Below are 108,164 nucleotides of genomic sequence, written 5' to 3'. Positions count from 1 at the left end.
AGGCGTGGAAATGATCATGCCGGGCGATAACGCCGAGCTGGACGTCGAGCTGATCACCCCGATCGCCATGGACCAAGGCCTGCGCTTCGCCATCCGCGAAGGCGGCCGCACCGTCGGCGCCGGCGTCGTGGCCAAGATCGTCGAGTAGTCGATCGATCTCAGCGACTAGCTGATCCAAGCGAAGGCCCCGGAGGAAACTCCGGGGCCTTTTGCTTTGGGGGCTCACCCCTTGCCCCCACCTGACCGCTTCGCGGTCTGTCCGCCCCCATGGGGGGCGGAGGACGCGCCTCTTCCCCCTATGGGGGAAGACGGTCGCGAAGCGACCCGTAGGGGGCAAGCGGTCGCCGCGCGAAAAAGGACCGGAGGTTCCCCTCCGGCCCTTCGTTCCGTCAGGCGAGACGCCCTAGAACCGCGCCTTCACCCCCACATAGAACCGCCGGCCGAGCACGTCGTAGGTCGACGGATCGGTGTTGGCCTGGACGTACGAGCTGAAGTACGGCGGCGATTTGTCGGTGACGTTGGTCACCCCGCCGCGGATCTCGTAGCTGTCGGTGACCCGCCAGGCGCCGCTGAGGTCGAAATAGTCGATGTTGGGCGTGGCGCTGTCCTCGTCGGCATAGTCCTGCATGCCGTCGATGTGGCGCCAGCCCACGCCCAGGTCGACCGCGCCGAGCGTGTAGGTCAGCGAGGTGTTGAGCTTCCACTCGGGGTGGGCGACGGCGGTGTTGCTGACCTGGTCGTTGCCGATCGTGCCCTTCAGCTCGACGAAGTCCTCGCCCGGCAGGCTCTGGATCTGGAAGCTGTCCAGCCAGCTGCCGATCACGTTGACGCGCAGCGAGCCGTACTTGTCGTCCAGCCCGACCGCGCCTAGGCCGAAGGCCCAGTCGACCTGGAAGTCGACGCCCTTGGTCCGGTATTCCGAGAGGTTCAGGTTGACCAGGCTCATCGACGACACCTCGCCGGTGGCGGCGCTGCGCGTGAACAGGCTGCAGTAGTAGTTGCTGGTGCTGGCCGTCGGGTTGGCGCTGGCCGAGTAGCAGTTCTGCAGGGCGTCCTCGGCCGAGATGGTGCCGATCGCGTCCTTGATGTCGATCGAATAGTAGTCGGCCGACAGCGACAGGCGCTGGAACAGCGGGCTGTCGAGGACCGGCGTCCAGACGAAGCCGACGCTGTAGGTGTCGGCGGTCTCTTCATGCAGGTCGCTGTTGCCGCCGACCAGGGCGTCCACCTGGGTGTTGGCGTAGGTGTAGGTGTCGATGATCGCCGCGGGCACGCCCTGGGCCAGGCAGATGGCGCGGGCCGCGGCGGCGTTGGAGCCGGTGCGGACCGAGCTGTCGATCGCGCAGGGGTCCTCGGTGATCGTCTCGTAGCTCTGGTTCTGCGGGGAGTAGAGCTCGCCCAGGCTGGGGGCCCGGACGGCGCGCTGATAGCCGCCGCGCAGGCGGAAGCCGTTGACGATCTCCCAGTCGCCGTCGGCCTTGTAGGCCGAGACGCCGCCGATGGTCTGGTAGTCGGAATAGCGATAGCCGAGGTTGACGTTCAGGGCCTTGATGAACGGCAGGTCCTTCAGCACGGGCACCAGCAGCTCGCCGTAGATCTCCTTGACGTCGGTGGAGGCGTCGATGGCGTCGGCGGCGTTGAAGCCGACCACGTCGCCGGTCGAGAGCAGGCTGTCGGGCACGTACTTGAAGCTGTCGTACTTGTAGTCGGCCCCGAACGCGCCGCGGACCTCGCCGGCCGGCAGGTCGAACAGGCCGCCCTGCAGGTTGGCCTCGACCACGCGCTGCTCGGCCGCCGTCCAGTTCTTGGTCGTGCGCGAGATGTAGCTGGCGCAGGCCGAGGACAGGGCGTTCAGGCCGAACGGGTCGTAGCCGCCGCTGCAGAGGCTGTCGCCGCCGTCGGAAGCGTCGAGCAGGCTCTGGACGGCCGAGTGGCTGATGTTGCCCGACTGGATCTCGTTCTGCTCGGAGCGGCCGTACGACCCATAGACGTCGTAGGTCCAGTCCTTGAAGCCGGTCGCGCCGCGCACGCCGGTGGCCAGTTGGAACACGTTGAAGGTGGTCTCCGACACCCGCGGGCCGACGTCGGTGAAGCGCTTGCGCAGCAGGAAGTCGGCGGAGGGATCGGCCCGGCTGGCCAGCAGGGTCGACAGGTCGTCCGGGATGAACGGGTTGGTCACCGGCACGGTGAAGCCGGTGGTGCTGGCGGCCGGGGAGGCGGCCAGGACGGTGCGGGAGTCGTAGTGCGTGAAGTTGAACGAGCCGTAGGCCTCGGCGTGCGAATTGATCTCGTACTGCGCCTCGCCATAGGCCGAGTAGCGGGTCAGCGGCAGTTGCAGCAGGTTCAGCGCGCCGGTGTTGTAGGTGCCGTTCACCGGGATGGTGGCGTAGTCGGTCGCCGTCGAGCCGGTGTAGTTGACGCCGTTGTAGAACAGCGTGCCGTCGTTGTTGAAGCCGAGGTTGGCGCCGGCCTTCACCGTGCCGGCGGCGATCCCGTACTGGGCGAAGACGGCGTCCATGGCCGCCTGCGTGGGCAGGTTCGTGCCGGTGGCGTCATAGCGGCCGTAGGGCGTGGTCGACGAGGCGCCGGAGACGGCGGCGAAGTCGCGGGCGGCGTTGAACACCTCGCCGCGCTGTGAGTAGCCGAGCGACACGGCGGCATGGCCGCGATCGTCGGCGAACTTGCCGCCGGCGGTGACGCTGACGGCGGTCTCCTTGCCGTCGCCTTCCTGGGTGACGCCGTACTGGGCGTCGACCGCCAGGCCCGTGAAGTTGTGATCCAGCTTGAAGTTGACGACCCCGGCCACGGCGTCCGAGCCGTAGGTGGCCGAGGCGCCGCCGCTGATGATCTCGATGTTCTGGATCAGGGCGCTGGGCAGGATGTTGATGTCGACGCTGCCGTCCGAGTTGGAGGCGACCACGCGGTGGCCGTCCAGCAGCACCAGGGTGCGGGCGGTCCCCAGGCCGCGCAGTTCGATATTGGCCTGGCCGCCGTTCGACGGGTTGTTCGAGGTCGACGACACCGACGGCACGAACTGCGGCATCTGGTTGAGCAGGGTGTCGACGGTGACCGAGCCGGACTTCTGGATGGCGTCCTGGCCAAGGGTGACGATCGGGCTGTTGGAGACGTAGTCGCGTCGGGCGATGCGCGAACCGGTGACCACGATCTCCTCGACGGCCGAGGCGTCGCCGGAGGCGGTCTGGGCGTGGACGGTGAAGGGCGCGCCGGCGATCAGGCAGGCGAGCGCCGACGCGCTCGCGAGGTAGCGAGTTCTAGACATGAAGTATCCCCAAAGGGCCGTCGTGAGAGCGGCGACGGCGATGTCGGCGAAAGGAAATTCGCTTGGGACCTTGGGTATGGGGCGGCTTTTTCCCGAATGTGTGCGGGTGTTCGCTGAGACTTCGCGGTGTTTCAGCTTCGAAGAGTCGGTTTTGCCTCGTCTGTGGATTGTCGCCAGGCTGTCATGGAGGGACCTCCCCGCGTGAGGCTGATCACGGGGCGAGACACAGCGCCGGGGAAGGCGCGGTTTGTTGCGGAACGGACGCGGAAACGGTCGTGGCCGGCGGGCCACAGTGCGTCACGGATCTGTCGTGAGGGGGGCCTCAGGCCGTGGTGACCGGCTCGGACAGATAGGCGTGGATCGCGGCCACCACCTGGGCGCCTTCACCGACCGCCGCCGCCACGCGCTTGACCGAACCGGCCCGCACGTCGCCGATCGCGAACACGCCGGGGCGGCTGGTCTGCAGGGACGGATGGCCCGGCGACAGGTCCTGGCCGGTGCGCACGAAGCCGTGGTTGTCCAGTTCCACCCGGCACTGGGTCAGCCAGGAGGTGTTGGGCGCGGCGCCGATGAACAGGAAGAGGTGGCTGAGCTCGCAGCGATCCTCCTCGCCGGTGTCGAGATCGCGGAAGCGGACCGCGCGCAGCTGACCGTCCTCGCCCTCCAGCTCGACGATCTCGTTGCGGACGACGATCTCGATATTGGGCATGCTCTTGATGCGGTCGATCAGGTAGCGCGACATGCTGGCGTCCAGGCTCTTGCCGCGGATCACCAGCCAGACCTTGGCCACCTGGCTGGCCAGGTAGACCGCCGCCTGGCCCGCCGAATTGCCGGCCCCGACCAGGGCCACTTCCTGGCCCGCGCACAGCTTGGCCTCCAGCGGCGAGGCCCAGTAGTGGACGCTGCTGCCCTCGAACTGGTCCAGATTGGCGACGTCGAGCCGCCGGTAGCGGGCGCCGCTGGCGATCACCACGGTCTTGGCCTGGGTGGTCTCGCCGCTGACCAGCTTCAGGTGATAGCCGCTGAGGCCGTCATCGCCTTCGCAGTCCAGCGTCGCCACCTCGTCGGGGATGGCCAGGTTGGCGCCGAACTTCTGGGCCTGGTTGTAGGCGCGGGCCATCAGGGCCATGCCCGAGACGCCGGTGGGGAAGCCCAGATAGTTCTCGATCCGCGCCGAGGCCCCGGCCTGGCCGCCGAACGCCCGGGTGTCCAGCACCAGCACCGACAGGCCTTCGGAGGCGGCGTAGACGGCGGTGGCCAGGCCCGCCGGCCCGGCCCCGACCACGGCCACGTCGTAGACGTGGCTGGGATCCAGGTCGCCGACCATGCCGATGCAGCGCGCCAGCTCGGCGTTCGACGGATGGCGCAGGATCTGGCCGCCAGGGCAGAGCACGATCGGCAGCTCGGCCTCGTCGATCGAGAACCGCTGGATCAGCACCTTGGCGCAGTCGATCTTGTCGGGGTCCAGGTGCTGGTAGGGATGGCCGTTGCGGCCGAGGAAACCCGACAGCCGGATGACCTCGCCGTCGTTGGTGCGGCCGATGATCACCGGGCCTCCGGCTCCCGTTTCCAGGAGTCCGACGCGACGCAGGATCAGGGCGCGCATGATCCGCTCGCCCAGCTCGGCCTCGGCGATCAGCACCGCGCGCAGGCGATCGGGCTTGATCCGCAGGACTTCCAGGTCGGTCAGGGCCTCGACATCGACCAGCGACGGGCGGTTCGACAGCTGGGCCAGCTCGCCGATGAACTGGCCGGGCTCGTGCTCGACGATCATGTGGCTTTCGTCGTGGGCGTCGCGCCGGCTGATGCGGGCGCGGCCCTCGAGGATCACCATCAGCCCGGGCGAGACCTCGCCGGCCCTGGCCAGCACGGCCCCGGCCTTGGCGTGGGCGATATCGCCGAAGCGGCGGATGCGGTCGATCTCCTCCGGCTTCAAGCTGGGGAACATCTGATCGCGGCGGGTGTCGATGACGGCCATGGCCCTAGAGTGCGTCAGGACGGGCGAGCGGTCATCCTACAACCGCGTCGGATTTGAACGTTCCTGCCGTGATGTGCGCTCTTGGACGCGGGAGCGCCGAAGCAGTAGAGTCCGGGTCATGTCGAAAGCCGCCGTTCAACGTCGCTCCGCCACCCAGTGGCGGGTCGGGGCCGGGTCCGAGACCATCGCCCGCGCCACCCCTCAGGAAGTCGCCGTGGGCCTGTCGTTCGACGGCCGGCCGCACACGGTGCTGATGGCCACGCCGGCCGACGTCGCGGACCTGGCGATGGGCTTCACCGTGACCGAAGCGGTGGCGCGGGCCGAGGATATCCTTGGGATCGAGGTCACCGGCACGGAGCTCGGCATCCTGGCCGACGTGAAGCTCAGGCCCGGCGCGATCCAGCGCAAGGCCCGGCCGCGCACGCTGGAGGGCCGCTCCAGCTGCGGGCTGTGCGGGGTGCAGCGCCTGGCCGACGCCGTGCGGCCGCTGCCCCAGATCGAAGGCGGGGTGAAGATTTCGCACCAGGCGGTGCAGCGTGCGATCGAGGGCCTGGACGGGGCCCAGGCCCTGGGGCGGCTGACCCGCGCCACCCATGCGGCGGCCTTCGCCGACGCGGACGGGGCGCTGGTCCTGATCCGCGAGGACGTCGGCCGTCACAACGCCCTGGACAAGCTGGCCGGCGCCATGGCGGCCGGCGACCACCGGGCCATCGGCGGCTTCGTGCTGGTCACCAGCCGGTGCTCGTTCGAGATGGTCGAGAAGACTGTGCGGATGGGCTGTTCGATCCTGGTGGCGGTGTCGGCGCCGACCGACCTGGCGATCCGCCGGGCCCAGGAGTCGGGCCTGACCCTGGTCGCCCTGGCCCGCGCCGACGGCCACACCGTCTTCACCTATCCCGAGCGCCTGCTCGACACCGTTCCGGAACCCGCGTGATGGCCGACGACTCCAAATCCAACGCGGGCATCCCCGGCATCCACCGCTACGACAACGCCGCCGGCGGCTGGGGCGCGCTGAAGGCGGTGGCTGGTGCGCTAACCGACCAGGAAACGGTGATCGAGGGCGGCAAGACCCTGCTGCGCGCCAACCAGCCCGAGGGCTTCGACTGCCCCGGCTGCGCCTGGCCCGATCCCAAACACACCAGCTCATTCGAGTTCTGCGAGAACGGGGCCAAGGCCGTGGCCTGGGAGGCGACGACCAAGCGCGCCACGCCCGAGACGTTCGCGGCCCACACCGTCACCGAGCTGAAGACCTGGAGCGACCACGCCCTGGAGGACCTGGGCCGGCTGACCCATCCGATGGCCTACGACAAGGCGACGGACCGCTACCTGCCGATCGCCTGGGACGAGGCGTTCGCGCGGACCGCCGACGCCCTGCGCGCGCTGGACCACCCCAACCAGGCCGAGTTCTACGCCTCGGGCCGGGCCTCGAACGAGGCGGCGTTCCTGTTCCAGCTGCTGGGCCGGCGGGTGGGGACCAACAATTTCCCCGACTGCTCGAACATGTGCCACGAGCCGACCAGCGTCGGCCTGCCGGACTCGATCGGCATGGGCAAGGGTTCGGTGACGCTGGAGGACTTCGACCACGCCGACCTGATCCTCAGCTTCGGCCACAACCCCGGCACCAACCATCCGCGGATGATGACAACCCTACGCGACGCCTCCAAGCGCGGCGCGACGATCCTGGCCTTCAATCCGCTGAAGGAGCGGGCGCTGGAGAAGTTCGCCTCGCCGCAGGACCCGGTCGAGATGGCGACCCTGACCTCGACGCCGATCGCCTCGGCCTATTACCAGCTGACCGTCGGCGGCGACGCCCTGGCGGTGCAGGGCATGATGAAGGCCGTGCTGGTCCTGGACGCTGAGAGCCAGGGCACGGTCCTGGACCACGCCTTCATCGCCGAACACACCGAGGGCTTCGAGATGGTGAAGGCCATCGTCGAAGGCCTGAGCTGGGACGAGATCGAGGCGGGCTCGGGCCTGTCGCGGGGCCAGATCGAGGAAGCGGCCCGGGCCTATGCGGCCGCCAAGGCCACGATCCTCTGCTACGGCATGGGCCTGACCCAGCATCGCAGCTCGTCCAGCACCGTGCAGCAGCTGGTCAATCTGCTGCTGCTGAAGGGCAATATCGGCCGGCCGGGGGCGGGGATCTGTCCGCTGCGGGGCCATTCCAACGTGCAGGGCGACCGCACGGTCGGGATCTGGGAGAAGCCCTCGGCGGCCTTCCTGGACTCCATGGACCGGGTGTTCGCCTTCAAGTCGCCGCGCGAGCACGGCCACACGGTGGTCGAGACGATCGCGGCCATGGAAGCGGGCGAGGCCAAGGTGTTCGTCGGACTGGGCGGCAACTTCGCCGTCGCCGCGCCGGACCCGACCCGAACCTTCGCGGCGTTCGAGAAGGTCGGCCTGACCGTCCATGTCGCCACCAAGCTGAACCGCACCCACCTGCTGCATGGCGCGGAAAGCCTGCTGCTGCCGTGCCTCGGGCGCACCGAAATGGACCTGCAGGCCGGTGTGCGCCAGGCGGTGACGGTCGAGGACTCGATGTCGATGGTCCACGCCTCGCGCGGGCTGAACCCTCCGGCCTCGGACCAGCTGAAGTCCGAGCCCGCCATCGTCGCCGGGATCGGCGCGGCCCTGTTCGGACCGGACGACATCGTCGACTGGCCGGGCCTTGCCGCCGATTACGACAGGATCCGCGACCTGATCGAGGCGGTCTTTCCCGAGGCCTTCGCCAATTATAATGAGCGCGTGCGCCAGCCGGGCGGCTTCCGCCTGCCTGTGCCGCCGTCCGACCGGGTGTGGAAGACGCCCAGCGGCAAGGCCCAGTTCCTGGCCCACCGCCATGACGGCCGCGACGCCCGGCGCGGCGATGCCGACGTGCTGCTGCTGACCACCCTGCGCAGCCACGACCAGTACAACACCACGATCTACGGCCAGAACGACCGCTATCGCGGAGTGTTCGGCCGGCGCGACGTGGTCTTCGCCCATCCCGACGACATCGCCGCGCGGGGCCTGAAGGCCGGCGACCGCATCGACCTGACGGCGGCGTTCGACGACACGGGGCGGCGGGCCGTGCGCGGCTTCACCCTGGTGGAGCGGGAGATCCCGCGCGGCTGCCTGGCCGCCTATTATCCCGAGGCCAACGTGCTGGTGGCGCTGGAGGATCACGACCGGCGCAGCGGCACGCCGGCCTACAAGTCGGTTCCGGTCCGGCTGGCCGCCCACGCGGGCTGAAATTTCGCGGCAACCTTTACCCTTTGGTCGCCACCCCATGCCTAAGGTTGCACCGCCGTAGGGGGAGAGTTGTCCGTCGTGGACGCGCGTATCGAAGTCGAGGCCGTAAAGGTCGCCGAGCTGGAGGAGGGCGAGCGCACGCTCTGGCGCGCCCTGCGCGCGGCCCATCAGCATCTGGGCAGTCCCTATTTCGACCTGCGCTATGTCGAGGCGGCCGAACGCGTCTCGCCCGAGGGCGGGGTCGGGGTGATCCGGCGTGGCGGACGGGTCGTCGGCTTCTTCCCGTTCCAGCGACGCGGCAGGGCGCTGCAGCCGCTGGGCGCGCCGATGAGCGACTTCCACGGCCTGATCGCCGATCCCGCCGAGGGCTTGGACCTGGGGCAGGTCGTGCGGGCCCTGGGCGGACGCCGCCTGCGGGTCAGCGGGCTGGTCGGCGCGCCGGTCCAGCCGGGCCTGCAGGCTCGCCGCGCGATGATCGCCGATCTCTCGAACGGCTTCGAGGCCTATCAGGCCGGACGGGCCTCGGCCTTCCTGAAGGACAAGCGCCGGCGGATGCGGGCGCTGGAGCGCGATCACGGCGCGGTGCGGTTCGACTTCGATCGACCCTCGCCGGCGCTGCTGGCGCGGGTGATCTCCGAGAAGCGCGCCCAGATCCGCCGCACGCACCAGCACGACATCTTCGCCTGCGGTTGGACGACCCGTCTGCTGCACGACCTGGACACCGTGGCCGATGCCGATTTCGGCCTGCGCCTAGCGGTGCTGCGGGCCGGCGACGTGGTGGTGGCCGCCGAGCTGGGCCTGACCAGCGGCGACCGGCATCACCTGTGGTTTCCGATCTACGACCCCGACTACGCGCGCTATTCGCCCGGGGCGCTGATGACCCTGGAGACCCTGCGGGTCTGCGCCGAACGCGGGATCGTCCGCGTCGATTTCGGTCCCAGCGAAGAGGCCTACAAGGAAGACTTCGCCGATCCCGCCGAGCCGGCCCTGGAAGGGCTGATCACGCCGCATGCGCCTTTGGTGGCCCGCGTGGCCGACCTGCCCGGCGGCCGCCGGATCGCGGCGGCCGGAACCCGGTTGAGCCGACGCTTCGACCGCATCGCCGCCTGCGAACCCGGCCTGGCCGGCCAGATCAAGGGCGCCTCGTACTTGGTCGCGGGCCTGACCGTTCGCCATCGCCGCCTTACCGGAACCGTGGGCGCGGGACTGGGGCTCGGCCTGGGCCTCGGGCTCGGCCTGGCCCTGCTCGCCGAATGAAGGAGCCTGTCATGTCCAGCCTCATCGCCGACTGGTCGGCCGACCAGAAGTCCGCCTTCGGCAAGACGCCGATCACCTTCCGCCATGGCCTGGCCGAGACCGGCCTGTTCGACGACGAGCCCCTGGCGCGCCTGCTCGACGCCTATCCGGCCGAGCTCTACGACATCAACCTGTTCGATTTCGACGACGAGGGCCAGGCCACCATGCGCACCGGCGCGCGCGGCCGTCTGCCGGGGCGCGAGGTGCTGGAAGGGGTCAAGCAGGGCCGGATCTGGGTGCAACTGCGCCGGGCCGAGGCCTGGTATCCCGAACTGGGTGTCCTGATCGCCAAGGCCTTCGCCGAGATCAGCCGCCAGGCGCCGGGCTTCAAGCCGGTCCAACTGAACGGCCAGCTGATCATGTCGGCCCCGCAGGCCAAGGTGCCGTTCCACGCCGACGCGCCGGGCGTGGCGCTGTTCCACATCCGCGGCCGCAAGCGGATCTGGATCTATCCGAACGACGAGGCGCACATGCCCCAGCAGGGCATGGAGAACATCGCGCTCAAGCAACAGACCGAGGACCTGCCGTACCACCGGGCGATGGACGCCCAGGCCCAGGTCTTCGACCTGGAGCCCGGCATGGCCGTTGCCTGGCCGCTGCACGCCCCGCACCGGATCGAGAACCAGGGCACGTTCAACGTCTCGCTGTCGGTGGACTACCAGACCTGGGGCTCGCGCCTGACCAATGGCGCACACTACGCCAACGGCGTGCTGCGCCGCTGGGGCGCGCCGGTCGCGCCGATGCGCAAGACGCCCATGGCGGCGCGCGCCGGGCTGTGGGCGGCGTCCCTGGCGATGAAGCGCGTCGGCTTGGTCGAGGACCGCATCAAGGGCTTCGAACGCAGCTTCGAACTGGGCGACGCCAAGGCTTGAGCCGGCGCCGCTTGGATTGCGGCCCAATCATGACAAGCGGGTCATGACCTCGAATTAAGTCGTTTCTCGATAAACGCCCGGCTAGCTTTCCCTCAACAACGCTTTTGTTTCGAGGGAACAACCGATGCGCGCTCTTCTGCTTCTGGCGACCGCCGCCGCCGCTCTGGGTTTCGCCGGCGCTGCTTGCGCCGACCCGTCCGTCAAGTTCAAGGACGCCGTGGCCCGGGTCGAGGTGATCCCCGAGGCGCGGTCCGACGTGAAGGTCGAATTCCTGACCACCAACCAGAGCCTGCCGCTGAGCATCCGCCAGAACGGCTCGAACGTGACGGTCGACGGTGGGCTGAAGATGAACCGCATCAACGGCTGCAACACGGTGATGGGCAAGCGCGTGGTCCATGTGCGCGGCGTCGGCGACGTGAAGTGGGAAGACATCCCGCAGGTCGTGGTCCGGGTGCCGATGGATGCCCAGGTCGCCGCCGCCGGCGCGGTGTTCGGCAATGTCGGTCGCAGCGAGCACCTGGAGCTGTCCAACGCCGGCTGCGGGGATTGGACCGTCGCCAACGTCCGGGGCAAGTTCGAGCTGAACCAGGCCGGTTCGGGCGACACCAAGGCCGGCAGCGCCGGCTCGGCCGAGATCAACATCGCCGGCTCCGGCGACGTGAAGACCCAGAGCATCGGCGGCGACCTGGAGATCAACATCGCCGGTTCGGGCGGGGTGACCGCCGCCAGCGTCAACGGCAAGCTCGAAGCCAACATCGCCGGCTCCGGCGACGTCACCGTCAGCGGCGGCCGCTCGCGTTCGGTCGAGGTCAGCGTCATGGGCTCGGGCGACGTCGACTTCGGCGGCGAGGCCGACGCGGTCGAGATCTCGGTGGCCGGCTCGGGCGACGTTCGCATCGCCAAGGCCAACGGTCCCGTGCACAAGTCGGTCGCCGGCTCGGGCGACGTGATCATCGGCCGCTAGTCGCCAACTTTCCTGAAGATTGTCGCCCCGGTCTCTTCGCGGAGATCGGGGCGAGCAATATGTGGGACACCTTCCCACGTTGTGATTTCCCTCGCGCCGACTAGACTGCCGGCAAGTTCATAGAGGGAAGCGGCATGACTCTGCGAGCCTTGGCTCTGATCGGCGCCCTTGCGCTGCCCGTCGCTTCACAGGCCGCCGCGCCCAAGCCGCTCTATCGCGATCCGGTCACCGACGGCGCCGCCGATGTCTCGATCGTGTTCGACAAGGCCCATCGCCAATGGGTGATGTTCTACACCAACCGCCGCGCCACCTTTAAAGCGCCCGATCCCAAGGACGTCGCCTGGGTCCACGCCACGCCGATCGGCATGGCGACCTCCAAGGACGGCATGGCCTGGACCTACAAGGGCGAGGCGAAGATCCCCGCTGAATGCACCGGCGAGACCCTGTGGGCCCCGGAGCTCTATGCCGAGGGCGGCGTCTATCATCTGTGGCTGACCGTCGTGCCGGGCGTCTTCCACCGCTGGGGCGAGAAGGGCGCGACCGCTCGCCTCGTCCATCTGACCAGCAAGGACCTGAAGGCCTGGACCTGCGGCGACACGCCGGACCTGGGCTCGGACCGGGTGATCGACGCCAGCGTGGTCAAGATCGGGAGCCGCTACCGGCTCTGGTACAAGGATGAGCGCAGGGGCAGCCGGATCATGGCCGTCGAAAGTCCCGACCTGGTCCATTGGAAACAGGTCGGCGACAAGCCCGTGGTCGACATGGCCGCCGAGGGGCCCAAGGTGTTCCGCTTCAAGGGCGCCTGGTGGATGATCGCCGACGCCTGGAAAGGCCTGATCGTCCTGCGCTCCGACGACGCCGAGACCTGGACCCTGCAGTCGAGCCGGCTGCTCGAGCAGCCGGGAACGCAAGCTACCGACACCGCCAAGGGTCAGCACCCGGACGTGGTGGTCAGCGGGGGCAGGGCGTTCCTCTACTACTTCGTCCACCAGTCCAACGAGCCGGAGGCCAAGGCCGACCCGTACTGGGGCCAGCGGACCGTGGTGCAGGTGGCGGAGCTGAAGGAGGCGGGCGGTGTGCTGTCGGTCGACCGCGAGGCGCCGGTGGAGGGCGGGCTGACCGCGCCGAGGTGAGGCGGGTTCGCCGAACCACGCTCACGCTGCATATATATAAAGTGAAACGCCCCGGAGCCTGAGCTCCGGGGCGTTCCTTTAGTCCGCTATAGGGCGAACGGGTCCGATTTAGCGGACGCCGAAGCCGAACAGGGTGTCGGCGTCGATCAGGTCGGCGCCCGAACGGTCGCGGGTCTTCAGGCTGCCGCCGAAGGTGTAGCGGAAGCCAACCTTCACGGCTTCGGCGTTCAGGTCGGCCAGGTCCTTGGACTCGGTGTGGGTGTACTTGCCGAAGGTCGACCAGCCGGTGTTGGCGAACTTGTATTCGCCGCCGACGTTGACGTCCCAGATGTCGGCGTTCAGGCCGGCGTCGCCGTCCAGGTTCGAGTAGCCGGCGCCGGCGTCCAGACGGAAGTCGTCCGAAACGAAGTAGCGGGCTTCGCCGCGGACGGCCCACAGGTCGGCGTCCAGGTCGTTCGACTGGCCGTAGGCGGCCAGGCCGGTCAGGGTGACCTTGTCGAAGTACTTGGAGGCTTCGGCGCCGACGGCCCACAGGGTGTCGTTCGACGGACGCGACAGGGCGGCGAAGCCGCCGACGCGGACGGTGTCGCCGGCGACCAGGGTCGTGGCGTGGGCGGCGGTCGAAGCGACGGTTTCGTCGCTCAGGTCGTTATCGCTGACCGAGACGTTGCCGTTCAGGGTCACGGTCCAGGCGCCGGTCGGGATGGCGACGTTGCCGTCGACCTTCACCGAGGTGCCATCGGCGTCGAGGCCGGTGGCCTTCACGTCGTTGTAGTTCACGGCGGCGCCGATCGAGCCGACGTTCTGGGCGAAGGCGGGAGCCGAGACGGCCAGCGCCAGGACGGCGGCGGCGGCAAAGAGTTGGGTCTTCATAGTGGGTAATCCCCTTACTGTGTGGCCTCGATCGGCGGGCGGTCGTTTTGGGGAGGGCCGCTCGTCCGTCGAGGCGGCGGATTTATGGAGCTTCGCCCAGGGTCACAAGACCAGCTTGACCGGTCATCGGCGAAATGATGCAGTTTTATGACACTTGCGGAAACGCCTGGAGATTCCTATCGCGTGCGCCCGCACGTTCATGCCCTACAGTCGGGCCTAGAAAGGCATGTTTCATCGATCGACGGTTTATCGCGCCGCAATCGGGTCCTTTATATTAAGGCGGCGCGCCAGGCCGTCGGCCGAGCTTCGGGAGCGTGGCTGGACGACCGTCTTGACCGGTCCGGAACATGCGAACGGGCGAAGGGAAGGGGGCTTTCGTCGTCTTCGAAACAGGCTCTGGAACCGCTTGACGAAAACGATTCTGGCACGTAAAAGCCCCCTTCTGTTGGACCGGCTGTGAGCTTTCGGGCTTAAACGCGGTTCGCGAACGACTGCCGATCGGGTCCTTTAGGGCTCGGTTTTCAGTCACCGGCCCTAGCGGGTGACCGCCGGGGCCTATTTGTTTTGCGGACGCTGCGTTCGGAGTCTCCCCCGGGAGGATCCGAGTTGGTCTTTGAAATGGTTCGAGACGCGGGCGCAGCCCACTAGGAAACCGAGCGATATGGATCGTCAGAACATCCGCATCCGGCTCAAGGCCTTCGATCACCGCGTGTTGGATCATTCCACGCGCGAGATCGTGAACACGGCCAAGCGCACGGGTGCGACGGTACGGGGCCCGATCCCCCTGCCCACGCTTATCGAGAAATTCACGGTCAACCGCTCGCCGCACGTCGACAAGAAGTCGCGCGAGCAGTTCGAGATCCGCACGCACAAGCGCGTCCTCGACATCGTTGATCCGACTCCGCAGACCGTGGACGCGCTGATGAAGCTCGACCTGTCGGCCGGCGTCGACGTCGAAATCAAGCTGTAAGGAGGGCCGAACAGATGACTCTCCCCGCTAATCGTACTGGCGTGATCGCCAAGAAGCTGGGCATGACCCGCTTCTTCGATGAAACCGGACAGCACGTCCCGGTCACCGTCCTGTCGCTGGATGGTTGCCAGGTCACGGCTCAGCGCACCGTTGAGAAGGATGGCTACACCGCCCTCCAGCTCGGCGCCGGCGCCAAGAAGCCGAAGAACACCCCGAACGCCATGCGCGGTCACTTCGCCAAGAACTCGGTCGAGCCCAAGCGGATCGTCGCCGAATTCCGCGTCGATGAAGCTGCTCTGATCGAAGTGGGCGCGGAATTCACCGCCGACCACTACGTCGCCGGCCAGAAGGTCGACATCCAGGGCATCACCGTCGGTAAGGGTTTTGCCGGCGCCATGAAGCGCTGGAACTTCGGCGGTCTGCGCGCCACCCACGGCGTCTCGGTCTCGCACCGTTCGCACGGCTCGACGGGCAACCGCCAAGATCCGGGCCGTACGTTCCCGGGCAAGAAGATGGCCGGTCACCTGGGTCAGGAAACCGTCACCACCCTGAACGTCACCGTTTGGAAAGTGGATGTCGAGCGCGGCCTGATCCTGGTCAAGGGCGCCGTCCCCGGCTCGGAAGGCTCGTACGTCAAGGTTCGCGACGCGATCAAGAAGGCCGCTCCGGCCGACCTGCCGCGTCCGGGCGCCTTCCGCAAGGCTGGCGAGGCTCCGGCCGCCGCCGCTGAAACCCCCGCTGAGGAAGCCCCCGCGGCGACGACCGAAGAGGGCGAAGGCTAATGAAACTCGACGTCATCAAACTGGACGGCGGCAAGGCCGGCTCCGTTGATCTCGACGACGCCATCTTTGGCATCGCCGACATCCGCGGCGACATCCTGCAGCGCGTCGTCACCTGGCAGCTGGCCAAGCGCCGCTCCGGGAACCACAAGATTCAGGTCCGCAACGAGGTCTCTCGTACGGGCAAGAAGATGTACAAGCAAAAGGGCACCGGCTCGGCTCGTCACGGTTCGCGCCGTGCGGCTCAGTTCGTCGGCGGCGCCAAGGCCCACGGCCCTGTCGTCCGTAGCCACGCGTTCGATCTTCCCAAGAAGATCCGCGCCATGGCTCTGCGCCACGCTCTGTCCTCGAAGGCCAAGGCCGGCTCGATCATCGTGCTGGACAACGCCGTTCTGACCGACCCGAAGACGGCCGCCCTGCGCGCCACCTTCGACAAGATCGGCCTGAAGAACGCGCTGGTCATCGCGGGTCCGGAAGTGGACGGCAACTTCAAGCTCGCCGCCCGCAACATTCCGAACATCGACGTGCTGCCGAACGCCGGCCTGAACGTCTATGACGTGCTGCGTCGCCACACCCTGGTCCTCACGAAGGACGCGGTGGAAGCGATCTCGGCCCGTTTCGCTGAGAAGGAAGCCGCCTGATGGCCGCAACCGCCCGCCACTACGACACGATCCTGTCGCCGGTGATCACCGAGAAGGCCACCCTGCTCAGCGAGCAGAACAAGGTTGTCTTCCGCGTGTCCGCCGATGCGTCGAAGGACGAAATCGCCGCCGCAGTCGAAGAGCTGTTCAAGGTCAAGGTCACCAAGGTCAACACCCTGGTCACCAAGGGCAAGACCAAGCGCTTCCGTGGCATCATCGGACGCCGTTCCGATGTCAAAAAAGCCATCGTGACCCTGGCCGAAGGCCAGTCGATCGACATCACGACGGGGCTCTAATCAGATGGCCTTGAAGCACTTTAACCCGACCAGCCCCGGCCAGCGCGGCCTGGTGCTGATCGACCGCAGCGAGCTCCACAAGGGCCGCCCGGAAAAGAAGCTGGTCGAAGGTCTGACCAAGTCGGGCGGTCGTGGCGGCAATGGCCGTATCGCGGTCCGTTTCCGCGGCGGCGGCGCCAAGCGCCTGTACCGTCTGGTCGACTTCAAGCGTCGTAAGCAAGGCACGGCTACCGTCGTCCGCCTCGAGTACGATCCGAACCGCACCGCGTTCATCGCCCTGATCAAGTATCAGGACGGCGAACTGGCCTATATCCTGGCCCCGCAACGCCTGAAGGCCGGCGACGAAGTCGTCACCGCCGACAAGGTCGACGTGAAGCCGGGCAACACCTCGCCGCTGCGGACCATGCCGATCGGCACGATCATCCACAACGTCGAGCTGAAGCCTGCCAAGGGCGGCCAGATCGCCCGTTCGGCCGGCGCCTACGCTCAGCTGGTCGGTCGTGACGCCGGTTACGCTCAGATCCGCCTGAACTCGGGCGAGCTGCGCATGGTGCTCGACACCTGCCTGGCCACCGTCGGCGCCGTGTCGAACCCGGACCACATGAACGAAAACCTCGGCAAGGCCGGGCGCGTTCGTCACATGGGCCGTCGTCCTCACGTCCGCGGCGTCGCCATGAACCCGGTCGACCACCCCCACGGTGGTGGTGAAGGTCGTACCTCGGGCGGCCGTCACCCGGTGACCCCGGCTGGTAAGCCGACCAAGGGCGCCAAGACCCGCGTCAACAAGGCCACGGATAAGTTCATCATCCGTTCGCGCCACAAAGCGAAAAAGGGCCGCTAAGCCATGACCCGCTCCGTCTGGAAAGGCCCGTTCGTCGACGGGTACCTCCTGAAGAAGGCCGACGCCGCGCTGGCGTCGGGCCGCAAGGACGTCATCAAGACCTGGTCGCGTCGTTCGACCATCATGCCGCAGTTCGTCGGCCTGGTGTTCGGCGTGCACAACGGTCAAAAGCACGTTCCCGTCTCCGTGTCGGAAGACATGGTCGGCATGAAGTTCGGTGAGTTCGCTCCCACCCGCAACTTCCCCGGCCACGCCGCCGACAAGAAGGCGAAGAGGAAGTAGGCCATGAGCCAAGCTAAACAACCTCGCCGCCTGCCGGCCAACGAAGCGATGTGCAAGGTTCGCACCTTGCGCACCAGCGCCCGCAAGCTGAACCTGGTCGCTCAGTCCATCCGTGGCCTGAACGTCCAGCGCGCTCTGAACGAGCTCGAATTCAGCCACAAGCGCATCGCTCAGGACGTCCGCAAGGCGCTGTATTCGGCGATCTCCAACGCCGAGAACAACCACAACCTCGACATCGACTCGCTGGTCGTCGCCGAGGCCTATGTGGGCAAGAACCTGGTGATGAAGCGCTTCTCGCCCCGCGCCCGCGGCCGTGCGACGCGCGTTGAAAAGCCGTTCTCCGAGATCACCATCGTGGTCCGCGAACTGGGTGAGGCCGCCTGATGGGTCAGAAAGTCAATCCGGTCGGGCTGCGGCTCGGCGTAAACCGTACCTGGGACAGCCGTTGGTTCGCCGACGGCGAACAGTACGGCAAGCTCCTGCACCAGGACCTCGCGGTCCGTGCGATGCTGAAGAAGCGCCTGTATCAAGCCGGCGTCTCGCGCATCATCATCGAGCGTCCGCACAAGAAGTGCCGCGTCACGATCTATGCCGCCCGTCCGGGCGTCATCATCGGCAAGAAGGGCGCTGACATCGACAAGCTCCGCAAGGACCTGTCGGTGATGACGGAAGGCGAAGTTCACCTGAACATCGTCGAAATCCGTAAGCCCGAAACCGATGCGCAGCTGGTGGCCGAGTCCATCGCCCAGCAGCTCGAGCGTCGTATCGCTTTCCGTCGCGCCATGAAGCGGTCGATCCAATCGGCCGTCCGTCTCGGCGCCAAGGGCATCCGCATCAACGTGTCGGGCCGCCTCGGCGGCGCGGAAATCGCGCGTATGGAATGGTATCGCGAAGGTCGCGTGCCGCTTCACACGCTGCGCGCCGACATCGACTACGGTTTCGCGGAAGCCAAGACCACCTACGGCATCATCGGCGTGAAGACCTGGATCTTCAAAGGCGAAGTGCTGGAGCATGACCCGATGGCGCTCGACAAGCGTCTCGCCACTGAATCCGGCCCGGCCGGCGAAGGTGGTGGGCGCGAGCGCGGCGATCGTCCCGACCGGGGCGACCGCGGCCGTCGCGATCGGGGCTAAGGATAGAGCGCTATGCTGTCACCGAAAAAAACCAAGTATCGCAAGCAGTTCAAGGGCCGTATCCACGGCACCTCGAAGGGCGGCACCCTGCTGAACTTCGGTTCGTACGGCCTGAAGGCCGTCGAGCCTGAGCGCATCACGGCTCGCCAGATCGAAGCTGCTCGTCGCGCCATCACCCGCCAGATGAAGCGTCAAGGCCGCGTCTGGATCCGCATCTTCCCGGACGTGCCGGTCACCGGCAAGCCGGCTGAAGTCCGGATGGGTAAGGGCAAGGGCGCCGTGGACCACTGGGCCGCTCGCGTGGCTCCGGGCCGCATCATGTTCGAAATCGACGGCGTGCCGGACGATATCGCGCGCGAAGCCCTGCGTCTCGGCGCTGCCAAGCTGCCGATCCGTACCCGCGTCGTCACCCGCATCGACGCCGGTGCGGCTCTGGAGGCCGAAGCGGCATGACCAAGATCCAAGACATCCGGGGCATGACTCCCGACCAACTCGCCGAGCAACTGCTCAACCTGAAAAAAGAGCAGTTCAACCTGCGCTTCCAGGCGGCGACCGGTCAGGTGGAAAAGACCCACCGCGTTGGCGAGATCCGCAAGGAAATCGCCCGCATCAAGACCGTGCTGCGCGCCAAGGCCGCGGCTTAAGGAGAACGATATGCCCAAGCGTATCCTCGAAGGGGTTGTCGTCTCCGATAAGGGCGACAAGACCGTAGTGGTTAAGGTTGAACGGACCATCGTTCACCCGCTGCTGAAGAAGATCGTGCGTCGGTCCAAGAAGTACCACGCGCACGATGAGAGCAATGCGTACAAGGCGGGCGAGATTGCTCGCATCGTTGAGTGCGCTCCGAAGTCCAAGCTGAAGACCTGGGAAGTCCTTCCCAAGGCTTCTGCTTAATCTGGAAGGTTTGAACCATGATCCAGATGCAAACTAACCTGGAAGTCGCCGACAACTCCGGCGCCCGCCGGGTCATGTGCATCAAGGTGCTGGGTGGCGCAGGTCGTCGCTACGCCAGCGTCGGTGACGTGATCGTCGTGTCCGTGAAGGAAGCCATTCCCCGCGGCCGCGTGAAGAAGGGTGACGTGCTTCGCGCCGTCGTCGTTCGCGTGAACCAAGGCATGAAGCGTAAGGACGGGTCGCTGATCCGTTTCGACAAGAACGCCGCGGTCATCGTCAACAAGCAGAGCGAGCCGGTCGGCACGCGGATCTTCGGCCCGGTTCCTCGCGAACTGCGCGCCAAGAACCACATGAAGATCATCTCCCTCGCCCCCGAGGTGCTGTAATGGCTGCCAAGATTAAGAAGGGCGACCGCGTTGTCGTCCTGGCCGGCAAGGACAAGGGCAAGCAAGGCGCTGTGACCAAGGTCCTCGTCAAAGACAACCGTGTCCTGGTCCAAGGCGTGAACCTGGTTCAACGCCACACCAAGGCCACTCAGGCTGATCCGCAAGGCGGCATCAAGAGCAAGGAAGCCGCGCTGCACGTCTCGAACGTCGCCATCGTGGATTCCAACGGCAAGCCCACCCGCGTCGGCTTCAAGATCGAAGGCGACAAGAAGGTGCGCGTGGCCAAGACCACGGGCGAGGTGATCAATGGTTGATCAAGCTTACGAGCCGCGGCTGAAGTCCGAATATCGCGCGCGCATCCGCGCCGCGATGAAGGAACAGTTCGGCTACACGAACGAAATGCAGATCCCCAAGCTGGACAAGATCGTCCTGAACATGGGCATCGGCGAAGCTGTGGCCGACTCCAAGAAGGCCCAGACCGCGCTGAAGGATCTGATGGCCATCGCCGGCCAGAAGCCGGTCCCCACCAAGGCCCGCAAGTCCATCGCCGGCTTCAAGCTGCGCGAAGGCATGGTGGTCGGCGCCAAGGTGACCCTCCGCAAGGACCGGATGTACGAATTCCTCGACCGCCTGGTCACGATCGCGCTGCCGCGCGTGAAGGACTTCCGCGGCCTGAACGGCAAGAGCTTCGACGGTCGTGGCAACTACGCCATGGGCCTGAAGGAGCACCTGGTGTTCCCGGAAATCAACTATGACCAGATCGAACAGATCTGGGGCATGGACATCATCGTCTGCACCACTGCGAAGACCGATCAGGAAGCCAAGGCTCTCCTGAAGGAATTCCAGTTCCCGTTCACGAATTAAGAGCGGGCAGGGAAACACACCATGGCCAAGAAAAGCGCCGTTAACCGTAATCTCGCGGTCAAGGCCCTCGTCAAGCAATACGCCGACAAGCGCGCCGCGCTGAAGGCGATCGCCAACGACGAAAGCCTGCCGCTGGAAGAACGCTTCGAAGCCCGCCTGAAGCTCGCGAAGCTTCCGCGCAGCTCGTCGGCTGTTCGCATTCGCAACCGTTGCGAAGTGACCGGCCGCCCGCGCGCCTACTATCGCAAGCTGAAGATGAGCCGGATTGCTCTGCGCGAACTGGGTTCGCAAGGGCAGATCCCCGGCCTCGTCAAGTCGAGCTGGTGAGGACGATCAGATGTCGATGAACGATCCCCTGAGCGATATGATCGCTCGCATCAAGAACGCCGCCACGCGCAAGCGCGCCAAGGTTGCGACGCCGGCTTCCAAGCTGCGCGCCCGCGTCCTGGACGTGCTGGCCGACGAAGGCTACATCCGCGGCTACTCGCTGGTCGAGAAGCCCGGTGCGTTCCCCGAATTCGAGATCGAGCTCAAGTATTTTGACGGTGAGCCCGTGATCGCCGAGATCAGCCGCGTGTCCAAGCCTGGTCGCCGCGTCTACTCGTCGATCAAGGACCTGAAGCCGATCAAGAACGGCCTGGGCATCTCGATCCTTTCGACGCCGAAGGGCGTCATGTCGGACTCCGCCGCACGCGACGCTAATGTCGGTGGCGAAGTCCTCTGCCGCGTCTACTAGGCGCGGGAGGGAACAGAGCATGTCACGTATCGGTAAGAAGGCCGTCGCAATCCCCTCGAACGTGCAAGTCACGATCGACGGGCAGACGGTCACGGTGAAGGGCCCCAAGGGGCAACTCGCCTGGACCATCGCCGAAGAGATCGCCGTTTCGCAGGAAGGTTCCGACCTCCTGCTGACGGCGCGCGATGAGAGCAAGCGCGCCAAGTCGATGTGGGGTCTGTCCCGCACGCTGGTGGCCAACATGGTGCAAGGCGTCACCACGGGCTTCGAGGAAACCCTCGAGCTGGTGGGCGTCGGTTACCGCGCCGCGATGAAGGGCACCGCGCTCTCCATCCAGCTCGGTTTCAGCCACGATGTGGACGTCGAGGCTCCGGCCGGCGTCACCTTCGCGGTTCCGAAGCAAACCGAAATCAAGATCGCCGGCGCTGACAAGCAGGCGGTTGGCGAGATTGCCGCGAAAATCCGCCGCATTCGTCCGCCGGAGCCCTACAAGGGCAAGGGCGTGCGGTATGCTGGCGAGAAGGTTCGCCGCAAGGAAGGCAAGAAGAAGTAAGCCATGGCGCTCTCACCTCGCGAATCCGCCGTGCGTCGTGCCCAACGCACCCGCACCCGCCTCAAGGCCCTGTCCAATGGTCGCCCGCGTCTGTCGGTCTTCCGTTCGTCCAAGAACATCTACGCCCAGGTCATCGATGATGAACGCGGCGTGACCCTGGCTTCGGCCTCCACCCTCGAGGGTGAAGGTTCGGCCAAGGGCGCGGACAAGGACGCGGCTGCCCTCGTCGGCAAGCTCGTCGCCGAGCGCGCCATCGAAAAGGGCGTCAAGGACGTCGTCTTCGATCGCGGCGGCTACATCTTCCACGGACGGGTGAAAGCCCTGGCCGACGCCGCGCGCGAAGCCGGCCTGAACTTCTAAGGGAAACATCATGGCTCGTGGTGACCAACAGCGCGGTGAAGGCGGTCCTCGCCGGGACCGACGCGACCGCAACGCCCCTGAAGAGCGGGTCGACAGCGACATCGTCGAAAAGCTCGTCCACATCAACCGCGTCGCCGCCACCGTTAAGGGCGGCCGTCGCTTCAGCTTCGCTGCTCTGATGGTCGTCGGCGACCAAAAGGGCCGCGTCGGCTTCGGTCATGGCAAGGCGCGTGAAGTGCCGGAAGCCATCCGCAAGGCGACCGAAGAAGCCAAGAAGACCATGGTCCGCGTCCCGCTCCGCGAGTCGCGCACTCTGCACCACGACGGCTACGGCCGTTGGGGCGCTGGCAAGGTCATGATGCGCGCTGCCCCTCCCGGCACGGGCGTCATCGCCGGTGGTCCGATGCGCGCGGTTCTCGAAACCCTGGGCGTCCAGGACGTCGTGGCCAAGTCGACGGGTTCCTCGAACCCGTACAACATGGTGCGCGCCACGTTCGAAGCCCTGAAGGTTCAATCGTCGCCCCGCCAGATCGCCGCCAAGCGCGGCAAGAAGGTTGGCGACATTCTCGGCCGCCGCGCCGACGGAGCCTCGGCTCCGGACGCCATCGAGGGCTAAGACATGGCTACCGCTAAACAAACCAAGACCGTGAAGGTGCGCCAGACCGGCAGCCCGATCCGTCGCAACGCCGTCCAGCGCGCCACGCTCGCTGGCCTGGGTCTCAACAAGCTGGGTCGCGAGTCCGAGCTGGAAGACACCCCCTCGGTGCGCGGCATGATCCGCAAGGTCCAGCACCTGCTGGAAATCGTCGAGTAGTTCTGCTACGAGACGTCGAAATCGCCACCCCGGTGAAAGCCGGGGTGGTTTTCGTTTGAAGTTTCTATCGTTTCAAAAGCCGAGTCCGGCCGCTGGCCGGGCGCAGATCTCCAAGGAGAGGCACATATGACCAAGCTTAATGAACTGGCTCCGGCTCCCGGCTCGACCAAGGGCCGCATGCGCATCGGCCGCGGCCCGGGTTCGGGCAAGGGCAAGACCGGTGGTCGCGGCGTGAAGGGCCAGAAGGCGCGCTCGGGCGTCGCCATCGCCGGCTTCGAAGGCGGCCAGATGCCGCTGCACATGCGTATGCCTAAGCGCGGCTTCAACAACCCCTTCCGCCTGGAGTTCGCTGAAGTGAACCTGTGGCGCCTGGAGCAGGCCGTCGCCGCCGGCAAGTTCAAGGCCGGCGCCACGCTGGCCGCTGCTGACCTGGTCGCCGCCGGCGTGATCCGTCGCGAGCTGGACGGCGTGAAGCTGCTCGGCAAGGGCGAGATCAAGACCGCCCTGAAGCTGACCGTCTATTCGGCGACCGAAGCGGCCATCAAGGCCGTCGAAGCCGCCGGCGGTTCGGTGACCGTGACCAAGAAGGCCAAGGTTCAAGCCGAAGCCTAAGACGATATGTCATCCCGGACGCGGCGCTTTCTGGCGCCGTCGCCGGGATCGCGGGGAGGGCAGGGGACACCCCCGCCGCCCCCGCAGTTTCCCATCGGGATGACAGAATAACGAGGCTCGCCGTGACATCGCGGCGAGCCTCACCTATGTACGGCTCCGTACTCGGGCTCTGTCCGGCCCCGGCGATTCACCGCCAACCGGACCTGGCTCGGATTAATGCTTGGAGCGCGACCTGACCGCGGATGCGGCGCGCGCTCTCGACGTGGGGATTTGAATGGCCTCGGCCGCCGAACAACTCGCAGCCAATATGAACTTCGGGTCCTTCCAGAAGGCCACCGAACTTCACAAGCGCATCTGGTTCACGCTCATCGCCCTGATCGTCTATCGGCTCGGCACCTATGTGCCGATCCCGGGGATCAATCCGGAAGCCTTCGCCGCCGCGTTCTCGCAGCAGTCGAAGGGCATCCTGGGCATGTTCAACATGTTCTCGGGCGGCGCCGTGCAACGCATGGCCGTCTTCTCGCTGAACGTGATGCCCTACATCAGCGCCTCGATCATCGTGCAGCTGATGGGCTCGGTGTATCCGCCGTGGGAAAAGCTGAAGAAGGAAGGCGGCGAAGCCGGCCGCAAGACCCTCAACCAGTACACCCGTTACCTGGCGGTCGTGCTGGCCCTGGTGCAGTCGTTCTCGATCGCCGTGGGCCTGCAGAGCCAGGCGGGCATGGTGGTCGGCGGCATCGCGCCGCTGTTCTTCATCATCTCGACCGTCGTGTCCCTGACCGGCGGCACCCTGTTCCTGATGTGGCTGGGCGAGCAGATCACCAGCCGGGGCGTCGGCAACGGCGTGTCCCTGATCATCTTCGCCGGCATCGTGGCGGCCCTGCCGTTGGGCGTGGTGCAGATGTTCACCCAGGTGCAGACCGGGGCGATGTCGGGCTTCGCCCTGTTCGCCGTCGGCGTGCTGGCCGTGGCCGTGATCTTCGCCATCGTCTTCATCGAGCGCTCGCAGCGCCGCCTGCTGGTCCACTATCCCAAGCGCCAGCAAGGCAACCGGATGATCGGCGGCGACACCTCGTTCATCCCGCTGAAGCTGAACACCGCCGGCGTCATCCCGCCGATCTTCGCCTCCAGCCTGCTGCTGCTGCCGACGACCGCCATGGGCTTCCTGGCCACCGCCAACCTGCCCAACTGGCTGCAATGGCTACCCAGCGTGGTCGGCGCCCTGCAGCACGGCCAGCCGCTGTTCATGGTGCTGTACGCGGCCCTGATCATCTTCTTCTCGTTCTTCTACACCTCGGTCGTGTTCAATCCCGACGAGACGGCGGAGAACCTGCGCAAGTACGGCGGCTTCATGCCGGGCATCCGTCCGGGCAAGCGGACGGCGGAATATCTGGACTACGTCCTGACCCGCCTGACGGTGATCGGCGCGGCCTACATCACCGCGGTCTGCATCCTGCCGGAACTGCTGATGGGCAGCCTGGGCCCGACCAAGTTCGCCCTGGGCGGCACCTCGATCCTGATCGTCGTGACCGTGACCATGGACACGGTCGCCCAGATCCAGTCCCACCTGCTGGCGCACCAGTACGAAGGTCTGATCAAGAAGTCGAAGCTGCGCGGCGGCAAGGGGCGCTAGCCCCCATCCCTCGAAAGGGAAGCCGACGCGACGTAAGGCGAGAACGCGGAAGCCGGTTTGTCACAAACCGGCTTCCGTTTTTAGCGAACGCACTCTAGGTCTGAGCGGACGCGGGCGGCAGACCCGTGAAAACGCAGGAAGCGCATTGATGAACTTGATCCTGTTCGGGCCGCCGGCGGCGGGCAAGGGCACCCAGGCCAAGCGCCTGGTCGAGCAGCGGGGCATGGTCCAGCTGTCGACCGGCGACATGCTGCGCGCCGCCATCGCCTCGGGCTCCGAGCTCGGCCAGAAGGTCAAGGGCGTGCTGGACCGCGGCGAGCTGGTCACCGACGAGATCGTCATCGCCCTGATCGAGGATCGGCTGCCCGAGGCGGAAGCCGCCGGCGGCGCCATCTTCGACGGTTTCCCGCGGACGGTTCCCCAGGCCCAGGCCCTGGACGCGATCCTGGCCAAGCGGGGTCAGAAGATCGACTCCGTTCTCCGACTCAAGGTAGACGAGCCGGCTCTGATCGAGCGGATCTCCAAGCGATTCGCCGAGCAGGGCCGACCCGACGACAATCCGGAAGTGTTCGTGACGCGGCTGGCGGCCTATAACGCCCAGACCGCTCCGCTGCTCCCCTACTATCGTGAGCAAGGCAAGCTCACGGAACTGGACGGCATGGCCTCGGTGGACACCGTGGCCGCGTCGATCGACGCCGCGCTCTCTGTCGTGGCTTAAGACTTCGTTGGAATCCTCTCGATTGAGCGGATTCCGCCATTGACGGACGCGCAACTATCCCTATAACGGGGCGCTTCCGCGAAAGGGCGCGATCTGTGCGCGCCGGACTGGGTCGAAAGACCGGGCCGGGCGCGCCGTTCGCGTCTTTAGTGCGTGACTAGGAGAACATTAGACGTGGCCCGTATCGCAGGCGTCAACATCCCGACGAACAAGCGCGTTTTGATCGCGCTTCAGTACATTCATGGCATTGGCCAGAAGTCCGCTCGTGACATCGTCACGAAGGTGGGCATCGATGACGCCCGCCGGGTCAATCAGCTGACCGACGCCGAAGTCCTGCAGATCCGTGAAACGATCGACAAGGACTTCACCGTCGAGGGCGACCTGCGCCGCGAAAACTCGATGAACATCAAGCGTCTGATGGACCTGGCCTGCTACCGCGGCCTGCGTCACCGCAAGGGCCTGCCGGTCCGCGGTCAGCGCACCCACACCAATGCCCGCACCCGCAAGGGTCCGGCCAAGCCGATCGCCGGCAAGAAGAAGTAAGGCAGCCTGAACGATGGCCAAGGAACCGGCACGCGTTAAAAAGCGCGAACGCAAGAACATCACCTCGGGCGTGGCGCACGTGAACGCCTCGTTCAACAACACCATGATCACCATCACCGACGCCCAGGGGAACACCATCTCCTGGTCGAGCGCCGGCATGATGGGCTTCAAGGGCTCGCGCAAGTCGACGCCGTATGCCGCTCAGATGGCTGCGGAAGACGCTGGCAAGAAGGCCGCCGAGCACGGTGTGAAGACCCTCGAGGTCAACGTGTCGGGTCCGGGTTCGGGCCGTGAGTCGGCCCTGCGCGCCCTCCAGGCCGCCGGCATGACCATCACGACCATCCGCGACGTGACGCCGATCCCGCACAACGGCTGCCGTCCGCCCAAGCGTCGTCGCGTCTAGTACTATTAAGACCCAATTCTCCATCGCCGGCTGCGAGATTCGCGGCCGGCGAGCCGCGTTCAAGGGATCGACCACGTGATCGAAAGAAACTGGAACGAGCTGATCCGTCCTGAGAAGCCGCAAATCGAGACTGGCGCCGACGCGACCCGCAAGGCTCGCATCGTGGCTGAGCCGCTCGAACGCGGCTTCGGTGTGACGCTCGGCAACGCTCTCCGCCGTGTCCTGCTCTCCTCGCTTCAGGGCGCCGCCGTCACCGCCATCCAGATCGATGGCGTGGTGCACGAATTCTCCTCGCTCGAGGGCGTCCGCGAAGACGTCGTCGACATCGTTCTGAACATCAAGCAACTGGCCGTGCGCATGCACGCCGAAGGCCCCAAGCGCATGACCCTGCGCGCCACGGGCCCCGGCCCGGTGACCGCTGGTCAGATCGAAACCCCCGCCGACATCGAGATCCTGAACCCCGACCACGTGCTCTGCACGCTGGACGACGGCGCTTCGGTGCGCATGGAGTTCACGGTCAACACCGGCAAGGGCTACGTCCCCGCCGACCGTAACCGTCCGGAAGATGCGCCGATCGGCCTGATCGCCGTCGACGCCCTGTACTCGCCGGTCAAGCGCGTCGCCTATCGCGTCGAGCCCACCCGTCAAGGCCAGTCGCTGGACTACGACAAGCTGATCCTGGAAGTGGAAACCAACGGCGCCGTCACGCCGGTGGACGCGGTGGCCTACGCCGCCCGCATCCTGCAAGACCAGCTGCAGATCTTCATCACCTTCGAAGAGCCCAAGGCCAAGACGGCCGACGAGGCCAAGCCGGAACTGCCGTTCAACCCGGCGCTCCTGAAGAAGGTCGATGAGCTGGAACTGTCGGTCCGCTCGGCCAACTGCCTGAAGAACGACAACATCGTCTACATCGGCGACCTGATCCAGAAGACCGAAGCCGAAATGCTCCGCACGCCGAACTTCGGCCGCAAGTCCTTGAACGAAATCAAGGAAGTGCTGGCCGGCATGGGCCTGCACCTGGGCATGGACGTGCCGAACTGGCCGCCGGAAAACATCGAAGACCTGGCCAAGAAGTTCGAAGACCAGATCTAAGACCAGTACCGAGTACCGCGCTTAATCCGGGCCGCTCTCTCGCAGGGCGGCCTGGGCCTTTTGAAGCCGCAACAGCGGTGGAGGGCCCCGGCGCTTCGTTCTGAACCCGGCAGGGACGCCGCTGGGATTGGTGACAATCAGCGCTTTTTCTCGCGCTACAGCGGGCCACGGCCCAGGAGACACTACAATGCGTCACGGTAAGGCTCACCGTAAACTCGGTCGCACGTCCGCTCACCGCACCGCCATGTTCGCCAACATGTCCGCCTCGCTGATCAAGCACGAGCAGATCGTCACCACTCTCCCGAAGGCCAAGGAACTGCGTCCCTTCGTCGAAAAGCTGGTCACCCTGGCCAAGCGCGGCGACCTGCACGCGCGTCGTCAGGCCATCTCGACCGTCCGCGACGTCGAGCAAGTCGGCAAGCTGTTCGCCACCATCGGTCCCCGCTACAAGGACCGTCAGGGCGGCTATATCCGCGTCCTGAAGGCCGGCTTCCGCTACGGCGACAACGCTCCGCTGGCCGTCATCGAGTTCGTCGACCGCGACGTCTCGGCCAAGGGCAAGGACTCCGGTCCGGTGTTCTCGAACGACTCGGACGACTAAGATTTTCAGCTTCGGCTGACGGAAGAGGCCCTGGAGCGATCCGGGGCCTTTTTTGCGTCTGGGCCCCTGCGACAGGTTGCAACAGGCCCCGCTGCCGTCCCGGTAGAGGTTTTGTTCACCTCGTCGCCTCATTCTTCATGATTAAGAACTCTCGGGGGAGGGGATCAGGATGAAGATTTCCGGTGTCATGCGCACGTTCGGCGGCGCGCTCGCGGCGGGCGTGATCCTGGCCGGCGGAGTGGCTCTGTTCGCGATCGAGGGCCTGCGGGTCGGCGGTCCGCTGTTCCGCCAGATCGTCGACAACAAGGACATCGTCGCCGACATCCTGCCGCCGCCGCTCTATGTGGTCGAGGCGGACCTGGTGGCCACCAAGCTGGTGGCCCACCCCGAGACCGTGGACGCCGCCGCAGACAAGCTGGCCGCGCTGCGCAAGGACTACGACACCCGCAACACGTACTGGAAGACCGCGCCGATCGATCCGGACATGCGTGCGATGCTGGTCGACCAGTCGTCCGCCCCCGCCATGGAATTCTGGCGCGAGATCGACCAGGAGATCCTTCCGGCCGTCCGGTCGGGCGACATGGCGCGCGCGCGCCAGGGCCTGGCCCGGGCCGATGTCGCCTATGAGGCCCACCGCGCCGTGATCGACAAGGTCGTGGTCATGGCCAATCACGACGCCGCCGCGGTCGAGACCCGCGCCCAGGGCCAGACCAAGCTGGCCTTCGCCCTGCTGGCCGGGGCGGGGCTGCTGCTGCTGGTGGTGGTCGGGGGCGGCATCGCCCTGATGAGCCGACGCATCGTCAAGCCGATCCAGGCCATGACCGGCTTCATGGGCCGGCTGGCGGCCGGCGACTATGACCGCGCCGTACCCTTCGCCGGACGCGGCGACGAGATTGGCGAGATGGCCAATTCCGTGGCCGTGTTCCGCGAAGCCATCGTCGCCCGCCAGGCGGCCGAGGACCGCATCGCGGCCGAACGAGACGAGACCGAGGCCTCCAAGGCGCGGCACGACGCCGAGCGGCGGAGCGAAGAGGCCGGCCGCCTGCAGGTGGTCGAGGCCCTGGGGGCGGCCGTGGCCCGCCTGAAGGCCGGCGACCTGACGGCGCGGCTGGAGACGGCTTTCCCCAGCGCCTACGAAAGCCTGCGCGGCGACTTCAACCGGGCGATCGCCGGGCTGGAGGCGGCGTTGGGCGAGGTGATCGAGGGCGCGGGCGGCCTGCGGGCCGGGGCCGGCGAGATCAGCGGCGCGATCGAGGATCTGTCCGCCCGCACCGAACGCCAGGCCGCCAGCCTGGCCGAGACGGCCGCCGCCCTGGGCGAGGTCAGCGCCAGTGTGAAACGCACCGCCGAAGGCGCCAACGAGGCCAACGCCGCCGTGATCGACAGCCGGGCGGTCGCCGACCGCTCCAGCCAGGTCGTGGGCCGCGCGGCCGAGGCCATGAGCCAGATCGAGAGCTCCTCGACCAAGGTCTCGCAGATCCTCGGCGTCATCGACGAGATCGCCTTCCAGACCAACCTGCTGGCCCTGAACGCCGGGGTCGAGGCGGCGCGCGCCGGCGACGCCGGTCGCGGCTTCGCGGTCGTCGCGCAAGAAGTCCGGGCCCTGGCCCAGCGCTCGGCCGAGGCGGCCAAGGAGATCAAGGGGCTGATCTCGGAGTCGTCCGACCATGTCCGCTCGGGCGTGACCCTGGTCGGCGAAGCCGGTGCGGCCCTGGGCGACATCGTCGAACGGGTGGGCGTGATCGGTGGGCTGATGGAGCAGATCGCCCAGTCCAGCCGCGAGCAGGCCGCGGGCCTGGCCGAGGTCGACCTGGCGGTCGGCCAGATGGACCAGGTCATCCAGCAGAACGCCGCCATGGCCGAGCAGGCGACCGCCGCCAGCCGTGGCCTGGCCGACGACGCCGTGCGCCTGGAAGCCCAGGTCGAGCACTTCCAGGTCTCGACCGATCAGACCACCTGGGCGGCGGCCTAGAGGCCCGTCGACCTACCGCAGGTCGGGGTAGTAGGAGCCCAGCTCGGGAAGGCCCAGGCGGCCCCGCTCTTCCTGATAGGCCTGGGCCGTGAAGGGACCGCGCACGGCGGCGCCGGGATCGGCGTTCCGATGGTCGTCCGCACGCACGATGTAGAAATAGCGGGTCTGGGACTGGTCGATCTCGCCGGTGACGATCGACCGGGGATGGCTGGCGGCGACCACATAGGCCGCGTTCCAACCCCAGCTGAAAACGGCGCCTGGGACCCGCTCGATGCAGTCCACGCGCGTGTCGTAACAGACCGCCGTCGAGGCGGGGCCGTCCAAGCCGGCCAGGCGATAGGGACCGTCGAGCGTGTCGTACCGAGCCGGATCGTGGAACCAGACGCCGTCCTGGTTCCGCATCCGCGCGTCGCGGGCGACCCATGGCGAGTCCTTGTAGGGCTTGCTCACCAGGCGGCAGACGAAGACGCCCGGCTGGCGGGTGGGCAGGCAGCGCGCCGGCTTGCGGGCGGCCGGTCCGATCAACGTCATCGGGTCGAAGCCCTGTTTCTCCAGCCTCGCCACCTCCGCCCGCGTCTCGATGTTGTCGGCCTCGCGCTGGTCCTTGACCGAAAGCACGATGGACGGGCCTCGAGCCGCGCAGCCCGACAGCCAAAGGCCGCAGCCTAGGGCGAACAGTAGGGCCGCGGACCGGGCCAGCATCGGAGGCGCTACTCCTTGGTCAGGTCCTGGCGCCTGAACAGCGCCACCGCGCCGCCGGCCAGCAGGGCGAACCAGACCAGCAGGAACACCAGCGCCAGGCCGGCAGGGCCGCTGTCGGGCCGCGCCTCGGCGGGGGCGGCGAGGAAGGTCTTCAGGACGCGTCCGGCATAGGCGGGGATCAGCAGGCTCTTCCAGGTGGTGGCGTGCAGGGTGGCGGCCAGGGTCGACTGCACGAACACGATCACCAGCCCGGCGATCACCGCGCCCATCGTCGAGCGGGTCAGGACGCCGATCAGGGCGGCCAGTCCGCCGATCAGCAGGACTTCCAGCCAGGTCACCAGCATGACCCCGGCATATTGGCCCACGAAGGCGGGGCCGGCTCGCGGTCCCACCAGGGTCGCGTGATTGGCGATGCTGCCGAACAGTCCGGCCAGCACGGCCGTGATCGCGGTCAACAGCAGGCTCCAGGCGGCGACCTCGGCGAAGACGATCAGCTTGGCGGCCAGCAGGTTGGTCCGGCTGTTGCGCGGGGTGACCAGGCGCCAGGTCTCCCAGCGATAGTCGCCGGCGAAGATCGCGGCCGCGCCGATCAGCAGGAACAGGGCGGTGAACGGCCCCGAGGCTCCGGCCACCGCGCCCATGGCCCGGTTGGCCAGGTCGGTCGTCTCGCCGGGGATGGTCCGGTGCAGGACCATGCGGGTGAAGATGTCGATCGCGATGCTGAACAGCATGGCGATCAGCGGCGCGAAGGCGAAGCCCCAGAACAGCGAAACCCGGTCGCGGGACAGGCGGAAGCGCTCGGCGGCGATGGCGTCAGCGAGCATCGACCAGATCCTTCGGTTCGAGGGCGCCCAGATAGGCGCTTTCCAGGTCGGCCTCGCGCCAGCGGGCCTCGGTGATCTCGACCCCGGCTTCGACCAGGGCGCGGATCAGGGCGGGGGTCTCGGACCGCAGGACATCGGCCAGGACGGCGTTCTGGCCGTCGGGCTCGCCCTTGTCGCCCAGCACCGCCAGGGCCTTGTCGACCGGCGAGACGGTCAGGCGCAGGCGCGGCTTGCCGCCGGTCAGAGCCTCGACGTCGCCCTCGGCGGCCAGCTTGCCCTTGGAGAGGATCGCCACCCGGTCGCAGACCCGGCGCACCTCGTCCAACTGGTGGCTGGCCAGGATGATCGTCACGCCCTCCTTGTCGGCCAGGTCGCGGATCAGAGCGCGGATCTCCTGGATGCCGGCCGGGTCCATGCCGCTGGTCGGCTCGTCCAGGATCACCAGTTCGGGGCGGGTGAAGAAGGCCGCGGCCAGGCCCAGGCGCTGCTTCATGCCGACCGAGAACGTGCCGGCCTTGCGGTCGGCGGCGCCGCCCAGGCCCACGCGCTCGAGCCAGTAGTCGATGTCGGCCGAGCCGGTCGCGCCGCTCTCCATGGCCAGCATCCGCAGCACGTCGCGCGCGGTCAGATAGGGCTGGTAGCGCGGGGTCTCGATCATCGCCCCCACGCGGCGCAGGGACGAGGTCTGGCCGGCCGGGGCGCCGAACAGCCGGGCCGTGCCGCCGGTCGAGCGCACCAGGCCCAGGGCGATGCGGAACAGGGTGCTCTTGCCCGCGCCGTTGGGGCCAAGCACGCCGAACACGCCGCCGGCCGGGATGCGCAGCGACAGGCCGTCCAGGGCCCTTACCGCGCCGTACGTCTTGACGAGGCCGTCAGCCTCCAGGGCGAAGCTCATGCGGAGCAGGTTCCGGCGGCGGTCATGCGGGCGACTCCCTGAAAAGATGCGGCGACTATGGCCGGGCGACCGAGTCCCGCCAAGTTAAGTCGCGGTCATGCGTGGCGAGCCGTCACGAGACTGGGCTATAGGGCGACAGTCCGAGTACGAGGTGCGAGATGGTCGTCATGGGTCGCTGGATGGCCGTGGTCCTGGCTCTGATGCTGAGCGCCTGCGCCACGGCGCAGCCTTCCGAACAGGCCAAGGCGCCCCAGAAGTCGACCCTGACGATCCTGATCTCGCTGGACGGTTTCCGGGCCGACTATCTGGACCGGGGAAACACCCCGACCCTGAACGCCCTGGCCGCCGACGGCGCGCGCGGGGCCATGCGGCCCTCGTTCCCGTCCCTGACCTACCCGAACCACTACACCCTGGTCACGGGCAAGCGGCCCGACCACCACGGCATGGTCAACAACACGCTGGAGGCCGACGAGGTCCCGGGCGTGGACTTCAAGATGTCCAACCACGACGCGGTCGGCGACGAGCGCTGGTGGAACCAGGCCAAGCCGATCTGGGTCAGCGCCGAGCAGCAGGGCGTGCATGCCGGCGTCCTGTTCTGGCCAGGCTCCGAGGCCGCGATCGACGGCGTGCGGCCCAGCTACTGGAAGGCCTATGACGAGAAGCTGGCCTATGATGACCGGGTCGACACGGTGCTGGCCTGGATCGACGCCAGGAGCCCGCCGCTGGGCCTGGCCACGCTCTATTTCGACGCCACGGACACCGAGGGCCATCACTACGGCCCGGACTCGCCGGAGGTGAACGCCGCGGCCGCCCGGGTGGACGCCGTGATCGCCCGGCTGGTGGGGGGTCTGAAGGCGAGGGGCCTGTACGAGACCACCAACATCGTCGTCGTCGCCGACCACGGCATGGCGTCCCAGCCGCTCAGCGGTCTGGTCGACGTGGCGACCCTGGTCGATCCGGCCAAGGTCAAGTTCGTCAGCACCGGCTCGGTGGTCGGCGTGCGCGCCTTGCCGGGCTTCGAGGCCGAGGTGAAGGCGGCGATGCTGAAGCCCCATCCGCACCTGACCTGCTGGGAGAAGGGCAAGATCCCGGCCCGCTACGGCTATGGGACCAATCCTCGCGTGCCGCCGATCGTCTGCCTGGCCGAGCGCGGCTGGTACTTCGCCACGGCCAGCGCGATCAAGAAGCGCTGGGCCGAGCATCCGCGCGACGGCGGGGCCCACGGCTACGACCCGTTCGACCCCGCCATGCGAGCGGTCTTCGTCGCCCATGGTCCGGCCTTCAAGCCCGGCGTGGTGCTGCCGGTGTTCGACAATGTCGATGTCTATCCGCTGCTGACCCGGCTGATCGGCGTCAAGGGCGACAAGGGCGATGGGGCGCTGGGGCCGGTGAAACCGGCGCTGCGCTGACCGCCTACCAGTTGGGTCCCATGTAGGGCACTGCGGGCAGGGGCGCGGTGATCGCTTCGTCCAGGGCCGCGCAGTCGGGCTTGTCGAAGGCCATGTGGCGCGCCAGCGGGCCGGCATAGGCGTCGTCGGCGAAGCTGGCGTTGTAGGTCAGCAGATCGACGTGATAGCCGCGCCCGCCGTGTTCGTAGGCTACGAGGTAGCGGTCCTTGTAGCGGACGGCGGCGATGAAGCGCGTGCGCGGTCCGACCCCGATGTCGGTGGCGTTGAAGGGACCGCCGGCCGGTGACAGTTCCGGGGCGCGGGTCTTCAGGTCCATGCGAAGCGCGATGGGAAGCTGGTCGAAGGAAACCGCCTCGGCTCCGCCTTGGTGGGCGCATGCGGCGACGGCGATATGTGCTGGCTCGGGAGCGGGCGTCGCGGGCAGCGGGATCATCGTGAGTCTCCGTCGAAAGTCTTCAACCTTCGGCTGAACGGCGGCGGATTTGTGACGGCGCCGCTTGCTTAGATAGTTTCGATATGCGTTAAATATTGACGATATCGGAAACGGAGCTTCGCCATGATCCGCACCGCCTTGACCTCGGCCCTGTGCTATCGCGACCCCAGGGCCGCGCTGAAATTCCTGGAAGCGGCGTTCGGCTTCGAGCTGGTGATGCTGATCGAGGACAACGAGGGCAACGTGGCGCACTCCGAGATGAGCTTCGGCGGCAGCCTGGTGATGATCGGCTCGGAATGGACCGCCCAGCACAAGAGCCCGGCCTCGATCGACGGGTTCAACACCCAGACCGTCCACATCCATCTCGAGGGCGACATCGACGCCCATTGCGAGCAGGCGCGGGCGGCCGGGGCCGAGATCCTGATGGAGCCGGCGGACCAGTTCTACGGCGACCGCACCTATCGCTGCCGAGATCCGGAAGGCCATTTCTGGACCGTGGGCGCGCCCGTCCGGACCGTGAGCGTGGAGGAGGCCGAGGCGGAGTCCGGCCTGAAGGTGGTCAAGGGCTGGGCGTGACGGCGTCGATGACCCAGGACGATTTCCGCCGCCTGGCCCTGGCTTTGCCCGAGGCCGTCGAGAGCTCGCACATGGGCACCGTCGACTTCCGGGTCGGCCGGATCTTCGCGACCCTGGGCTATCCCAACGCCAATTTCGGCATGGTTCAGCTGACTCGCGAGCATCAGGACGTCATCGTCGGCGTCGAACCGACCGTGTTCCGGCCCGTGCCGGGCGCATGGGGCCTGAAGGGCGCGACCTTGGTGGTGCTGGCCGAGGCCGACGAGCCCACCCTGCGTGGAGCGCTGGAGGCCGCCTGGCGGCTGAAGGCCAACAGGCGGCAGATCGCCTTGCTCGACGCCGGTCGGGCCGCTGCCCCCTCTTTGTCTGGCGGGGGGGCATGAGCGCCTCGCTCGACGCCACCCTGGCGGCCCTGGCCGACCCGCATCGACGGGCGACCGTCGACCTGCTGCGCCAGGGTCCGCGCCGGGCGGGCGAACTGGCCCGGGCCGCCGGCCTGTCGCCCCCGGCCATGAGCCGTCACCTGCGCGCCCTGCGCCACGCCGGGCTGGTCGAGGAAACCCATCCGCCGTTCGACGCCCGGGTGCGGGTCTACGCCCTGCGCCCCGCGCCGATGGCCGAGCTCAAGGCCTGGGCCGAGGCCGCCGAGGGCCTGTGGAGCGATCAGCTCCTGGCGCTGAAGGCGCACATCGAAGAGGGCGGCGCGTGAGCTCCAAGGTCCTGGTCGCCCTGCGCATCAAGGCCGCGCCCCTGCGGGTGTTCGAGGTGTTCACCGCCGACATCGGCGCCTGGTGGAAGCCCAACGCCCTGTTCTCGTTCACGCCGCGCTCGCCGGGCGTGCTGGCCTTTGAAGGGGCGGGCGAGGGGACCCGACTGGTCGAGCGCCTGCCGTCCGGCAAGGTGTTCGAGATCGGCCCGGTCCGCGTCTGGGACCCCGGCCAGCGGCTGGTGTTCGGCTGGCGTCAGGCCAGCTTCGCGCCCGGCATGGACACCGAGGTCGAGGTCCGCTTCGAGCCGGTGGGAGACGAGACCCGTGTCACGGTCGAGCATCGCGGCTGGGACACCGTGCCGACCGAGCACGTGGCCCGCCATCGTTTCCCCGACGCGGTGTTCCTGCAGCGTCACGCCGAGTGGTGGCGCACGCTGCTGACAGGTCTCGCCAATCGAACGGCTATGGCCATACAAGACCAAATTGGGGAAGAACGCGCCAGGGAGGGCGACGCATGACCAAGACCATCGGCAGGACACACCGACAGGCCGCCCTCGGCTTCATCTTCATCACCGCCTGCCTGGACGTGCTGTCGCTGGGGGTGATGATCCCCGTGCTGCCCGAGCTGATGAAGCGCTTCAACGGCGGCGACACCGCCTCGACCGCCCTGTGGGTGGTGCTGTTCGCCACCACCTGGGGCGTGATGCAGTTCTTCTGCGCGCCGATCCTGGGCCTGATGTCGGACCGCTGGGGCCGCCGGCCGGTGATCCTGACCTCGATCTTCGGCCTGGGCGTCGACTTCCTGTTCATGGCGTTCGCCCCGACCATCTGGTGGCTGTTCGTCGGCCGGGTGTTCAACGGCATGACAGCCGCCAGCTTCTCGACCGCCGGGGCCTATGTGGCCGACGTCACCAAGCCCGAGGATCGGGCCAAGGGCTTTGGCCTGATGGGCGCGGCGTTCGGGGTCGGCTTCACCTTCGGCCCGGCCCTGGGGGGCTGGCTGTGGCAGTTCGACCATCGGTTGCCGTTCCTGGTCTGCGCGGGCCTGGCCCTGTGCAACTGGCTGTACGGCTTCTTCGTCCTGCCGGAATCGCTGCCGCCCGAGAAGCGCGTCCATCGCTTCGACTGGAGCAAGGCCAATCCGCTGGGCTCGCTGAACCTGTTGAAGAGCAAGCCCGACCTGCTGGGCCTGGCCGGGGTCGGCTTCCTGTTTCAGCTGGCGCACAACGTGCTGCCCAGCGTCTTCGTGCTGTACATGGGCTTCCGCTACCACTGGTCGACGGCGGTGATCGGCCTGACCCTGATGGGCAGCGGCATCGCCGGCATCCTGTTGCAGAGCTTCGTGGTCGGACCGGTGGTCAAGCGGGTGGGCGAGCGCGGGGCGCTGCTGATCGGCCTGTTCTCGGGCTGCGTCGGCTTCATGATCTACGGCCTGGCCCCGACCGGGGCGCTGTATCTGTGCGGTTTGCCGATCTTCGCCTTCTCGGGCCTGATCCAGCCCGGTCTGCAGGGCCTGATGACCCGCCGCGTCCAGCCTTGGGAGCAGGGCCAGCTGCAGGGGGCGAACTCCGCCATGATGGGCGTCACCGCCATCGTCGGGCCGGCGCTGTATCTGCTGCCGTTTGCGTGGGCGGTCCGCCACGACGCGACCCTGCACATGCCCGGCCTGCCGGTGCTGATCGCCGCGGCCCTGCTGCTGGGCGCCACGGTCCTGGCGATCCGCGTGGCCCGTCCCGTGGCGGTGGAACCGAGCGCCGCCTGACCCTCTTTGACTAGCGCCAGGACGGGTTGAACCGAAAGGGCCAAATCCCGAACCTTGGCCGCCATCAATGCGCCCGAAAGCTGGACTGATCTCGCGGGCTGAATTTCCACGGAGTCGCTTAGAACCCATGCGATCCTATCGCGTCGTGCTTCCCGCCCTGGCCCTGTTGGCCGCCTGCTCGCCGCAGGGGCCGTCGAAGGCCCAGACCATCCCGGACCTGGCCCAGCCGACCCGCCGAGTGCCGTCCGACCCGATGTCGATGAAGGCCTCGTTCTCGCCGGTGGTGAAGAAGACGGCTCCGGCCATCGTCAACGTGGCCAGCAAGCGCGTGGTGCGCCAGCGCGTCGATCCGTTCTGGGACTTCTTCATGGGCGGGGGCGGCGGCGCCACCCGCGACCAGGTGCAGGGCTCGCTCGGCTCCGGCGCGGTCGTGCGCGCCGACGGGGTGATCATCACCAATCACCACAACATCGAGAACATGAGCGACATCACGGTCCAGCTGGCCGACCGCCGGGAGTTCCCGGCCACGGTGCTGCTGGACGACCCGCGCTCCGACCTGGCGGTGCTGAAGATCGACACCAAGGGCGAGCGCTTGCCGGTGATCGCCATCGACGACCAGGAGCAGCTGGAGGTCGGCGACCTGGTCCTGGCCCTGGGCAACCCGTTCGGCGTCGGCCAGACGGTGACCAACGGCATCGTCTCGGCCCTGGCCCGCACCGACGTCGGGGCGGCCGAGTTCGGCAGCTACATCCAGACCGACGCGGCGATCAATCCAGGCAATTCCGGCGGTCCGCTGGTCGACATGGACGGCGATCTGATCGGGGTGAACACCTTCATCATCTCGCGCTCGGGCTCGTCCAGCGGCGTCGGCTTCGCCATTCCGGCGTCGGTCGTGCGCCAGGTGGTCAACACCGCTCTGGGCGGCGGCCACAGCGTGGTGCGGCCCTGGCTGGGCGTGAAGGGCCAGCCCGTCACCGGCGACATCGCCCGCAGCCTGGGCCTGGCCGCGCCGCGCGGCGTGGTGATCTCCGACGTCTATCCCGGCGGCTCGGCCGACCGGGCCGGCATCCGCGACGGCGACGTGATCCTGTCCATCGACGGCCAGGCGGTGAACGACGAGGGCGGCGGCGCCTTCGCCATCGGCACCCACAAGGTCGGCGACCGGGTCTCGGTGCTGATCAACCGCAATGGCAAGGAACAGACCCTGACCCTGCGCGCCGAGGCCGCGCCGGAGACGCCTGCCAAGGACGAGCGGGTGCTGAAGGGCCGCAGCCCGTTTGACGGCGCCACCGTGGTCAACCTGTCACCGGCCGCCGCGCAAGAGCTGGGCGTGGACCCCTTCGCCGGTCGCGGGGTGCTGGTCACCAAGATCGGCCAGGGCTTCGCCCTGAACGCCGGCCTGCGTCCCGGCGACTTCGTCCGCGAGGTCAACGGCAAGGCCATCAACACCACCGCCGACCTGGCGGCGGTGTCGAACGCCGGGGCCGCGACCTGGACGGTGACCATCGAGCGCAACGGCCAGCGGATCACGGCGCGGCTGCGGGCCTAGCTAGGCCTCGCAAGCCGCAAGGCGGAGCGCTACAACCGGAACGGTTCGAGTCGCGGGGGCGACGGATATGATCCGGAGGGGGCGTGCGTAAATCCATCATCGTCGGCGCGACGCTGACGTTCTTGACCTGTGCGGGCTTGACCTGCGCGGGCGCGGCTCTGGCCGCCGCGCCCAAGGCGCCGCCTCCGTCCAAGGCCGAGACCCAGGCCCGGCGAACGGCCGAGGCGCTCTATGCCCAGGCTCTCCGTCAGGTCGAAGCGGATGATTTCGAGGGCGGGCGGGTAAGCCTGGACGCCGCCCTGAAGCAGGACGCGACCAACGATACGGCAAGATACTTCCGGGTGCTGGTCCTGTCGCGGCTGCGCGAGACGGACGCCGCGTTGGCGGACCTGGCTCTGCTGGAGCCGCGGATAGAGCGGGACCGCTTCCTGGAGACCAAGGCGGAGACGCTGCTGGAGGGCGGGCGCTATCGGGAGGCGACGGCGGTCTATGACGACCTGATCGCGCTCAAGCCCAAGAGCGCCGACGCCTATCGCCGGCGCGCCCATGTGCGCCAGGCCTCGGAGGTCGACAGCGAGATGCCGGCCGCGCTGGCCGACTACGCCAAGGCGCTGGAGCTGGATCCCGACATGGTCGCGGTCTACGGCCTGCGGGGCGAGATCCTCAGCGCGCAGCGCAACGACAAGGCGGTCGAGGAGAACTACCAGGCCTGGCTGGCCCACGCCCCCAACAGCGCGCGCGCCCATTCCGGCTATGCCGGCGCCCTGGCGCGGCTGGGCAAGATCGACAAGGCCCGGGCCGAGATCGACCGCGCCCTGGCCCTGGAGCCGAACGCCGAGGCCTACATCATCCGGGCCCGCATCACGCCGAAGGACCAACGCGAGGCCTTCCTCGCCGACATCGACAAGGCCCTGGCGCTGAGTTCCGACGACACTTTCGCCTACGAGCTTCGGGCCGAACGCCGCCGCGCCTGGGGGCAGGGCGACCTGGCCATGGCCGACACGGAAAAGGCGCTGGAGGCCTGGCCGGAAAGCTACAGCGCCCGCCACCTGCGCTCGACGCTCAACCAGGAGGCCGGCCGCTACGATCTGGCCTTGAAGGACCTGGACGTGCTGATCGCCCGGGAGCCGGACCAGGCCGGGCTCTACAACGACCGATGCTGGGCGCGGGGCCTGGGCAATATCGAGTTGGACAAGGCGTTGGCCGATTGCGAGGCGGCGTTGAAGCTGTCGCCCGGCAACGCCGCCATCCTCGACAGCCGAGGGTTCGTGAAGCTGCGGCAGGGAAACCTCGCCGGCGCGATCGCCGACTACAACGCCGCCCTCAAGACCGCGCCCGACCAGGCCGCGTCGCTGTTCGGGCGGGGCCTGGCCAAGCGTCGGCAGGGCGCCAAGGCCGCCGGCGACCTCGATCTCGTCGCCGCCCGCAAGGCTCAGCCGGACATCGACAAGGAGTTCGCCGGCTACGGCGTGACGCCCTAGCCCTTGATCTTCGAGGCGACCGACCAGGTGTGGCCGAACGGGTCGAGGAGCTGGCCGTAGCGGTCGCCCCAGAACTGGTCGGCGATCGGGTAGGCGACCGTGGCGCCGGCTTCCAGCGCCCGGCTCCACCAGGTGTCGGCGTCGTCGACCTCCAGGTGCAGCGTCACCGCGGCCGGCGTCGGGGCCGGGGCGCCGCCGCGCATCTCGCTGAAATGGTCCGACATCATCACCCAGCCGCCGTTGACCAGCAGGCGGGCGTGCAGCAGGCGCTCGCCGTCGTCGGCGGTGTTGCGGAACACCTCCTCGGCCCCGAACGCGCGCTTGTAGAAGTCCACGGCGGCCTTGCCGCCGACGACGGAAAGATAGGGGGTGACGCCGGTCGTCGGCCCCCGAGTGGGATCGCCTTCGTTGGTCATGGTGGTTCCCTCCGCGATTAAGTAAACCTAGCCCATGTCCGATCTTTTCCAAGCCGCCGGCCTGACGCCCCACGCGCCGTCGCCGCTGGCCGACCGCCTGCGTCCCCAGACCCTCGAAGAGGTGGTGGGCCAGGAGCACCTGCTGGGGCCCGACGGCCCGATCGGCCGCATGGCCGCGGCCCATCGCCTGGCCTCGATGATCCTGTGGGGGCCGCCCGGCACCGGCAAGACCACCATCGCCCGCCTGCTGGCCAAGGCCGGCGGCTACGAGTTCATGCAGATTTCGGCGGTGTTCTCCGGCGTCGCCGACCTGAAGAAGGCTTTCGAGCAGGCCCGCATGCGTCGCCAGGCGGGGCAGAGCACCCTGCTGTTCGTCGACGAGATCCACCGCTTCAACCGCGCCCAGCAGGACGGCTTCCTGCCGTTCGTGGAGGAGGGGATTGTCACCCTGGTGGGGGCGACCACCGAGAACCCGTCGTTCGAGCTGAACGGCGCTCTGCTGTCGCGCTGCCAGGTCTTCGTGCTGAAACGGTTGGACGAGGAGGCGCTGGAGGCCCTGCTGGTCAAGGCCGAGACGGCCGAGAACCGCAAGCTGCCGCTGGACCCCGACGCCCGCTCGACCCTGGTCGCCATGGCCGACGGCGACGGCCGCTACCTGCTGACCCTGACCGAGACCCTGCTGGCCATCGGCACCGACACGCCGCTGAACCCGACCCAGCTGGGCCAGTTCCTGCAGAAGCGCCGCCCCGCCTACGACAAGAACCGCGAAGAGCACTACAACCTGATCTCGGCGCTGCATAAGTCGGTGCGCGGCAGCGATCCGGACGCGGCGCTCTACTGGCTGGCGCGGATGCTGGAGGGCGGCGAGGACCCGCTGTTCATCGCCCGGCGCCTGGTGCGCATGGCGTCCGAAGACATCGGCGCGGCCGACCCCTTGAGCCTGCTGCTGACCACGGCCGCCAAGGACGCCTACGACTTCCTGGGCAGCCCCGAGGGCGAGCTGGCCCTGGCCCAGGCGGTGGTCCACATGGCCAGCGCACCGAAGTCCAACGCCGTCTACAACGCCTACAAGGCCGCCCGCCGCCTGGCCAAGGAGACCGGCAGCCTGATGCCGCCGGCCCACATCCTCAACGCCCCGACCAAGCTGATGAAGACCCTTGGCTATGGCGACGGCTACGCCTACGACCACGACGTCGAGGGCGGGGTCTCGGGCCAGAACTACTTCCCGGACGGCATCGAGCGGCCGACCCTGTACGAGCCCAAGCCGGTCGGAGCCGAGGCCAAGGTCAAGGAACGGCTGGACGCCTGGAACCGCCTGCGGAGAGACGGCAAGTGAGGCTTACCCTCGCGGTCCGGGTGATCGCCGTGCTGTCGCTTTTGCTGCTGCTGGCCGGCGTCGTCCTGCTGGGACGGGCCGCCGCGACGCCCTGGCATACCGACTCCAACGCCTATTTCGCCGAACTGCGGCAGCTGCGTGGCGCGCTCTATTTCGGCGCGCCGGACGCCGAGGCCTTCAAGCAGGCCACCGCCCGGTTCGGGGCGCTGCAGGCCAAGTACGCCACCCACAAATGGCTCTATGCCGACCTCGCCTACGCCTGTTTCAGCCTTGGCGTCTGCGCGGCGATCGTCGCGGTCCTGACGGCGCGGTTCGGGGCGCGGTTGCTGCGGACCCAGAGGAACGTCCTGGTGGTCGGCGGTGTGGCGCTGCTGGCCCTGGCGACGATCCTGGCGGGGCTGGCGGCCGATCCGCTGCACCGGTTCTACCGCGAACAGCTGCCCGAATGGTCCGACGCTCTGGAAATCCCGTTGGCCGGCGCGCTGGTGGCGATGATCCCGATCGCAACGGTCACCCTGCTGCTGGCCTTGCCGCCGCTGATCTTCCGCCGCCGGAGCGCCGGGCCGCTGCTGGTGTTCACCCGACCGCCGCACTGGCCCTCGATCGCGGCCAACGCGGTCTACGCCCTGCCGCTGGCCTTCGCGGTGTTCCTGCTGACCAGCGTCGCCTCGCGCGGCGGTTGGGCGCTGGCGCCGGCCGGACTGATGCTGCTGTGGCTGTTCCTGAATGGCCGGGCGTTGTGGATCGCGCCGAAGGAACGCGTATAGGAAGAGTTGTTTATGGTTTGTTCTCGTTTTACGGTCGTGTATCCTGATCTCGGGACAGCGCTCGGAGGGCAGGCGAATGACGCAGGATCCGGTTCAGCGGCAAGCCGATGTGCAGGCGCGGTTGAAGCTCTTCACGGCCAACCTGACCACCTATGCCTACGCGATCATGGGCGCCTCTTTCATCGAGGCTTACGTCAAGGGCGCCGGGTTCAAGACCGCCAGCTACGTGTCCATAGGGCTCGCGCTCGTCTTCCATACCCTCGCGTGGTACATTGCGCCTCGTGGAGACAAGGCATGACGCCGCTTGAAGCCATAATCTACATCTTGGGGCCCATCGGGATCGGCGTCGGGCTCTACGGTCTTGTCCTCAAGCGTGAACTCAACGATCTCCAAGCCCGGCGTCGCGAAAGCCATCCCCCTGAGTAACAAGTCTTCGGCCAAGAGCGCCCGTTTCCGTACGCCGCCCGGCGTCGCCAAGCCCAAGGCTTCCGACACGCCGGTCGTCCTGACCCCCGAAGAGATCGAGTTCACCAAGTCGCTGGTCATCCACGAGGACGACAGCGTCTTCGTGCTGAACAAGCCCGCCGGCCTGTCCAGCCAGGGCGGACGCATCCAGGCCCATACGCTGGACGACCTGCTGTGGGCCCTGGCGCGACGGGACCGGCCGCGGCCGCGCCTGATCCACCGGTTGGACCGCGACACCTCGGGCGTGATCCTGACCGCCCGCACCAAGCCGGCGGCGACCTTCCTGGGCAAGGCCTTGATGGGCAAGCGCTTCCGCAAGACCTATCTGGCCATCGTCACGCCGGGCGCGCCCGAGCCGCGCGGCGGCCAGATCGACAGCCCCCTGCGCCGGGAGTCGATCGGGCGCGAGGCCTATATGCGGGTCTGCGCGGCCGACCACCCCGACGCCGAGACCGCCCGCAGCCGCTATCGCACCCTGGCCTCGACCGAGGGCGCTGCCCTGGTCGAGCTCTCCCCCGACACCGGCCGCATGCACCAGCTGCGGGTCCACATGGCCTCGATCGGACGGCCGATCGCCGGCGACAGCCGCTATGGCGGGGCGCTGATGCTGGGCGGAGCGCCCGTGCCGCGCCTGATGCTGCACGCGGCCAATCTGGTCTTCCCCCATCCCGATGGCGGCGAGCGCCGGATCGGCGCGCCGATTCCGGACGACATGCTCACGGTTCTGGCTAAGCTGGGCCTTGAGGTTCCGCAACAGGCCAAACCGGAACAGGGACGCCAGGAAACTCGTTAAGCCTGGCAGGAGATTTCCCCATGAAACGCCTGATCATACTCGCCTTTTCCGCCGCCATGCTGACCGCCTGCACCACGGCGCCGACGCTCTATGCGCCGCAGACCGCGGCGCGCGGGGCCGGTTACTCGGAATATCGCCTGGAAGACGGCCGATATCGCGTCACGTTCCAGGGCAATCCCGGCGCGCCGATCAACCAGGTTTCGGACTATGTCCTGCTGCGCTCGGCCGAGCTGGCCCTGCGCGACGGCTACGACTGGTTCCGGGTCGCCGACCGCGTGACACAGCAGACCGGCTCGAACAGCGGCTCGACCCTGTCGATCGGCGGCGGCACCAGCAGCTACGACTATGGCCGGCACGGCGGCGGCAGTTCGGTCGGTCTCGGCGTCGGGACGAGCTTCAACCTCGGGCCCAAACCGGCCGTGAGCAGCTCGATGGAAGTGGTGTTCGGCAAGGGCCAGCCGCCTCGCGGCGCCGACGTCTATGACGCCCGCGCCATCGTCCGCACGGTCGGCGAGGGCCGCGCGGCGGTCTAGCCGACCGCCTTTTTAGCCGTCGAGCTGATCGGGTGGGCAGCGCGCAGCGCCGCGTGGGTCAGGCCCGCGGTCTCGGCGGCGGCGAAGTAGCCTTCCGCGGGAAGGCCTTGCAGGGCGACCATCGGGGCCAGGCCCTTGGCGTCGCGCCCGAAGGCCATGATGTCGGCGGCGATCTTCTCGGCCGGACCCATCAGGTCGCTGGCGTCCAGGGTCAGGCCTTGCAGGCGGGCGTCGCGCAGCACGCGCAGCGCTTCCTTCTCGGGCGGCACGCGGGCGATCACGCCGCGCGTCAGGGCCTTGAGCAGGCCGACCACTTCCAGCAGACGACCGGCGGGCGTGCCGCGCGTGACGTCGACCAGCTCCATCATGATGCCGCCGCGCAGCAGCGCCAGCGACAGGCCCGAGGTGCCGGTCAGCATGTCGCGACCGCGCTGGGTGCCCAGGGTTCGGAACGAGGCCGGCACGATCAGGTCGGGCCGGTCGTGGCCCTGCGAGGAGCGGGCGAAGACGGCGGCGTATTTCAGGGCCGCTTCGTCGATGAAGGCGGCGTCGCGGTCGGGCAGACGCGAGACAGCGCGGGCGCTGATCTGCTTGCCCGAGCCCAGGTGGGTGACCACCGGCTCGATGCGCACCGCCGTGGCGACGTTGCGCTTGAGGCTGATCACGTGCTCGAGCGTGAAGTCGACGCGCAGGGCCGCGCCGCCGGCGGTGGTGAAGGCCACCGGCGTACGCCGGGTCTCTTCCAGCGGATCGATGTCGAAGCGGATGGGCGAGCGGGTCGAGTCGCGGCGGGCCCGGGCGGCCAGCACCACGGCCGCGTCGACCGGACGGCAGACGACGCCGCCGGCCTCGACGCCGATCACGGACCGCACGCCCAGGTCGCCAGGCTCGGCCGCGCCCAGCAGATGGGTCAGCACGTCTTCGAGGATGCGCACGCTGGTGGCCTGGGCGGCGAGGCCCTGGTCGTTGTTCATGGCGATCAGGAAGTCTTCCTCGCCGATCCGGGCGCGCAGGTCGCTGCGGTCCAGGTGTTCGGCCAGCTTGCGCTCGACATAGGTCCAGACGTCGACGCGCTTCTTGTCCCACCAGTCGCCGGCCCAGCGGCGGATGGCCCTGACGCTGATGATGTTGACCGAACCGCGCGCGATCAGCTCGGACCCCGCCAGCCTTTGGAGCACGGGTCCGCTGAGAGCCAGATGCTCATTGCGGTCGTCGCTATGGCTCGAATCGAAGGGCATGTTGGCCTTGGCGCGGGAGGAGCCCATAGGATGCCTTTTACAGCCTTAACGCTCGGTGCAGGAACACGGTTTGCAAACTAGGTTACCGCAAGGTGTCTAAACGTCGAAATGCACGTTTCCCGGGCCTTTTGGAGCCCTTGATCAGTCGAATATCGGCTCTGGGTCGGGAATATTGTAAACAACCGGCACTATGCAGCCCCTGTAACCTTCGGCGGGAGGCTTCGGGCGAGCGGTCCACAGCATGCTCAGGGCCGCCTGGCCGAAGGCGGCGCTGGGCTGCGAGTCGATCACCTGGATGTTGCCGACCTGGCCCCACGGCGCGACGTCGAAGCTCAGAAGGGCCCAGCCCGCCACCTTCCGGGCGGCGTAGGCGCGGGGATAGTTCTTGAACGCCGGCAGGTTCAGCTGCGCCTGGGTCACGGGACAGTCGTTCGCTGGGGTCTCGCCTTCAGGGAGCTTGGCGACGGTCTTCGGGCGCGGCGGGGCTGGGGTTTCGCGGGGCTCGGCGGCGAAGGTCACATAGCAGGCCTGCACCGGTCTGCCCGGCTGGTAGCGGCTTCCGGCGACAGCCGCGGCGGCTCCGTCGGCCAGGGCCGGATCGCCGCCCTGGCTGTCGACCCGGACGTTGCGCGGCGTTCCGTCCGCATCGATGTCGTAGACCACGCCCGCCCAGGCCGGGTTCCGATCGCGGCCGTTGAAGCGGCGCAGGTCCGGATAGGCGATGGTCTTGGGCAGGCGGCGCGGCGCCGCCCCGCAGTTGCCGGCCTTGGAGATGGCTTCGCGAACCGCGGGCGGGGTGTTGCGGCGGTCGAAGGCGATGATCTCGAACAGGGTGGTGCGGCTGGCCTGTTCGATCGGCGCGCGGTGCGTGGGGATAGACACCCGGCAGCCGGAGAGGGGCGCGCCGGCCTCGAACCGCCAGCCGGCCAGGGCGGCGATCACAGTGTCGGGATCCGCGAAGCCGGGGCTCGTGGTGAGGCGGCGGATATTGAGCGGTTGGCCCTCGGCGTTGACGGAGAATGTCAGCACCTCGTCGGGCGAGTCCTTCGCCGCCACCGGCGGCGCGTCGGCGGTGACCACGATCGGTTCGCTGTAGGCCGCCCCGACCCGGGGATGCAGCGCCGCCGCTTCGATCACCCGCAATGACTGGCCGCCGACGCAGGTCGCCTCGCGGGGCAGCGGGTCGAAGACCGTCACCTCGAACCCCTTGGGCGAGGGGGGCGGGGGGATCGTGGCGTAGGCGGGAGAACCGATCAGCAGGCTCAGGGCGATCACGCGCGGCAGCGACATGGGATTCTCTCGACGACGTGCAAATGATGCTACCTATGGTTACACCATGTGACAATCGCCCACGCGCCGTCCAAGCCGCTTCGGCGTTCGGTTTCGCGACGCGGCTTCAGGCGTGGCTTGGCGTTCGCGGCCGCCCGGCGCATAAGGGCGCGATGACCAAACTTCTCCTCGTAGCCGTCGGAGGCGCCGTTGGCTCCGTCGCCCGCTATCTGGTGGGTGTTCAGGCCCTGCGCCTGTTCGGATCGAACTGGCCCTACGGCACCTTCATCGTCAACCTGACGGGCGGACTGCTGATGGGCCTTCTGGCCGCCTGGCTGGCCCTGCGGGGCGGCGCGCAACAAGAACACTGGCGAGTCCTGCTCGGTGTCGGCGTCATGGGCGGCTTCACCACCTTTTCGGCCTTTTCGCTGGAGACCGCGCTGATGATCGAGAAGCGCGCCTACGCCCAGGCCTTTACCTATACGACCGCCAGCGTGATCCTGTCCGTGGCGGCCCTTTTCGCGGGCCTCTTGATCGCCCGCAGGATCTTCGCGGCATGAAAGAAGTTCGTACCCTCTATGTGGACAATGGCGAGGACGGCGTCCGGGTGGACCGCTGGTTCAAGCGCCGCTGGCCGCACCTGAACCACATCCAGCTCAACAAGCTGTTCCGCTCAGGCCAGGTCCGGGTCGACGGCTCTCGGGTCAAGGCCGACACCAAGCTGGCGGCCGGCTCGCAGGTGCGCGTGCCGCCGCTGCCCGACGCGCCCGATCCGGACGCCAAGCAGGAACTGTCCAAGCGCGACATCGCCTTCGCCAAGTCGCTGGTGCTGTACGAGGACGAGGAAGTCCTGGCGCTGAACAAGCCCGCCGGCCTGGCCGTGCAGGGCGGCACCAAGACCACCCACCACATCGACAAGCTGCTCAGCGCCTGGGGCGAGGGCGTCAACCGGCCCAAGCTGGTCCACCGCCTGGACCGCGACACCTCCGGCGTGCTGCTGCTTGGCAAGACCCCGGCCGCCGCCGCGCGTCTGTCGGGCTCGTTCGCCAAGCGCAAGGCGCAGAAGACCTATTGGGCGATCGTCCAGGGCAATCCTCACCCGACCGAGGGCGTGATCGAGCTGCATCTCGCCAAGCGCGGCGTCGGCGACCGCGAGCTGGTCGTGCCGGCCGAACCCAAGGACCAGGACGCCCAGCCGGCCGAGACCGAGTTCGTCTCGATCAGCCGCGCCGGTCCGCGCGTCACCTGGATGGCGCTACGCCCGCACACCGGCCGCACGCACCAACTGCGCGCCCACATGAAGGCCATCGGCCACCCGATCCTGGGCGATCCGAAGTACAGCGACGAGAAGTCGACCCAGCTGTCGGAAGGCCTGAAGCTGCAACTGCACGCCCGCTCGGTGATGTTGCCGCACCCCTCGGTCGGCATGCTGTTCATCGAGGCGCCGATCAGCCCCGAGCTGAAGGCCGGCTTCGCCAAGTTCGGCTTCTCGGAAGACGAGGCCGATCAGGACCCGTTCGCCCGCCGGCAGACCAAGCGCCGCTAGCGCTTGAGCGCGCCTTTTGGCTGTGAAAAGCTCATTCCTCAACCTTGAGGGATGGGTTTCATGGCTTTCGTCAGCTTCACGCGTCCGGACGACTCGCCGGTCTCGATCAATACGGTCGAGGTCCTCAGCTTCGCGCCCGTCCCCACGGAGGGCCCCTTGATGGGCCCGCTGAAGGCCGGCACGCGGATCGCCTTCAAGAACGGCAAGCACCAGGACGTCAAGGAGCTGGTCGAGGCGGTCGAGCGCAAGCTGAACGCGGCGGGGTAGGGGCGGCCAAGCCTTGTGCGATCCGCGCGCGCTGATATGGTCTGACCTCTGGTCTTGATTGGTCAGATCATAATTCGGCCGACATGCCCCCTAGCTGATCAGGCCTGGGCTGATCAGGCCCAGGAGGAAGCGTGCGGACCCATCCCATTCTGACCCGAGGCGCCTGGAGCCTCGTCCTGGCCCTGGCCGTCGCTCCGGCGGCGTTCGCGTGCGACACGCCGGTCAGCGTCTGCGCGACGGGCAAATCGACGAGCTTGGCGCTGATCCGGGGCGGACAGCCCGTGTCGGTCTATGTGGACCCCACGGCCGACCCGGCGGTGCGGCATGCGGCGGAGGGCCTGCGGGCCGACCTCGGCAAGGTCGGCGGCGGCGAGGCGGCCAAGCTTTCCAATCTGTCCAAGGCCAACGGTCCCACGGTGATCATCGGCGTGCTCGGCTCGAGCCCGGCCATCGACGCCCTGGTCAAGAGCGGCAAGCTGAAGGTCGAGGATCTCGCGGGCCAGTGGGAAGGCTTCCGGCAGGTGGTGGTCGAGCGCCCGGCGCCCGGCGTCCCGCGCGCCCTGGTCATCGTCGGCGCCGACCGGCGAGGCGCGGTCTACGGGGCCTACGACCTGTCCGAACGGATCGGCGTCTCGCCCTGGTCGTGGTGGGCCGACGTGCCAGTCGCCAGGAAGAAGGACCTGTTCCTGACCGCCGGCGCCCGGGCCGACCATCCCCGGGTGAAGTATCGCGGCTTCTTCATCAACGACGAGGACCCGGCGTTCAGCGGCTGGGCCAAGGCCAAGTTCGGCGGCATCAACGCCGACCTCTACGCCCATGTCTTCGAGCTGACCCTGCGCCTGAAGGGCAACTACCTGTGGCCGGCCATGTGGGCGCCCAAGGCGTTCAACGACGACGATCCGCGCAACAAGGTGCTGGCCGACGAGATGGGCGTGGTCATGGGCAGCTCGCACCACGAGCCGATGACCCGGGCCCAGGCCGAGTGGCATCGCAACACCGACAAGGGGGTCACCGGCGGGCGTTGGGACTACACGACCAACGGCGACAACCTGCGAACCTTCTGGCGCGGCGGCATCGAGCGGATGATGTCGAAGGGCGACGGCACGCCCTACGAGAGCCTGGTGACCGTGGGCATGCGCGGCGACGGCGACGAGGCGATGGCCGAGGGAACGGCCACCCAGCTGCTGGAAAAGGTGGTGGCCGACCAGCGCAAGATCATCGCCGAGGTGACCGGCAAGCCGCCCGAGAAGACGCCCCAGGTCTGGGCGCTCTACAAGGAGGTGCAGGACTATTACGACCACGGCATGCGGGTGCCCGACGACGTGACCCTGCTGTTCGCCGACGACAACTGGGGCCAGATCCGGCGCCTGCCCGTGGCGGCCTCGCTGGGCGGCCACGACCCCATCGATCGGGCCGGCGGCTACGGCGTCTACTACCACTTCGACTATGTGGGCGGGCCGCGGAACTACAAGTGGATCAACACCAACCAGGTGGTCAAGATCTGGCAGCAGATGGACCTGGCCTACGAGCGCGGGGCGCGGAACCTGTGGATCGTCAATGTCGGCGACATCAAGCCGCTGGAATACCCGCTCGACTTCTTCATGCACATGGCCTGGAACCCCGAGGCGATGACGCCCCAGGCCCTGGAGGCCTATCCGCGGCAATGGGCCGGCGAGACCTTCGGCGCGGCGCTGGGTCCGGACATCGGCGAGGTCATGGCGACCTACGGCGTCTACGCCTCGCGGCGCAAACCCGAGCTGATCGACCAGGACACCTTCCCGCTGGGCGAAGGCATGGGCCCGGTGCTGGACGGCGGTGAGTTCGGAGCGATGATCGAGGACTGGCGCGCGCTGGTCGCCAAGGTCGAGGCGATCAAGACCCGGCTGCGCCCCGACCAGCAGGAGGCCTATTTCCAGCTGGTGGAATATCCGGTGCTGGCGTTCTCCAACCTCTACGAGATGTACTACGCCACCGCCTGGAACCGGCGCCTGGCCTCCAAGAACGACGCCCGCGCCAACTACTTCGCCAGCCAGGTGGAGGCGACGTTCAAGCGCGACGCCGATCTGACGGCGGAATACCACAGCCGCAACGGCGGCAAGTGGGCCGGGATGATGAACCAGGTCCACATGAGCTACGTGATCTGGAACGACCCCAGCCAGCAGACCATGCCCAGCGTCATGCGGGTGTCGGCCGACACCCCGCCCGAGCGCCTGAAGGCCGAGATCAAGTTCGCGCCGCCCAGCCGGGGCGATCCCAAGGTCGTCGTCCTCGAAGCCGCGAAGTTCGACCGCGCGGTCGGCGGCAAGGGCCTGGCCTGGACGGTGCTGTCCGATCTGGGCCAGGGCGACGCGGTGGTGGCACTGCCGCAGGGCCGCCCCTCGACCGCGACCGGCGACGGCGTGCGGCTGGAGTACGGCGTCTCGGTCGCCAAGGCCGGTCCCGTGCGGATCGGGCTGCGCCTGGCCCCCACCCTGGACACGACGGGCGGCAAGGGGATGCGGATCGGCGTCTCCATCGACGACGGGCCCGTCCAGGTGGTGATGGCCAGCCTGCTCCCGACCGCCGGCGCGGCCGCGACCCCGGCCCAGGTCGCCTGGGTGGCCGCGGTCAAGGACAACGCCCATACGGTGGAGGCCCGCTTCGACGGCGTCGCCGCCGGCCGGCGCGTGGTCAAGGTCTGGCGCCTGGACGACAACGTGGTGCTGGAGAAGGTGATCGTCGACGAGCGCTGACGGTCCAGTTGACCTGGACGCGAGATCGCGCACCTTGCGGTCATGATCCGCACCATCGTCCTATGGGCGCTCGTCCTGGCCGTCGGCGCCTTCGTGCTGGAGTGGCTGCAATACCAGTACCTGGTGCGCGTCTTCTCGCGCGACCTCTATGTCGCCTGCATCGCCACGGCTTTCGCCCTGGGGGGCGTGTGGCTGGGAACGAGACTGGTTTCGCGCGGCCAGGCCGGACCTTTCGAGCCCAATCTCGCCGCCCGAAAGGCGCTGGGGCTGACGGGCCAGGAGATGAAGGTGCTGGAGCAGCTCGCGGCGGGACGGTCGAACAAGGAGATCGCCCGGACCCTGGGCCTGTCGCCCAACACGGTGAAGAGCCACGTGGCCAACCTGTTCGCCAAGCTCGAGGTCGCTCGCCGCACCCAGGCGGTGGGCAAGGCGAGGGACCTGCACCTCATTCCGTGACCGGCCAGATTCCCTCCCGGACGGGCGGCGCCGACGAAATCACCCTTTTGGGTGATATCGCTGGAGACGGTTCGCGCACCATGCTGGCCTCATCGAACGCGTGGAGGAGCAGCGCCATGATGCGCATCATTCTGACCTACGGCCTGGTCTCGGGACTGGTCGTCATCGCCGGCATCATCGGCACGATCCTGGCCGCCAACGGCAGCCCGCCCCATTCCAATGTGTGGCTGGGCTATCTGATCATGCTGATCGGCCTGTCCGCGATCCTGGTGGGGGTCAAGCGGCATCGCGACCGCGCCCTGGGCGGCGTGATCAAGTTCCATCAGGCCTTCCTGATGGGCCTGGGAATCGCCCTGGCGGCGTCGCTGGCCTACGTCCTGGTCTGGGAGGTCTATATGGCCGCCACCCACTACACGTTCATGGATCGGTACATCGCCGCCACCCTGGAGGCCAAGCGCGCCGCGGGCCTCAGCGGAGCGGCCTACGACAAGGTGGCCGCCGAGCTGGAGACCATGCGCCGGCAATACGCCAATCCGCTGGTGCGCATGCCGATGACCTTCGCCGAAATCTTCCCCGTCGGCCTGCTGGTCGCCCTGGTCAGCGCGGCCTTGCTGCGTAATCCGCGGTTCCTGCCGGCGCGTCCGCCTCGGTCGGCGTCCTAGCCTCAGACCAGTCCGGTCACCGCCTTGGCGTCCGCGCTGTCTGGGAACACCTTGCTCTCCAGGGCCGCGCGGTCGACGCCCATGTGTTCGGCCAGCACGCCCTTGAACAGGCCGCGCATATCGAGGGTGGGGCGCACGTCGCGGTTCTCGAACAGGGCCTCCTGCTTCAGGGTGGGCCAGTCGCCGATGATCCCGCCCTTCTTCAGGCCGCCGCCCAGCACCAGGGCGGTCGAGCCGGTGCCGTGGTCCGTGCCGCCGGTGCCGTTGACCCGGGCGGTGCGGCCAAACTCGGTGGCCGCCACCACCACGGTGTTGCTCCACTCCTCGCCCAGACCTGTGTTCAGCCCGTCGAGCACCGCGTCCAGGTAGGACAGGCGGGTGTTAAGCTGGCCGACCTGGCCGGCGTGGGTGTCCCAGCCGTCCAGCGAGATGGCGGCGATGCGCGGTCCGCCCTCCTGGACCATGAAGCCGGCAAGGGTCGAACCCAGCTTGCGGGCGGCTTCCCGCGCTTGACGCTGGCCGGCGATGGCCTGGGCGTTCTGGGTGGGCGCCGATCCCATGGCCGGCGGCGCCATGACCTGCGGCGTCGCGGCCGAGGTGTTCACGGCGTTCTGCCACATCGCCTTGCCGGCCGTTTGGGGCGCCATCGCCGTCGCGTCCGTCGAGACGGGGACGGGAGCGGGGTTGAGCGCGGTCATCGCCTGCTGGGCCATGGCCTCGGTCTCCAGGCCGCGCGCGAAGGCCCGGCCCATCATCGGGTCGGCCTTGTAGAGATCCTGCAGCAGGGTGGGCAGGCGGGCGGTCTCGTCGACGCCCTTGCCCGGCGACCAGCTGGCGGCCTGGACCTTGCCGCGCAGGATCAGCGGAGCGGTGGCGCCCACCGACAGGCCCTCGATTTTCGACGGTCCCATCGCCTCGAGCGTGCGGTTCAGCCAACCGGTGTTGACGCCGTAGACCTCGGCGGCGCCGGTCTCCAGCACGTCCTGGGCCTCGAAGTGCGAGCGGGCGCGGTCGGGACTGGCGATGGCCGGCGCGATGCGGGCCTGGCCCTTCAGCGCCAGGGCGTGCACCGACTCCAGGGCCGGGTGCAGGCCGAAGGTTCCGTCCAGCTTCAGCGCCTGGTCCGGCGACACGGCCACCGCGCCGCGCAGGGCCGCGTAGTCGGGATCGCCGACCGGCGGGCTGACGGTCAGGCCGTCCATGCCGCCCCGGCAGATGACCACCACCATCTTGCGCCTCGCCATCGCCCCGTCGGCGGCGGCGAAGGCCGAGCCGCCCAGGAAGCTGACCGAGACGCCCAGGCCGGCGGCCTGCAGCAGGAGCGAGCGGCGGGAAACTTGAGCGTTCATCGGCGTTGGAACTCCGGACTCATCAACAACAGGGCCATGGCCTCGCGGCGGGTCTCGGCCCGGGCCACGGCCTTGGCGACCGGCGGGGTCAGGCGCGCCCCGAGGGCGGACTGGGCGAAGGTGTTGGGGTCGAGGCGGTCGGCGGCGACGGCGGCGAAGCCCTCGCTGAACCTCAGGCGCTTGATCAGGGCGTCGGGCGCGCACCAGGTCTGGGCCTCGTCGGCCCAGCCTTTGGGGGAGGGGGGCGAGAACGGCTTCTGGCCCAGGCCCGTCAGCACCGGCGCCAGCTTGCCGATCCCCGACGGTTCGGCGCCCACGGCTCGCCAGGTCGAGATCGCGAACTCGTAGGGCGTCTTGAACTTGGCGGGGGCGGGGTCCCAGGCCTCCGGCGCGGCGATCAGGGCGCGGGCCATCTCGTCCAGCCGTCCGCCGCTGTCCAGATAGGTCTTCTGCAGCCTGGCCACGAGCGCTGGCGGCGGCTCGTCGCTGACGAAATGAGCGGCCAGCTTGGTCGAGACGTGGCGGGCGGTGTGCGGGCTGGCGGCCAGGTCGCGCATCACCGCCAGGGCCTGGGCCTGGCCTTGCTCCGGATAATGCCTGCCCATCACGGTCCGCGCGCCCGGCTCATGGGCGTTGTCGCGGAACAGGAACTGGTGCGGGGTGGGGTCCTGCGGCCGGCCGACGCTGAAGCCGGTCATGGCCCGGGCGAACTCGGTGACGTCGGCCTGGCTGTAGCCGGCGTCTACCCCGACCGTGTGCAGCTCCATGATCTCGCGGGCCAGGTTCTCGTTCAGCCCGCCGGCCTTCTTGGCGTTCTTGCGCTGGTACTGGGAAGCCCGGCTGTTCGGGCCCACGGACTGGGCCTGGTCCAGATACAGCAGCATGGCGGGATGGGTGGACGAGGCCACCAGCAGGTCCTCGAAGCGGCCGAACACGTGCGGGCGGATCGCTTCCTGCTCGAACGGCCCCGCCACCGAGGTCACGGCCAGGTTGGTGGACGAGACGGTGAAGTGGTTGGCCCAGAACAGCGCCCAGCGCTCGCGGAACGCCGCGTCGGTGTTGGCGCCCAGTCGGGCCCGGGCCAGGAAGTCGTCGCCGGCCTGCTCGCGCAACTCCTTCTGAAGGTCGCGAACCGGCGGCGCCTTGGGGTCGCCCATGGCTTTCGCGTCGCGCTTCTCCATCTGGTAGGCGCTGACCTCGGCCAGGCGCTGGGCCGAGCCTTCGCCGCCTTGCGGCTGGTCGGCGCCCTCTGGACGGATCTGCGCCGTCAGGAAGCCGCGCGGGTCGCTCTTCGCCGCATCGATCTCGCCGGGACGGGCGCCCAGGCCGAAACGGGTTGCGGCGATGGCCGCCATCATGTCGTTGGAGGGTAGGCTCACGCGGTTGCTCTCCCTTGCGTCGCCGTCTCTTGCCTTGGGCGCGTTGTTTGATCATTCAACGGCCTGAAACCGATGTTTTGATGTCTGAACTGAAAAGAAGTTCCGCCTTGGTCGACAAGCCCGATCTGCTGCAACGTCCCCGCCGCTTCTACAAGGCCGCCACGGCGGCTCCGGTGGAGGGCGGCTTCGCCGTGCTGCTGGACGGCCGCACGCCCAAGTCGCCGGCCAAGTCGCCCCTGGTCCTGCCGACCCTGGTCCTGGCCCAATTGGTCGCGGCCGAGTGGGACGCCCAGGTCGATCTCATCGATACAACGGCCATGCCCGCCACCCGCCTGGCCTTCACCGCCATCGACCGCATCCGCGAAACCCGGGCTGAGGTGGCCGCCGAGGTCGCGGCCTACGCCGGTTCGGACCTCCTCTGCTACTGGGCCGACCATCCCACGCCGCTGGTCGAACGCCAGAAGCGCGACTGGGGCGGCATGCTGGACTGGGCCAAGGCCGAGCTGGACCTGCACCTGAAGCCCGCCGCCGGCGTGATCCACACGCCGCAATCGCCGGCCGCCCTGGCCTCGGTCGAGGCCCTGGCCTTGACCATGGACGACTTCACCCTGGCCGGCGTCGCCTACGCGGCGGGCCTGTTCGGCTCGACCGTCCTGGGCCTGGCGTTGCGCGCGGGCAAGGTCACCGGCCGCAAGGCGCTGGACCTGTCGCGGCTGGAGGAGATCTTCCAGGCCGAGACCTGGGGGCAGGACGCCGAAGCGGTCGCCCGCGCCGAGGCCCTGGCGATCGAGGCCCAGGTTCTGGAGCGCTGGTTCGCGGCGTTGCGCCGCTAAGCCCCTTCAGAACGTTCAAGCACTTAGCCGAACGCCGCTCGTTGCTGCACTGCCGCAGGGTACGGCTTGCCACGGAAAGCTCGCGCCATTACGGCTCGGCTCATAAGGTGGGAAAACCGCCCAGGTGAGAGAGCAGGGGAGCGTCCGCGTGCAGCATATTCTCGAGGAACTCGATCGTCGTCGCGAGCAAGCCCGGGCCGGCGGCGGCGAGAAGCGGGTGGCCGCCCAGCACGCCAAGGGCAAGCTGACCGCGCGCGAGCGGATTGACCTGTTGCTCGACGAAGACAGCTTCGAAGAGTTCGACATGTTCGTCGAGCATCGCGGCACCGAGTTCGGCATGGCCGACCAGAAGATCTCCGGCGACGGCGTGGTCACCGGCTGGGGCACGATCAACGGCAAGGTCGTCTACGTCTTCTCCAAGGACTTCACGGTGTTCGGCGGCAGCCTGTCGGGCGCCCACGCGGCCAAGATCGTCAAGGTCCAGCGCCAGGCCATGAAGGTCGGCGCGCCGATCATCGGCCTGTTCGACGCGGGCGGGGCGCGCATCCAGGAAGGCGTCGACAGCCTGGCCGGATACGCCGACATCTTCCTCGAGAACGTCATGGCCTCGGGCGTCGTGCCGCAGATCAGCGTGATCATGGGCCCCTGCGCCGGCGGCGACGTCTATTCGCCGGCCATGACCGACTTCATCTTCATGGTGAAGGACACGAGCTACATGTTCGTGACCGGTCCGGACGTGGTGAAGACCGTCACCAACGAGGTGGTCACCGCCGAGGAGCTGGGCGGGGCCCGGGTCCACGCCAGCAAGTCCGGCGTGGCCGAGGGCGCGTTCGAGAACGACCTGGAAGCCCTGACGCAGGTGCGCCGCCTGATCGACTTCCTGCCCTCGTCCAACCGCGAGACCGCGCCGGAACGCGAAAGCTTCGACGAGGCCTACCGCGCCGAGCCCAGCCTCGACAGCCTGATCCCCAGCGATCCGGGCAAGCCGTACGACATGAAGGAACTGATCCTGAAGATCGTCGACGAGGCGGATTTCTTCGAGATCTCAAGCGAGTGGGCCAAGAACATCGTCTGCGGCTTTGCCCGCATGGACGGCGAGAGCGTGGGCATCGTCGCCAACCAGCCCCAGGTTCTGGCCGGCGTCCTGGACATCGACAGCAGCCGCAAGGCCGCCCGCTTCGTGCGGTTCTGCGACGCCTTCAACATCCCGATCATCACTCTGGTCGACGTCCCGGGCTTCATGCCGGGCACCAAGCAGGAGTACGGCGGCCTGATCAAGCACGGCGCCAAGCTGCTGTTCGCCTACGCAGAGGCCACCGTGCCGAAGATCACCCTGATCACCCGCAAGGCCTATGGCGGGGCCTATGACGTGATGAGCTCCAAGCACCTGCGTGGCGACTTCAACTATGCCTGGCCCACAGCCGAGATCGCGGTCATGGGCGCCAAGGGCGCGGTCGAGATCATCTTCCGCCAGGAGGCCAAGGACCCGCAGGCCCTGGCCGCCCGCGAAGCCGAGTACAAGGACCGCTTCGCCAACCCGTTCGTGGCGGCCTCGCGCGGCTATATCGACGACGTCATCATGCCCCATGGCACCCGCAAGCGCATCGTCAGGGCGCTGAAGAGCCTGAAGGGCAAGGAGTTGTCGAACCCCTGGAAGAAGCACGACAACATCCCGCTGTAGGGCCGCCTAGAGCGCCCCTCGCGCGTGCAGGTAATCGGTGGCCACCCGCAGCGTGACCCCTTCTCGCTGTTGAACGGCGAGAGGGTGGTCAGTGTCGTGAAACCGGATCAACGGGCGCTGGCCGTTGTCCTGAGGCAGCACGTCGCAAGCCAGGCTCAGGGTGTCAGGATAGCCGTCGAGCCGGTTCGCGAACCATCCGAACATCGCGCCGAGCTTCGATTGGTCCGTGTCGTCGAACGTGTCGAAATAGCGCCGGAAACTCTCGGCGCTCAGGGTGCTCCAGACCCCGAACTCGAAGACTTCAGTGTCGGAGTCGACGACGGGAATCTGCAGCACGCAGCGGACGAAATAGTGCTCGTCGCGAAAGCTGCAGAAATCACCGCTCAGGCGAAAGTCCTCATCGCGTTCCTTCTCGCTGGCGGCTGCCCACAGGTCAGGCGCGCGACAGGCCCAGACAGGGAGGTTCTCGTGAGCGGCGCCGCACTGGCTGCAGACATACGACATTGCGGCTGGGAATCCTGAGCGGCATAGAGCTATCGCTGTCTAGTAGACGACGTCCGCCTGGGCCAGCAGAGGCTTGAGCGTCTGCGCCTGGGCGGCGTCGCCCACGCGCTTGACGCTGATCACCCCGTCCATGGTCTTCACGCTCACCACGCCGTCGGCGCCCGGCGCGACGCGCAGGGCGCGCAGCAGTTGCGGGCCTTCGCCCCAGTCCAGGCGGACCTCCAGCATCAGCGAGCCTTGCTCGCTCCAGCCGGCGAAGACGTAGCTGAGGGTCATCGGCGGCAGGTCGATCGGGCCGCGCTCGACGTCCAGGGCGTTGGTCGTGCGGCTGCCGTAGAACCACGACAGGTTGACGCTCATCATCGCCGTCTGAGCCTCGACCCAATTGGCCTGGGCGGCGTTCTGCGGCAGGCAGGCGGCGGCCCAGCGGGTGGGCGACTTGCCCTTGGGCTTGTCGTCCTGGCGCGGGGCGCACCAGACCAGGCCCGTCGCGCCGGCTCCGGCCATCGGCACGCCGTAGACCGGCTGGCCGGCCGGCAGGGCCTTGTCGAAGAACCAGCCCTTGCCGCGCACCTCCTGCTTGAGCACGCCGGTGACGCCGTGCCGCACGCCGACCGTGAAGAACGGCTGGCCCTTGGCGATGTCGCCGCCGACGACCGCCGGCGCGGCGCCGGCCGAGACCAGCGGCTTCAGCGACAGCTCGGCCGCGGGCGGGGCGAGGGCGCGGTTGACCTTGGGCTCCGGCGGGGCGGACAGGTCGGCCAGGCCCGAGAGCACCGGCTGGAGCAGGGGCGTGGGCGGCAGTCGGCCTTCGACCTTGTAGCGCAGCGCGCCAGGCGCGGCGCCGGCCGAGGTCGTGACCTTCAGCGGACCCAGGTCGAAGGCCCCGCCGCCGAGCGGCGCGCTGGCTCCGCCCGCGCAGTAGGAGCCCGCCACGAACCAGCGATTGTCGCCGCCGGCCTGCAGGGCCCGGGCGAAGCGCGCGGGCTTGGCGGTCCCGTCACCGTCGCACCACTTGTAGCCCAGCAGCAGGGTGGGGCGTTCGTCAGGCTTGGCTTCGCGCCAGGTCGCCTTGTTGACCAGGGTGCGCGGCGAGTTGACGACGTTGAAGCCGGCGGCCGCGAAATAGTAGTCCGACATCCCGGCCCAGCCCTGGTCGAACACGCCGGCGCCCTTGGTGTCGGTCAGGCACTCGAACGAGCCGCGGCGGTTCCAGGTGGTGTTGGCCCGCAGGTCGCACCAGACGACCAGATTGGCCGGTCCGGCGACCTCGACGCGGGCCAGGGCCGTGCCGGCCGGGATCGAGCGGAAGCGGCCCTGGACCAGACTGGTCAAGACGCGGGCCTGATCGACGCGCAGGACGTGCTGGGCGATCACCCCGTCCTTGGAGACCTCGCCCTCCACGGCGACGGGCGCCGTGTCGGTCAGGGACATCGGCATCCGCGCGTTCTCGCCCGCCGCGCCGTACGAATAGACGGCGGGCGGCGCCCCGTAGATCAGCGGCTGGTAGTAGGTGCCGGCGACCGCGCCCCCCGCGCTGGTCAGCGACACCAGACCGGCGATCGCCCAGGACGATCGCCGGTCAAGGATCCAGGCCATGATCGACCTAGGACGCGGCCGGAGCCGAAGCCGCCGCCGGGGCGGTGGCGGCCGGGGCGGACGTCGGCGTCGGGCTGGTCGCCGGGGCGGGGGGAGCGGCCGGCGTCGCGGCCGGGGTGGCGGCTTGAGGCGCCGGAGCCGCGGCGGCCGAGGCCGAAGTCGTCGGAGCCATTTGGGCGGGCTGGGCCTTGGAGCCGTGGACGTAACCCTCGGCGAACTGCCCGCCGGTGGTTTCCAGCGCGTACATGTAGGCGCCCTGGCACTGGCCGGTGGAGCCGTTGACGTAGGACGCCGGCCGCATCTTGTCGCCCAGGCCCGACAGGGCCGGGAAGACGGCACGGTAGGGCTCCAGGGTCATTTCCGGGCCGATGTTGTTGGTCGCCGAGGCCGGGTCGAACGAACCGGCATAGACCACGTCGCCGGCCGCGACCTCGAACGAGGGCGCGCCCAGGCACAGGCTGACCGTGAACAGGCCGGCGCTCATGTGGGCGATCTTCCAACGGCCGGGCGGCACGGCGAACACCAGGGTCGTGCCCTGGGCGCCGCCGGCGGTGGCGGTGGCCTTGACCGGCTGGGCGGCCAGGAAGCTGCCCGGACGGCCGTCGGCCCAGGCCGGGGTCTTGGCGTCGGGGCCCTGGCGCTGGAAGGTGACCGAGAAGGCGCCCGTGCCCTGGACGTTGACGACGATCAGCGCCGAGTCGGCCGGGATCTCGCCCAGCTGCTCGGCCTTGAGGGGCGCGGGCGGACGGGCGCTCTTGGCCAGCTTGGGAGCCGGCGCGGCCTTTTCCTTGGTCGGCTTGTCGCTTTCGGGCGGATCGCCCATGGCCTCGACGCTCAGCGCCGACTTGATGGTGTTGCGGGCGGGCGAGAACATGCCGGCGGTCTGGTTGCTGGCGGCGTCGTTGGCGAACACCCGCACGATCGTGCCTTCGGGCTCGGCGGCGCCGATCAGCGGCGTCATCCGGGCGACCTTGGCGGCGGTTTCCAGCTTGCTGGCGGCCTCGCCGGTCAGAGGATCCAGCGCCACGACGCGCCACCCCTTCACGACCATGCAGTTCTCGACGTTCACCGGCCGGGCCTTGGCGTCGGCGACGGCCTGGGCGATGGCCTTGGCGATCGCCACCCCGATGGCGCCGGCCAGGCCGGGCGCGTAGACGGGGGCGCTGGTGTCGGGCTGGTGCAGGCGGCCGGCCTTGACCTTGCAGTCGCGGACGTCGGCGTCGTGGACGGCGACCTGGGCGCCGGGCTTGTTGAAATAGGTGTAGCCGTCCGAGGACTTGGCCAGGTCGGTCGCGCAGACCGGCGTCGCCGCCGCGGCCATGGCCACGGCGAGATAAAACTTACGCATGGATCGTATTCCCCCCAAAGAAACGGGCTCAGATTGCACTGGTCTGTGACAAGTGCAACCTTGAGTCGGATCTGAGCTGGGGATGAACCGCTGGGCGCTACTTCACGTCCATCGTCACGCTGAGCGTGCCGTCCGGATTTCCCGGCGACTTCGGCGCGCCGCCGAACGCGCCGGCATAGGCCGGAGCCAGCAGGCCCTGGAACGCGGCGGCGGGGACGGTGACCTCGTAGTCGCCCTCGGAATAGGGACCGACCACATAGGGATCGATCAGCGCCGTCAGTCCGCCGATCTTGCCCGGGATGGCCGAGGGGGCGAGGACCAGGACGGTCTGGCTCCACTTGGGACACGAGAACATGTCGTTGAGCGGCGTGGCGCCCTCGCGGTGGGTCTTGGCCTGGGCGACCGCGTTGCAGATCGCCTTGTCCAGCACGGTCATCTCGGCGCCCTCCCGGAACAGCGCCTTGGGCTGGATTTCGCGGTTGGCCGCCGTGTCCCACAGCAGGGACGCGCCGCCGTGGTTGGGGTGGGCGCCGCCGGTGTCCTCGAACCACAGGGCGCGCAAGGACACCAGGGGCGCGGCGTCGGCGGCCAGGAACCACTGGCCCTGGCGATTGTAGGGTCGCCAGGGGAACTGGCCGGTCGAGGCCTTGTGATCCGCCGCGGCCTTGGCGGCGAAAGTCCGCAGGCCCGCCACCTCGCGGTCGTAGAGCAGGGTGTGCAGGGCGGGATAGTTGGCGATCTCGGCGGGCAGGCGCAGGGCGACCTTGGCCGCGGTGTCGGTCTGGTCGAAGGCCAGGGGGCGCGCCATCGGGGCCGGGGCGGCGGCGACCGGCGCCGTCGACGCGGCGGGGGTCTCGACCGGCGGCGGGGCGGGCTTGCGGTCGCAGGCGGCCAGGGCGACGACCAGGCCGAGAGCGGCGATGGGGAAGGGTTTCATGGACATCACTCCTGAACGCCGCCCCCGCCAGCTGGCTCCACCCTGCCTTGTGTCGTCAGACCCGTCCATGGGGCGGTTTCCGGGCTTCGCCTGGTCGCCATTTGCCTCGAACGCGGCTAGATCGGAGGCGGGCTGAACGGGGACGGGCGATGAAGCATCAGGGATTGTGGCTGCTGCTGGCGGCGAGCGCGGTGGTGCTGGGCGCCTGTTCGACGACCGCGCCGCCCGCGTCGCTGACGTCCCAGAAGGCCGCGCCGGCCCCGGACGGCCTGAAGTGGAACTATTTCGGCACGCCCGAGAACGAGAAGCGCCTGGCCTACGGCCTACCCGACAGCGACGTGGTGGGCGTCATCTTCTCGTGCCGCCGCAAGGCGCCCGCCGTGGGCTTCCACACGAGCCTGATCAAGGGCAAGCCCGGGGCCGGAACGGTGCGGTTCCAGTCCGGCAAGGCCCAGGGCCGCTACGCCGCCCAGCTGACGCCGTCCGAGATCGCCGACGGCCTGGACGCGGTCGGCAAGATCCCGTTGGCCGACGCCGTCCTGGCCGCCTTCGAGAAGACCGGCCTGATCAGCCAGGTCGAGGACAAGGCCTATCCGCAGGACGCCCGCACGGCGGCCGAGCGGGCCGACATCAAGCGCTTCTTCGGCTTCTGCCGGGGCTGACCGGCGCCTGTCCGCCCCCGGGGCGTCCGGACGAGGACCTTTCGGTTGACGCCCCCGGGGGGCGCCGTTCAAATGCGCTCGCCCGCGTCGGGGTGGAAGTACGGTCGCGACCCACGAGATGGACGACCACGCCGCCTTTTTCCAGAGAATCGAGACCCTGCGCGCCGGGGTGGATCGGCGGCTGGCCGAACTGGCCCCGCCGTTGGGCTCGGCGCCCGACCGGCTGGTCGAGGCGGTTCGCTATTCGCTGCTGGCTCCCGGAAAACGCTTCCGCCCGATGGTGACCTTGCTGGCCGCCGCGGAGTTCGGCGCGCCCGAGGGGGCGGCGCTGGACGTGGGCTGCGCGTTCGAGATGATCCACGCCGCCTCGCTGATCCTGGACGACCTGCCGGCGATGGACGACGCGGGCTTGCGACGCGGTCTACCGACCATCCACCGCGCCTTCGACGAGGCCACGGCGATCCTGGCCGGGGTCGGGCTGCTGAACCAGGCCTATGCGGTGATCGCCGCCGACGCCGGGCTGCCGGCCCCGCTGCGCGCCGAGCTGGCCGGCCGCGCGGCCCAGGCCGTGGGCTTCTCGGGCCTGATCGCCGGCCAGGCCCGCGACCTGTTCGACCGCGACCAACTGCGGGACCCGGCCGCGCTGGACCGCCTCAATCACGAGAAGACCGGGGTGCTGATCGTCGCCGCCGCCCAGGGCGGGGCGATGGTCGCCGGCGCCCCCGAGGCGGCGGTCGAGGCGATGGGTGTCTTCGCCCGTCACATCGGCCTGGCCTTCCAGATCCGTGACGACCTGATCGACGTCCAGGGCTCGGCCGAGGCGGCCGGCAAGGACGTCGGCAAGGACGCGGCCATGGCCACGGTGGTCTCCACCCTGGGCCCGACCGGGGCCCGCGAGGTCATGGAGGAGCACCTGGCCAAGGCGTCCAGCGCCCTGGCACGGGTGGGCTGCGGCGGCCTGCTGGGCCGCTACGTCGGCGACCTGTTCGCCCGGCGCAAGGCGGCGGCGTGACCGTCGAGCCCGTTTCGTCGGACCCCATCGTCGCCGCGCCCGCCCTGACCGTGAGCGGCGCCGTCCACGCCTATGGCGGCAAGCCCGCGTTGCGCGGCGTCGACCTGGTGCTGCGTCCCGGCGAGATCTATGCGCTGCTGGGCCCCAACGGGGCGGGCAAGACCACCCTGATCCGCGCCATCTGCGGCCGCATCCGGCCTGACCAGGGCGAGGTCCTGGTCAAGGGGCTGGACCCCACCCGCGTGGCGGGGGCGCGGTCCGGCCTGGGCCTGGTTCCCCAGGAGATCGCCCTCTATCCGAACCTGACGGTGGCCGAGAACATCCAGACCTTCGCCGCCCTGGCCGACGTGCCGCGCGCCGGCCTGGCGGCCGCCGTCCGGCGCGCCCTGGAACTGACCCGCACGGCCGACCGAGCCGATGTGCCGATCAAGCATCTGTCGGGCGGCTACAAGCGCCGGGCCAACATCGCCGCGGCCATCGTCCACGAGCCCAGCCTGCTGATCCTGGACGAGCCGACCGTCGGGGTGGATCTGGACGCCCGCGAGGCCGTGGACGCGGTTATCCGGGGCCTGCGCGACCTGGGCGTGGCGGTGCTGATGACGACCCACGATCTCGACCAGGCCGACGCCCTGGCCGACCGCGTCGGCTTCCTGCGCGACGGCCAGATGGTGCTGGAAGGCGCGCCCCAGGCCCTGATCGCCGAGGCGTTCGGCGAGCGGATGGAGGTCCAGGTCCACTTGGCCGAGGCGCTCGCCGCCGCCGGCGAAAGCGCCCTGCTCGCCGAGGGCCTGGAGCGCACGGGGCGCTCGACGGTCTGGACGCGGCTGGACACCGACGGCTACGCGGCGGCGGGAAGGCTGGACAAGCGGCTGCGCGAGGCGGGGCTGACGCCGCGCGAGATCCGGGTGCGCGAACCGTCCCTGGCCATTCTGTTCACCCTGGTGGCCGACCGGAAGCTGGCGGCGTGATGCAGCCCCTGTGGAAGATCGCCGCCATGGTGCGGGTGATGGCGCTGGACCTTTGGCGCGATCGCGGCGCCTTGCTGATGACGTTCCTGCTGCCGCCGCTGGTGTTCCTAATCTTCTCGTCGGTGTTCGCCGGGACGACGGGCGACGACATCCAGTTGAAGTTGGCGGTGGCCGACACGGCCCGCACGGCGGACTCCGGCCGGCTGGCGGCGGCGCTGGTTCGCTCGCCCGAGGTCCGCGCCGAGATGACGCCGACGGCCGAAGAGGTGCGGCGGCGGGTCAAGACGGGACAGGCCGACGCCGGCCTGGTGATCCGGGCCGATCCGGCCTCGGCCGACAAACCGTTCCTGATCGTCGCCGACCCCAGCCGCGCCGTCGCCGCGCCCCTGGCCCAGGCCCGGGTGCAGCAGGTGCTGGCCAATGCGCTGCCGGACGTCACCCTGCGCCGCACGGTGACCCAGCTGGAGCCCGCCCTGGGCGGCTTCACCGACGAGCAGATCGAGAACGCCGACAGCGCCGCGGCCCTGATGCGCGAGACCAAGACCCACGACGACGGCGGCTTCTTCGAGCGCGAGGCGGTCAAGGACGCCAAGGTCGGCGGCGGGGTGATCGCCTACTACGCCGGAGCGGTGATGATCCTGTTCGCCCTGTTCTCGGCCATGCAGGGCGCGCTGGGCCTGATGGACGAGCAGAGCTCGGGCGTGGCCGATCGCCTGCTGGCCGGCACGGCGGGCATGGGCCCGGTGGTCAGCGGCAAGTTCCTGTTCCTGGTCGGGCAGGGGGCGGTCCAGGCCCTGCTGATCTTCGCCACCGCCCAGGTCGTCTACGGCGTGGCGGTGGTCCAGCACGCGATGCTGTGGCTGCCGACCACCCTGGCGGCGTCGGCCTGCGCGGCCGGCGTGGCGCTGGGGCTGGTCTCGCTGTGCCGCACGCGCGAGCAGGCCCAGATGCTGTCGACCTTCGTCATCCTGGTCCTGGCGGCCATCGGCGGCAGCATGGTGCCGCGCTTCCTGATGCCGCCTTGGCTGCAGGCGGCTGGGTGGTTCACGCCGCACGCCTGGACCATCGACGCCTACCAGGCGATCCTCTGGCGCGACGCCGGGATCGGCGGGGTGTATAAGGCCTGGTGCGTGCTGACCGTCGTCGGGCTGTTCGGCCTGGTGGTCGCGCATACTTTGGCGCGCCGGCTTAGGCGGTAGTCGGAAAGACGATGGCGACCCTCGGTCTTCACCTGGCCCTGTTCCTGGCGGCCCTGGCCTTCATGGAAGGCTTCGCCTGGGTCATGCATCGCTATGTGATGCACGGCTGGGGATGGGTCTGGCATCGCTCGCATCACGAGCCGCGCACCGGCCGGTTCGAGCTGAACGACCTGTTCGCGGTGGTGTTCGCCGCGCCGGCCATCGTGGCGATCTATTTCGGGGTGCACGGCGTGCCCTGGCTGCTGCCGATCGGCCTGGGCGTCACGGCTTATGGCGCGATCTATTTCGTGTTCCACGACGGCATGGTGCACCAGCGGTTCAAGGTTCCGCTGGGCCGGTCGCGCTACTGGAAGCAATTGATCCAGGCGCACCGGATCCACCACGCGGTGCACACCAAGGACGGCTGCGTGTCGTTCGGCTTCCTGCTGGCCCGGCCGATACGGGAGCTGAAGGCGAAGCTTAGGGAACGAGGGTTGGACGCCTAGGCGGCTCACGCACTTGCCCCACCTGACCGCTTCGCGGTCTGTCGCGGCGAGGGGGCGGAGGGCGCTCCTCTTCCCCCTACGGGGGAAGACCGTCGCGAAGCGACCCGTAGGGGGCAAGTGCGATGCCGCCCTATATCCGAGACCACATCGTCGGCCGCTCCGGCGCCGGACCCGAGCGGTCCAGCGTCGCCGACCTCAGCGCGATCACGCCGCCTTCCAGGGCTCGCCAGACCTTCATCCGTCCACTGACGACGACCCGTTCGTCCCACGCGGAAACGCCGGCCTTCACCACGTCCAGGCCGATCTGCCGATAGACCCCGCGCGCCGCGCCGATCGCCCAGGCGCAGCGCAACGGCAGGTCGCGAAGGCCCCAGCGGGCCGAGGCGTAGTAGGGCTCGGCGGCGTCGACCAGTCTCTTCGCGAGGATCGCCACGGCGGGCCGGTGGGCCGGATCGGCGACGGCGTCCTGCGGCACGCCCAGCTCCGCCAGCCAGTCGCCGGGCACGTACACCCGATCGTTCCGCGCGTCCTCGACGATGTCGCGGGCGATGTTGGTCAGCTGGAAGGCCAGGCCCAGATCCTGGGCGCGGCGCAGGGTGGGCAGGGCGTCCGGCTTCACGCCCATGACCAGGGCCATCATCGTGCCCACGACGCCCGCCACGCCCCAGCAGTACTCCAGCAACTCGTCGAGCGTCCTGTAGCGCCGACCGGCCACGTCCATGGCAAAGCCGTCGATCATGTCCAGGGCATAACGCTCGGGGATGCCCCGGCGCAGAGCCACGGTCTGGAAGGCGGCGAACACCGGGTCGGTCGGCGTCTGGCCCGCCATGGCCGCGCGGGTCTGGGCGTAGAGCGCCTCGAGCCGGGCCGGGGCGTCGGCCACCGGGCTCATGCCGTGACCCAGGGTCTGGCCGTCGATCACGTCGTCGCAGTGGCGGCACCAGGCGTACAGCATCTCGGCGTCGGCCCGGGTCTGGGCGTCGAACAGGGCGGCGGCGGCGGCGAAGCTCTTGCTGCCCTTCTGGATCGCCTCGCGGCTCTGCGCCTCCAGGTCGCTCATGCGTCCGCCGGAACGTAGTCGTCGATCATCAGCCCGGCCGTCGCCTTGGCCGAGCCGACCACGCCCGGAATGCCCGCGCCCGGGTGCGTCCCGGCCCCGACGAAATAGAGGTTGGGGATCACGTCGTCGCGGTTGTGGGTGCGGAAGAAGGCGCTCTGGGTCAGGATCGGCTCCAGCGAGAAGGCCGCGCCCTTCCAGGCGTTGAGGTCGCTCACGAAGTCGTCCGGCGTGATGAAGCGGCAGGTGACCATGTCGGCCGTCAGGCCCGGGATGTAGTGCTTTTCCAGGTAGGCCAGGATCTTGTCGCGGTACTTGGGCCCCTCGACCGACCAGTCGATGTTGGCCGTCTTCAGGTTGGGCACCGGCGACAGGGCGTAGAAGGCCGAGCAGCCCTCCGGCGCCATGGCCGGGTCGCTGGCGGTGGGGTGGTGCAGGTACAGCGAGAAGTCGTCGGCCAGGCCGTCCTTGCCGTAGATTTCGCCGATCAGCTCGCGATAGCGGTTGCCGAAGCAGATGGTGTGGTGGCGGATCTCGGGGTGCGTCGTCTTCAGCCCGAAATAGACCACGAACAGCGACGGGCTCCAGCGCTTGGCCTCCAGCGCCTTGCCGACCTTCTTGCCCCTGGGATCGTCCGCCAGCAGGTGGCGATAGGTGTGCATGACGTCGGCGTTGGAGGCGACCGTGTCGAAGGCCTCGAACTGGCCGTCGGCGCGGACGACGCCGGTGACGCGACCGGCCTTGGTGGTGATCTTCTGGATCGGCGCGGCCAGATGCAGCGTGCCGCCCAGGTCCTCGAACAGCTTCACCAGCGCCCGGATCAGGGCGTGGGTGCCGCCGCGCGGGAACCAGACGCCGCCGCGCCGCTCCAGGGCGTGGATCAGGGCGTAGATCGACGAGGTGGCGAACGGGCTGCCGCCGACCAGCAGGCTGTGGAACGACAGCGCCTGGCGCACGTGCTCGTCCTTCACGAAGCCGGCGACCTTGTCATAGACGCTGCGCCAGGCCTGCAGCTTCATCAGGGCCGGGGCGCTGGCGATCATGCTGCCGAAGTCGAGGAACGGCACCGCGCCCAGCTCGACATAGCCCTTCTGGTACAGCTCCTCGGAATAGGCGTGGAAGCGGCGATAGCCCTCGACGTCGGCCGGATTGCGGGCGGCGATCTGGGCGTCGAGCTTCTCCTGGTCGTTGGCGTAGTCGAAGACGTCGCCGTCCTCCCAGACCAGGCGGTAGAACGGATCGACCGGCAGCAGCTCGACATAGTCCTCGATCTTGCGGCCCGAGAGCGCGAACAGCGCCTTCAGGCAGTCCGGATCGGTGATCACCGTCGGCCCAGCGTCGAAGGTGAAGCCCTCGTCGTGCCAGACATAGGCCCGGCCGCCGGGCTTCTCGCGCCCCTCGAAGACGGTGACGTCGAAGCCCGAGGACTGCAGGCGGACGGCCAGGGCCAGTCCGCCAAATCCCGCGCCGATCACGGCGGCCTTGGGCTTGGTCAGCGGCTTCGAAGTCGTCATGCGTCTTGTCCTCCAAACACCGAGCTTTCGCCGATGCACTTGATGGCCGCCGGGATCGGCACGGGCGGCTTGCCGATCAGGATCCGGGCCTTGTCCCACTTGGTCAGGCGCGCGGCGTAGAAGCGTTGGATCAGGCCCGGCGACAAGCGGTAGAATCGCTCCAGCACCTTGTAGCGATCCCCGGGCGCGCAGGCGCGGAACAGCATGCGGTTCAGCAGCCGCAGGAAGCGCCGCTTCCGCCACACGGTCTTGGACTGGGCCTCGACGCAGGCGCGGACGCTGGCGCTGGTGATGCGGGGCAGGGCGGCCACCGCCTCGGCCAGGCGCGCGGCGTCGGGCAGGGAGTAGCCGGTGGTCGGCTGGAACAGAGCCGCGCGCAGGCCCACCTCGGCGATGTGCGGCCGCGCCTCGCGCCAGTAGGCGTCGATGTCGCCGCCCAGGGCGATGGGCAGGACGCCTTCCTCCTCGCGCTCGACCTTGGCGATGGTCCAGCCCTGGGCCTTGGCGTAGGCGGCGATCGCGCCGCGCAGGGCGGGGCGGTCCAGGGCCGGGCCGTCGCTGTAGCGGGTGTCCTCGATCAGCAGCCGCGTGGCGTCCAGCGGCAGGACGTAGACGAAGCGGTAGCCGTCCTCCTGCGAGACCGTGGCGTCCATGATGATCGGTCGGGTCAGGCCGTGGGGGGCGGTCAGGCGCACGCCCTGGCCGACGAACTTCTGGTAGCCGAGGGCCAGGCTGCGGCTCTTGCGGGCGCCGCGACCGTCGATCACCGCCCCCGCCGCGATGGTCCGGCCGTCGGCCAGGGTCACCTGGTGCGGATTGACGTCGGACACCGTGGCGCCCAGCCAGGCGTCCGGGCCGAGGATGGCGCTCAGCAGCTTGTGCAGGCGCTCGGAGGTGATGGCCAGGTAGTCGGTCGACAGCTGGCGGCTGTGTCCCGGAAAGCGGACCTCGTAGCCCGACCAGCGATGGACGATCAGCGGTCGCAGCCAGCCGGCCTCGACCGCGTCGACGTCGGTGGCGAAGTGGCACCAGGTGTGTTCGCCGCCGATGGTCGGGCCTTGCTCCAGCAGGATCACGCGCAGGCGGGGCCGCAGGCTCTTCAGCCGCAGGGCGATCAGGCCGTTGGCCAGGCCGCCGCCCACCAGGACGACGTCGGCGCGCTGGGTCGGGGACGCGGATGCCATTGCTTCGGCTCTAGCATGATTGGGCGACGCTCAAGCGACTTCCTGCGCGTCGCGGCGGATATTGCGCGGCGCGAGGGTAGGCGGTAGGCACGCGCAAACAGGAGACGGCGATGTCGCAAGCCAGAATCATCGACGGCAAGGCCTTCGCGGCCCAGCTTCGCGAACAGGTCGCCGCCGAGGTCGCCGTCCTGAAGGCCGAGCACGGCCTGACGCCGGGCCTGGCCGTGGTGCTGGTCGGCGAGGACCCCGCCAGCCAGGTCTATGTGCGCAGCAAGGGCGAGCAGACCACCGCCGCCGGCATGCATTCCGAGACCCACCGCCTGCCGGCGGAGACGTCTCAGTCCGAGCTGCTGTCGCTGGTCGAGCGCCTGAACGACGATCCGGCCATCCACGGCATCCTGGTGCAGTTCCCGGTGCCCGACCACATGAGCCAGGCGGCCATCGTCGCGGCGATCTCGCCCGACAAGGACGTCGACGGCCTGACCGTGACCAACGCCGGGCGCCTGGCCAGCGGCCTGCCGGCCCTGACCTCGTGCACGCCCGCCGGCTGCATGGTGCTGCTGAAGGACGTGGTCGGCGACCTGTCCGGCAAGCGGGCGGTGGTGATCGGCCGTTCCAACCTGATGGGCAAGCCGATGGCCCAGCTGCTGCTGGCCGCCGACTGCACGGTGACCATCGCCCACTCGCGCTCCAAGGACCTGCCGGGCATCTGCCGCGAGGCCGACATCCTGGTGGCGGCCGTCGGGCGGCCGGAGATGGTCAAGGGCGACTGGATCAAGCCGGGCGCAACGGTCATCGACGTCGGCATCACCCGCTTTCCGTCGCGCGACCCGGTCGCCGCGGCGGCCGGCAAGACCCGGCTGGTCGGCGACGTGGCGTTCGACGAGGCCAAGGACGTCGCCGGCGCCATCACCCCGGTGCCGGGCGGCGTGGGCCCGATGACGATCGCCATGCTGCTGGCCAACACCGTCAGCGCCGCCAAGCGCCTGAACGGGATCGCTGAATAGTGCGGTTCGCGGTCGCCTTGGCCCTGACGCTGGGCCTGGCGGCCTGTTCCAAGCCCGTCCCGCCCGCCCCGACGGCCGAGCAGGCCCTGGCGCTGGCTCCGGCCGATGTCCGTCTGGCAGCGCTGTACGGCGAGTCCTGCAAGGCCTGCCACGCTGTCCCCGGCACGGGCGCGCCGCTGGTCCACGACCGCAAGGCCTGGGGTCCGCGCTGGAAGCAGGGCGAGGCGGTGCTGCTCGACCACGCCGTCCAGGGCTTCGGGGCCATGCCGGCCGGCGGGCAATGCGCCGCTTGCACCCCGAACGATTTCAACGCTCTGATACGCTTCATGGCGGGGCGCGAAGATCCCGCGACATAGGCCGGGGGCGGAACGGATGACGGTATCGAGACGAGGCGCGCTCCTCGTGGGCGCCGGATTGGGCGCGGCGGCGGTCGGCGGCGGCCATGCGGTCGCCACGCACGACAAGCCCGAACCGCCGTCCCCGCCGACCACCGACGCCAAGGGCCATCTGCTGTGGCGCAACTGGTCGGGCGTGCAGCACGCCTATCCCGCCGCTCGGCTCGCCCCCAAGACCGAGGACGAGGTCGCCCAGGTCCTGAAGACGGCCGTGGCTCCGATCCGTCCGGTGGGCGCCGGCCACTCGTTCACCGCACTGGTCCCGACCGCCGGGACGCTGGTGTCGCTGGACTCGCTGTCGGGGATCATCGCCTGGGAGGGCGACGAGGCGATCGTCGCGGCGGGCACGCGGCTGGGCGCGCTGGGCCCGGCCCTGGCGGCCAAGGGCCGGGCCATGGCCAATCTGCCCGACATCAACAAGCAGGCCCTGGCCGGCGCCCTGGCCACCGGCACCCACGGCACGGGCGCGACGATCAAGGCCCTGCACGGCGACGTCACGGCCCTGCGCCTGATCACGCCCAAGGGCGAGGTCATCGACTGCGGCGAGCGCCGCAACGCCGACGTCTTCCAGGCCGCCAAGGTCTCGCTGGGCGCGCTGGGCGTGATCACCCAGGTCCGGCTGAAGACCACGGCTAACCGCCGGCTGGAACGCAACGTCTGGCTGGAGCCGTTCGAGGACGCCCTGGCCAAGGCCGAGGAACGCTGGGCCAGGCACCGCAATTTCGAGTTCTACGCCGTGCCGTTCACCGGCCTGGCCGCCTGCATCAGCCACGACGAGACCGACGCGCCGGCCATCCCGCGCGGTCCCGACCAGGACACCGTCTTCCTCGACGCCCTGAAGGGTCTGCGCAATCTGCTGGGCTTTTCGGCCCCGCTGCGCAAGGCCGCCGCCAAGGCCTTGCTAGGCGGGACCAAGCCCGAGAAGGCGATCGACGAAGGTTGGAAGCTGCTGTCCACCGAACGCCCGGTGCGCTTCAACGAGATGGAGTTCCACCTGCCGGCCAACGTGCAGATGAAGGCCCTGGCCGAGGTCGTGGCGACCATCGAGAAGGCGCGTCCCGACGTGTTCTTCCCGATCGAATGCCGCCGCATCGCCCCCGACGACGCCTGGCTGTCGCCGTTTCAGGGCGAGCCCAGGGGCTCCATCGCGGTGCACGCCCACTACAAGGACGAGTTCGCCTTCCTCTACACCCTGATCGAGCCGATCTTCCGCCGCTACGACGGCCGGCCGCACTGGGGCAAGCTGCACAGCGTGACGGGCGACCAGCTGGCCGGGCTCTATCCGCGCTGGAACGACTTCCTGAAGGTGCGGGCGACGCTGGATCCCGACGGCCGGATGCTCAACCCGTATCTGAAGGGCCTGTTCGGGATCTGAGCGTCAGGCCGTCCGGGCCAGCACCACATGGCCGCCGCGTTCGGGGATCGGCCGCCCGGTGTTCGGCCAGTAGCGGGCGGCCAGGGCCGGCGGGCCCAGGTCCTCGATCTGCGCGAAGCCCAGCTCGGTCAGCAACGCATGCAGGTCGGGCGGCTCGAAATAGCTCAGCCACGGCTCGCCGATCGCCGCGACGCGTTCGGCGCGGGCCCGATGCGCCGCGCGGGCCTCGTCCGACAGGGCGGCGGGGGGATCGGCGTAGTCGAACGCCACTTCGCCGCCGCCGGGCAGGCCGCCGATGGTCTGCAGGGTGGCGCGTACGGCCTCGGCCGTCAGATAGGGGACCACGCCCAGCCACAGGAAGAAGGTCCGTCGCGCGGGGTCGAAACCGGCCGCCGCCAGTCCGTCCAGCAGGGCCTGGCGCTCGAAGTCGACGGGGGCGTAGACGAGGTCGCCCGGCGCGGCGATCCCGGCCTCGTCCAGGCGACGGCGCTTCCAGGCCTGGGTGGCCGGATGGTCGACCTCGAACACCTTCAGGCGGTCGGCCAGCGGATTGCGGTAGGCGAAGGTGTCCAGGCCCGCGCCCAGCACGACCAGTTGCGAGACGGCGCGCTGCTCGACGGCGGCGGCCAGGGCGCTCTCGGCCAGGTGGGCGCGGGCGGCGATGAACACCCGCATGCCGCACCGCTCGGGATGGTCCAGGGCGTCGCGCGCCACGGTCTCGGCGTCCTCACCCAGGATGCGCAGGGCCAGGGGATCGCTGAAGATCAGCCCACGCTCCAGCACCTGATGGGCGGCGCGATGCGTCGCCGCCATCCAGGCCGTGCGGCTGGGTTCCTGTTCGAGCATGCGCGATCTCCCTGCGACTTTCCGTCTGGCAGATAGGGCGGGAGCCGGACGTGCAAAAGGCCCCGACGCGAACCGGGGCCTTTGAGGTTTTTCAGCTTGGAGGGGCTGATCAGCCGGCCAGATACTCGGCCACGCGGCCTTCCAGTTCGGCGGCCAGAACCTTGCCGACCGGGTGGGTGTCGACCTTGATGTCGTCGCGCACGCAGGCCTTGATCGCGTCGATGTGGGCGTCGACCAGGAACATCGGCGCCGACAGGCGCGTGGCCGGCTCGTCGATCAGCCGGCACAACGAAGCGGCCAGGCGGGTGATCAGCGGGAATTCGTAGGTGGCGCCCAGGCCCTTCAGGTCGTGGGCGCGCAGATAGAGGGTCTCGACCGTCTCGGCGGTCAGGCCCTGGGCGCGGACGTCCTGGCGGGCGGCCTCGAGCTTGACGATCTCGTCGTTGAGCCATTGGGCGAAGTTGCCCGACAGGCTTTTCAGCGCGGCTTCGGCCTTGGCGATGGCCGCCATGTCGATCCCGCCACGACCGCCTACCTTGAGCTTGAGCATGTTCGGCACCTGAATCACTTCCGCGGCGGACTTGTTGGTCACGGACGCTTCCCCCTAGGCATTGGTCTGGAATGTAGGATCAAGGCGTTAACATTAGATGAGACGCCCGTTTCTACCCTGACCAATGGGCAAGGATCGCCCTGACCAATAAGTCCAACGTTGTCAGGCCGAGAACTGCTCTGTCAGAACCCGCTCCTCGAGGCTTCGACCTGCGTCGAAGAGCATGGAGAGGCTGGCGCTGCTGTCCTCGGCGATATGGACTTCGACGACGTCGCGAACCTCGAAGTTGTCGGCCACGGCGCTTACGGGCCTCTTATCGCATTCCAGGATCTCGAACGTCACCCTGGCCGTCTGCGGCAAAAGCGCGCCACGCCAGCGCCGGGGACGGAAGGCGCTGATTGGGGTGAGGGCCAGCACCTGGGCGCCGATCGGGATGATCGGACCGTGGGCGGACAGGTTGTAGGCGGTGGATCCGGCCGGGGTGGCCAGCAAGGCGCCGTCGCAGACCAGCTCGCCCATCCGCACCTTGCCGTCGATGCTGATGCGCAGCTTGGCGGTCTGGCGGGTCTGGCGCAGCAGCGACACCTCGTTGATGGCCAAGGCCCGGTGCTGCTTGCGGTTGGCGTCGATGGCGACCATGGCCAGCGGGTGGATCACGGCCCGCTCGGCGGCGTTGATCCGGGCCAGCAGGTCGTCCTCGCTGTACTCGTTCATCAGGAAGCCGACCGAGCCGCGGTTCATCCCGTAGATCGGCGTCTGGCGCTGTAGGGTGTCGTGCAGGGTCTCCAGCATGAAGCCGTCGCCGCCGAGGGCGACGATCACCTGGGCGTTCTCGTCGCCGACGTCGCCGTAGCGGGCGATGAGCCGTTCCCTGGCCTCGATCGCCTCGGGGCGGTCACTGGCCTTGAAGGTCAGACGGGTCACGAAGGGCAGGGGCTGGAACATGCGGCCAAGTGGCTGGATCGGTGTCGGGTTGTCAAACCGATGTGGCGCTCGACGCCCGGTCGCGCGGCGTCAGGCGTTGGTCGTGTCGTCCAGGTCGCCGGCAAGATCGGGTCGGGTGTGCGGGGTATAACCCTGACAAATGGACGGCCACGGACGATCGTCGACATGGCCGCGAAGAACAGGCCGGAGCCTAGGCCGCGCTGACGGCCTGGCGGAAGGCCATGGCCGCGATGTCGGGCGCGAACGGGCCGAAGGCGCCGCTGGCCTTGCGGGCCGCTTCGGCGCCGCCGCCGGGGCGGCCGCCGTTCAGCTCGCGCACGTGGGCCAGGATGGTCGGGAAGACGCTGCGGTCGATGCCGACGGCCGAGCAGGCCAGGGCCAGCAGTTCGGGACGGTTGCTGTCGACCGCCCGCCGCACCTGGCGGATGTCGAAGCCGCCCAGGCGCGCCAAGGCGAACAGGAACAGCGGCAGGCGGCGCTCGCGCAGCACCCGCAGCAGGTAGCCGGGGCGCAGTTGGCCGGCGGCGTCCAGCTTCTCGACCAGGGCCGCTTCCATCTCCTCGCGGTCCTCGGACTGTTCGATGGTGGGCTTGTCGACGATCGCGGCGCCGGCGTGGGCGGCGCGCAGCGAGGCGTCGACGGCCTTGGCCATCTTGTCCGGGTCGAGCTGGAAGCGGCCGGTCAGCGAATCGCGCAGGGCGCGGCCCACCCACAGGTACAGCTGCTCGGCCAGGTCGCTGGACAGGTTGGGATGCCGGGCCAGGGGCGAGCGCAGGGCGACCACGTCACGGGCCTTGTCGACCAGCCGGCGCAGGCCCTCGGGCGAGATCTGGGCGGTGGGGTTGGACGCCAGGGCGGTCAGCACCGCCGACTCGTCCTTGGCCAGGATGGCGTCGACCACGACGGGCGACAGCTGCGGCCGGCGGGCGATCTCGATCTGGTGTTCCAGCGTGGCCTGGACCAGCAGGCGGATCAGGTCGTGGTCCTGCAGGATCGGGCTGCGGGCGATGATCGGGCGGGCGATCTCGATCTCGTCGAGGGCCAGGATGTTGACCAGGGCGGGCGGCGCCCAGGCGGCGTCGGCCAGGCTCTGGGCCAGGCGGGCGCGGATGTCGCGCTCGGCCTCGACCACCAGGGTCATGAAGATCGAGTCGAGCAGGATCTGGACTTCGGGCGCGGTCTGGCCGCCGGCGGCCTGACTGGCGTCGCACATCTCGACGATGCCGTTGAGCAGGCGTTCGCGATCGGCCGGCTCGCGGCTGCGGGCCAGGGACAACAGCTGCGCGGTCTGGGCGGCCTGGTTCACCAGGTCTCCTCGAAATCCAAGCTTAACCAAGACGGACCTTGGCTGCGTCAGATGAAAACATGCTTAAACAGGACAAGCCACGGAACGATGAGACAAGCGGCGCGATGTCGCAGGAAACGATCGTCATAAAAGTCGCCAGGGAGACGCAAGACGCATGGGCCAACCTCTGATCCTCGCGCTCGATCAGGGCACCACCAGCACCCGGGCGATCCTGTTCCAGGCCGACGGCAAGCCGGTGGGCGACGCCAGCCGGCCGCTGCGCCAGAGCTATCCCCGCGACGGCTGGGTCGAGCACGACGCCGAGGAGATCTACGCCGCCTGCGTGGGCGTGCTGCGCGACACGGTCGAGAAATGCGATCGCGACAGCGCCGACATCGTCGCCCTGGGCATCACCAACCAGCGCGAGACGGTGGTGGTCTGGGACAAGGCCACCGGCCGGCCGATCCATCCGGCCATCGTCTGGCAGGACCGCCGCACGGCCGACGTCTGCGACCGACTGCGCGACGCGGGCCACGAGCCGGCCGTCACCGCCGCCACCGGCCTGCTGCTGGATCCCTATTTCTCGGGCACCAAGATCGCCTGGATCCTGGACAAGGTGCCCGGCGCGCGGCGGCGGGCCGAGGCGGGCGAGCTGCTGTGCGGCACGATCGACAGCTGGGTCATCTGGCGGCTGACGGGGAAGGGCGCCCACGTCACCGACGCCACCAACGCCTCGCGCACCCTGCTGTTCGACATCCAGACCCAGGACTGGTCGGACGAGATGCTGGCCCTGTTCGACGTGCCGCGCGCCCTGCTGCCGACGGTGCTGGACTGCGCGGCCGATTACGGCCAGGTGACGCCGGACATCCTGGGCCGCCCGCTGCCGATCCGCGGCGTGGCCGGCGACCAGCAGGCGGCGCTGATGGGGCAGGGCTGCATCCATCCCGGCGAGATGAAGGTCACCTACGGCACCGGCGGCTTCATGCTGGTCAATACCGGCGAGGATCGTCCGCGGTCGGCCTCGCGCCTGCTGACCACGGTGGCGGCGCGGGTGGGCGGCCGGACGACCTACGCCCTGGAGGGCTCGATCTTCGTGGCCGGGGCCGCGATCCAGTGGCTGAACGAGGGGATGGGCGTGACCGGCGGGCCTCGCGGGGCCGAGGCCCTGGCCCGCTCGGCGCGCGACGGCCACGGCGTGGTCGTGGTGCCGGCGTTCACCGGCCTGGGCGCGCCCTGGTGGGACGCCGAGGCGCGCGGCGGGATCTTCGGCCTGACCCGCGACGCCGGCCTGGCCGAGATCGCCCAGGCCACTTTCGACTCCTGCGTCTTCCAGGGGCGCGACCTGATCGAGGCCATGCGGGCCGACGCCCCCTCGGCTTTCGAGGACGCCGCTCTGCGCATCGACGGAGGCATGGCCAAGAGCGCCTGGTTCAGCCAGCGCCTGGCCGACCTGACCGGCATCCCCGTGCACCGCGCCAGCTACCAGGAGACCACGGCTCTGGGCGCGGCTCTGTTCGCCGGGGTCGGGGCGGGGGTCTATGCCTCGGTCGAGGAAGCGGTGAAGTCGCGGCCGGAGGCGGAGATGCTGACGCCGACGGTGAGCGTCATCGTGCGCGAAGAGGCCTATGCGCGGTGGCTGGATGCGTTGCCAAGGGTTCGCTCTTAAGAAAACCCTCTCCCATAGGGAGAGGGAGGGGCCCGCCGCGTAGCGGTGGGAGGGTGAGGGGTTACACTCTCGCCTTTTTCACCCCAACGCCCTGCCGGCACGCCGTTTGACGTTTTACACCCTCACCCTCCCAAGCTTCGCTTGGGTCCCTCCCTCTCCCCACGGGAGAGGGTTTCGAGAACAGCCCATGACCTACAAAACCGTCGGACAAGTCCACCGCCATTCGCCCGCCCTCGACGCCGTCGTGGCGCGTGACGCCCAGATCCACCAGTTGGCCGAGGGCTTCGTCTGGGCCGAGGGGCCGGTGTGGGTGCGCGACGGCGGCTACCTGGTGTTCTCGGACGTGCCGGGCAACGTCATGTACCGCTGGAGTGAGGCGGACGGGGTCAGCGAGTTCATGAACCCGTCTGGCTATGCCGGCCCGCCCACCGACGCCTTCGCCGAGCCGGGCCAGAACGGGATGGCGCTGGACGCCGCCGGCGGCCTGCTGGCCTGCGACCACGGCAACCGGGCCCTGGCCAGGATCGACCTGAAGACGCGGAAGAAGACGTTCCTGCTGGAGCGCTGGCAGGGCAAGCGGTTCAACAGCCCCAACGACCTGGCGGTGTCGAAGACCGGCGCGATCTATTTCACGGACCCGACCTACGGCCTGAAAGGCCGCAACGGCTCGCCGCTGCGCGAACTGGACTTCAACGGCGTCTATCGCCTGGCGCCCAACGGGACGCTGGACCTGCTGGACGCCGACCTGACCTTTCCGAACGGGATCGCCCTGTCGCCCGACCAGCGTCGGCTCTACGTCTCGGTCTCGGACCCTGACGGTCCCAAGCTGGTGGTCTACGACCTGGGTCCGGACGGCCTGCCGACGTCAAAGGCGCTGTTCTTCGACGCCATGGCGTTACGCCAGGCGGGCGGCCAGGGCCTGCCGGACGGCATGTGCCTGGACACCGAGGGGCGGCTCTACGCCACCGGTCCGGGCGGGGTGCTGGTGCTGACGCCCGACGCCGAACTGCTCGGCGTGATCGAGACCGGCACGGCCATCGCCAACTGCGCGTTCGGCGAGGACGGGACCAGCCTGTTCCTGGCCTCGAACCACACCCTGGCGCGGGTGCGGCTGAAGACGACGGGGTTGGTGTGGTGATGCCTTGCGTCCTTCGAGGCTCGCCTATGGCTCGCACCTCAGGATGAGGAATTCAGAGCAACAAAGCTCTTTATCCTGAGGCGCCCGCGCAGCGGGCCTCGAAGGACGCACAGCGCTAGGGATTGGCGTCCAGATACGCCTTAACCCGCGCGAACAATTCTTCGAACATCGGCGTCGTCAGCCGCCCGGTGTTCGTGTTCAGCCGCGAGCAGTGATAGCTGTTGAACACCCGATAGGGCCCGGCCTGGAACTCCGTGCCGTGGCCAGGCAGGCCCGCCGAGGCCTTCAGGCCCAGGGCCTTCAGCAGGTTGCGGCGCGAGACGTCGCCCAGGGTGACGATGGCCTTGAGGTTGGGGAACATCTCCAGCCGCGCGGTCAGGAACGGCCGGCAGTTGTTCTCTTCCGAGGTCTCGGGCTTGTTGCCGGGCGGGGCGCAGCGCACGGCGTTGGTCACCGCGGCGCCGATCAGCTTCAAGGAGTCGTCAGGCCGGGCCTCGAACTTGCCGGTCGCGAAGCCGTACTTGATCAGGGTGTCGTAGAGCAGGGTCCCGGCAAAGTCGCCGGTGAACGGCCGGCCGGTGCGGTTGGCGCCCTTGCGGCCCGGGGCCAGGCCCACGACCAGCAGGCGGGCCTGGTGATCGCCGAACGACGGGGCGGGGCCGTTGAACCAGTCCGGATAGAGCTCCTGGTTCTCGCGGCGATACGCCACCAGGCGCGGGCACAGCGGGCAGTCGCGCGGCGGCTCGGCGGGCGAGGGCACGACCTCGCCGGGGATGTTGGAATGCTGGCCCATGACTAGTCCTCGTCGTCCTCGTCGCGGGTCTCATCCGGGGCCGCGCCGCGCACCGGATCGGTGACGAAGCGGGGCAGGGGATTGCCGCGTTGCGGGCGGCCGATGATGTTGCCCAGGTCGGCCAGGTCCACGAAGTTGTCGGCCTGGCGGCGCAGGTCGTCGCTGGTCATCGGAGGCTGGCTCTTCATCGTGGAGACCACGGTGACCCGGCGGCCCTTGCGCTGCACGGCCTCGACCAGGGCGCGGAAGTCGCCGTCGCCCGAGAACAGCACCAGGTGGTCGACCGTGGCGGCCATCTCCAGCATGTCGACGGCGATCTCGATGTCCATGTCGCCGCGCCAGCGCTTGCGGCCCTGGCTGTCGGTGAACTCGCGCGCCGGCTTGGTCACCAGGGTGAAGCCGTTGTAGTCGAGCCAGTCGACCAGCGGCCGGATCGGGGAATACTCCTCGTTCTCGGCGATGGCGGTGTAGTAATAGGCGCGCACCAGCACGCCGCGCTTGCGGAACTCGTCCAGCAGCTTGCGATAGTCGATGTCGAAGCCCAGGGCCTTGGCCGCGGAAAAGAAATTGGCCCCGTCGATGAACAGCGCCAGGCGCTCGGTCGGGTAGAAGGTCACGTGATCGGAAATCCTTGAAAAATCAGCACGATCAAAATTGGCTGGATCAGGCGGTGGTGGTCGCCTTGGGCTGCAGCCTGCCGGGATCATACCCGAGTCGCGAGGCGTTGCTGGACGCGGCGATCGAGGCTCTGGCGTCGGAAGGTCTGGCGGTGACGGAGCGCTCCTCCTGGTGGACCTCGGCCGCCTGGCCCGACCCTGCCGCGCCAGCCTATCTCAACGGCGTCGCGCTGGTCGAGACGGAGCTGTCGGCGGACGAGACCCTGACCGCCCTGCATCGCATCGAGGCCCGCTTCGGCCGTGTCCGGGCCGAGGCCAACGCGCCGCGCACCCTGGACCTGGACCTGATCGCCCACGGCCGCGCCGTGCTGGACGGCGCGGTGGTCGTGCCCCATCCCCGGGCCCACGAGCGGCTGTTCGTGATGGGACCGCTGGCGCAGATCGCGCCGGATTGGCGTCATCCGGTGAGCGGACGGACGGCGCGGGACCTGGCGGCGAGCGCGAGCGTGGGAACGGACGCGACGCCGCTCTCCCACATTGCCAAACTTTAATTCGTCGCCTGGCCAAGCCGGTTCGATAGTCCGCGCCAAATCGTGCTGAGCGCTGTCGCGCTCGCGCCCTCTTGGGGACCATCCTGCATGACCTTCACTCGCTCGCTGCTCGCCTGCGCCGCCGCCTGCGCGCTTCTGTCCGCCGCGCCGGTGTTCACCTCCAGCGCCTTCGCCGGTGACAAGAGCGGGATAGACCAGACCAGCTTCGACAAGTCGGTCACCCCGGGCGGCGACTTCTGGGCCTACGCCAACGGCGAGTGGGTCAAGTCTCATCCGATCCCGGCCGACCGCAGCACCTACGGCAAGAGCGCGATCATGGTCGAGGAGGCCGCCAAGCGGACCGTCGACCTGATCCAGGAAGCCGCCAAGCAGGGCGGCGCGGGCAACGGCCAGAAGGTCGGCGACTACTACGCCAGCTACATGGACGAGGCGGCGATCGAAGCCAAGGGGATCACGCCCCTGAAGGCCGACCTGGCCCGCATCGCCGCGATCAAGGACAAGACGGCCCTGGCGGCGGTGCTGGGCGGCAATGTCCGCGCCGACGTCGACGCCCTGAACGCCACCGACTTCTACACCGACAACGTGCTGGGCCTGTGGGTCTCGCCGTCGTTCGACGACACCAGCAAGTACGCGCCGTTCCTGCTGCAGGGCGGCCTGGGCATGCCCGATCGCCAGTACTATGTCGGCGACAGCGCCGCGATGAAGGACGCCCGCGGCAAGTACGTGGCCCACATCGCCAAGATCCTGACCCTGGGCGGCGTCGCGGACGCCGACGCCAAGGCGGTCCGGATCATGGCCCTGGAGACCAAGATCGCCCAGGCCTCCGGCAGCCGCGCCGACAGCGCCGACGTCCAGAAAGCCAACAACAGCTGGACCCAGGCCGACTTCGCGGCCAAGGCCCCGGGCCTGGACTGGAAGACCTTCTTCACCGCCGCCGGCCTGGCCGACCAGCCGCGCTTCATCGTCTGGCACCCGACCATGGTCACGGGCCTGGGCCAGGTGACGGCCGACGAGGGTCTGGACACCTGGAAGGACTACCTGACCTTCCACCTGCTGGATCACTATTCGAACCTGCTGCCCAAGGCCTTCGTCGACGAGCGCTTCGCCTTCTACGGCGCGGGCCTGCAGGGCACGCCGCAACTGGCCGTCCGCTGGAAGCGCGGCGTCAACTCGACCAACGCCGTGCTCGGCGAGGCGGTTGGCCAGGCCTATGTCGACAAGTATTTCCCCGCCCAGTCCAAGGCCGAGGTCTCGGCCATGGTCGACACCATGAAGGCGGCCTTCGAAAAGCGCATCGACAGCCTCGACTGGATGGCCCCGGCGACCAAGGCCGAGGCCCACCGCAAGGTCGAGGTGCTGAAAGTCGGCGTCGGCTATCCCGACACCTGGCGCGACTATTCGGGCCTGACGATCGTGCGTGGCGACGCCCTGGGCAATCTCCAGCGCTCCGAGGCCTTCGACTACGCGACCGCCAAGGCCAAGCTGGGCAAGGCGGTGGATCGCGGCGAGTGGGTGATGACGCCCCAGACCGTCAACGCCGTGAACCTGCCGATGCTGAATGGCCTGAACTTCCCGGCCGCCATCCTCCAGGCCCCCAACTTCGACTCCAGCTATGACGCCGCCGCCAACTACGGGGCGATCGGGGCCACCATCGGCCACGAGATCAGCCACAGCTTCGACGACCAGGGCGCGCAGTTCGATAGCCAGGGCCGCCTGCGCAACTGGTGGACCCCCACCGACTTCGACCACTTCCAGAAGGCGGGCTCGGCCCTGGCGCTGCAGTTCGACGGCTACAAGCCGTTCCCCGACCTGGGCGTGAACGGTAAGCAGACCCTCAGCGAGAATATCGCCGACGTCGCCGGCCTGGCCGCGGCGCTGGACGCCTACCACGCCTCGCTGGGCGGCAAGCCGGCCCCGGTGATCGACGGCCTGACCGGCGACCAGCGGTTCTTCCTGGCCTACGCCCAGAGCTGGCTGAGCTATGCGCGGGACGCCTCGCTGCGCCAGGCGCTGATCACCGACGGCCACGCCCCGGCCCGCTACCGCGCCCTGACCGTGCGCAACGTAGACGCCTGGTACGACGCGTTCGGCATCAAGCCGGGCGACGCGCTGTACCTGCCGCCAGAAAAGCGCGTGAAGGTCTGGTAGGCAGGTCTTCCTCGTCCCGGGCCTCGCGCCCGGGACACCCCTTGCCCGAGAACCGCTGATGGCCGCCATCGAGGTCAATCCCGCCCACGTCCACGAATTCGTCGACGCCGACGCGTTCCATGACTGGCTGTCGCGCCATCACGACAAGCAGACCGAGGTCTGGATCAAGATCCACAAGGTCGACTCGGGCTTGGCCTCGATCACCGCCAAGCAGGCGATCGACGTGGTGCTGTGCTGGGGCTGGATCGACGCGGTGCGCAAGGGCTTCGACGACAAGAGCTTCCTGCAGCGCTACACGCCGCGCGGCAGGAAGAGCATCTGGAGCCAGATCAACGTCGACAACGTCGCCCGCCTGATCGCCGAGAAACGGATGACCCAGCACGGCCTGCGCGAGGTCGATGCGGCCAAGGCCGACGGGCGCTGGGACAAGGCCTATGGCAGCGGCAAGGGCATGAAGATCCCCGACGACCTACAGGCGGCGATCGACGCCAGCCCCAAGGCCAAGGCGATGCTGGCCAAGCTGACCGAACAGAACCGCTTCGCCCTGGCCTTCCGCACCCACAACATGAAGACCGAGGCCGGGCGGAAGAAGAAGATCGAGATCTTCGTGGCCATGCTGGAGCGCGGCGAGACGGTCCATCCGCAAAAGAACAAGTAGGAGAGGGCGGTCTGGACGCCGTCCCGCTGGACTTCTCCGAACGGACACGGCATAAGCGCCCCCTCGCGAAAGCCGGGACTCTACCGATGCGGCGTTGTGTAACGCCGCCTAAGACCCTATTTTGCGATAACTACGGCTCTTAGCCCGAGGAATTCATGGCCCGCGTCACCGTCGAAGATTGCGTCGAGAAGGTTCCCAACCGCTTCGCTCTGGTCCTGCTGTCCGCCCATCGGGCGCGCGGCATCTCGGCCGGCGCCTCGCTGCTCGTCGATCGCGACAACGACAAGAACCCCGTCGTCGCCCTGCGCGAGATCGCCGACGACGTGGTCGATCACGAGGGCCTCAAGGAACAGCTGATCACCACGCTGCAACGCGTCGATGAGCACACCGAAGCCGAGGAAGAGGCCGAAACCCTCGCCCTGCTGGCCGATCCCACCCACATGCAGATGAGCGAACTCGAACTGGTTCGCGCCCTGCAGAGCGACCGCGACGGCGGTCAGGAGGAGCGGTACTGAGCCCCGACGGCGCAGACCCTCTCATTCTCGAAGCGGCGCCCGCCGCCGCTCTTTCCGAACGCGCGCCCGATGCAGAATCGGGCGCGTCTTCGTCTGTGCTTCCGGCCAACGATCCCGCGCCGGCTCCGGCCCCCGCCGCCGCCGCGAAACCTCGCCAGAAGTTCCTCCGCCAGTACGAGCTGATCGAGCGCGTCCACGCCTACGATCCGACGGCGGACGAAGCCCTGCTGAACCGCGCCTACGTCTACGCCATGCGCATGCACGGCTCGCAGACCCGGGCCAGCGGCGATCCCTACTACGCCCACCCGATCGAGGTGGCCGGCATCCTGACCGAATACCGGCTGGACACCGCGACCATCGTCACGGCCCTGCTGCACGACGTGATCGAGGACACCCCGGTCACCAAGGAGGAGATCTCCAAGCTGTTCGGCGAGGAGATCGCCGAGCTGGTCGAGGGCGTCACCAAGCTGTCCAAGCTTGAGCTCCAGGCCGAGCACGCCCGCCAGGCCGAGAACCTGCGCAAGTTCATCCTGGCCATCTCCAAGGACGTCCGCGTCCTGCTGGTCAAGCTGGCCGACCGTCTGCACAACATGCGGACGCTGCATTTCATCAAGAGCCAGGCCAAGCGCGAGCGCATCGCCCGCGAGACGCGCGACATCTACGCGCCCCTGGCCCGCAACATCGGTTGTCACCGCATCTGCACGGAGCTGGAGGAGCTCAGCTTCGAGCACACCAATCCGGTGGCCCGCACCGCGATCATCCGCCGGCTCGACACCCTGCGCGCCGAGCAGGGCGGGGCGGTGGCCCTGGTCAGCCAGGAGATCTCGGCCCGCCTCGAGAACTCCGGCCTGCCGGCCCGGGTCTTCGGCCGCGAGAAGTCGCCCTATTCGATCTGGCGCAAGCTGCAGCGCAAGTCGATCGGCTTCTCGCAGATGTCCGACATCTACGCCTTCCGGGTGATCGTCGACAGCGAGGAGGACTGCTACCGGGCCCTCGGCGTCGTGCATCGCGCCTGGTCCAGCGTGCCCGACCGCTTCAAGGACTTCATCTCGACCCCCAAGCGCAACAACTACCGCTCGCTGCACACCACGGTGGTGGGGCCGCGCGGCATGCGCATCGAGATGCAGATCCGCACCGAGGCCATGGACCGGGTCAACGAGGACGGCGTGGCCGCCCACTTCCGCTACAAGGACGCCTCGTACGGCCTGGACCTGGAAGGCATGGAGGCGGCCGGCGGCCGCGATCCGCTGGCCAACCTGCGCCAGCTGGTCCAGGTGCTGGAGCACGGCGGCGACGCCGAGGAACTGGTCGAGCACGCCAAGCTCGAGATGTTCCTGGACCAGGTGTTCGTGTTCACCCCCAAGGGCAAGCTGGTCAGCCTGCCGCGGGGCGCGATGCCGCTGGACTTCGCCTATGCGGTCCACACCAGCGTCGGCGACACCTGCATCGGCGTGAAGATCAACGGCGAGCTCAAGCCGCTGCGCACCCTGCTCAACAACGGCGACGTGGTCGAGGTGGTCCGGGGCTCCAAGCCCGTGGTGCCGCCGGACTGGCGCTCGCTGACGGTGACCGGCCGCGCGCGCTCGGCCATCCGCCGCCACATCCGCCAGACCGAGAAGGAAGAGTTCCTGCGCCTGGGCCGGGCCTCGGTGGAGCAGGTGTTCGAGCGGGCCGGCAAGAAGCTGAAGGACGTCTCGCTGCGGCCGATCCTGGAACGCTACGCCCTGGAGACCGAGGAGTCGCTGTTCGACGCCGTCGGCCGCGGCCGCGTCTCGCCAAGCCAGGTGCTGGAGACGGCCTTCCCGGGCATGAAAGACATCGACGTCGCCGTGGCCACGGCGCGGCGCAAGATCGAGGGCGGCACGGCCGCGCGGCTCTATGTGCGCGGCGGCGGCCTGACTCCTGGCGTGTCGCTGCACTTCGCCCACTGCTGCAGCCCGGTGCCGGGCGACCGCATCGTCGGCATCCTGCGCGAGGACGGGGCCAAAAACGAAGATGGGGGACTGGACGTCCACACCATCGACTGCCCCAAGCTGGCTGAATACGAGGACCGCGAGGACCTCTGGCGCGACCTGAACTGGACGCCCGAGGCCGAGCGCGAGACCGTCTCGCTGGCCCGCCTGCACGCCACCATCGGCAACGCGCCGGGCGTGCTGGGCCAGGTCTGCACGATCATCGGCGAGGCCGGCGGCAACATCGTCAACCTGCGCATGCACCACCGGCAGAGCGACTTCTTCGACGTCGACATCGACGTGGAAGTCCGCGACGCCAAGCACCTGACCAACATCTCGGCGGCGCTGCGCACCTGCCCGACGGTCGAGACCGTGGACCGGACGCGGGGCTAGGCGCCGGCCATCTATCCCGCCTCGACAGCCTCGCCCACCGCCGCCTGGCGCAGGATGTGCGACAGCTCCTCGACGGAGTAGGGCTTGTGCAGCAGCGGGAAGCCGTGGTGGGCGTCGGTGGCCAGCACGTGGCTGTAGCCGCTGGTCAGCACCACCTGCACGCCGGGCCACCGCCCGTTGATGATGCGGGCCAGCTCGACGCCGCCGATCCCTGGCATGACCACGTCGCTGAACACGATGTCGAACGGCGTCGTGGTCTCGAGCCGCGCCAGGGCCTCGACCGCGTTGGTCGCCAGCTCGGTGCGGTAGCCCAGGTCCTGCAGCAGCTGGGTGGCGAATTCGCCGATCGCCGCGTTGTCCTCGACGACCAGGACGCGCCCTTCGTGGCGGGTGCGGGCGGGCGCGGGGGAAAGCTTGACCTGGGTCTCGATCCGCCGCGTCCGGGGCAGGTAGAGGGTGAAGGTCGATCCGTGGCCCAGCCGGCTTTCCACCGCCACGTCGCCGCCGGACTGCTTGGCGAACCCGTAGACCTGGCTGAGACCGAGACCCGTGCCGCGACCGACCTCCTTGGTCGTGAAGAACGGCTCGAAGATCCGCGCCAGATCGTCCTGCGAAATGCCGCCGCCGTCGTCGGCCACGGCGACGGTGACGAAGTCGCCCTGGCTGGCGGCGTGGCCGCGAATGGCCGGGATCGCGTCGGCCGCGCCGATGCGGACCGTCAGCGCGCCTTCGCCGCCCATGGCGTCGCGCGCGTTGACGGCCAGATTGATCAGGGCCGTCTCGAACTGGTTGATGTCGGACTCGACGAAGCAGTCCTCGCACGCGGTCGAGACGTCCAGCCAGATGCGGGCGCCCAGGATCGAGCGCAGCATGTCGCCCAGGGTCTCGACCTTGGTGGCGACGTTGAAATGCTCGGGCTTCAGGGCCTGGCGCCGCGAGAAGGCCAGAAGCTGGCTGGTCAGCTTGGCGGCGCGGTCGGCCGTGTCGGAAATGGCGTCGATATAGCGGCGCCGCCGGTCGGCCGGCAGGTCGCGGGTGCGCAACAGGTCGGCCGACGAGCGGATGACCGTCAGCAGGTTGTTGAAGTCATGGGCCACGCCGCCGGTCAGCTGGCCGATGGCCTCCATCTTCTGGGCCTGGCGCAGAGCCTCTTCGGCCTGTTTCAGGGCTTCCGCCTGCTGCTTTTCCTCGGTGATGTCGCGCCCGTAGCCGTAGACCAGGCCGTCCTCGAAGGCGGTGTTCCACGAGATCCAGCGCGCGCCGCCCTCCAGCGTCCGGTAGCGGTTCTCGAAGCCGGTGACCTGGGGGCCGTGGAAAACCTCGTCGAGCGCGCGATCGGTGGCGGCCGCGTCTTCGGGCACGACGAAATCCGCGATCCGACGGCCGATCACGTCATCGAGACGATGGCCCAGGATCCGGGTCCAGGCCGGGCTCACCGATTGGAAGACGCCGGCGTCGTCGACCACCACCATCAGATCGCGGGCGTTGGTCCAGATCCGGTCCGACCGGCGGCGTTCCTCCTCCACGCTGCGGGCCTGGGCGAAGGCGCCGGCCGCCCGGTCGGCGACCAGGGTCGCCAGGTCAAGCAATCCCTCGTCGTCGCGTCGATGCGGATTGAGGCCCAGCACCAGGATCGCCGCCGGATCGCCGTGCAGCCCAGGAATGGGAATGACCAGGCCCTCTGTCGGCGGGATCGCCCAGGCCCCGGTCGGATAGGTTCCTCGCGGCAGGGCGTGCTTGCGAAGCCCGGCTCGCGCGGCCTCCAGCGGCCAGGACCGCTGCAGAAGCTCGCGGCCTTCCTCGGTCGCCGAACAGCCCACCCGCCCGCCGAGGGGGTCGCTGACATAGGCCAGCGAGAAGGGGAAGTCCTCGGTGTTGGCCGCCAGGGCGTCGCACACGCCCTGCAGCACGGCGTCCTGGGTCACGGCGCCGATCAGGCACTCGCCCAGCCGGCGCACCGTCTCCAGCCGCCGCTCGCTGATGACCCGCTCGGTCTCCTCGGTGACCACGCACATCAGGCCCTTGATATCGCCCTGATCGCGCAGCGGGCTATAGGAGAAGGTGTGGTAGGTCTCCTCGGGATAGCCGTTGCGTTCCAGCAGCAGCAGCAGGGCCTTGTTCCAGGTCGGACGGCCCTCCAGCATGACCGACCGGAACAGCGGCTCGACGTCGTCATAGATCTCGGGCCAGACCTCGCGGACCGGGCGGCCCAGGGCCGTCGCGTTCTTGATCCCCAGCGTGGGAACGTAGGCGTCGTTGTAGAAGAAGCAGAGATCCTGGCCCCAGCCGAGCCACATCTCGAAGCGCGAGGTCAGCATCATGGCCAGCGGCGTCGTCAGACCGGTAGGCCAGGTCTCGGGCGGCCCCAGCGGCGTCGCGGCCCAGTCGGTCTCCCGCATGCGACGCGCCATGTCGCTGTCGCCCGGGAACACCTGGGCGAGCGTCGGGCTCATGTCGAGCGGCATGGGGTTCACGAGGCTTCCAGCGGGACCGGGATACGAACAGCTGAGCTAGAACGCGGTCTGCCGGAAAAGGCTCCGTGGTTAAGCTCTCACGGCCGCGTGCAGGGTCTTGAGGGTCTTGAGCAGCCCCGCAGCGTCGGTGAGCGGCAGGCAGCTTGGGCCGTCGCACAGGGCCTTGTCGGGTTCGGGGTGGAACTCCAGGAACACCCCGTCCGCGCCGGCGGCGACAGCGGCCTTGGCGATGATCGGCACGCCCTCGCGGCGGCCGCCCGTCGAGCCGCCGGCCGTGCGCGGGTCGGCGCCCGGCAACTGGACGGCGTGGGTGGCGTCGATGGTCACCGGCACGCCCAGGCTCTGCATCTGCTGGATGCCCAGCATGTCGACCACCAGGTTGTTGTAGCCGAACGAGGAGCCGCGCTCGCACAGCACGATCTGCAGGTCGGGGGCGGCTTCGCGGGCCTTGTGGACGATGTTCTTGCAGTCCCAGGGGGCGATGAACTGGGCCTTCTTGACGTGCAGCCAGCCGCCGGCGGCGGCCGTGGCGCGCGAGGCGGCGACGATCAGGTCGGTCTGGCGGCACAGGAAGGCGGGGATCTGCACCAGGTCGGCGACAGCGGCCACCGGCTCGGCCTGGTCGACCTCGTGGATGTCGGTGGCGATCGGCACGTCCAGCTTGGCCTTGATCTCGGCCAGCATGGCCAGGCCGTCCTTCAGGCCCGGACCGCGATAGCTGGTGATCGACGAGCGGTTGGCCTTGTCGAAGCTGGCCTTGAACACGTAGGGCAGGCCCAGCTCGGCGGTGATCGCCTTCAGCTCGCGCCCGACCTCCAGGGCCAGGTCGAGGTTCTCCAGCACGTTCAGGCCGGCGATCACGGCCAGCGGCTGGCCGGCGCCCATCGACAGGTTCCAGCGCTTCAGGGTGACGACGGACATGGCGGATCTTCCTGGTTCGCCGGCGGCGGGCGCCGGGTGCAAATCAAGCGGCCAGCTTATGCCCTAAGCGTGGCGACCGCGTCGAGGGTGGCGGCGGTCAGCGGCGAGGGCAGGGCGTCCAGGGCGAACCAGCCCCAGTCGGCCAGGGCCTGCGGCTCCTGGATCGCCGGTTCGCCCACGCAGCCGTCGGCGCGATAGGTCACAGCCACCCAGTGGCTGTCTTCGGCGATCATGTCGGTGACGCACAGCACCGGGCCGGCGACGATGGTGATGCCCAGTTCCTCGAGAATCTCGCGCTCGGCGCAGGTCCGGCCGCTCTCGCCCCAGTCCAGCTTGCCGCCGGGCTGGCCCCAATAACCGGCCTCGGGCTGGCGCCGGCGCTGGACCAGCAGGATGCGGCCCTCGGCGTCGAGGACCGCCGCGCCGCAGCCTATGCGGGGGCGGAGGGGAAGGGATGATTCATCGGCCATGGACCCTTCACTACACCGGCTTGTGCGTCGCGCCAGTCCAGGGTCTCGGTGATCCTGGCGAAGGCGGCCGCGACGCGGTTCATGTCGGCGACCCGTTGATAGACGTTGGCGTGGACGGAATCGTCGGCGCGCAGGGCCAGCAGGTCGAGTTCGGCGGCCTTGTGGAGCAGGCTGGCCGAGGTGGAGATGGTGTAGTGGGTCATTTGGAGCCCCTTTGGGGTCGTCGTGTCCGGAAACGGACCGCTCTTCATCGGCGCTCGCGCACGCGCCCTTTCTGGACGGTGGCCGCCGCGACTCACGGACCTGGGTCCGGGACGGCTCGTGTCCGCCTTACTCACACGGGGACCAGGACATAGCGTGCGAGCTTGGCCGTTGTTCCCTTGTGGGGCGAAACGGGCGCGTCGCGGTTTGTAGACTCGCGCGGGTTCGCTATATCCAACCCTCATGACCAACGACGACGTCCTCGACGAATTCCGCGCCGCCGGCGCCCTGCGCGAAGGCCACTTCGTGCTGTCCTCCGGCCTGCACAGCCCCGTCTTCCTGCAGAAGAACCTGGTGTTCATGCGGCCCGAGCGCTGCGAGCGCTTGTGCAAGGCCTTGGCCGAAAAGATCATCGCCACCGTCGGCCAGCCCGACGTGGCGGTGTCGCCGGCCGTGGGCGGGATCATCCCGGGCTACGAAACCGCCCGTCACCTCAACGTCGCCTCGATCTATGTCGAGCGCGAGGGCGGCGGCTTCAAGTTCCGTCGCGGCTTCCACCTGGAGCTCGGCCAGAAGGTCGTGATGGTGGAAGACATCGTCACCACCGGCCTGTCGTCGCGCGAGTGCATCGCCGCGATCCAGGCGGCCGGCGGCGACGTGATCGCGGCGGCCTGCATCGTCGACCGCTCCGGCGGCAAGGTCGATGTCGGCGTGCCGCTGGTGTCGCTGTGCAGCCTGGAAGTCCCGGCCTATCCAGCCGACGCCCTGCCGCCCGAACTGGCCGCCATCCCGATCGAGGATCCGGGCAGCCGGCGTCTGAAGGGCTGACCGGCATGTTGCGGCTCGGCGTCAACATCGACCACGTGGCCACGATCCGCAACGCGCGCGGGTCCAGCTATCCAGAGCCGGTGCGGGCCGCCGAGCTGGCCCTGGCGGCCGGCGCCGACGGCATCACCGCCCACCTGCGCGAGGACCGCCGCCACATCAGCGACGCCGACATCGCCCTGCTGACCGACCTGTGCCTCAAGCGCGGCAAGCCGCTGAACTTCGAGATGGCGGTCACCGACGAGATGGTCGGCATCGCCCTGCAGGCCCGGCCGCACGCCGCCTGCCTGGTGCCCGAGCGCCGCGAGGAGGTCACCACCGAGGGCGGCCTGGACGTGGTGCGCGGCAGGGTCCGTATCGCCGAGGCTGTCGCTCGCCTGCGCACGGTCGGGGCGCGGGTCTCGCTGTTCATCGAGGCCGACCCCGCCCAGATCCAGGCCTCGGCCGACGCCGGCGCCCAGGTGGTCGAGCTGCACACCGGCGCCTATTGCGACGCCTTCCGCGAGGGCGACCACCATCGCGCCGCCGCGATCCTGGAGCGGCTGCGGGCCGGGGCCGAGCTGGCCGCCAACCTGGGCCTGGAAGTCCACGCCGGCCACGGCATCGACTACGCCACGGTCAAGCCGATCGCCGCCATCCCGCAGATCGCCGAGCTGAACATCGGCCACTTTCTGATCGGCGAGGCGATCTTCGTGGGGCTGCCCCAGGCCATGCAGCGGATGCGGGCCTTGATGGACGCCGCGCGCCTGGAGACAGTCTCGTGATCATCGGGATCGGCTCGGACCTGTGCGACATCCGCCGGATCGAGAAGTCCCTCGAACGCTTCGGCGACCGCTTCACCAACAAGGTCTTCACCGAGATCGAGCGCAAGCGGTCCGAGCGCAAGCCCGACCGCGCCTCCAGCTACGCCAAGCGCTTCGCCGCCAAGGAGGCCTGCTCCAAGGCCCTGGGCACGGGGCTGAAGGGCGGGGTGCACCTGGCGGGCATGGGCGTGGTCAACCTGCCGTCGGGCAAGCCGACCATGGCCCTGACCGGCGGCGCGGCCGAGCGCCTGGCGCGCATGGTTCCCGAGGGGATGGTCCCGGTGATCCACCTGTCCCTGACCGACGACCACCCCTACGCCCAGGCCTTCGTGATCATCGAGGCCCTGCCGGCGGCCTAGGCGTAGAGGCGGCCCCCGGTTTGCACCCTTGAGCCGAGAGCGCCTGAAACGGCGCCGTTCTGGGACGGGGGACAACATGGCCATCTGGAGCGATACCGAGACAAGACCGGCGCCCAAGGCGCGCCGCGCGCATCAGCTGATGCCCTGGCAGCAGAGGCCGTTCGCCTGGCTGCTGGTCGGCTGGGGCTTCTTCGCGCTGGTGTTGCTGGCGATCTTCGCCACAATTTAGGCCCGCATGTCGCGGTCAAGCTAGCGCGGGGGCGGGCATGATCAGGCGCCCCCCATGAAGGCGAGTTAACGGGCGCCACGCTTGCCCCCGTCGTAAACCCCGTCTAGCTAGGCGCGTCGGGTTCGCCCGCAGCCCATTCCGTCGAGAGCCCAACCGCGCATGACCGAAGCCGCCGACACCGAAACGCCCGACGACAAGGCCGGGGCGGTCAAGGAGTTCATCGAGATCGTCAAGACGGTCGCCTACGCCCTGGGCATCGCCCTGGTGCTGCGGGTGCTGCTGTTCCAGCCGTTCACGATCCCGTCGGCCTCGATGGAGCCCAATCTCTACCAGGGCGACTACATCATCGTTTCGAAGTACAGCTACGGCTGGTCCAAGCACTCGATCCCGTTCAGCCCGCCGCTGTTCAACGGCCGCATCCTGGGCCACGCGCCCAAGCGCGGCGACATCATCGTCTTCAAGCTGCCGCGCGACCCCAACGTCGACTACATCAAGCGCCTGATCGGCCTGCCCGGCGACAAGGTCCAGGTGCGCGGCGGCGTGGTCTACATCAACGGCAAGGCCTTGGACCGCCAGGAAATGCCCTCGGCCCTGGTCGACACCGGCTACGGCACCATCCGCGCCGGCCGCTTCGAAGAGACCAATCCCGAAGGCCGCAAGTATGCCACCCAGGACTACGGCCCCGACAGCGAGGCCGACAACACCGGCGTCTATGTGGTGCCGACCGGTTGCTACTTCTTCATGGGCGACAACCGCGACAACTCGCTGGACAGCCGCTTCGACCCGGGCATCTCGGCCTTCAAGACCGGTTCGGGCACCTGCAAGTGGGACTTCGCCAACGACCAGTACATCGGCATGCAGGAAGGCGTCGGCTTCGTGCCGGCCGAGAACCTGGTGGGCCGCGCCCAGCTGATCCTGCTGTCGTGGAACGCAGACGCCCACCTGTTCAAGCCGTGGACCTGGTTCCTGGACGCCCGTCCCAGCCGCTTCTTCCGCGTCCTAAAGTAATGGACCGGCGCGCCGTCGCCGTCGGCGACCTGGAGCGCCGGATCGGTCACACGTTCCAGGATCGCCAGCTGCTGGAGCTGGCCCTGACGCACGCCAGCGTCGGGGACGGGGCCAAGAAGGCCGGCGACAACGAGGTGCTGGAGTTCATCGGCGACCGCGTGCTGGGCCTGCTGGCCGCCGAGGCCCTGGCCGAGCGCTTCCCCAAGGCCAAGGAAGGCGAGCTGGCTCCACGCCTGAACGCCCTGGTCAGCCGCGAGACCTGCGCCCGGGTCTCCCGCGCCGCCAATGTCGGTCCCGCCCTGCGCCTGTCGGCCTCGTCCAGCAAGATCGGCGGCCGCGAGACCGACTCGATCCTGGCCGGCGCCGCCGAGGCGCTGATGGCGGCCCTCTATCGCGACGGCGGGCTGGAGACGGCGCGCCGGGTGTTCCTGGACCTCTGGGCCGACGAGTTCGAGCGCGCCAACCAGGGCAAGCCGCGCGATCCCAAGACCGCGCTGCAGGAATGGGCCCAAGGCGCCGGCAAGCCGCTGCCGACCTACGCCGTCAAGGACCGCAAGGGACCGGACCACGCGCCGGTGTTCACCGTGCAGGTGACGGTGGTGGGCCTGGACCCGGTGTTCGCCGAGGGGCGCTCGCGCCAGGAGGCCGAGAAGGCGGCGGCGAAGGCGCTGCTGGATCGGGAAGGGGCCGGGATCTAGGCGGCGAACACTTGCCCCCTACGGGTCGCTTCGCGACCGTCTTCCCCCACAGGGGGAAGAGGAGCCGCGGTCTTCATCCTCCGCCCCCTATGGGGGCGGACAGACCGCGAAGCGGTCAGGTGGGGGCAAGTTGGTCGCCCCCGAGCCCCATCGGTGCTACACGCACCCGCAATGACTGAAAACACCTCCCAAGAGCCCTCGGGCCAAAACACCCGCGCAGGCTTCGCCGCCATCATCGGCGCCCCGAACGCCGGCAAGTCCACCCTGGTCAACCGCATGGTCGGGGCCAAGGTCTCGATCGTCACCCAGAAGGTCCAGACGACGCGCTTCCCCGTGCGCGGCGTGGCCATGATCGGCCAGACCCAGATCGTGCTCGTCGACACCCCCGGCATCTTCACCCCGCGCCGTCGCCTGGACCGCGCCATGGTCCGCTCGGCCTGGAGCGGCGCCGAGGACAGCGAAGTCGTCGTCCACCTGGTCGACGTCCAGGCCGAGCTGGCCTCGCGCGAGCGTCGCGCCTCGGCCGGCGAGCACCGCTCGGTCCAGGACGTCCAGACCATCATCGAGGGCCTGAAGGCCGCCAATCGCCAGGTGATCCTGGCGCTGAACAAGATCGACGGCGTCAAGCGCGAGACCCTGCTGGCCGTCGCCCACGACCTGTACGAGACGGGCGTCTATTCGGAAGTCTTCATGATCAGCGCCGGCACCGGCGCGGGCGTCGACGACCTGACCGCCAAGCTGGCCTCGCTGATGCCGGAAGGCCCGTGGCTGTATCCGGAAGACCAGACCGCCGACCTGCCGGCCCGCCTGCTGGCCGCCGAGATCACCCGCGAGAAGATCTACCTGCGCGTCCACGAGGAGCTGCCCTACGCGGCCTCCGTCGAGACCACCGCCTTCGAGGAACGCCCCGACGGCAGCGCCCGCATCGAGCAGACCATCTATGTCGAACGCGACGGCCAGCGCGCCATCGTGCTGGGCAAGGGCGGCGAGGTGATCAAGTGGATCGGCAAGTCCTCGCGCGAGGAGCTGGAAGACATCCTGGACCGCAAGATCCACCTGTTCCTGCACGTGAAGGTCAAGGAGAACTGGGCCGAGGAACGCGGCCTGTTCAACGACATGGGCCTGGACTTCGACGTCTAGGACGAAATGATCGGCGCGGGGTCTGGCGATCCCGCGCCGAAACGCTACCTCTCCCTTCGGTGACGCGCCCGCTTCGTCATCGACCGCAGGGATCCGAGCCGGCATGACCAAGATCGAAACCGTCTTCGCTCCCGCCGCGCCGGCCGTCGACCTGGACGCCTATTTCGCCCGCATCGGCTATGACGGCCCGCGCGAGCCGACGCTCGACGTGCTGCGCGCCCTCCACCAGAAACATCCCGACGCCATCGCCTTCGAGAACGTCGACGTGCTGCTGGGCAAGGCCATCAGCCTGGATCCGGCCGACATCGACGCCAAGCTGATCACGGCCGGGCGCGGGGGCTACTGCTACGAGCAGAACGGCCTGTTCAAGCGCGTGCTGACGGCCCTGGGCTTCGAGGTCACGGGCCTGATGGCGCGGGTGCTGTGGATGGTCCCGGACGACGTTCCGCCGCGTCCGCGGTCGCACATGGTGCTGGGCGTGCGGGTTCCCGGCGACGACACCGTCTGGCTGGCCGACGTCGGCTTCGGCGGCTGCGTGCTGACCGCGCCGCTGCGCCTGTTCTCCGACGAGGTGCAGGCCACGCCCAACGGCGACTTCCGCATCCTGCCGATCAACGAGCTGGGCGGCGAGCGTCGCGTGCAGGCCAATCTCTCGGGCAAGTGGGCGGCGACCTATCAGGTGGCGATGGGCCCCTGGGCCGACCAGGACTACGAACAGGCCAATTTCTACACCTACGCCCATCCCAGCTCGCACTTCACCTGGAGCCTGACGGTGGGCCGCGTGACGCCCAACGCCCGCTACGCCCTGAAGAACAACCGCCTCACCCATCGGGCCGCCGACGGCGCCCTGGTCGAGCAGCGCGACCTGTCGGCCGACGAGCTGGAGACCACTTTGCGCGACGTGATCGGCCTGCCGGTCGAGCCGCAATGGCGGCCGCTGATCGAGAAGATCGTGGCCTGGGGAACGCCGGGCTAGGAACAGGCCTCGCACGGCGTGGCGATCGGAACCTTGCGCTCGCGCCGCGCGGCCAGGACCAGACCCACGCCCAAGGCGGCGGTCAGGGCCGCATAGGCCGAGGCGCTGACCGGTCCCAGGCCGTCCACCAACACGCCGCCGAACACCGCGCCCATGGCGATCGCCACCTGGAAGGTCGAGGTCAGCAGGCCTCCCGCGAGCTCGGCCTGGTCGGCGGCTTCCGAGGTGGCCCACGACTGGAAGCCGACGGGCAGCATGGCGAAGGCGAAGCCCCAGGCCGTCAGGGCCGCCGCCACGACCAGCGGCCAGGCGCCCAGGGTGACGACGGCGAGGGCCGAGACGGCGACCAGACTGGCCCCGCCCAGCACCGCCAGGCGAGGATCGCGCTCGGCCAGGAAGGCGCCGGCGAAGTTGCCGAAGAAGCCGGCGACGCCGAAGGCCAGCAGCACCAGCGAGATCGCCCCGACATCCAGGTGCGTGACCTGCTCCAGCACCGGCCGCACATAGGTGAAGCCCGCGAAGTGGCCGGAAATCACCAGCAGCACGCCGATCAGCGCCACCGCGACGCTGGGCCGGCGCGCCACCTCCAGCAGGCCGCGCAGGCGCGGCGGAGCCGTCGGGGCCAGGCGTGGCAGGGTCAGCGTCTGGGCCAGCAGCGCCAGTCCCCCGACCACGCCGGCGATCACGAAGGCCGCCCGCCAGCCCAGGGTGTCGCTGACATAGGCGCCGACCGGCGCGGCCGAGACCGTCGCCACCGACACGCCCGTGAAGACGATCGACATCGCCCTGGGGAGTGCTCGGGCCGGCACCAGGCGCATGGCCAGGGCCGCGGCCATCGACCAGAAGCCCCCCAGGCTGGCGCCCAGCAGGATGCGGGCGACCAGGAGGGTCGGCAGATTGGCGGCGAAGACCGTCAGCAGGTTCGAGGCGCAGAGCAGCGCCATCAGGCCCAGCATCACCAGCCGCCGGTCCAGGCGCCCGGTCAGCACCGGCGTCAGCGGCGCGGCGATCGCTCCGACCACGGCCGTGGCGGTGACCGCTTGCCCCGCCGCGCCGACGCTGACGCCGAGATCGGCCGCCAGGGGCGTCAGCACGCTGGCCGGGAGGAATTCGGAGGTCACCAGGGCGAAGACGCCTAAGGCCAGGGCCCCGATCGCGGTCCAGGCCGCCGGTGTCTCGGGTTCGCCGATCGGGCTCGAAGCATCCTGCGCGGGTCGGGCGATTGTCGAGCCATCCATGGGCGATCTCCGGCGACCCCGGTCGAGCGGGGTGAAGCTACATTGGGCCGCTGAGATAGGGCCGCGCCGAGCCGTCCGCCCGGGCGCCGCGAATCCAAATTTCCCCAGGGCGCACGCAGCATTTCTGGATGGCCAGGCGCACGGCCGCCCTCGCAGCAGCGAGCCTCATGTCCGGGTTCAGGGATTCCAATTCATGGAGCGTGGCCGCGCCCTAGACCCCCAGAGGCGGCCGGGACCAGCTCTGGTGGGGCAAGGGCTCGGGCGAGAAGTCGAACAGGCGCCGCCGCAGGCGCTCGGCCTGGTTCAGGTGCGTCTCGATGGCGTCGACGTCGGACTGGCGGGCGAACATCAGGTTGTCGCCGTCCGAGCGCCAAAGGCCGTCAGCCTTCCTGAACACCTCCAGGGCGGCCAGGGTCTCGGCATAGGTGCGGTCCCGCAGGTCGGCCTCGGCGCCGTGGCGGGCGATGGCGACCTTGGTGTCCTGGTCCAGCTGGGCCAGCACATAGTCGCGGACCAGGGGCGGCGGATTGGCGCGCTTCAACGCCGCGTCGATGTCGGCTCGAGTCTGTTTCCAGCGGGCGGCGTCCTCGGTCTCGAACTGGGCAACCGCGTCCAGGGTCCCGTTGAGGCGCGCGGTCAGGGCGCGGGCGTCGGCGGGCGAGCTGACGGTCACCGGCGAGATCACCAGGTGCCGGTCGGTGTCTTTCAGCCGGGGGTTCAGGACGGCGAGGGCGGCGGAGTCGCCGGCCCGGTCCTTGGCCGCGATTGCCGCCAGTTCGGTCTTCAGACCGGGCACGGTGGCCCAGGCCTCGCGCGCCTTGTGCAGGTCGATCTGATGCTCGACGTAGTGCACGCCGTACAGCACGACCGGCGACAGCAGCGAGGCGGCGAACACGCACGGCGCCAGGATGTTGAAATAGATCGGGCCCATGGTCGGGTCGCGCCAGCGGACGAAGCCGAAATAGAGCAGCGTCCACAGGAACAGGCTGATCAGCCCGCACGGCACCAGGCTGAACAGGAAGCGGGTGTTGATCAGGTTCGACAGGTCGAACCGCGTGCCGTCCACGCCCTGCAGGCCGATGCTGTAGGCGGTGGCCAGGCCCATGCCGATCAGCACGGTCACGACGAGAGCCGGCCAGGTGGTCGGCGGCTTATCCAGTTTGCGGCCGTAGACGCGCGACGCGATCAGCGACTCTTCGCTCACGATATGCACTCCCCGATTGTGCGAGTCCTTGGCTAGCGATCAACCCCAGCGCAGGCAATAGGCTTCGCGCATCCGGAGATGGCGCGGACTTTCGGCTCGGCGCCGGGATCGCGACGTCGTATGGAGAGTGCATGTTTTGTTCCGCGATCAAGACCGCCTGATGGAGTGGGAAGACGAGGCCTTCGTGCTGTCGGCGCGCGTCCATGGCGAGACCGGGGCGATCGTCGAGCTGTTGACCCAGGACCGGGGCAAGTTCGCCGCCCACGTGTCGGGCGCGGCCTCGCGGCGGATGAAGCCGTTCCTGCAGGCCGGGGCCAAGGTCATCGCCCGCTATCGCGCCCGGATGAGCGACCAACTGGGCGCGGCGACCCTGGAGCCGATGGGCGAGGGGCCTTCGTCGCTGTTCGACGAGCCGTTGGCGCTCTCGGGCCTGTCGGCCGCCGCCGCCGTCGCCGCCGGGGCCCTGCCGGAGCGCGAGGCCCATCCCGGCGCCTTCCACGCCCTGGAAGCCCTGATCGCCGCCTTGGCGATTCCCGAGATCTGGCCGGCGGTCTATGTGCGGTTCGAGGCCGGGTTGCTGCAGGACCTGGGTTTTGGCCTGGACCTGTCGAAATGCGCCGCCACCGGCTCGCTGGACGACCTGGTCTATGTCAGCCCCCGCACCGGTCGGGCGGTCAGCCGCGAGGCGGGCGCGCCGTATCACGACAAACTGCTGCCCCTGCCGCCCTTCATGCTGTCGGCCCAGGGCGGGCTGGCCGAGGGCGACGTGGGGGCGGGCCTGGACATCACCGGCCACTTCCTCGAGCAGTTCGTGTTCGGCCTGCTGAACCGCCCCTTGCCGCCGGCCCGGGTCTGGCTGCTGGACCGGTTGGGCGAGGCGGGGCGGCTTTAGCGACCAGGCCGGACGAACCGTCACAAAGCGTGGCTATCGGGACTCAAAGTCTGGAGTCCCGCCCATGTCCGTCGTCCTCGATCGCTACGCCCTGAACCGCCGCCGTCTGCTCAAGACCTTCGGCGCTTCGGCCGTCACCGCCCTGTCGATCCCGCTGGTCACGGGCCAGGCCTTCGCCCAGGCGGTGTTCACCCAGTATCCGTTCCAGCTGGGCGTGGCTTCGGGCGACCCGTGGCCGGACGGCTTCGTGATCTGGACCCGCCTGGCGCCCGAGCCGTTCGAGATCGGCTACGGCATGCCGACCGCGCCGGTCGCGGTCGACTGGGAAGTGGCCGCCGATCGCGGCTTCAAGACCGTGGTCGCCAAGGGGACCGCCGTGGCGACGCCCGAGCTGGGCCACAGCGTCCACGTCGAGGTCGCGGGCCTGGAGGCCGGCCGCGACTATTGGTACCGCTTCATGGCCGGCAAGGAGCGCAGCCTGACCGGCCGGGCCCGCACGGCGCCGGCGGCCGGCGCCGCCCTGGACCGCGCCCGCTTCGCCGTCGTCGGCTGCCAGCACTACGAGGCCGGCTACTACACCGCCTATCGCAAGATGGCCCAGGACGCGCCGGACTTCGTCTTCCACTACGGCGACTACATCTACGAAGGGCGGGGCAATCGGACCTCGAACGGCCCCGACGGCCCGCGCGAGAACGTCCGCCAGCACTTCGGCGGCGAAATCTACGCCCTGGACGACTACCGCCGCCGCTACGCCCAGTACAAGATGGACACCGACCTGCAGGCCGCCCACGCCGCCGCCCCGTGGTTCGTGGTCTGGGACGACCACGAGACCGACAACAACTGGGTCGGCGACCTGGACCAGGACGGCACCGATCCCAAGATCTTCAACCTGCGCCGCGAGGCCGCGGTCCAGGCCTATTACGAGAACATGCCGCTGCGGGCCTCGTCGTTCCCGGCCGGGACCTCGATCCAGATCTATCGCCGCGCCACCTGGGGCCGGCTGCTGGAGCTGAACCTGCTGGACACCCGCCAGTTCCGCACCGACCAGCCGTGCGGCGACAAGCAGGTGGTCTGCTCCACCCTCGACCGCCCCGACGCCGAGGTGATGGGCCTCCGCCAGGAGAAGTGGCTGGTCGACGGCCTGACCGCGTCCAAGGCCACCTGGAACGTCCTGGCCCAGCAGGTGATGATGATGGACCTGGACCGCGCGCCCGGTCCGGACGTGGTGGTCAATCCCGACAGCTGGGCCGGCTATCGCACGCCGCGCAACCGCCTGCTCAAGCAGCTCCGCGACCGCAGGATCGCCAACGCCGTCGTCCTGACCGGCGACGAGCACCAGAACTTCGCCGGCGAACTCTTCCTGGACGGCGCCCATCCGGACGCTCGGCCGATCGCCACCGAGTTCGTCACCACCTCGATCTCGTCGGGCGGCGACGGCGTGGACCAGACCCCGGCCTTCGCCGCGATCCAGGCCGCCAACCCGCAGCTGAAGTTCAACAACAGCCAGCGCGGCTACACGATCTGCGACGTGACCGACAAGCGCTGGATCACCGAGTTCAAGGTGCTGGACGCCATCACCCGCCGCGACGGCGTGCTGACCACGCGCAAGAAACTGGCGATCGAAGCCGGCGATCCGCGTCTCGTGGAGGCCTGAGTCCGCGAAGGGGGAACAAAAGGCGTTCAAGGGAGGATTTGCCGCGCGGGATTGGCTAATGTCGCCGTTCACGCGTAACGAATCTCCCAGATGAACAAACCAGTCCTTCCCCCTGGCGGTCCCGGCGACGGCGATCGCATTCTCGACGAGCCGCTGAGCGAGGCGCTTTCCAAGCGCTACCTGGCCTATGCGCTGTCGACGATCGGCTCGCGGGCGCTGCCCGACGTGCGCGACGGCCTCAAGCCGGTGCACCGCCGCGTGCTGCACGCGATGAACAACATGCGCCTCAACCCCGAAGGCGCCGCGCGCAAGTGCGCCAAGGTGGTCGGCGAGGTGATGGGTAACTTCCACCCGCACGGCGACCAGTCGATCTACGACGCCCTGGTCCGCCTGGCCCAGGACTTCGCCCAGCGGGTGCCGCTGGTCGACGGCCAGGGCAACTTCGGCAACATCGACGGCGATAACCCCGCCGCCATGCGCTACACCGAGTGCAAGATGACCGCCGCGGCCATGCTGCTGCTGGACGGCATCGACGAGGACGCGGTCGACTTCAAGCCGTCCTACGACGGCCAGGACGAGGAGCCGGTGGTCCTGCCGTCGGGCTTCCCCAACCTGCTGGCCAACGGCTCGTCGGGCATCGCCGTGGGCATGGCCACCTCGATCCCGCCGCACAATCCGGCCGAGCTGATCGACGCCTGCCTGCTGCTGCTGTCCAAGCCCGAGGCGACCACGGCCGAGATCCTGGAGCGCGTGCCGGGGCCGGACTTCCCGACCGGCGGCGTGATCGTCGAGTCCCGCGAGAGCCTGCTGGAGACCTACGAGACCGGTCGCGGCGGCGTGCGCACCCGCGCCAAGTGGGAGAAGGAAGACACCGGCCGCGGCACCTACCAGATCGTCGTCACCGAGATCCCGTACCAGGTGAAGAAGTCCGACCTGGTCGAGCAGCTGGCCGACCTGATCGACAGCAAGAAGGCCGCCCTGCTGGGCGACGTGCGCGACGAGAGCGCCGAGGACATCCGCCTGGTCCTCGAGCCCAAGTCCAAGAACGTCGAGCCCGAAGTGCTGATGGAGAGCCTGTTCAAGCTCTCGGCGCTGGAAAGCCGCTTCCCGGTCAACATCAACGTGCTGGACGCGCGCGGCACCCCCGGAGTGATGGGCATCAAGCAGTGCCTGATCGCCTTCCTGGCCCACCGCCGCGACGTGTTGACCCGCCGGGCCCGCCACCGCCTGGCCAAGATCGAAGCCCGCCTGCACATCCTGGACGGCCTGCTGATCGCCTACCTCAATCTGGACGAGGTGATCCGCATCGTCCGTTACGAGGACGAGCCCAAGCAGAAGCTGATGGCCGCTTTCGCGCTATCGGACATCCAGGCCGACGCCATCCTCAACACCCGCCTGCGCCAACTGGCCAAGCTGGAGGAGATGGAGATCCGCCGCGAGCACGCCGAACTGGTGGAAGAGCGCGACGGCATCATGGCCATGCTGGCCAGCGACAAGAAGCAGTGGGACCTGGTCGGCACGGGCCTGCGCCAGGTGCGCGCCACCCTGATCAAGATCAAGCACCCGCACGACAAGCCGCGCCCGACGGGCGTGATCGGCCGCTCGGTGTTCGAGGACGCCCCCGTGGTCGACGCCGAGGCCGCCCTGGAGGCGATGATCGTGCGCGAGCCGATCACCGTCATCCTGTCGGACCGCGGCTGGATCCGCGCCGCCAAGGGCAAGATCGACGACCCGTCCGAGCTGAAGTTCAAGGAAGGCGACAAGCTGGGCTTCCTGGCCGCCGCCGAGACCACCGACAAGCTGCTGCTGTTCACCAGCGACGGCCGGTTCTTCACGATCAGCTGCAACAACCTGCCGTCGGCGCGCGGTCACGGCGAGCCGGTGCGGATGATGATCGAGCTCGACGACAAGGTGAAGATCATCGACATGTTCCCGTTCAAGGCCGGGCGGAAACGCTTCCTGGCCTCGAAACAGGGCTACGGCTTCCTGATGCCGGAAGAAGAGGCCATCGCCAACCGCAAGGCGGGCAAGCAGGTGCTGACGGTCGACTCGGCCGGCGCGGCCTTCTGCCTGGAGGCGACGGGCGACCAGATCGCGGTGATCGGCGACAACGGCAAGATCCTGATCTTCCCGCTGGAGGAGCTGCCGGAAATGCCGCGCGGCAAGGGCGTCAAGCTGCAGGCCTACCGCGAGGGCGGTCTGCGCGACGCGATCTCGTTCAACACCGAGGGCGGCGCCTTCTGGATCGACACGGCCGGCCGTCGCCGCGACTGGGTCGAGTGGAAGGAATGGATCGGTCGTCGGGCCGGGGCCGGCAAGCTGTCGCCCAAGGGCTTCCCGACCTCCAAGCGGTTCCGGCCGAAATAGGGTGATCCAGGTCCGACTCCTGCTGCGCAAGACCGCGGGCGCCCTGGCGGCGCTGCTCGGCCTGACGGCGGCGGGCGCGGTCGCCGCCGCGCCCCCGTTGCCGGCCGCCAAGCCGGAGGCGGCGGGGTTCTCGGTCGAGCGGCTCAAGAAGCTGGACGACACGATGCAGACCCTGGTCGACCAGGGCCAGATCGCCGGCGGCGTCACCCTGCTGGGCCGGCACGGCCGCGTGGTGTCGCTGAGGAGCTTCGGCAAGCGCAGCCTGGAGACCGGCGAGGCCATGCCCGCCGACGCCATCTTCCGCATCCGCTCCGAGACCAAGGCGGTCACCGGGGTGGCGATGCTGATCCTCTACCAGGAGGGCCGGTGGCGGCTGGACGACCCGGTCACCGAATATCTGCCGGAACTGGCCGATCTGCGGGTGGCCTCGGGCGTCGACGCTGAAGGCCGGCCGATCCTGACCCCGCTAAGCCGCCCGCCGACCATGCGCGAGCTGATGACCCACACGGCCGGCTTCGCCTACGGCCTGGCCGACGATCCGGCCAGCCTGGCCGACCAGGCCTATTACCGGGCCGGGGTGCTGCAGTCCGACAGCCTGGACCATCTGGTGCGCAAGGTGGCCATGCTGCCGATGTACGCCCAGCCCGGCGTGATGTGGCGCTACAGCGTCGCCGCCGACCTGCAGGGCCTGATCGTCGAGCGCCTCTCGGGCAAGACCCTGCCGGTGTTCATGGAAGAGCGGATCTTCCGGCCCCTGGGCATGAACGACACCGCCTTCTGGGCGCCGCCCGAGAAGCTGCCGCGCCTGGCCGCGCTCTATGACGGCGATCCGGCCACCGGCAAGCTGATCCCGGCCGTCGAAGGGCCGTGGCGCGACGTGTCCAAGCCGCCGGCCGCGCCGTCGGGCGGGGGAGGGCTGCTGTCCACCGCCGGCGACTTCGCACGCTTCGCGCAGATGATCCTGAACGGCGGCCAGCTGGACGGGGTGCGGGTCCTGACGCCCGAGAGCGTGGCCCTGATGCGCTCGAACCACCTGCCGCCCAGTTTCCAGGTGACCACCAACGGCACGGCGGGCGTGCTGCGGCCCGACCAGAAGCCGTTCCCGTTCGGGGCGGGCATGGGTTACGGGCTGGACGTGGCCGTGGCGGTCGACCCGCACCTGTCCGGGGCCCCGGTGGGTCCTGGGACGATCAGCTGGGGCGGCAGCGCCGGCACCTGGTTCTGGATCGACCCGGCCAACGACCTGTTCTTCATCGGCATGATCCAGCGGCTGGGCGGCGTCGGCTCGGGCCTGGACGCCACCACCCGCACGGTGGTCTACCAGGCGCTTGAAAAGCCCCCGGTCAAGGAAGCGCGACTGAACTCTTCTGCGCGCTGATTTGAACGCCGAAAGATTACAAGTCGTTCACTCTATGAATACGGCGTCATGAAGCAGACGTAACGAGTATTCGCAGGACAATATGACCATTCTACCCCTCGAAGGCGACGCGGACGGCGTCCCGAGCACAGGGGAGAGCAGCATGGGCCGTTTCATCGCCAAGATTTCGACGGTCGCGGTTCTGGGCCTGGCGGCCCTGCCGGCCCTGGGCCTGACCCAGGCCGCCCAGGCGAGCCCCACCAAACCGCCGGCGCTGGCCACGATCCCGGTCGGCGACCTGGATCTCTCCCGACCCGACCACGCCCGCATCCTGAAGGCCCGCATCGAGACCACCAGCGCGGCGGTCTGCGGGGCCCGCATCCGAACCGAGCGGCTGGATCGCTTTTCGGCCCGGGCCTGCCGCATCGATATCCGGGACGAGGTCCACTCCAAGCTGTCGCCAGGCCAGGCCAGGGCCCTGCGCGCGGTCGGCGGCTGATCACGAGATCCTCCCTCCGGGGAGGTGGCGGGAGCGTCGGGCATGCCCTTGCCTGGCCGTTTCATCCCTCAGAGCGCTCACGGCGTCGCATGCTCCCAGCCCCAAAGGGAGGCGCCACGAGGCTCCCGCCGAGTCTGATGAAGGCCTGAGCGCCTCTTCGAACCCTCTCCCAGAGGGAGAGGGGGAGGGCGGGGGCCGCGCCGCAGGCGTGGGAGGGTGAGGGGTTACACCCTCACCGCAGTTCTCACTGACGCCCTGCCGGCACGCCGTCGGACGGTGAACCCTCTCACCCTCCCACCGCTTCGCGGCGGGCCCCTCCCTCTCTCCATGAGATAGGGGGCAAGGGGCGATTTACGCTCGGCGTTCGGCGAACAAACCCCCACGATTTCAACGCCCTGAACTTTCTCGACCCGATTTGGTCCTCCCCCTTCCCAACCGCCCGTATCCTGATCTCACCTCGTCGCAGGGAAAGGGCGCATGGCCAGCGACCGATGCGGCGGCGGGGGGCGATCGAGCGGGACTGGGCTGGAGGGGGTTACTTCAGCGYGTCCGGGGACTCCCATCGTTGGGGAGCCCGCCCGCCGTCGGCGTCGAACGGGGACAAAGCGCGTGTATTGCCCATTGGCCCGCGCCCTCGGCGGCYGGTTTCTCCCGAAAGGGATCGAGACCGGGTCCGGCTAAGCCTCAACAGGGCTGCCCACCGGATGCTGGCGGATAACGATGGCGCGGAGCGA

113 protein-coding genes and 5 pseudogenes are annotated in these 108,164 nt (G+C 68.9%); 86 read left to right on the top strand and 32 right to left on the bottom strand.

Annotated features, from left to right (window positions below; genetic code table 11):
* Positions 1-148 (top strand): EF-Tu C-terminal domain-related protein (locus tag AC1DMQ_RS21330; RefSeq protein ID WP_477032717.1); only part of this gene is annotated, 148 nt, incomplete at its 5' end.
* Positions 149-403: 255 nt separating this feature from the next.
* Here AC1DMQ_RS21330 and AC1DMQ_RS21325 read toward each other — a convergent pair.
* Together AC1DMQ_RS21325 and AC1DMQ_RS21320 are read right to left on the bottom strand one after the other, a co-directional pair.
* A complete protein-coding gene (locus AC1DMQ_RS21325; protein ID WP_477035536.1) occupies positions 404-3,280 on the bottom strand; it encodes a TonB-dependent receptor domain-containing protein in 2,877 nt (958 codons plus the stop codon).
* Positions 3,281-3,602: 322 nt separating this feature from the next.
* Positions 3,603-5,258 carry an FAD-dependent oxidoreductase gene (locus AC1DMQ_RS21320; RefSeq protein WP_477035535.1) on the bottom strand — a complete coding sequence of 552 codons (1,656 nt, stop codon included), beginning with the start codon at positions 5,256-5,258 and terminating at the stop codon, positions 3,603-3,605.
* A 118-nt stretch (positions 5,259-5,376) separates the two neighbouring features.
* Between AC1DMQ_RS21320 and fdhD the strand changes: the two genes are divergently transcribed.
* The 6 genes from fdhD to AC1DMQ_RS21290 all read left to right on the top strand — a co-directional run bounded on the left by fdhD (position 5,377) and on the right by AC1DMQ_RS21290 (position 12,754).
* Entirely contained in the window at positions 5,377-6,192 is an 816-nt protein-coding gene (fdhD, locus tag AC1DMQ_RS21315; protein WP_477035534.1) for a formate dehydrogenase accessory sulfurtransferase FdhD, read from the top strand.
* Positions 6,192-8,489, top strand: coding sequence for an FdhF/YdeP family oxidoreductase (locus AC1DMQ_RS21310; protein ID WP_477035533.1), 2,298 nt, complete (start codon positions 6,192-6,194; stop codon positions 8,487-8,489). The genes fdhD and AC1DMQ_RS21310 overlap by 1 nt, the downstream gene beginning before the upstream one ends.
* Positions 8,490-8,567: 78 nt before the next feature.
* On the top strand, positions 8,568-9,746 hold the full coding sequence (locus tag AC1DMQ_RS21305) for a GNAT family N-acetyltransferase (RefSeq protein ID WP_477035532.1): 1,179 nt from the start codon (positions 8,568-8,570) through the stop codon (positions 9,744-9,746).
* A gap of 11 nt (positions 9,747-9,757) precedes the next feature.
* Complete coding sequence (locus AC1DMQ_RS21300) at positions 9,758-10,657, top strand: transcriptional regulator (protein WP_477035531.1); 900 nt, start codon at positions 9,758-9,760, stop codon at positions 10,655-10,657.
* Between the two features lie 124 nt (positions 10,658-10,781).
* Positions 10,782-11,621, top strand: coding sequence for a GIN domain-containing protein (locus AC1DMQ_RS21295; RefSeq protein ID WP_477035530.1), 840 nt, complete (start codon positions 10,782-10,784; stop codon positions 11,619-11,621).
* A 134-nt stretch (positions 11,622-11,755) separates the two neighbouring features.
* Positions 11,756-12,754 (top strand): glycoside hydrolase family 43, encoded by a 999-nt coding sequence (locus AC1DMQ_RS21290; RefSeq protein WP_477035529.1) that lies wholly within the window; start codon positions 11,756-11,758, stop codon positions 12,752-12,754.
* A 108-nt stretch (positions 12,755-12,862) separates the two neighbouring features.
* On the opposite strand, the gene AC1DMQ_RS21285 is transcribed toward AC1DMQ_RS21290, so the two are convergent.
* Positions 12,863-13,627, bottom strand: coding sequence for a hypothetical protein (locus tag AC1DMQ_RS21285; RefSeq protein WP_477035528.1), 765 nt, complete (start codon positions 13,625-13,627; stop codon positions 12,863-12,865).
* A 551-nt stretch (positions 13,628-14,178) separates the two neighbouring features.
* Here AC1DMQ_RS21285 and AC1DMQ_RS21280 point away from each other — a divergent pair.
* From AC1DMQ_RS21280 to AC1DMQ_RS21135, 30 genes and pseudogenes are all read left to right on the top strand, one after another.
* A pseudogene (locus AC1DMQ_RS21280) lies at positions 14,179-14,275 on the top strand (hypothetical protein); the annotation flags it as partial.
* A 13-nt stretch (positions 14,276-14,288) separates the two neighbouring features.
* Positions 14,289-14,597, top strand: a complete 309-nt coding sequence (rpsJ, locus tag AC1DMQ_RS21275) for a 30S ribosomal protein S10 (RefSeq protein WP_004616952.1) — start codon at positions 14,289-14,291, stop codon at positions 14,595-14,597.
* 14 nt (positions 14,598-14,611) lie between these two features.
* Entirely contained in the window at positions 14,612-15,379 is a 768-nt protein-coding gene (rplC, locus tag AC1DMQ_RS21270) for a 50S ribosomal protein L3 (protein WP_028041113.1), read from the top strand.
* A complete protein-coding gene (gene rplD, locus AC1DMQ_RS21265; RefSeq protein WP_477035527.1) occupies positions 15,379-16,017 on the top strand; it encodes a 50S ribosomal protein L4 in 639 nt (212 codons plus the stop codon). Before rplC ends, rplD begins: the two co-directional genes overlap by 1 nt.
* Complete coding sequence (locus AC1DMQ_RS21260) at positions 16,017-16,313, top strand: 50S ribosomal protein L23 (protein ID WP_007662755.1); 297 nt, start codon at positions 16,017-16,019, stop codon at positions 16,311-16,313. Before rplD ends, AC1DMQ_RS21260 begins: the two co-directional genes overlap by 1 nt.
* Positions 16,314-16,317: 4 nt before the next feature.
* A complete protein-coding gene (gene rplB, locus AC1DMQ_RS21255; protein ID WP_477035526.1) occupies positions 16,318-17,154 on the top strand; it encodes a 50S ribosomal protein L2 in 837 nt (278 codons plus the stop codon).
* Positions 17,155-17,157: 3 nt separating this feature from the next.
* The gene (gene rpsS, locus AC1DMQ_RS21250; RefSeq protein WP_012285669.1) at positions 17,158-17,436 is read left to right on the top strand and encodes a 30S ribosomal protein S19; all 279 of its coding nucleotides are present in this window, start codon (positions 17,158-17,160) and stop codon (positions 17,434-17,436) included.
* Positions 17,437-17,439: 3 nt separating this feature from the next.
* The gene (gene rplV / locus AC1DMQ_RS21245) at positions 17,440-17,820 is read left to right on the top strand and encodes a 50S ribosomal protein L22 (protein ID WP_012285670.1); all 381 of its coding nucleotides are present in this window, start codon (positions 17,440-17,442) and stop codon (positions 17,818-17,820) included.
* Positions 17,820-18,569: a 30S ribosomal protein S3 gene (gene rpsC / locus AC1DMQ_RS21240; protein WP_028041108.1), complete on the top strand. Its 750-nt coding sequence runs from the start codon at positions 17,820-17,822 to the stop codon at positions 18,567-18,569. The genes rplV and rpsC overlap by 1 nt, the downstream gene beginning before the upstream one ends.
* A gap of 12 nt (positions 18,570-18,581) precedes the next feature.
* Positions 18,582-19,022: a 50S ribosomal protein L16 gene (gene rplP / locus AC1DMQ_RS21235; protein ID WP_012285672.1), complete on the top strand. Its 441-nt coding sequence runs from the start codon at positions 18,582-18,584 to the stop codon at positions 19,020-19,022.
* A complete protein-coding gene (gene rpmC / locus AC1DMQ_RS21230; RefSeq protein WP_012285673.1) occupies positions 19,019-19,213 on the top strand; it encodes a 50S ribosomal protein L29 in 195 nt (64 codons plus the stop codon). Before rplP ends, rpmC begins: the two co-directional genes overlap by 4 nt.
* A gap of 10 nt (positions 19,214-19,223) precedes the next feature.
* Entirely contained in the window at positions 19,224-19,463 is a 240-nt protein-coding gene (gene rpsQ, locus AC1DMQ_RS21225; RefSeq protein ID WP_436027871.1) for a 30S ribosomal protein S17, read from the top strand.
* A 17-nt stretch (positions 19,464-19,480) separates the two neighbouring features.
* Positions 19,481-19,849, top strand: a complete 369-nt coding sequence (gene rplN / locus AC1DMQ_RS21220) for a 50S ribosomal protein L14 (RefSeq protein WP_007662742.1) — start codon at positions 19,481-19,483, stop codon at positions 19,847-19,849.
* Positions 19,849-20,163, top strand: coding sequence for a 50S ribosomal protein L24 (gene rplX, locus AC1DMQ_RS21215; protein WP_056458330.1), 315 nt, complete (start codon positions 19,849-19,851; stop codon positions 20,161-20,163). The genes rplN and rplX overlap by 1 nt, the downstream gene beginning before the upstream one ends.
* Positions 20,156-20,713, top strand: coding sequence for a 50S ribosomal protein L5 (gene rplE, locus AC1DMQ_RS21210; RefSeq protein WP_477035525.1), 558 nt, complete (start codon positions 20,156-20,158; stop codon positions 20,711-20,713). Before rplX ends, rplE begins: the two co-directional genes overlap by 8 nt.
* A gap of 21 nt (positions 20,714-20,734) precedes the next feature.
* On the top strand, positions 20,735-21,040 hold the full coding sequence (gene rpsN / locus AC1DMQ_RS21205) for a 30S ribosomal protein S14 (protein WP_018061186.1): 306 nt from the start codon (positions 20,735-20,737) through the stop codon (positions 21,038-21,040).
* 10 nt (positions 21,041-21,050) lie between these two features.
* On the top strand, positions 21,051-21,449 hold the full coding sequence (gene rpsH, locus AC1DMQ_RS21200; protein ID WP_007662733.1) for a 30S ribosomal protein S8: 399 nt from the start codon (positions 21,051-21,053) through the stop codon (positions 21,447-21,449).
* 19 nt (positions 21,450-21,468) lie between these two features.
* On the top strand, positions 21,469-22,002 hold the full coding sequence (gene rplF / locus AC1DMQ_RS21195; RefSeq protein ID WP_477035524.1) for a 50S ribosomal protein L6: 534 nt from the start codon (positions 21,469-21,471) through the stop codon (positions 22,000-22,002).
* Positions 22,003-22,005: 3 nt separating this feature from the next.
* Positions 22,006-22,362, top strand: a complete 357-nt coding sequence (gene rplR, locus AC1DMQ_RS21190; protein ID WP_028041103.1) for a 50S ribosomal protein L18 — start codon at positions 22,006-22,008, stop codon at positions 22,360-22,362.
* 10 nt (positions 22,363-22,372) lie between these two features.
* A complete protein-coding gene (gene rpsE / locus AC1DMQ_RS21185; RefSeq protein ID WP_062145554.1) occupies positions 22,373-22,978 on the top strand; it encodes a 30S ribosomal protein S5 in 606 nt (201 codons plus the stop codon).
* Between the two features lie 3 nt (positions 22,979-22,981).
* Positions 22,982-23,176: a 50S ribosomal protein L30 gene (gene rpmD / locus AC1DMQ_RS21180; protein WP_477035523.1), complete on the top strand. Its 195-nt coding sequence runs from the start codon at positions 22,982-22,984 to the stop codon at positions 23,174-23,176.
* A 126-nt stretch (positions 23,177-23,302) separates the two neighbouring features.
* Positions 23,303-23,788, top strand: a complete 486-nt coding sequence (gene rplO, locus AC1DMQ_RS21175; protein ID WP_477035522.1) for a 50S ribosomal protein L15 — start codon at positions 23,303-23,305, stop codon at positions 23,786-23,788.
* Between the two features lie 274 nt (positions 23,789-24,062).
* Positions 24,063-25,421 (top strand): preprotein translocase subunit SecY, encoded by a 1,359-nt coding sequence (gene secY / locus AC1DMQ_RS21170; protein ID WP_477035521.1) that lies wholly within the window; start codon positions 24,063-24,065, stop codon positions 25,419-25,421.
* A 148-nt stretch (positions 25,422-25,569) separates the two neighbouring features.
* Complete coding sequence (locus AC1DMQ_RS21165) at positions 25,570-26,139, top strand: adenylate kinase (protein WP_477035520.1); 570 nt, start codon at positions 25,570-25,572, stop codon at positions 26,137-26,139.
* Between the two features lie 174 nt (positions 26,140-26,313).
* Positions 26,314-26,682, top strand: coding sequence for a 30S ribosomal protein S13 (gene rpsM / locus AC1DMQ_RS21160; RefSeq protein WP_035034191.1), 369 nt, complete (start codon positions 26,314-26,316; stop codon positions 26,680-26,682).
* A 13-nt stretch (positions 26,683-26,695) separates the two neighbouring features.
* The gene (rpsK, locus tag AC1DMQ_RS21155; RefSeq protein ID WP_018112960.1) at positions 26,696-27,085 is read left to right on the top strand and encodes a 30S ribosomal protein S11; all 390 of its coding nucleotides are present in this window, start codon (positions 26,696-26,698) and stop codon (positions 27,083-27,085) included.
* A gap of 75 nt (positions 27,086-27,160) precedes the next feature.
* A complete protein-coding gene (locus AC1DMQ_RS21150) occupies positions 27,161-28,177 on the top strand; it encodes a DNA-directed RNA polymerase subunit alpha (protein ID WP_018061159.1) in 1,017 nt (338 codons plus the stop codon).
* A gap of 187 nt (positions 28,178-28,364) precedes the next feature.
* Positions 28,365-28,778 carry a 50S ribosomal protein L17 gene (gene rplQ, locus AC1DMQ_RS21145; protein ID WP_056437811.1) on the top strand — a complete coding sequence of 138 codons (414 nt, stop codon included), beginning with the start codon at positions 28,365-28,367 and terminating at the stop codon, positions 28,776-28,778.
* Positions 28,779-28,947: 169 nt separating this feature from the next.
* Positions 28,948-29,703 (top strand): annotated as a pseudogene (locus AC1DMQ_RS21140) (HAMP domain-containing protein); the annotation flags it as partial.
* A gap of 261 nt (positions 29,704-29,964) precedes the next feature.
* Positions 29,965-30,750: pseudogene (locus tag AC1DMQ_RS21135) on the top strand (methyl-accepting chemotaxis protein); the annotation flags it as partial.
* Between the two features lie 12 nt (positions 30,751-30,762).
* Here the strand turns inward: AC1DMQ_RS21135 and AC1DMQ_RS21130 are convergent.
* From AC1DMQ_RS21130 to AC1DMQ_RS21120, 3 genes are read right to left on the bottom strand one after another with little or no spacing between them, the layout of a single operon-like run.
* On the bottom strand, positions 30,763-31,452 hold the full coding sequence (locus AC1DMQ_RS21130; protein WP_477035519.1) for a hypothetical protein: 690 nt from the start codon (positions 31,450-31,452) through the stop codon (positions 30,763-30,765).
* A gap of 8 nt (positions 31,453-31,460) precedes the next feature.
* Positions 31,461-32,276 carry an ABC transporter permease gene (locus AC1DMQ_RS21125; RefSeq protein ID WP_477035518.1) on the bottom strand — a complete coding sequence of 272 codons (816 nt, stop codon included), beginning with the start codon at positions 32,274-32,276 and terminating at the stop codon, positions 31,461-31,463.
* A complete protein-coding gene (locus tag AC1DMQ_RS21120) occupies positions 32,266-33,171 on the bottom strand; it encodes an ABC transporter ATP-binding protein (protein ID WP_477035517.1) in 906 nt (301 codons plus the stop codon). The genes AC1DMQ_RS21125 and AC1DMQ_RS21120 overlap by 11 nt, the downstream gene beginning before the upstream one ends.
* A gap of 158 nt (positions 33,172-33,329) precedes the next feature.
* On the opposite strand from AC1DMQ_RS21120, the gene AC1DMQ_RS21115 reads away from it, so the two are divergent.
* The gene (locus AC1DMQ_RS21115; protein ID WP_477035516.1) at positions 33,330-34,580 is read left to right on the top strand and encodes an alkaline phosphatase family protein; all 1,251 of its coding nucleotides are present in this window, start codon (positions 33,330-33,332) and stop codon (positions 34,578-34,580) included.
* 4 nt (positions 34,581-34,584) lie between these two features.
* On the opposite strand, the gene AC1DMQ_RS21110 is transcribed toward AC1DMQ_RS21115, so the two are convergent.
* A complete protein-coding gene (locus tag AC1DMQ_RS21110) occupies positions 34,585-35,013 on the bottom strand; it encodes a hypothetical protein (protein ID WP_477035515.1) in 429 nt (142 codons plus the stop codon).
* A 123-nt stretch (positions 35,014-35,136) separates the two neighbouring features.
* Here AC1DMQ_RS21110 and AC1DMQ_RS21105 point away from each other — a divergent pair, with 123 nt between their 5' ends.
* From AC1DMQ_RS21105 to AC1DMQ_RS21075, 7 genes are all read left to right on the top strand, one after another.
* Entirely contained in the window at positions 35,137-35,589 is a 453-nt protein-coding gene (locus AC1DMQ_RS21105) for a VOC family protein (protein ID WP_477035514.1), read from the top strand.
* An 8-nt stretch (positions 35,590-35,597) separates the two neighbouring features.
* Positions 35,598-35,972 (top strand): MmcQ/YjbR family DNA-binding protein, encoded by a 375-nt coding sequence (locus AC1DMQ_RS21100; protein ID WP_477035513.1) that lies wholly within the window; start codon positions 35,598-35,600, stop codon positions 35,970-35,972.
* Positions 35,969-36,298, top strand: coding sequence for an ArsR/SmtB family transcription factor (locus tag AC1DMQ_RS21095; protein WP_477035512.1), 330 nt, complete (start codon positions 35,969-35,971; stop codon positions 36,296-36,298). The genes AC1DMQ_RS21100 and AC1DMQ_RS21095 overlap by 4 nt, the downstream gene beginning before the upstream one ends.
* Entirely contained in the window at positions 36,295-36,816 is a 522-nt protein-coding gene (locus tag AC1DMQ_RS21090; RefSeq protein ID WP_477035511.1) for an SRPBCC domain-containing protein, read from the top strand. The genes AC1DMQ_RS21095 and AC1DMQ_RS21090 overlap by 4 nt, the downstream gene beginning before the upstream one ends.
* The gene (locus AC1DMQ_RS21085) at positions 36,813-38,060 is read left to right on the top strand and encodes a TCR/Tet family MFS transporter (protein WP_477035510.1); all 1,248 of its coding nucleotides are present in this window, start codon (positions 36,813-36,815) and stop codon (positions 38,058-38,060) included. The genes AC1DMQ_RS21090 and AC1DMQ_RS21085 overlap by 4 nt, the downstream gene beginning before the upstream one ends.
* 127 nt (positions 38,061-38,187) lie before the next feature.
* The gene (locus tag AC1DMQ_RS21080) at positions 38,188-39,609 is read left to right on the top strand and encodes a Do family serine endopeptidase (protein WP_477035509.1); all 1,422 of its coding nucleotides are present in this window, start codon (positions 38,188-38,190) and stop codon (positions 39,607-39,609) included.
* An 83-nt stretch (positions 39,610-39,692) separates the two neighbouring features.
* Positions 39,693-41,090: a tetratricopeptide repeat protein gene (locus tag AC1DMQ_RS21075; protein WP_477035508.1), complete on the top strand. Its 1,398-nt coding sequence runs from the start codon at positions 39,693-39,695 to the stop codon at positions 41,088-41,090.
* Here AC1DMQ_RS21075 and AC1DMQ_RS21070 read toward each other — a convergent pair.
* On the bottom strand, positions 41,087-41,506 hold the full coding sequence (locus tag AC1DMQ_RS21070; protein WP_477035507.1) for a VOC family protein: 420 nt from the start codon (positions 41,504-41,506) through the stop codon (positions 41,087-41,089). The two genes, AC1DMQ_RS21075 and AC1DMQ_RS21070, sit on opposite strands and share 4 nt — an antisense overlap.
* 34 nt (positions 41,507-41,540) lie before the next feature.
* Between AC1DMQ_RS21070 and AC1DMQ_RS21065 the strand changes: the two genes are divergently transcribed.
* The 5 genes from AC1DMQ_RS21065 to AC1DMQ_RS21045 all read left to right on the top strand — a co-directional run bounded on the left by AC1DMQ_RS21065 (position 41,541) and on the right by AC1DMQ_RS21045 (position 45,400).
* Entirely contained in the window at positions 41,541-42,842 is a 1,302-nt protein-coding gene (locus AC1DMQ_RS21065) for a replication-associated recombination protein A (RefSeq protein WP_477035506.1), read from the top strand.
* Entirely contained in the window at positions 42,839-43,609 is a 771-nt protein-coding gene (locus AC1DMQ_RS21060; protein WP_477035505.1) for a hypothetical protein, read from the top strand. Before AC1DMQ_RS21065 ends, AC1DMQ_RS21060 begins: the two co-directional genes overlap by 4 nt.
* Positions 43,610-43,685: 76 nt before the next feature.
* The gene (locus tag AC1DMQ_RS21055; protein ID WP_477035504.1) at positions 43,686-43,907 is read left to right on the top strand and encodes a hypothetical protein; all 222 of its coding nucleotides are present in this window, start codon (positions 43,686-43,688) and stop codon (positions 43,905-43,907) included.
* 120 nt (positions 43,908-44,027) lie between these two features.
* Complete coding sequence (locus tag AC1DMQ_RS21050; RefSeq protein WP_477035542.1) at positions 44,028-44,867, top strand: RluA family pseudouridine synthase; 840 nt, start codon at positions 44,028-44,030, stop codon at positions 44,865-44,867.
* Positions 44,868-44,887: 20 nt separating this feature from the next.
* Positions 44,888-45,400, top strand: coding sequence for a CC0125/CC1285 family lipoprotein (locus AC1DMQ_RS21045; protein WP_477035503.1), 513 nt, complete (start codon positions 44,888-44,890; stop codon positions 45,398-45,400).
* Here the strand turns inward: AC1DMQ_RS21045 and AC1DMQ_RS21040 are convergent.
* Positions 45,397-46,638 (bottom strand): hypothetical protein, encoded by a 1,242-nt coding sequence (locus AC1DMQ_RS21040; RefSeq protein WP_477035502.1) that lies wholly within the window; start codon positions 46,636-46,638, stop codon positions 45,397-45,399. The genes AC1DMQ_RS21045 and AC1DMQ_RS21040 overlap by 4 nt on opposite strands.
* A gap of 141 nt (positions 46,639-46,779) precedes the next feature.
* Complete coding sequence (locus tag AC1DMQ_RS21035) at positions 46,780-47,928, bottom strand: energy transducer TonB (protein ID WP_477035501.1); 1,149 nt, start codon at positions 47,926-47,928, stop codon at positions 46,780-46,782.
* Positions 47,929-48,080: 152 nt separating this feature from the next.
* Between AC1DMQ_RS21035 and crcB the strand changes: the two genes are divergently transcribed.
* The 6 genes from crcB to AC1DMQ_RS21005 all read left to right on the top strand — a co-directional run bounded on the left by crcB (position 48,081) and on the right by AC1DMQ_RS21005 (position 53,570).
* A complete protein-coding gene (crcB, locus tag AC1DMQ_RS21030) occupies positions 48,081-48,467 on the top strand; it encodes a fluoride efflux transporter CrcB (RefSeq protein WP_477035500.1) in 387 nt (128 codons plus the stop codon).
* A complete protein-coding gene (locus tag AC1DMQ_RS21025; protein ID WP_477035499.1) occupies positions 48,464-49,453 on the top strand; it encodes an RluA family pseudouridine synthase in 990 nt (329 codons plus the stop codon). The genes crcB and AC1DMQ_RS21025 overlap by 4 nt, the downstream gene beginning before the upstream one ends.
* A 60-nt stretch (positions 49,454-49,513) precedes the next feature.
* The gene (locus AC1DMQ_RS21020; protein ID WP_477035498.1) at positions 49,514-49,720 is read left to right on the top strand and encodes a hypothetical protein; all 207 of its coding nucleotides are present in this window, start codon (positions 49,514-49,516) and stop codon (positions 49,718-49,720) included.
* Between the two features lie 131 nt (positions 49,721-49,851).
* Positions 49,852-52,452: a glycosyl hydrolase 115 family protein gene (locus tag AC1DMQ_RS21015; protein ID WP_477035497.1), complete on the top strand. Its 2,601-nt coding sequence runs from the start codon at positions 49,852-49,854 to the stop codon at positions 52,450-52,452.
* Between the two features lie 42 nt (positions 52,453-52,494).
* A complete protein-coding gene (locus AC1DMQ_RS21010; protein ID WP_477035496.1) occupies positions 52,495-52,908 on the top strand; it encodes a helix-turn-helix transcriptional regulator in 414 nt (137 codons plus the stop codon).
* Between the two features lie 116 nt (positions 52,909-53,024).
* A complete protein-coding gene (locus AC1DMQ_RS21005; RefSeq protein WP_477035495.1) occupies positions 53,025-53,570 on the top strand; it encodes a DUF4199 domain-containing protein in 546 nt (181 codons plus the stop codon).
* A 2-nt stretch (positions 53,571-53,572) separates the two neighbouring features.
* Here the strand turns inward: AC1DMQ_RS21005 and AC1DMQ_RS21000 are convergent, their stop codons facing one another.
* On the bottom strand, positions 53,573-54,919 hold the full coding sequence (locus tag AC1DMQ_RS21000; RefSeq protein ID WP_477035494.1) for a DUF1501 domain-containing protein: 1,347 nt from the start codon (positions 54,917-54,919) through the stop codon (positions 53,573-53,575).
* A complete protein-coding gene (locus tag AC1DMQ_RS20995; protein ID WP_477035493.1) occupies positions 54,916-56,298 on the bottom strand; it encodes a DUF1800 domain-containing protein in 1,383 nt (460 codons plus the stop codon). The genes AC1DMQ_RS21000 and AC1DMQ_RS20995 overlap by 4 nt, the downstream gene beginning before the upstream one ends.
* Before the next feature lie 107 nt (positions 56,299-56,405).
* On the opposite strand from AC1DMQ_RS20995, the gene AC1DMQ_RS20990 reads away from it, so the two are divergent.
* Positions 56,406-57,131: an ATP12 family chaperone protein gene (locus AC1DMQ_RS20990; protein WP_477035492.1), complete on the top strand. Its 726-nt coding sequence runs from the start codon at positions 56,406-56,408 to the stop codon at positions 57,129-57,131.
* A gap of 148 nt (positions 57,132-57,279) precedes the next feature.
* Positions 57,280-58,812 carry an acyl-CoA carboxylase subunit beta gene (locus AC1DMQ_RS20985; protein ID WP_477035491.1) on the top strand — a complete coding sequence of 511 codons (1,533 nt, stop codon included), beginning with the start codon at positions 57,280-57,282 and terminating at the stop codon, positions 58,810-58,812.
* Positions 58,813-58,818: 6 nt separating this feature from the next.
* Here AC1DMQ_RS20985 and AC1DMQ_RS20980 read toward each other — a convergent pair whose 3' ends face one another.
* The 4 genes from AC1DMQ_RS20980 to AC1DMQ_RS20965 form a co-directional block, all read right to left on the bottom strand.
* A complete protein-coding gene (locus AC1DMQ_RS20980; RefSeq protein WP_477035490.1) occupies positions 58,819-59,316 on the bottom strand; it encodes a DUF2199 domain-containing protein in 498 nt (165 codons plus the stop codon).
* 39 nt (positions 59,317-59,355) lie between these two features.
* Entirely contained in the window at positions 59,356-60,915 is a 1,560-nt protein-coding gene (locus AC1DMQ_RS20975) for a hypothetical protein (RefSeq protein WP_477035489.1), read from the bottom strand.
* A 7-nt stretch (positions 60,916-60,922) separates the two neighbouring features.
* The gene (locus AC1DMQ_RS20970; protein ID WP_477035488.1) at positions 60,923-62,263 is read right to left on the bottom strand and encodes a hypothetical protein; all 1,341 of its coding nucleotides are present in this window, start codon (positions 62,261-62,263) and stop codon (positions 60,923-60,925) included.
* A 97-nt stretch (positions 62,264-62,360) separates the two neighbouring features.
* Positions 62,361-63,200 (bottom strand): RsiV family protein, encoded by an 840-nt coding sequence (locus tag AC1DMQ_RS20965; protein WP_477035487.1) that lies wholly within the window; start codon positions 63,198-63,200, stop codon positions 62,361-62,363.
* A 149-nt stretch (positions 63,201-63,349) separates the two neighbouring features.
* On the opposite strand from AC1DMQ_RS20965, the gene AC1DMQ_RS20960 reads away from it, so the two are divergent.
* The 5 genes from AC1DMQ_RS20960 (at position 63,350) to AC1DMQ_RS20940 (ending at position 67,526) form a co-directional block, all read left to right on the top strand.
* Positions 63,350-63,862 carry a hypothetical protein gene (locus AC1DMQ_RS20960; protein ID WP_477035486.1) on the top strand — a complete coding sequence of 171 codons (513 nt, stop codon included), beginning with the start codon at positions 63,350-63,352 and terminating at the stop codon, positions 63,860-63,862.
* A 118-nt stretch (positions 63,863-63,980) separates the two neighbouring features.
* A complete protein-coding gene (locus AC1DMQ_RS20955; RefSeq protein WP_477035485.1) occupies positions 63,981-64,874 on the top strand; it encodes a polyprenyl synthetase family protein in 894 nt (297 codons plus the stop codon).
* Positions 64,871-65,842: an ABC transporter ATP-binding protein gene (locus AC1DMQ_RS20950; protein ID WP_477035484.1), complete on the top strand. Its 972-nt coding sequence runs from the start codon at positions 64,871-64,873 to the stop codon at positions 65,840-65,842. The genes AC1DMQ_RS20955 and AC1DMQ_RS20950 overlap by 4 nt, the downstream gene beginning before the upstream one ends.
* Positions 65,842-67,041 carry an ABC transporter permease gene (locus tag AC1DMQ_RS20945; protein ID WP_477035541.1) on the top strand — a complete coding sequence of 400 codons (1,200 nt, stop codon included), beginning with the start codon at positions 65,842-65,844 and terminating at the stop codon, positions 67,039-67,041. Before AC1DMQ_RS20950 ends, AC1DMQ_RS20945 begins: the two co-directional genes overlap by 1 nt.
* Before the next feature lie 11 nt (positions 67,042-67,052).
* On the top strand, positions 67,053-67,526 hold the full coding sequence (locus tag AC1DMQ_RS20940) for a sterol desaturase family protein (RefSeq protein WP_477035483.1): 474 nt from the start codon (positions 67,053-67,055) through the stop codon (positions 67,524-67,526).
* Positions 67,527-67,656: 130 nt separating this feature from the next.
* Here AC1DMQ_RS20940 and AC1DMQ_RS20935 read toward each other — a convergent pair whose 3' ends face one another.
* From AC1DMQ_RS20935 to crtY, 3 genes are read right to left on the bottom strand one after another with little or no spacing between them, the layout of a single operon-like run.
* Positions 67,657-68,586, bottom strand: a complete 930-nt coding sequence (locus AC1DMQ_RS20935; protein WP_477035482.1) for a phytoene/squalene synthase family protein — start codon at positions 68,584-68,586, stop codon at positions 67,657-67,659.
* Entirely contained in the window at positions 68,583-70,097 is a 1,515-nt protein-coding gene (locus tag AC1DMQ_RS20930) for a phytoene desaturase (protein ID WP_477035481.1), read from the bottom strand. Before AC1DMQ_RS20930 ends, AC1DMQ_RS20935 begins: the two co-directional genes overlap by 4 nt.
* Positions 70,094-71,281 carry a lycopene beta-cyclase CrtY gene (gene crtY / locus AC1DMQ_RS20925; RefSeq protein WP_477035480.1) on the bottom strand — a complete coding sequence of 396 codons (1,188 nt, stop codon included), beginning with the start codon at positions 71,279-71,281 and terminating at the stop codon, positions 70,094-70,096. Before crtY ends, AC1DMQ_RS20930 begins: the two co-directional genes overlap by 4 nt.
* Positions 71,282-71,391: 110 nt before the next feature.
* Between crtY and folD the strand changes: the two genes are divergently transcribed.
* The 3 genes from folD to AC1DMQ_RS20910 are packed head-to-tail and all read left to right on the top strand — an operon-like array spanning position 71,392 to position 74,058.
* Complete coding sequence (folD, locus tag AC1DMQ_RS20920) at positions 71,392-72,288, top strand: bifunctional methylenetetrahydrofolate dehydrogenase/methenyltetrahydrofolate cyclohydrolase FolD (protein WP_477035479.1); 897 nt, start codon at positions 71,392-71,394, stop codon at positions 72,286-72,288.
* A complete protein-coding gene (locus AC1DMQ_RS20915) occupies positions 72,285-72,644 on the top strand; it encodes a c-type cytochrome (RefSeq protein WP_477035540.1) in 360 nt (119 codons plus the stop codon). Before folD ends, AC1DMQ_RS20915 begins: the two co-directional genes overlap by 4 nt.
* Positions 72,645-72,660: 16 nt before the next feature.
* Positions 72,661-74,058 (top strand): D-arabinono-1,4-lactone oxidase, encoded by a 1,398-nt coding sequence (locus tag AC1DMQ_RS20910; protein ID WP_477035478.1) that lies wholly within the window; start codon positions 72,661-72,663, stop codon positions 74,056-74,058.
* Positions 74,059-74,061: 3 nt separating this feature from the next.
* Here the strand turns inward: AC1DMQ_RS20910 and AC1DMQ_RS20905 are convergent, their stop codons facing one another.
* The 4 genes from AC1DMQ_RS20905 to AC1DMQ_RS20890 form a co-directional block, all read right to left on the bottom strand.
* Positions 74,062-74,904 (bottom strand): class I SAM-dependent methyltransferase, encoded by an 843-nt coding sequence (locus tag AC1DMQ_RS20905; protein WP_477035477.1) that lies wholly within the window; start codon positions 74,902-74,904, stop codon positions 74,062-74,064.
* Positions 74,905-75,013: 109 nt separating this feature from the next.
* Positions 75,014-75,496, bottom strand: a complete 483-nt coding sequence (locus AC1DMQ_RS20900) for an Hpt domain-containing protein (protein ID WP_477035476.1) — start codon at positions 75,494-75,496, stop codon at positions 75,014-75,016.
* Positions 75,497-75,616: 120 nt separating this feature from the next.
* Complete coding sequence (locus AC1DMQ_RS20895; protein ID WP_477035475.1) at positions 75,617-76,399, bottom strand: NAD kinase; 783 nt, start codon at positions 76,397-76,399, stop codon at positions 75,617-75,619.
* Between the two features lie 190 nt (positions 76,400-76,589).
* Entirely contained in the window at positions 76,590-77,675 is a 1,086-nt protein-coding gene (locus AC1DMQ_RS20890; protein ID WP_477035539.1) for a DUF2336 domain-containing protein, read from the bottom strand.
* 184 nt (positions 77,676-77,859) lie between these two features.
* Between AC1DMQ_RS20890 and glpK the strand changes: the two genes are divergently transcribed.
* Complete coding sequence (gene glpK, locus AC1DMQ_RS20885) at positions 77,860-79,350, top strand: glycerol kinase GlpK (protein ID WP_477035474.1); 1,491 nt, start codon at positions 77,860-77,862, stop codon at positions 79,348-79,350.
* 187 nt (positions 79,351-79,537) lie between these two features.
* Positions 79,538-80,488: an SMP-30/gluconolactonase/LRE family protein gene (locus AC1DMQ_RS20880; RefSeq protein ID WP_477035473.1), complete on the top strand. Its 951-nt coding sequence runs from the start codon at positions 79,538-79,540 to the stop codon at positions 80,486-80,488.
* 115 nt (positions 80,489-80,603) lie between these two features.
* Here the strand turns inward: AC1DMQ_RS20880 and AC1DMQ_RS20875 are convergent, their stop codons facing one another.
* On the bottom strand, positions 80,604-81,281 hold the full coding sequence (locus tag AC1DMQ_RS20875; protein WP_477035472.1) for a uracil-DNA glycosylase: 678 nt from the start codon (positions 81,279-81,281) through the stop codon (positions 80,604-80,606).
* Positions 81,282-81,283: 2 nt separating this feature from the next.
* Positions 81,284-81,898: a LabA-like NYN domain-containing protein gene (locus AC1DMQ_RS20870; RefSeq protein ID WP_477035471.1), complete on the bottom strand. Its 615-nt coding sequence runs from the start codon at positions 81,896-81,898 to the stop codon at positions 81,284-81,286.
* A 14-nt stretch (positions 81,899-81,912) separates the two neighbouring features.
* Between AC1DMQ_RS20870 and folK the strand changes: the two genes are divergently transcribed.
* From folK to AC1DMQ_RS20845, 5 genes are all read left to right on the top strand, one after another.
* On the top strand, positions 81,913-82,449 hold the full coding sequence (folK, locus tag AC1DMQ_RS20865; RefSeq protein ID WP_477035470.1) for a 2-amino-4-hydroxy-6-hydroxymethyldihydropteridine diphosphokinase: 537 nt from the start codon (positions 81,913-81,915) through the stop codon (positions 82,447-82,449).
* An 87-nt stretch (positions 82,450-82,536) separates the two neighbouring features.
* A complete protein-coding gene (locus AC1DMQ_RS20860) occupies positions 82,537-84,597 on the top strand; it encodes a M13 family metallopeptidase (protein WP_477035469.1) in 2,061 nt (686 codons plus the stop codon).
* A gap of 58 nt (positions 84,598-84,655) precedes the next feature.
* Positions 84,656-85,255: a YdeI/OmpD-associated family protein gene (locus tag AC1DMQ_RS20855; protein WP_477035468.1), complete on the top strand. Its 600-nt coding sequence runs from the start codon at positions 84,656-84,658 to the stop codon at positions 85,253-85,255.
* 155 nt (positions 85,256-85,410) lie between these two features.
* A complete protein-coding gene (gene rpoZ / locus AC1DMQ_RS20850) occupies positions 85,411-85,770 on the top strand; it encodes a DNA-directed RNA polymerase subunit omega (RefSeq protein ID WP_007671240.1) in 360 nt (119 codons plus the stop codon).
* A 95-nt stretch (positions 85,771-85,865) separates the two neighbouring features.
* Positions 85,866-88,115, top strand: coding sequence for a RelA/SpoT family protein (locus AC1DMQ_RS20845; RefSeq protein ID WP_477035467.1), 2,250 nt, complete (start codon positions 85,866-85,868; stop codon positions 88,113-88,115).
* Positions 88,116-88,126: 11 nt separating this feature from the next.
* Here AC1DMQ_RS20845 and AC1DMQ_RS20840 read toward each other — a convergent pair.
* The 5 genes and pseudogenes from AC1DMQ_RS20840 to AC1DMQ_RS20820 form a co-directional block, all read right to left on the bottom strand.
* A pseudogene (locus AC1DMQ_RS20840) lies at positions 88,127-89,170 on the bottom strand (ATP-binding protein); the annotation flags it as partial.
* Between the two features lie 120 nt (positions 89,171-89,290).
* A pseudogene (locus tag AC1DMQ_RS20835) lies at positions 89,291-90,412 on the bottom strand (PAS domain-containing protein); the annotation flags it as partial.
* Between the two features lie 246 nt (positions 90,413-90,658).
* Positions 90,659-91,510, bottom strand: coding sequence for a 3-deoxy-8-phosphooctulonate synthase (kdsA, locus tag AC1DMQ_RS20830; protein WP_477035466.1), 852 nt, complete (start codon positions 91,508-91,510; stop codon positions 90,659-90,661).
* A 56-nt stretch (positions 91,511-91,566) separates the two neighbouring features.
* Entirely contained in the window at positions 91,567-91,980 is a 414-nt protein-coding gene (locus AC1DMQ_RS20825) for an NUDIX domain-containing protein (protein WP_477035465.1), read from the bottom strand.
* Positions 91,941-92,183 carry a hypothetical protein gene (locus AC1DMQ_RS20820; RefSeq protein WP_477035464.1) on the bottom strand — a complete coding sequence of 81 codons (243 nt, stop codon included), beginning with the start codon at positions 92,181-92,183 and terminating at the stop codon, positions 91,941-91,943. The genes AC1DMQ_RS20825 and AC1DMQ_RS20820 overlap by 40 nt, the downstream gene beginning before the upstream one ends.
* A 241-nt stretch (positions 92,184-92,424) precedes the next feature.
* On the opposite strand from AC1DMQ_RS20820, the gene pyrE reads away from it, so the two are divergent.
* The 8 genes from pyrE to AC1DMQ_RS20780 all read left to right on the top strand — a co-directional run bounded on the left by pyrE (position 92,425) and on the right by AC1DMQ_RS20780 (position 98,219).
* Positions 92,425-93,009, top strand: a complete 585-nt coding sequence (gene pyrE, locus AC1DMQ_RS20815) for an orotate phosphoribosyltransferase (RefSeq protein ID WP_477035463.1) — start codon at positions 92,425-92,427, stop codon at positions 93,007-93,009.
* Between the two features lie 5 nt (positions 93,010-93,014).
* Positions 93,015-93,770, top strand: a complete 756-nt coding sequence (locus AC1DMQ_RS20810) for a pyridoxine 5'-phosphate synthase (protein ID WP_477035462.1) — start codon at positions 93,015-93,017, stop codon at positions 93,768-93,770.
* A complete protein-coding gene (acpS, locus tag AC1DMQ_RS20805) occupies positions 93,767-94,168 on the top strand; it encodes a holo-ACP synthase (protein WP_477035461.1) in 402 nt (133 codons plus the stop codon). The genes AC1DMQ_RS20810 and acpS overlap by 4 nt, the downstream gene beginning before the upstream one ends.
* Before the next feature lie 76 nt (positions 94,169-94,244).
* The gene (locus tag AC1DMQ_RS20800) at positions 94,245-94,397 is read left to right on the top strand and encodes a hypothetical protein (RefSeq protein WP_477035460.1); all 153 of its coding nucleotides are present in this window, start codon (positions 94,245-94,247) and stop codon (positions 94,395-94,397) included.
* 159 nt (positions 94,398-94,556) lie between these two features.
* Positions 94,557-95,405, top strand: a complete 849-nt coding sequence (lepB, locus tag AC1DMQ_RS20795) for a signal peptidase I (protein ID WP_477035459.1) — start codon at positions 94,557-94,559, stop codon at positions 95,403-95,405.
* Complete coding sequence (gene rnc, locus AC1DMQ_RS20790; protein ID WP_477035458.1) at positions 95,405-96,103, top strand: ribonuclease III; 699 nt, start codon at positions 95,405-95,407, stop codon at positions 96,101-96,103. The genes lepB and rnc overlap by 1 nt, the downstream gene beginning before the upstream one ends.
* Before the next feature lie 171 nt (positions 96,104-96,274).
* Positions 96,275-97,243 (top strand): GTPase Era, encoded by a 969-nt coding sequence (era, locus tag AC1DMQ_RS20785; RefSeq protein ID WP_477035457.1) that lies wholly within the window; start codon positions 96,275-96,277, stop codon positions 97,241-97,243.
* 103 nt (positions 97,244-97,346) lie between these two features.
* Positions 97,347-98,219 carry an arylamine N-acetyltransferase family protein gene (locus tag AC1DMQ_RS20780; protein ID WP_477035456.1) on the top strand — a complete coding sequence of 291 codons (873 nt, stop codon included), beginning with the start codon at positions 97,347-97,349 and terminating at the stop codon, positions 98,217-98,219.
* On the opposite strand, the gene AC1DMQ_RS20775 is transcribed toward AC1DMQ_RS20780, so the two are convergent.
* Positions 98,216-99,457 carry an MFS transporter gene (locus tag AC1DMQ_RS20775; RefSeq protein WP_477035455.1) on the bottom strand — a complete coding sequence of 414 codons (1,242 nt, stop codon included), beginning with the start codon at positions 99,455-99,457 and terminating at the stop codon, positions 98,216-98,218. The two genes, AC1DMQ_RS20780 and AC1DMQ_RS20775, sit on opposite strands and share 4 nt — an antisense overlap.
* A gap of 211 nt (positions 99,458-99,668) precedes the next feature.
* Entirely contained in the window at positions 99,669-100,661 is a 993-nt protein-coding gene (locus AC1DMQ_RS20770; protein ID WP_477035454.1) for a hypothetical protein, read from the bottom strand.
* 160 nt (positions 100,662-100,821) lie between these two features.
* Here AC1DMQ_RS20770 and recO point away from each other — a divergent pair, with 160 nt between their 5' ends.
* The 5 genes from recO to AC1DMQ_RS20745 all read left to right on the top strand — a co-directional run bounded on the left by recO (position 100,822) and on the right by AC1DMQ_RS20745 (position 107,430).
* A complete protein-coding gene (gene recO / locus AC1DMQ_RS20765; RefSeq protein ID WP_477035538.1) occupies positions 100,822-101,553 on the top strand; it encodes a DNA repair protein RecO in 732 nt (243 codons plus the stop codon).
* A gap of 64 nt (positions 101,554-101,617) precedes the next feature.
* A complete protein-coding gene (locus AC1DMQ_RS20760) occupies positions 101,618-103,207 on the top strand; it encodes an alkaline phosphatase D family protein (RefSeq protein WP_477035453.1) in 1,590 nt (529 codons plus the stop codon).
* Positions 103,208-103,297: 90 nt separating this feature from the next.
* Positions 103,298-105,574 (top strand): DNA topoisomerase IV subunit A, encoded by a 2,277-nt coding sequence (gene parC, locus AC1DMQ_RS20755; RefSeq protein ID WP_477035452.1) that lies wholly within the window; start codon positions 103,298-103,300, stop codon positions 105,572-105,574.
* A gap of 4 nt (positions 105,575-105,578) precedes the next feature.
* Entirely contained in the window at positions 105,579-106,952 is a 1,374-nt protein-coding gene (locus AC1DMQ_RS20750; protein WP_477035537.1) for a serine hydrolase domain-containing protein, read from the top strand.
* A 142-nt stretch (positions 106,953-107,094) separates the two neighbouring features.
* The gene (locus tag AC1DMQ_RS20745; RefSeq protein ID WP_477035451.1) at positions 107,095-107,430 is read left to right on the top strand and encodes a UrcA family protein; all 336 of its coding nucleotides are present in this window, start codon (positions 107,095-107,097) and stop codon (positions 107,428-107,430) included.
* The last annotated feature ends 734 nt before the right edge of the window (positions 107,431-108,164 follow it).

This window comes from Caulobacter sp. 05L422, assembly GCF_056397765.1.
This window is presented reverse-complemented; position numbering and strand designations above follow the sequence as displayed.

What these genes read in the sequence shown, in the direction of transcription:
- rplV (WP_012285670.1), top strand. Translation starts at nt 17,440, where the DNA reads ATGAGCCAAGCTAAACAACCTCGCCGCCTGCCGGCCAACGAAGCGATG.
- AC1DMQ_RS21300 (WP_477035531.1), top strand. Translation starts at nt 9,758, where the DNA reads ATGTCCAGCCTCATCGCCGACTGGTCGGCCGACCAGAAGTCCGCCTTC.
- AC1DMQ_RS21130 (WP_477035519.1), bottom strand. Translation starts at nt 31,452, where the DNA reads ATGCTGGCCCGGTCCGCGGCCCTACTGTTCGCCCTAGGCTGCGGCCTT.
- fdhD (WP_477035534.1), top strand. Translation starts at nt 5,377, where the DNA reads ATGTCGAAAGCCGCCGTTCAACGTCGCTCCGCCACCCAGTGGCGGGTC.
- glpK (WP_477035474.1), top strand. Translation starts at nt 77,860, where the DNA reads ATGGGCCAACCTCTGATCCTCGCGCTCGATCAGGGCACCACCAGCACC.
- AC1DMQ_RS20905 (WP_477035477.1), bottom strand. Translation starts at nt 74,904, where the DNA reads ATGCTCGAACAGGAACCCAGCCGCACGGCCTGGATGGCGGCGACGCAT.
- kdsA (WP_477035466.1), bottom strand. Translation starts at nt 91,510, where the DNA reads ATGTCCGTCGTCACCCTGAAGCGCTGGAACCTGTCGATGGGCGCCGGC.
- AC1DMQ_RS21045 (WP_477035503.1), top strand. Translation starts at nt 44,888, where the DNA reads ATGAAACGCCTGATCATACTCGCCTTTTCCGCCGCCATGCTGACCGCC.
- AC1DMQ_RS20980 (WP_477035490.1), bottom strand. Translation starts at nt 59,316, where the DNA reads ATGTCGTATGTCTGCAGCCAGTGCGGCGCCGCTCACGAGAACCTCCCT.
- AC1DMQ_RS20975 (WP_477035489.1), bottom strand. Translation starts at nt 60,915, where the DNA reads ATGGCCTGGATCCTTGACCGGCGATCGTCCTGGGCGATCGCCGGTCTG.
- AC1DMQ_RS20895 (WP_477035475.1), bottom strand. Translation starts at nt 76,399, where the DNA reads ATGTTCCAGCCCCTGCCCTTCGTGACCCGTCTGACCTTCAAGGCCAGT.
- AC1DMQ_RS20880 (WP_477035473.1), top strand. Translation starts at nt 79,538, where the DNA reads ATGACCTACAAAACCGTCGGACAAGTCCACCGCCATTCGCCCGCCCTC.
- rpsJ (WP_004616952.1), top strand. Translation starts at nt 14,289, where the DNA reads ATGGATCGTCAGAACATCCGCATCCGGCTCAAGGCCTTCGATCACCGC.
- AC1DMQ_RS21000 (WP_477035494.1), bottom strand. Translation starts at nt 54,919, where the DNA reads ATGAACGCTCAAGTTTCCCGCCGCTCGCTCCTGCTGCAGGCCGCCGGC.
- AC1DMQ_RS21285 (WP_477035528.1), bottom strand. Translation starts at nt 13,627, where the DNA reads ATGAAGACCCAACTCTTTGCCGCCGCCGCCGTCCTGGCGCTGGCCGTC.
- AC1DMQ_RS20775 (WP_477035455.1), bottom strand. Translation starts at nt 99,457, where the DNA reads ATGGATGGCTCGACAATCGCCCGACCCGCGCAGGATGCTTCGAGCCCG.
- AC1DMQ_RS21020 (WP_477035498.1), top strand. Translation starts at nt 49,514, where the DNA reads ATGGCTTTCGTCAGCTTCACGCGTCCGGACGACTCGCCGGTCTCGATC.
- AC1DMQ_RS21105 (WP_477035514.1), top strand. Translation starts at nt 35,137, where the DNA reads ATGATCCGCACCGCCTTGACCTCGGCCCTGTGCTATCGCGACCCCAGG.
- AC1DMQ_RS20960 (WP_477035486.1), top strand. Translation starts at nt 63,350, where the DNA reads ATGAAGCATCAGGGATTGTGGCTGCTGCTGGCGGCGAGCGCGGTGGTG.
- AC1DMQ_RS21040 (WP_477035502.1), bottom strand. Translation starts at nt 46,638, where the DNA reads ATGCCCTTCGATTCGAGCCATAGCGACGACCGCAATGAGCATCTGGCT.
- AC1DMQ_RS21120 (WP_477035517.1), bottom strand. Translation starts at nt 33,171, where the DNA reads ATGAGCTTCGCCCTGGAGGCTGACGGCCTCGTCAAGACGTACGGCGCG.
- AC1DMQ_RS20970 (WP_477035488.1), bottom strand. Translation starts at nt 62,263, where the DNA reads ATGCGTAAGTTTTATCTCGCCGTGGCCATGGCCGCGGCGGCGACGCCG.
- AC1DMQ_RS21055 (WP_477035504.1), top strand. Translation starts at nt 43,686, where the DNA reads ATGACGCAGGATCCGGTTCAGCGGCAAGCCGATGTGCAGGCGCGGTTG.
- crcB (WP_477035500.1), top strand. Translation starts at nt 48,081, where the DNA reads ATGACCAAACTTCTCCTCGTAGCCGTCGGAGGCGCCGTTGGCTCCGTC.
- AC1DMQ_RS20745 (WP_477035451.1), top strand. Translation starts at nt 107,095, where the DNA reads ATGGGCCGTTTCATCGCCAAGATTTCGACGGTCGCGGTTCTGGGCCTG.
- AC1DMQ_RS21310 (WP_477035533.1), top strand. Translation starts at nt 6,192, where the DNA reads ATGGCCGACGACTCCAAATCCAACGCGGGCATCCCCGGCATCCACCGC.
- AC1DMQ_RS21010 (WP_477035496.1), top strand. Translation starts at nt 52,495, where the DNA reads ATGATCCGCACCATCGTCCTATGGGCGCTCGTCCTGGCCGTCGGCGCC.
- rplE (WP_477035525.1), top strand. Translation starts at nt 20,156, where the DNA reads ATGGTTGATCAAGCTTACGAGCCGCGGCTGAAGTCCGAATATCGCGCG.
- AC1DMQ_RS21095 (WP_477035512.1), top strand. Translation starts at nt 35,969, where the DNA reads ATGAGCGCCTCGCTCGACGCCACCCTGGCGGCCCTGGCCGACCCGCAT.
- rpsE (WP_062145554.1), top strand. Translation starts at nt 22,373, where the DNA reads ATGGCTCGTGGTGACCAACAGCGCGGTGAAGGCGGTCCTCGCCGGGAC.
- AC1DMQ_RS21125 (WP_477035518.1), bottom strand. Translation starts at nt 32,276, where the DNA reads ATGCTCGCTGACGCCATCGCCGCCGAGCGCTTCCGCCTGTCCCGCGAC.
- rplX (WP_056458330.1), top strand. Translation starts at nt 19,849, where the DNA reads ATGGCTGCCAAGATTAAGAAGGGCGACCGCGTTGTCGTCCTGGCCGGC.
- parC (WP_477035452.1), top strand. Translation starts at nt 103,298, where the DNA reads ATGAACAAACCAGTCCTTCCCCCTGGCGGTCCCGGCGACGGCGATCGC.
- rpsQ (WP_436027871.1), top strand. Translation starts at nt 19,224, where the DNA reads ATGCCCAAGCGTATCCTCGAAGGGGTTGTCGTCTCCGATAAGGGCGAC.
- AC1DMQ_RS21070 (WP_477035507.1), bottom strand. Translation starts at nt 41,506, where the DNA reads ATGACCAACGAAGGCGATCCCACTCGGGGGCCGACGACCGGCGTCACC.
- AC1DMQ_RS20910 (WP_477035478.1), top strand. Translation starts at nt 72,661, where the DNA reads ATGACGGTATCGAGACGAGGCGCGCTCCTCGTGGGCGCCGGATTGGGC.
- rplC (WP_028041113.1), top strand. Translation starts at nt 14,612, where the DNA reads ATGACTCTCCCCGCTAATCGTACTGGCGTGATCGCCAAGAAGCTGGGC.
- AC1DMQ_RS20955 (WP_477035485.1), top strand. Translation starts at nt 63,981, where the DNA reads ATGGACGACCACGCCGCCTTTTTCCAGAGAATCGAGACCCTGCGCGCC.
- AC1DMQ_RS21100 (WP_477035513.1), top strand. Translation starts at nt 35,598, where the DNA reads ATGACCCAGGACGATTTCCGCCGCCTGGCCCTGGCTTTGCCCGAGGCC.
- AC1DMQ_RS20875 (WP_477035472.1), bottom strand. Translation starts at nt 81,281, where the DNA reads ATGGGCCAGCATTCCAACATCCCCGGCGAGGTCGTGCCCTCGCCCGCC.
- AC1DMQ_RS20820 (WP_477035464.1), bottom strand. Translation starts at nt 92,183, where the DNA reads ATGACCCACTACACCATCTCCACCTCGGCCAGCCTGCTCCACAAGGCC.
- crtY (WP_477035480.1), bottom strand. Translation starts at nt 71,281, where the DNA reads ATGGCATCCGCGTCCCCGACCCAGCGCGCCGACGTCGTCCTGGTGGGC.
- AC1DMQ_RS20780 (WP_477035456.1), top strand. Translation starts at nt 97,347, where the DNA reads ATGACCAAGATCGAAACCGTCTTCGCTCCCGCCGCGCCGGCCGTCGAC.
- era (WP_477035457.1), top strand. Translation starts at nt 96,275, where the DNA reads ATGACTGAAAACACCTCCCAAGAGCCCTCGGGCCAAAACACCCGCGCA.
- AC1DMQ_RS21290 (WP_477035529.1), top strand. Translation starts at nt 11,756, where the DNA reads ATGACTCTGCGAGCCTTGGCTCTGATCGGCGCCCTTGCGCTGCCCGTC.
- AC1DMQ_RS20810 (WP_477035462.1), top strand. Translation starts at nt 93,015, where the DNA reads ATGTTGCGGCTCGGCGTCAACATCGACCACGTGGCCACGATCCGCAAC.
- rpoZ (WP_007671240.1), top strand. Translation starts at nt 85,411, where the DNA reads ATGGCCCGCGTCACCGTCGAAGATTGCGTCGAGAAGGTTCCCAACCGC.
- AC1DMQ_RS21110 (WP_477035515.1), bottom strand. Translation starts at nt 35,013, where the DNA reads ATGATCCCGCTGCCCGCGACGCCCGCTCCCGAGCCAGCACATATCGCC.
- AC1DMQ_RS20760 (WP_477035453.1), top strand. Translation starts at nt 101,618, where the DNA reads ATGTCCGTCGTCCTCGATCGCTACGCCCTGAACCGCCGCCGTCTGCTC.
- rpmD (WP_477035523.1), top strand. Translation starts at nt 22,982, where the DNA reads ATGGCTACCGCTAAACAAACCAAGACCGTGAAGGTGCGCCAGACCGGC.
- recO (WP_477035538.1), top strand. Translation starts at nt 100,822, where the DNA reads ATGGAGTGGGAAGACGAGGCCTTCGTGCTGTCGGCGCGCGTCCATGGC.
- AC1DMQ_RS20855 (WP_477035468.1), top strand. Translation starts at nt 84,656, where the DNA reads ATGGCCGCCATCGAGGTCAATCCCGCCCACGTCCACGAATTCGTCGAC.
- rnc (WP_477035458.1), top strand. Translation starts at nt 95,405, where the DNA reads ATGGACCGGCGCGCCGTCGCCGTCGGCGACCTGGAGCGCCGGATCGGT.
- AC1DMQ_RS21065 (WP_477035506.1), top strand. Translation starts at nt 41,541, where the DNA reads ATGTCCGATCTTTTCCAAGCCGCCGGCCTGACGCCCCACGCGCCGTCG.
- rpsK (WP_018112960.1), top strand. Translation starts at nt 26,696, where the DNA reads ATGGCCAAGGAACCGGCACGCGTTAAAAAGCGCGAACGCAAGAACATC.
- AC1DMQ_RS20825 (WP_477035465.1), bottom strand. Translation starts at nt 91,980, where the DNA reads ATGGCCGATGAATCATCCCTTCCCCTCCGCCCCCGCATAGGCTGCGGC.
- rpsS (WP_012285669.1), top strand. Translation starts at nt 17,158, where the DNA reads ATGACCCGCTCCGTCTGGAAAGGCCCGTTCGTCGACGGGTACCTCCTG.
- AC1DMQ_RS20940 (WP_477035483.1), top strand. Translation starts at nt 67,053, where the DNA reads ATGGCGACCCTCGGTCTTCACCTGGCCCTGTTCCTGGCGGCCCTGGCC.
- folD (WP_477035479.1), top strand. Translation starts at nt 71,392, where the DNA reads ATGTCGCAAGCCAGAATCATCGACGGCAAGGCCTTCGCGGCCCAGCTT.
- rpsH (WP_007662733.1), top strand. Translation starts at nt 21,051, where the DNA reads ATGTCGATGAACGATCCCCTGAGCGATATGATCGCTCGCATCAAGAAC.
- rplR (WP_028041103.1), top strand. Translation starts at nt 22,006, where the DNA reads ATGGCGCTCTCACCTCGCGAATCCGCCGTGCGTCGTGCCCAACGCACC.
- AC1DMQ_RS21080 (WP_477035509.1), top strand. Translation starts at nt 38,188, where the DNA reads ATGCGATCCTATCGCGTCGTGCTTCCCGCCCTGGCCCTGTTGGCCGCC.
- rplB (WP_477035526.1), top strand. Translation starts at nt 16,318, where the DNA reads ATGGCCTTGAAGCACTTTAACCCGACCAGCCCCGGCCAGCGCGGCCTG.
- rpsC (WP_028041108.1), top strand. Translation starts at nt 17,820, where the DNA reads ATGGGTCAGAAAGTCAATCCGGTCGGGCTGCGGCTCGGCGTAAACCGT.
- rpmC (WP_012285673.1), top strand. Translation starts at nt 19,019, where the DNA reads ATGACCAAGATCCAAGACATCCGGGGCATGACTCCCGACCAACTCGCC.
- AC1DMQ_RS21035 (WP_477035501.1), bottom strand. Translation starts at nt 47,928, where the DNA reads ATGTCGCTGCCGCGCGTGATCGCCCTGAGCCTGCTGATCGGTTCTCCC.
- AC1DMQ_RS21295 (WP_477035530.1), top strand. Translation starts at nt 10,782, where the DNA reads ATGCGCGCTCTTCTGCTTCTGGCGACCGCCGCCGCCGCTCTGGGTTTC.
- AC1DMQ_RS20965 (WP_477035487.1), bottom strand. Translation starts at nt 63,200, where the DNA reads ATGAAACCCTTCCCCATCGCCGCTCTCGGCCTGGTCGTCGCCCTGGCC.
- AC1DMQ_RS21025 (WP_477035499.1), top strand. Translation starts at nt 48,464, where the DNA reads ATGAAAGAAGTTCGTACCCTCTATGTGGACAATGGCGAGGACGGCGTC.
- rplD (WP_477035527.1), top strand. Translation starts at nt 15,379, where the DNA reads ATGAAACTCGACGTCATCAAACTGGACGGCGGCAAGGCCGGCTCCGTT.
- AC1DMQ_RS21005 (WP_477035495.1), top strand. Translation starts at nt 53,025, where the DNA reads ATGATGCGCATCATTCTGACCTACGGCCTGGTCTCGGGACTGGTCGTC.
- AC1DMQ_RS20930 (WP_477035481.1), bottom strand. Translation starts at nt 70,097, where the DNA reads ATGACGACTTCGAAGCCGCTGACCAAGCCCAAGGCCGCCGTGATCGGC.
- AC1DMQ_RS21260 (WP_007662755.1), top strand. Translation starts at nt 16,017, where the DNA reads ATGGCCGCAACCGCCCGCCACTACGACACGATCCTGTCGCCGGTGATC.
- rplN (WP_007662742.1), top strand. Translation starts at nt 19,481, where the DNA reads ATGATCCAGATGCAAACTAACCTGGAAGTCGCCGACAACTCCGGCGCC.
- AC1DMQ_RS21325 (WP_477035536.1), bottom strand. Translation starts at nt 3,280, where the DNA reads ATGTCTAGAACTCGCTACCTCGCGAGCGCGTCGGCGCTCGCCTGCCTG.
- rplF (WP_477035524.1), top strand. Translation starts at nt 21,469, where the DNA reads ATGTCACGTATCGGTAAGAAGGCCGTCGCAATCCCCTCGAACGTGCAA.
- rplO (WP_477035522.1), top strand. Translation starts at nt 23,303, where the DNA reads ATGACCAAGCTTAATGAACTGGCTCCGGCTCCCGGCTCGACCAAGGGC.
- secY (WP_477035521.1), top strand. Translation starts at nt 24,063, where the DNA reads ATGGCCTCGGCCGCCGAACAACTCGCAGCCAATATGAACTTCGGGTCC.
- AC1DMQ_RS21165 (WP_477035520.1), top strand. Translation starts at nt 25,570, where the DNA reads ATGAACTTGATCCTGTTCGGGCCGCCGGCGGCGGGCAAGGGCACCCAG.
- rpsN (WP_018061186.1), top strand. Translation starts at nt 20,735, where the DNA reads ATGGCCAAGAAAAGCGCCGTTAACCGTAATCTCGCGGTCAAGGCCCTC.
- lepB (WP_477035459.1), top strand. Translation starts at nt 94,557, where the DNA reads ATGACCGAAGCCGCCGACACCGAAACGCCCGACGACAAGGCCGGGGCG.
- pyrE (WP_477035463.1), top strand. Translation starts at nt 92,425, where the DNA reads ATGACCAACGACGACGTCCTCGACGAATTCCGCGCCGCCGGCGCCCTG.
- AC1DMQ_RS21320 (WP_477035535.1), bottom strand. Translation starts at nt 5,258, where the DNA reads ATGGCCGTCATCGACACCCGCCGCGATCAGATGTTCCCCAGCTTGAAG.
- rplQ (WP_056437811.1), top strand. Translation starts at nt 28,365, where the DNA reads ATGCGTCACGGTAAGGCTCACCGTAAACTCGGTCGCACGTCCGCTCAC.
- AC1DMQ_RS20935 (WP_477035482.1), bottom strand. Translation starts at nt 68,586, where the DNA reads ATGAGCGACCTGGAGGCGCAGAGCCGCGAGGCGATCCAGAAGGGCAGC.
- rplP (WP_012285672.1), top strand. Translation starts at nt 18,582, where the DNA reads ATGCTGTCACCGAAAAAAACCAAGTATCGCAAGCAGTTCAAGGGCCGT.
- AC1DMQ_RS21085 (WP_477035510.1), top strand. Translation starts at nt 36,813, where the DNA reads ATGACCAAGACCATCGGCAGGACACACCGACAGGCCGCCCTCGGCTTC.
- AC1DMQ_RS21115 (WP_477035516.1), top strand. Translation starts at nt 33,330, where the DNA reads ATGGTCGTCATGGGTCGCTGGATGGCCGTGGTCCTGGCTCTGATGCTG.
- AC1DMQ_RS20945 (WP_477035541.1), top strand. Translation starts at nt 65,842, where the DNA reads ATGCAGCCCCTGTGGAAGATCGCCGCCATGGTGCGGGTGATGGCGCTG.
- AC1DMQ_RS20860 (WP_477035469.1), top strand. Translation starts at nt 82,537, where the DNA reads ATGACCTTCACTCGCTCGCTGCTCGCCTGCGCCGCCGCCTGCGCGCTT.
- AC1DMQ_RS20800 (WP_477035460.1), top strand. Translation starts at nt 94,245, where the DNA reads ATGGCCATCTGGAGCGATACCGAGACAAGACCGGCGCCCAAGGCGCGC.